This is a genomic window from Exiguobacterium sp. UBA1053 (assembly GCF_002316465.1).
Classification (GTDB): domain Bacteria; phylum Bacillota; class Bacilli; order Exiguobacteriales; family Exiguobacteriaceae; genus Exiguobacterium_A; species Exiguobacterium_A abrahamii.
Window position 1 is genome coordinate 516962 of the sequence record NZ_DCDO01000003.1, and the last position, 92838, is coordinate 609799.

General features: G+C 45.9%; 84 protein-coding genes, 15 tRNA genes and 1 pseudogene (1 of these 100 running past the window's edge). 33 read left to right on the forward strand and 67 right to left on the reverse strand.

The annotated features are described in order from the left end of the window. Window positions 1-275, reverse strand: partial view of an extracellular solute-binding protein gene (locus B3G15_RS03615; protein ID WP_174316741.1) — the beginning only. The gene continues 982 nt to the left of window position 1, outside the view; the window shows 275 of its 1257 coding nt (coding positions 1-275); the start codon lies at window positions 273-275; its stop codon lies beyond the left edge, outside the window. Window positions 276-729: 454 nt separating this feature from the next. Between B3G15_RS03615 and B3G15_RS03620 the strand changes: the two genes are divergently transcribed. Continuing rightward, window positions 730-2517, forward strand: coding sequence for a glycoside hydrolase family 13 protein (locus tag B3G15_RS03620; RefSeq protein ID WP_290715759.1), 1788 nt, complete (start codon window positions 730-732; stop codon window positions 2515-2517). A gap of 140 nt (window positions 2518-2657) precedes the next feature. Next, a complete protein-coding gene (locus B3G15_RS03625) occupies window positions 2658-3809 on the forward strand; it encodes a cation:proton antiporter (protein ID WP_290715762.1) in 1152 nt (383 codons plus the stop codon). 57 nt (window positions 3810-3866) lie between these two features. Here the strand turns inward: B3G15_RS03625 and B3G15_RS03630 are convergent, their stop codons facing one another. Further along, window positions 3867-4640: an enoyl-CoA hydratase/isomerase family protein gene (locus B3G15_RS03630; RefSeq protein ID WP_087679789.1), complete on the reverse strand. Its 774-nt coding sequence runs from the start codon at window positions 4638-4640 to the stop codon at window positions 3867-3869. Between the two features lie 193 nt (window positions 4641-4833). On the opposite strand from B3G15_RS03630, the gene B3G15_RS03635 reads away from it, so the two are divergent. From B3G15_RS03635 to B3G15_RS03665, 7 genes are all read left to right on the forward strand, one after another. Further along, window positions 4834-6216 carry an MATE family efflux transporter gene (locus B3G15_RS03635; protein ID WP_035398439.1) on the forward strand — a complete coding sequence of 461 codons (1383 nt, stop codon included), beginning with the start codon at window positions 4834-4836 and terminating at the stop codon, window positions 6214-6216. Continuing rightward, window positions 6176-6643 (forward strand): Cys-tRNA(Pro) deacylase, encoded by a 468-nt coding sequence (gene ybaK, locus B3G15_RS03640; RefSeq protein ID WP_290715769.1) that lies wholly within the window; start codon window positions 6176-6178, stop codon window positions 6641-6643. The genes B3G15_RS03635 and ybaK overlap by 41 nt, the downstream gene beginning before the upstream one ends. 21 nt (window positions 6644-6664) lie before the next feature. Then, a complete protein-coding gene (gene pssA / locus B3G15_RS03645) occupies window positions 6665-7411 on the forward strand; it encodes a CDP-diacylglycerol--serine O-phosphatidyltransferase (protein WP_174316042.1) in 747 nt (248 codons plus the stop codon). Window positions 7412-7547: 136 nt separating this feature from the next. Beyond that, window positions 7548-8303: a carotenoid biosynthesis protein gene (locus tag B3G15_RS03650; RefSeq protein WP_223041429.1), complete on the forward strand. Its 756-nt coding sequence runs from the start codon at window positions 7548-7550 to the stop codon at window positions 8301-8303. Beyond that, a complete protein-coding gene (locus B3G15_RS03655; RefSeq protein WP_290715778.1) occupies window positions 8272-8973 on the forward strand; it encodes a lysophospholipid acyltransferase family protein in 702 nt (233 codons plus the stop codon). Before B3G15_RS03650 ends, B3G15_RS03655 begins: the two co-directional genes overlap by 32 nt. Further along, window positions 8970-10046 carry a glycosyltransferase gene (locus tag B3G15_RS03660; RefSeq protein ID WP_290715781.1) on the forward strand — a complete coding sequence of 359 codons (1077 nt, stop codon included), beginning with the start codon at window positions 8970-8972 and terminating at the stop codon, window positions 10044-10046. The genes B3G15_RS03655 and B3G15_RS03660 overlap by 4 nt, the downstream gene beginning before the upstream one ends. 15 nt (window positions 10047-10061) lie before the next feature. After that, window positions 10062-11534: a phytoene desaturase family protein gene (locus B3G15_RS03665; protein WP_035398446.1), complete on the forward strand. Its 1473-nt coding sequence runs from the start codon at window positions 10062-10064 to the stop codon at window positions 11532-11534. Window positions 11535-11955: 421 nt separating this feature from the next. Here B3G15_RS03665 and B3G15_RS03670 read toward each other — a convergent pair whose 3' ends face one another. The 9 genes from B3G15_RS03670 to addB all read right to left on the reverse strand — a co-directional run bounded on the left by B3G15_RS03670 (window position 11956) and on the right by addB (window position 27514). Then, window positions 11956-12789, reverse strand: coding sequence for a phytoene/squalene synthase family protein (locus B3G15_RS03670; RefSeq protein WP_055966987.1), 834 nt, complete (start codon window positions 12787-12789; stop codon window positions 11956-11958). Beyond that, a complete protein-coding gene (locus B3G15_RS03675) occupies window positions 12749-14230 on the reverse strand; it encodes a phytoene desaturase family protein (RefSeq protein WP_290715789.1) in 1482 nt (493 codons plus the stop codon). The genes B3G15_RS03670 and B3G15_RS03675 overlap by 41 nt, the downstream gene beginning before the upstream one ends. Continuing rightward, a complete protein-coding gene (locus B3G15_RS03680; RefSeq protein WP_290715792.1) occupies window positions 14227-15717 on the reverse strand; it encodes a phytoene desaturase family protein in 1491 nt (496 codons plus the stop codon). Before B3G15_RS03680 ends, B3G15_RS03675 begins: the two co-directional genes overlap by 4 nt. Window positions 15718-15823: 106 nt before the next feature. Next, window positions 15824-16822: a class I SAM-dependent methyltransferase gene (locus tag B3G15_RS03685; protein ID WP_064300361.1), complete on the reverse strand. Its 999-nt coding sequence runs from the start codon at window positions 16820-16822 to the stop codon at window positions 15824-15826. A gap of 139 nt (window positions 16823-16961) precedes the next feature. Continuing rightward, window positions 16962-17342, reverse strand: coding sequence for a DUF1516 family protein (locus B3G15_RS03690; protein WP_023467392.1), 381 nt, complete (start codon window positions 17340-17342; stop codon window positions 16962-16964). An 84-nt stretch (window positions 17343-17426) separates the two neighbouring features. Continuing rightward, window positions 17427-19970 (reverse strand): ATP-binding protein, encoded by a 2544-nt coding sequence (locus tag B3G15_RS03695; RefSeq protein WP_290715812.1) that lies wholly within the window; start codon window positions 19968-19970, stop codon window positions 17427-17429. After that, on the reverse strand, window positions 19951-20328 hold the full coding sequence (locus B3G15_RS03700) for a response regulator (RefSeq protein WP_023467390.1): 378 nt from the start codon (window positions 20326-20328) through the stop codon (window positions 19951-19953). The genes B3G15_RS03695 and B3G15_RS03700 overlap by 20 nt, the downstream gene beginning before the upstream one ends. Before the next feature lie 206 nt (window positions 20329-20534). Continuing rightward, the gene (gene addA, locus B3G15_RS03705) at window positions 20535-24086 is read right to left on the reverse strand and encodes a helicase-exonuclease AddAB subunit AddA (protein ID WP_290715817.1); all 3552 of its coding nucleotides are present in this window, start codon (window positions 24084-24086) and stop codon (window positions 20535-20537) included. Continuing rightward, complete coding sequence (gene addB, locus B3G15_RS03710) at window positions 24083-27514, reverse strand: helicase-exonuclease AddAB subunit AddB (RefSeq protein ID WP_290715820.1); 3432 nt, start codon at window positions 27512-27514, stop codon at window positions 24083-24085. The genes addA and addB overlap by 4 nt, the downstream gene beginning before the upstream one ends. A 137-nt stretch (window positions 27515-27651) precedes the next feature. On the opposite strand from addB, the gene B3G15_RS03715 reads away from it, so the two are divergent. After that, complete coding sequence (locus B3G15_RS03715) at window positions 27652-28029, forward strand: truncated hemoglobin (RefSeq protein ID WP_064300364.1); 378 nt, start codon at window positions 27652-27654, stop codon at window positions 28027-28029. Window positions 28030-28089: 60 nt separating this feature from the next. Next, window positions 28090-28431 (forward strand): hypothetical protein, encoded by a 342-nt coding sequence (locus B3G15_RS03720; protein WP_023467386.1) that lies wholly within the window; start codon window positions 28090-28092, stop codon window positions 28429-28431. Between the two features lie 43 nt (window positions 28432-28474). Here B3G15_RS03720 and B3G15_RS03725 read toward each other — a convergent pair whose 3' ends face one another. From B3G15_RS03725 to B3G15_RS03790, 14 genes are all read right to left on the reverse strand, one after another. Continuing rightward, on the reverse strand, window positions 28475-28882 hold the full coding sequence (locus B3G15_RS03725; protein WP_290715826.1) for a hypothetical protein: 408 nt from the start codon (window positions 28880-28882) through the stop codon (window positions 28475-28477). Between the two features lie 97 nt (window positions 28883-28979). Beyond that, window positions 28980-29453, reverse strand: a complete 474-nt coding sequence (locus B3G15_RS03730) for a competence protein ComK (RefSeq protein ID WP_029340962.1) — start codon at window positions 29451-29453, stop codon at window positions 28980-28982. 110 nt (window positions 29454-29563) lie between these two features. Further along, window positions 29564-30946, reverse strand: coding sequence for a HAMP domain-containing sensor histidine kinase (locus B3G15_RS03735; protein WP_214728720.1), 1383 nt, complete (start codon window positions 30944-30946; stop codon window positions 29564-29566). Continuing rightward, entirely contained in the window at window positions 30943-31605 is a 663-nt protein-coding gene (locus tag B3G15_RS03740; RefSeq protein ID WP_023467381.1) for a response regulator transcription factor, read from the reverse strand. The genes B3G15_RS03735 and B3G15_RS03740 overlap by 4 nt, the downstream gene beginning before the upstream one ends. A 134-nt stretch (window positions 31606-31739) precedes the next feature. After that, the gene (locus B3G15_RS03745) at window positions 31740-31895 is read right to left on the reverse strand and encodes a hypothetical protein (protein WP_174316041.1); all 156 of its coding nucleotides are present in this window, start codon (window positions 31893-31895) and stop codon (window positions 31740-31742) included. Between the two features lie 96 nt (window positions 31896-31991). Further along, on the reverse strand, window positions 31992-32426 hold the full coding sequence (gene mgsA, locus B3G15_RS03750) for a methylglyoxal synthase (RefSeq protein ID WP_290715836.1): 435 nt from the start codon (window positions 32424-32426) through the stop codon (window positions 31992-31994). Between the two features lie 66 nt (window positions 32427-32492). Next, on the reverse strand, window positions 32493-34040 hold the full coding sequence (locus B3G15_RS03755) for a fatty acid--CoA ligase family protein (RefSeq protein ID WP_290715839.1): 1548 nt from the start codon (window positions 34038-34040) through the stop codon (window positions 32493-32495). A gap of 124 nt (window positions 34041-34164) precedes the next feature. After that, window positions 34165-35052, reverse strand: a complete 888-nt coding sequence (locus B3G15_RS03760) for an SDR family oxidoreductase (protein ID WP_255999166.1) — start codon at window positions 35050-35052, stop codon at window positions 34165-34167. A gap of 50 nt (window positions 35053-35102) precedes the next feature. After that, the gene (locus tag B3G15_RS03765; protein ID WP_023467375.1) at window positions 35103-36092 is read right to left on the reverse strand and encodes a lipoate--protein ligase; all 990 of its coding nucleotides are present in this window, start codon (window positions 36090-36092) and stop codon (window positions 35103-35105) included. Between the two features lie 39 nt (window positions 36093-36131). Then, on the reverse strand, window positions 36132-36812 hold the full coding sequence (locus tag B3G15_RS03770) for a DsbA family oxidoreductase (protein ID WP_290715850.1): 681 nt from the start codon (window positions 36810-36812) through the stop codon (window positions 36132-36134). Window positions 36813-36958: 146 nt separating this feature from the next. After that, on the reverse strand, window positions 36959-38614 hold the full coding sequence (locus B3G15_RS03775) for a glycerol-3-phosphate dehydrogenase/oxidase (RefSeq protein WP_023467373.1): 1656 nt from the start codon (window positions 38612-38614) through the stop codon (window positions 36959-36961). A 133-nt stretch (window positions 38615-38747) separates the two neighbouring features. After that, a complete protein-coding gene (gene glpK / locus B3G15_RS03780; RefSeq protein WP_195865581.1) occupies window positions 38748-40238 on the reverse strand; it encodes a glycerol kinase GlpK in 1491 nt (496 codons plus the stop codon). Window positions 40239-40268: 30 nt separating this feature from the next. Then, complete coding sequence (locus B3G15_RS03785; RefSeq protein WP_087679766.1) at window positions 40269-41093, reverse strand: MIP/aquaporin family protein; 825 nt, start codon at window positions 41091-41093, stop codon at window positions 40269-40271. A 195-nt stretch (window positions 41094-41288) separates the two neighbouring features. Beyond that, on the reverse strand, window positions 41289-41852 hold the full coding sequence (locus tag B3G15_RS03790; RefSeq protein WP_023467370.1) for a glycerol-3-phosphate responsive antiterminator: 564 nt from the start codon (window positions 41850-41852) through the stop codon (window positions 41289-41291). A gap of 239 nt (window positions 41853-42091) precedes the next feature. Here B3G15_RS03790 and B3G15_RS03795 point away from each other — a divergent pair, with 239 nt between their 5' ends. After that, window positions 42092-42664, forward strand: coding sequence for a YczE/YyaS/YitT family protein (locus B3G15_RS03795; protein WP_231884703.1), 573 nt, complete (start codon window positions 42092-42094; stop codon window positions 42662-42664). 59 nt (window positions 42665-42723) lie between these two features. Here the strand turns inward: B3G15_RS03795 and B3G15_RS03800 are convergent, their stop codons facing one another. Continuing rightward, the gene (locus B3G15_RS03800) at window positions 42724-43467 is read right to left on the reverse strand and encodes an ABC transporter permease (RefSeq protein WP_058703698.1); all 744 of its coding nucleotides are present in this window, start codon (window positions 43465-43467) and stop codon (window positions 42724-42726) included. Continuing rightward, window positions 43445-44362: an ABC transporter ATP-binding protein gene (locus B3G15_RS03805; RefSeq protein WP_029340951.1), complete on the reverse strand. Its 918-nt coding sequence runs from the start codon at window positions 44360-44362 to the stop codon at window positions 43445-43447. Before B3G15_RS03805 ends, B3G15_RS03800 begins: the two co-directional genes overlap by 23 nt. A 153-nt stretch (window positions 44363-44515) precedes the next feature. Between B3G15_RS03805 and B3G15_RS03810 the strand changes: the two genes are divergently transcribed. The 3 genes from B3G15_RS03810 (at window position 44516) to B3G15_RS03820 (ending at window position 48148) form a co-directional block, all read left to right on the forward strand. Continuing rightward, entirely contained in the window at window positions 44516-44986 is a 471-nt protein-coding gene (locus tag B3G15_RS03810; protein ID WP_290715865.1) for a GNAT family N-acetyltransferase, read from the forward strand. Window positions 44987-45011: 25 nt separating this feature from the next. Next, the gene (locus B3G15_RS03815; protein WP_290715868.1) at window positions 45012-46595 is read left to right on the forward strand and encodes a sensor domain-containing diguanylate cyclase; all 1584 of its coding nucleotides are present in this window, start codon (window positions 45012-45014) and stop codon (window positions 46593-46595) included. An 86-nt stretch (window positions 46596-46681) separates the two neighbouring features. Beyond that, window positions 46682-48148: a glycoside hydrolase family 32 protein gene (locus B3G15_RS03820; RefSeq protein ID WP_290715871.1), complete on the forward strand. Its 1467-nt coding sequence runs from the start codon at window positions 46682-46684 to the stop codon at window positions 48146-48148. A gap of 48 nt (window positions 48149-48196) precedes the next feature. Here the strand turns inward: B3G15_RS03820 and B3G15_RS03825 are convergent, their stop codons facing one another. Further along, window positions 48197-48694 (reverse strand): GNAT family N-acetyltransferase, encoded by a 498-nt coding sequence (locus B3G15_RS03825; protein WP_195865574.1) that lies wholly within the window; start codon window positions 48692-48694, stop codon window positions 48197-48199. A 246-nt stretch (window positions 48695-48940) separates the two neighbouring features. Between B3G15_RS03825 and B3G15_RS03830 the strand changes: the two genes are divergently transcribed. Further along, complete coding sequence (locus B3G15_RS03830) at window positions 48941-51103, forward strand: ATP-dependent helicase (RefSeq protein ID WP_290715874.1); 2163 nt, start codon at window positions 48941-48943, stop codon at window positions 51101-51103. Between the two features lie 255 nt (window positions 51104-51358). On the opposite strand, the gene mscL is transcribed toward B3G15_RS03830, so the two are convergent. The 7 genes from mscL to B3G15_RS03865 form a co-directional block, all read right to left on the reverse strand. Further along, window positions 51359-51751: a large-conductance mechanosensitive channel protein MscL gene (mscL, locus tag B3G15_RS03835; protein ID WP_290715877.1), complete on the reverse strand. Its 393-nt coding sequence runs from the start codon at window positions 51749-51751 to the stop codon at window positions 51359-51361. Between the two features lie 12 nt (window positions 51752-51763). Next, the gene (locus B3G15_RS03840) at window positions 51764-52645 is read right to left on the reverse strand and encodes a Cof-type HAD-IIB family hydrolase (protein WP_290715880.1); all 882 of its coding nucleotides are present in this window, start codon (window positions 52643-52645) and stop codon (window positions 51764-51766) included. A 75-nt stretch (window positions 52646-52720) separates the two neighbouring features. Further along, the gene (gene cls / locus B3G15_RS03845) at window positions 52721-54172 is read right to left on the reverse strand and encodes a cardiolipin synthase (RefSeq protein ID WP_290715883.1); all 1452 of its coding nucleotides are present in this window, start codon (window positions 54170-54172) and stop codon (window positions 52721-52723) included. A gap of 136 nt (window positions 54173-54308) precedes the next feature. After that, window positions 54309-55718 carry a protoporphyrinogen oxidase gene (hemG, locus tag B3G15_RS03850; RefSeq protein WP_290715886.1) on the reverse strand — a complete coding sequence of 470 codons (1410 nt, stop codon included), beginning with the start codon at window positions 55716-55718 and terminating at the stop codon, window positions 54309-54311. Then, the gene (gene hemH, locus B3G15_RS03855; protein ID WP_290715889.1) at window positions 55708-56640 is read right to left on the reverse strand and encodes a ferrochelatase; all 933 of its coding nucleotides are present in this window, start codon (window positions 56638-56640) and stop codon (window positions 55708-55710) included. The genes hemG and hemH overlap by 11 nt, the downstream gene beginning before the upstream one ends. Then, entirely contained in the window at window positions 56637-57683 is a 1047-nt protein-coding gene (gene hemE / locus B3G15_RS03860) for a uroporphyrinogen decarboxylase (protein ID WP_023467354.1), read from the reverse strand. Before hemE ends, hemH begins: the two co-directional genes overlap by 4 nt. 143 nt (window positions 57684-57826) lie before the next feature. Continuing rightward, window positions 57827-58129 (reverse strand): MerR family transcriptional regulator, encoded by a 303-nt coding sequence (locus B3G15_RS03865; RefSeq protein WP_023467353.1) that lies wholly within the window; start codon window positions 58127-58129, stop codon window positions 57827-57829. Window positions 58130-58246: 117 nt separating this feature from the next. Between B3G15_RS03865 and B3G15_RS03870 the strand changes: the two genes are divergently transcribed. Then, window positions 58247-59545: an ammonium transporter gene (locus B3G15_RS03870; RefSeq protein ID WP_290715894.1), complete on the forward strand. Its 1299-nt coding sequence runs from the start codon at window positions 58247-58249 to the stop codon at window positions 59543-59545. A 60-nt stretch (window positions 59546-59605) separates the two neighbouring features. On the opposite strand, the gene B3G15_RS03875 is transcribed toward B3G15_RS03870, so the two are convergent. Beyond that, the gene (locus B3G15_RS03875) at window positions 59606-60742 is read right to left on the reverse strand and encodes an ABC transporter permease (protein ID WP_290715897.1); all 1137 of its coding nucleotides are present in this window, start codon (window positions 60740-60742) and stop codon (window positions 59606-59608) included. Continuing rightward, window positions 60739-61473: an ABC transporter ATP-binding protein gene (locus B3G15_RS03880; RefSeq protein ID WP_290715900.1), complete on the reverse strand. Its 735-nt coding sequence runs from the start codon at window positions 61471-61473 to the stop codon at window positions 60739-60741. The genes B3G15_RS03875 and B3G15_RS03880 overlap by 4 nt, the downstream gene beginning before the upstream one ends. 316 nt (window positions 61474-61789) lie before the next feature. Between B3G15_RS03880 and B3G15_RS03885 the strand changes: the two genes are divergently transcribed. Both B3G15_RS03885 and B3G15_RS03890 read left to right on the forward strand, forming a co-directional pair. Then, entirely contained in the window at window positions 61790-62038 is a 249-nt protein-coding gene (locus B3G15_RS03885) for a GlsB/YeaQ/YmgE family stress response membrane protein (RefSeq protein ID WP_023467349.1), read from the forward strand. A 33-nt stretch (window positions 62039-62071) separates the two neighbouring features. Then, window positions 62072-62323 (forward strand): GlsB/YeaQ/YmgE family stress response membrane protein, encoded by a 252-nt coding sequence (locus tag B3G15_RS03890; protein ID WP_029340936.1) that lies wholly within the window; start codon window positions 62072-62074, stop codon window positions 62321-62323. A gap of 36 nt (window positions 62324-62359) precedes the next feature. Here the strand turns inward: B3G15_RS03890 and B3G15_RS03895 are convergent, their stop codons facing one another. Next, on the reverse strand, window positions 62360-63412 hold the full coding sequence (locus B3G15_RS03895) for a TcaA second domain-containing protein (protein ID WP_064300384.1): 1053 nt from the start codon (window positions 63410-63412) through the stop codon (window positions 62360-62362). A gap of 126 nt (window positions 63413-63538) precedes the next feature. On the opposite strand from B3G15_RS03895, the pseudogene B3G15_RS03900 reads away from it, so the two are divergent. The 4 genes and pseudogenes from B3G15_RS03900 to B3G15_RS03915 all read left to right on the forward strand — a co-directional run. Further along, window positions 63539-63967: pseudogene (locus B3G15_RS03900) on the forward strand (HIT family protein); the annotation flags it as partial. A 114-nt stretch (window positions 63968-64081) separates the two neighbouring features. Continuing rightward, window positions 64082-64423 (forward strand): hypothetical protein, encoded by a 342-nt coding sequence (locus B3G15_RS03905; RefSeq protein WP_023467345.1) that lies wholly within the window; start codon window positions 64082-64084, stop codon window positions 64421-64423. 83 nt (window positions 64424-64506) lie between these two features. Continuing rightward, complete coding sequence (locus B3G15_RS03910) at window positions 64507-65076, forward strand: HTH-type transcriptional regulator Hpr (RefSeq protein WP_023467344.1); 570 nt, start codon at window positions 64507-64509, stop codon at window positions 65074-65076. 259 nt (window positions 65077-65335) lie between these two features. Next, a complete protein-coding gene (locus B3G15_RS03915) occupies window positions 65336-66253 on the forward strand; it encodes a peptidylprolyl isomerase (RefSeq protein WP_214860898.1) in 918 nt (305 codons plus the stop codon). Window positions 66254-66312: 59 nt separating this feature from the next. Here the strand turns inward: B3G15_RS03915 and namA are convergent, their stop codons facing one another. After that, window positions 66313-67344, reverse strand: coding sequence for an NADPH dehydrogenase NamA (namA, locus tag B3G15_RS03920; RefSeq protein WP_290715913.1), 1032 nt, complete (start codon window positions 67342-67344; stop codon window positions 66313-66315). 12 nt (window positions 67345-67356) lie between these two features. Further along, window positions 67357-68277, reverse strand: coding sequence for an HD domain-containing protein (locus B3G15_RS03925; protein WP_029340932.1), 921 nt, complete (start codon window positions 68275-68277; stop codon window positions 67357-67359). A 104-nt stretch (window positions 68278-68381) separates the two neighbouring features. On the opposite strand from B3G15_RS03925, the gene B3G15_RS03930 reads away from it, so the two are divergent. The 3 genes from B3G15_RS03930 (at window position 68382) to B3G15_RS03940 (ending at window position 70701) form a co-directional block, all read left to right on the forward strand. Then, on the forward strand, window positions 68382-69287 hold the full coding sequence (locus B3G15_RS03930) for a magnesium transporter CorA family protein (protein ID WP_023467340.1): 906 nt from the start codon (window positions 68382-68384) through the stop codon (window positions 69285-69287). 63 nt (window positions 69288-69350) lie between these two features. Further along, window positions 69351-70430 (forward strand): DNA polymerase IV, encoded by a 1080-nt coding sequence (gene dinB, locus B3G15_RS03935; RefSeq protein ID WP_029340930.1) that lies wholly within the window; start codon window positions 69351-69353, stop codon window positions 70428-70430. A gap of 58 nt (window positions 70431-70488) precedes the next feature. Continuing rightward, window positions 70489-70701, forward strand: coding sequence for a YhzD family protein (locus B3G15_RS03940; RefSeq protein WP_058703678.1), 213 nt, complete (start codon window positions 70489-70491; stop codon window positions 70699-70701). Between the two features lie 52 nt (window positions 70702-70753). Here the strand turns inward: B3G15_RS03940 and B3G15_RS03945 are convergent, their stop codons facing one another. Both B3G15_RS03945 and B3G15_RS03950 read right to left on the reverse strand, forming a co-directional pair. Next, complete coding sequence (locus tag B3G15_RS03945) at window positions 70754-71128, reverse strand: YlbF family regulator (RefSeq protein ID WP_023467337.1); 375 nt, start codon at window positions 71126-71128, stop codon at window positions 70754-70756. 20 nt (window positions 71129-71148) lie between these two features. Then, a complete protein-coding gene (locus B3G15_RS03950) occupies window positions 71149-72285 on the reverse strand; it encodes a DUF445 family protein (RefSeq protein ID WP_290715924.1) in 1137 nt (378 codons plus the stop codon). A 74-nt stretch (window positions 72286-72359) separates the two neighbouring features. Here B3G15_RS03950 and B3G15_RS03955 point away from each other — a divergent pair, with 74 nt between their 5' ends. From B3G15_RS03955 to B3G15_RS03975, 5 genes are all read left to right on the forward strand, one after another. Further along, entirely contained in the window at window positions 72360-73193 is an 834-nt protein-coding gene (locus tag B3G15_RS03955) for a PucR family transcriptional regulator (protein ID WP_214860894.1), read from the forward strand. Window positions 73194-73311: 118 nt separating this feature from the next. Further along, a complete protein-coding gene (locus tag B3G15_RS03960; RefSeq protein WP_035409428.1) occupies window positions 73312-74418 on the forward strand; it encodes an ABC transporter ATP-binding protein in 1107 nt (368 codons plus the stop codon). Window positions 74419-74581: 163 nt separating this feature from the next. After that, window positions 74582-75349, forward strand: a complete 768-nt coding sequence (locus B3G15_RS03965) for a transporter substrate-binding domain-containing protein (RefSeq protein ID WP_047396216.1) — start codon at window positions 74582-74584, stop codon at window positions 75347-75349. Continuing rightward, window positions 75346-75996, forward strand: coding sequence for an amino acid ABC transporter permease (locus B3G15_RS03970; RefSeq protein WP_023467332.1), 651 nt, complete (start codon window positions 75346-75348; stop codon window positions 75994-75996). The genes B3G15_RS03965 and B3G15_RS03970 overlap by 4 nt, the downstream gene beginning before the upstream one ends. Window positions 75997-76137: 141 nt before the next feature. Further along, a complete protein-coding gene (locus B3G15_RS03975; RefSeq protein WP_023467331.1) occupies window positions 76138-76326 on the forward strand; it encodes a hypothetical protein in 189 nt (62 codons plus the stop codon). Between the two features lie 183 nt (window positions 76327-76509). On the opposite strand, the gene B3G15_RS03980 is transcribed toward B3G15_RS03975, so the two are convergent. Beyond that, window positions 76510-77406 carry an aldo/keto reductase gene (locus B3G15_RS03980; RefSeq protein ID WP_058265034.1) on the reverse strand — a complete coding sequence of 299 codons (897 nt, stop codon included), beginning with the start codon at window positions 77404-77406 and terminating at the stop codon, window positions 76510-76512. Between the two features lie 137 nt (window positions 77407-77543). Beyond that, window positions 77544-79280, reverse strand: a complete 1737-nt coding sequence (locus B3G15_RS03985; RefSeq protein ID WP_290715939.1) for a phospho-sugar mutase — start codon at window positions 79278-79280, stop codon at window positions 77544-77546. Between the two features lie 93 nt (window positions 79281-79373). On the opposite strand from B3G15_RS03985, the gene B3G15_RS03990 reads away from it, so the two are divergent. Beyond that, complete coding sequence (locus tag B3G15_RS03990; protein WP_214860891.1) at window positions 79374-80192, forward strand: sulfurtransferase; 819 nt, start codon at window positions 79374-79376, stop codon at window positions 80190-80192. A gap of 41 nt (window positions 80193-80233) precedes the next feature. Here B3G15_RS03990 and B3G15_RS03995 read toward each other — a convergent pair whose 3' ends face one another. The 4 genes from B3G15_RS03995 to B3G15_RS04010 are packed head-to-tail and all read right to left on the reverse strand — an operon-like array spanning window position 80234 to window position 86426. After that, window positions 80234-82657 (reverse strand): glycogen/starch/alpha-glucan phosphorylase, encoded by a 2424-nt coding sequence (locus B3G15_RS03995; protein ID WP_290715943.1) that lies wholly within the window; start codon window positions 82655-82657, stop codon window positions 80234-80236. A 28-nt stretch (window positions 82658-82685) separates the two neighbouring features. Beyond that, window positions 82686-84137, reverse strand: a complete 1452-nt coding sequence (gene glgA / locus B3G15_RS04000) for a glycogen synthase GlgA (RefSeq protein WP_223041402.1) — start codon at window positions 84135-84137, stop codon at window positions 82686-82688. 14 nt (window positions 84138-84151) lie between these two features. Continuing rightward, window positions 84152-85252, reverse strand: coding sequence for a glucose-1-phosphate adenylyltransferase subunit GlgD (gene glgD, locus B3G15_RS04005; protein WP_290715950.1), 1101 nt, complete (start codon window positions 85250-85252; stop codon window positions 84152-84154). A 13-nt stretch (window positions 85253-85265) separates the two neighbouring features. Next, window positions 85266-86426, reverse strand: a complete 1161-nt coding sequence (locus tag B3G15_RS04010; RefSeq protein ID WP_058265030.1) for a glucose-1-phosphate adenylyltransferase — start codon at window positions 86424-86426, stop codon at window positions 85266-85268. 206 nt (window positions 86427-86632) lie between these two features. Here B3G15_RS04010 and B3G15_RS04015 point away from each other — a divergent pair, with 206 nt between their 5' ends. After that, complete coding sequence (locus B3G15_RS04015) at window positions 86633-88408, forward strand: transglycosylase domain-containing protein (protein ID WP_290715955.1); 1776 nt, start codon at window positions 86633-86635, stop codon at window positions 88406-88408. A gap of 1 nt (window position 88409) precedes the next feature. Here the strand turns inward: B3G15_RS04015 and B3G15_RS04020 are convergent, their stop codons facing one another. From B3G15_RS04020 to B3G15_RS04110, 19 genes are all read right to left on the reverse strand, one after another. Then, a complete protein-coding gene (locus B3G15_RS04020; protein ID WP_029340917.1) occupies window positions 88410-88976 on the reverse strand; it encodes a DUF5366 family protein in 567 nt (188 codons plus the stop codon). A 238-nt stretch (window positions 88977-89214) separates the two neighbouring features. Continuing rightward, a complete protein-coding gene (trmL, locus tag B3G15_RS04025) occupies window positions 89215-89688 on the reverse strand; it encodes a tRNA (uridine(34)/cytosine(34)/5-carboxymethylaminomethyluridine(34)-2'-O)-methyltransferase TrmL (RefSeq protein ID WP_023467320.1) in 474 nt (157 codons plus the stop codon). Window positions 89689-89691: 3 nt separating this feature from the next. After that, on the reverse strand, window positions 89692-90171 hold the full coding sequence (locus B3G15_RS04030) for a methylated-DNA--[protein]-cysteine S-methyltransferase (protein ID WP_050677726.1): 480 nt from the start codon (window positions 90169-90171) through the stop codon (window positions 89692-89694). Beyond that, window positions 90146-91306, reverse strand: a complete 1161-nt coding sequence (gene queG / locus B3G15_RS04035; RefSeq protein WP_290715963.1) for a tRNA epoxyqueuosine(34) reductase QueG — start codon at window positions 91304-91306, stop codon at window positions 90146-90148. The genes B3G15_RS04030 and queG overlap by 26 nt, the downstream gene beginning before the upstream one ends. An 89-nt stretch (window positions 91307-91395) precedes the next feature. Beyond that, window positions 91396-91466 (reverse strand) — tRNA-Gly (locus tag B3G15_RS04040). Between the two features lie 38 nt (window positions 91467-91504). Then, window positions 91505-91575, reverse strand: a tRNA-Gly gene (locus tag B3G15_RS04045). Between the two features lie 4 nt (window positions 91576-91579). After that, window positions 91580-91660, reverse strand: a tRNA-Leu gene (locus tag B3G15_RS04050). A 36-nt stretch (window positions 91661-91696) separates the two neighbouring features. Next, window positions 91697-91770, reverse strand: a tRNA-Cys gene (locus tag B3G15_RS04055). A gap of 6 nt (window positions 91771-91776) precedes the next feature. Continuing rightward, window positions 91777-91851, reverse strand: a tRNA-Gly gene (locus tag B3G15_RS04060). Between the two features lie 8 nt (window positions 91852-91859). Continuing rightward, window positions 91860-91931, reverse strand: a tRNA-Gln gene (locus B3G15_RS04065). 10 nt (window positions 91932-91941) lie between these two features. Further along, window positions 91942-92014, reverse strand: a tRNA-His gene (locus B3G15_RS04070). Window positions 92015-92023: 9 nt separating this feature from the next. Then, window positions 92024-92094 (reverse strand) — tRNA-Trp (locus B3G15_RS04075). 4 nt (window positions 92095-92098) lie between these two features. Then, window positions 92099-92182, reverse strand: a tRNA-Tyr gene (locus tag B3G15_RS04080). Between the two features lie 31 nt (window positions 92183-92213). After that, window positions 92214-92289, reverse strand: a tRNA-Phe gene (locus tag B3G15_RS04085). A 7-nt stretch (window positions 92290-92296) separates the two neighbouring features. Further along, window positions 92297-92372: transfer RNA gene (locus B3G15_RS04090), tRNA-Asp, on the reverse strand. Between the two features lie 8 nt (window positions 92373-92380). Next, window positions 92381-92454, reverse strand: a tRNA-Met gene (locus B3G15_RS04095). A 10-nt stretch (window positions 92455-92464) separates the two neighbouring features. Further along, window positions 92465-92539 (reverse strand) — tRNA-Glu (locus B3G15_RS04100). Between the two features lie 21 nt (window positions 92540-92560). Continuing rightward, a tRNA-Ser gene (locus B3G15_RS04105) sits at window positions 92561-92651 on the reverse strand. A gap of 26 nt (window positions 92652-92677) precedes the next feature. Then, a tRNA-Asn gene (locus B3G15_RS04110) sits at window positions 92678-92752 on the reverse strand. Window positions 92753-92838 lie beyond the last annotated feature (86 nt).

A 92838-nucleotide genomic window follows, 5' to 3' on the forward strand; every position in this document is an offset into this window, starting at 1 on the left:
CCTTTACCTGCTGGTCCGTCAAGTGCTACTTTCTTCTGCTGATCTGTCATCTTAACTTCTTTAACTTCAACTTTGACGCCTTCTTTTTCTTCGAACGCTTTAGCTGCCGCTTTAGTCGTTTCAGCTTTTTCAGTGTCTTCCCAGATGACGATCTTGCTTGGTTTTTTACTGCCTGAATCTGAAGATGATGATTCAGAATCCGATCCACCGCCACATGCTGCAAGTGCACCGATTGCCATGACAGATACAGAGAGACCTGCTACGAATTTTTTCATTTCCATGATTGAAATTTCCTCCCCAAGTTAACTTATGAATGATAAGTTTTAATGCACAACGTTTGCATAAAGGCACAACCATTTTCTCATGATAACAACCGAGTGGTTGTAAGCGTTTTATGAAAACGTTTGCATCACCTTTACATTTTTATTATACAATCTAAAATCCTTTTGACAAGTCCTTTTATTCAATTATTTTCTTACATTTAAAAACTTTTTATTTTTGATTTCATTATTTGAATCAAATGCTATAGAGAATAAGTGCATAAAAAGAAAACGTTTTCATTTTTATTGTTTGCACAACATGATGCAAACGATTGCATCATACTCTCGACTTTTATCAGGAATCCTTGATTTCACGGGATTGGAATTGACTTTAAGAAAGCGCTTTACTATTCTTAGGTCGAAGACATAATCAATATGATGCAAGCGATTGCGTTAAGGAGTGACTGCCATGTTCAAAGAAGCTGTGTTTCACCGTGCGATGTCTCCGTTCGTCTATAAATACGATGAGCGAACAATCCACATCCGTTTACAAACGAAAAAAAATGACGTTGATCGCGTCGATTTGATTTGGGGCGATCCATATGATTGGCATACTGAAAACCCAGATGCTGCCGATTGGAACTTCGATCCCTCAAAATCCAACTACTGGAATACATTCGAAACGCCGATGAAGCGAAGTGGATCAGATGAACTATATGATTATTGGTTCATCGATGTTGTTCCTCCCTTCCGTCGTCTACGATATGGTTTCCGTCTCCATGACGGTGCAACAAGCCAAGTCTTTACAGAGCGTGGATGGTTCGATGAAAAACCGCTCGATGATACAGGTTACTATTTCTGTGTTCCTTTCCTTAATGCAGTCGACGTATTCACTGCACCGGATTGGGTCCAGGATACAGTTTGGTATCAAATCTTCCCAGATCGCTTTGCAAATGGCGATGCGACGAATGATCCAGCTGGTACACTTCCGTGGAATAGTACAGCACCGACGACGACGAATCTTTTCGGTGGAGATTTCCAAGGGGTCATCGATCACATCGATTATCTCGTTGAACTTGGTATCACTGGTATTTACTTCTGCCCGATCTTCTTGGCGAAATCGAATCATAAATATGACACAATCGATTACTTAGAAATTGATCCACAATTCGGTACGAAAGAGAAATTCAAAGAAATGGTCGATCTGTTACACGCACACGGGATTCGCATCATGTTAGATGCCGTTTTCAATCATGCCGGCTTCCACCATAAAGCATTCGCTGACATCCGTGAACATGGTAGTCATTCAACCTATAAAGAATGGTTCCATCTGCGTGATTTCCCGCTCGTGACAGAACCATTGCCGAACTACGATACGTTTGCTTTCGTACCTGAAATGCCGAAATTCAACACCGAGAACGATGAAGTAAAGTCATACTTACTCCATGTCGCCCGCTACTGGGTCGAAGAATTCGGAATCGATGGCTGGCGACTCGACGTCGCCAACGAGGTCGATCACGCATTTTGGCGTGATTTCCGTCAAGTCGTCAAGGAAGTCAACCCTGACACGTATATCCTTGGTGAAATTTGGCATGACTCACAGGAATGGTTGCTCGGTGACCAGTTTGATGCCGTCATGAACTATCCATTTACGAATGCCGCTTTGAACTTCTTTGCCTTAGATAAGACTAAAGCAAGCTCGTATGCGAACGATATGTCGCATGTGTTGTTCTCAAACACGATGAATGTCAATGAAGTGACCTTTAATTTGATCGGATCACACGATACACCGCGTGCGTTGACGCGTGCTGGGAATAACAAACAGAAGCTTCGTCTTCTCTTGTTATCGATGTTGACGTTCTCAGGTAGTCCCGTCATCTATTATGGTGATGAGATCGGTCTCGATGGCGATCAAGATCCAGGCTGCCGAAAATGTATGCCGTGGGATCCTGAAGAGCAGGATCAGGAGTTATTCGCCTATACACGACACTTGTTACAGCTTCGAAAGCAGCATAAGACACTCGCGAACAAAGGGCATATCTCTTTCGTTCATGCGAATGATGAGACGAATACGATCATCATGCGTCGCATGAGCCCGGAAGGATTGTATTATATCTACTTCAACAATTCAGATGTTCCTGTTTCATTGACCGCTCCACAAGCTGGTCGAGGGCTTGATTTATTGACGAACACGCACCAGCAGACACTTGACGTTTCTCTCCCTGCGTATTCTGGAACGATCGTTCAAGTCTTATAACTATCTAAAGCCTGTACACTCACCTTCTAAAAAAGAAGTTTTGTGTACAGGCTTTTTTCTGTATCCGTTCTCCAGGATAGAAACAAGTTAATGAATGCCATCGAATTAGGGTATAGAGTACAGAAAGGAGGACATCCTCCATGGAAATTTTCTTTTACGCCGGTCTCATCCTCATCGGCTTGTTTACGATCAGTTACTTGAGTGAACGATTCCACGTCCCGAGTATTCTGGCATTCATCTTGATTGGAATCGTCCTTGGATTTTATTACGATCCTCCCGAAGAGCTGAAACTCGGAGGAGAAGCGGGCATCATCGTCCTGTTCTTTTTACTCGGTCTAAAATTTTCAGTGGCGGACTTGCTGATTCAGCTCCGTTCCATTTGGAAAGCAGGAGTCATCGATATTCTACTTTCGTTTGGTGGAACAATCCTGTTGACTTTATCGTTCGGTTTTTCCATCGCCGAATCGTTTTTGATCGGCTGTGTCTTGTACGCGACGAGTTCTTCGATTTCAGCTCGACTGCTCGATCGGGAACCGGATAAACATCAGGATGTGAATCGCTTCGTGCTGTCCCTGCTCGTCTTCGAAGATTTGATGGCACCGATCCTACTGACGACGGCACCGTTCGTTTTAGGGACTGAGACGTTCTCGGTAGCAAAAATTAGTATCATCTTTCTCGGGTTCGCCTTCTTCTTCATTGCTTTAATCATCATGACGTTGTTCATCAGAAGACGGAAACGTCTCGTCGATTCACTCTACCGTCATCCTGATGCCGGCATCGGAATCATCGGGTTAATCTTGTTATTTTCCGGTGTCGGTATTTTATTCGGCTTGTCAGAAGTACTTGGCGCCTTTATCATCGGTATTCTGTTAACCGAACTGGATGAGACGCGTTATCTTAGACGACTAGTCACGCCGTTCCAAGACTTATTATTACCATTGTTCTTTATCACGTTCGGCATGTCATTCGAGTTGACTGACGGATTACCGATTGATCTATTTTTCTTCGCTCTTGTCATTTGGGGAGTCGTCTCTAAATTCTTAGTCGGTTACCTCGGCGGAAGGTCCTTTGGTTTATCGAATTATCATGCGATCGAATCTGGCTTTTGTCTTGGTCCACGTGGTGAATTTTCGATTCTCTTCATCACGCTCGCTAGTGGTGCATTCGTGACGTTGACCGGGATATACATTTTTGTTTCTGCTTTTCTTGGAATTTTACTATTCCGTATCTCTACAGGATTGACGAACCGTACACATGCGACCGCACGAAAAATCAAAAAGAAATTGAATTAAAAAGACGTCGGCGCCTCGTGCGTTTCCGACGTCTTTCTTCTATATATGTTCTTCGATTCATCGCCCGACAAAAACAGGGCGTTTTTTTTCGATGAAGGATTCAACAGCATGACGATGGTCTTCCGTTTTGCCAGCACGTGACTGATAGATGATTTCTTGAGCAAGCATTTCCTCCAAGTTATTTTCATAACTCGCTGCTTGCAGTTGCTTGATGTATCCGATTACTTTTGTTGGGCGATCTGCCAGCTGACGAGCAAACGCTGTGACCTCTTCTACATAATTCTCTGATTCGATACTTCGTGTCGCAAGATTGAGCGAAACGGCTTCGTCTGCTGATATCGTATCACCGAGTAACGCAAGTTCCGTTGCTTTTGCTGCACCGATTAGCCGAGGTAAGAAATACGGAGCTCCTGCATCCGGGACAAGACCGATATTGATGAATCCAAGCGACAATTTCGCTTCAGCATGGACGAGCCGGAAATCGCAGGCGAGCGTCAATGATAAACCGGCCCCTGCCGCTACACCATTGATGGCAGCAATCGTCGGTTTTTTTGATTTAGCGAGTGCCCGAACGACAGGATGATAATACTGTTGTAGATATTCACCATGATCGAGCTCAGGCGAGACGGTTTTCAAATCTTGTCCTGCACAAAAACCACGTCCTTCACCAGTCAAGACGATGACACGTACTTCCTCATCCTGATTCGCTTCTTCTAGAGCGTCTGCCAACTCTTCTAATAAATTCGACGTTAATGCATTCAGTTGTTTGGGTCGAGCCAGCGTTAGCGTTGCGATTTGATCCTTGACGACATAATGCATTTCTCGTTTCATCGGATTCCCCTACCTTTTAAAAATGAATGATTGTTCATTATGATGTATTCGTGATATTTTATGAAAATCCTTTTAAATCTCTTTTTTTTCGATGAAAGACAAAAAACCCTCTTTCATTATGAAAATCGAAGGCGTATAGTTTCAAAAAGATAAAGAAACACTATTCGTTTTATGAAACAAAGGGGATTTATTTATGAAAACAGTCAAGCAACCAAGCTTATTCCACATTACGTGGCCATTATTCATCGAGATCGCATTGCATATGAGCCTCGGGATCATTGCAACGTTGATTTTAAGTTATTACTCGGATAGCGCTGCTGCGGCAGTCGGTGTATCCAATCAAATTTTGAATATCTTCATTATTCTCTTTAACATCACCTCGGTCGGTGCAACGATCATCATTGGTCAGTACCTCGGTGCAAGAAAGACGCAAAACGCTCGTCAAACGGCTCGTTCTGCTTTTGCGATTAACTTGTATACCGGTCTCATCGTTTCTCTGACCGTCGTGTTGTTCGGAAGACAACTCCTTGGATTTTTCTCGTTAGAAGGAGAGACGCTCGTCTATGGCGAAACGTTCATTAAGATCGTTGGTCTATTCCTTTTCTTAGAAGCTATCTCATTGACACTGGGTGCGATTCTCCGGAGTCATGGATTCACTAAAAATGCTATGTATGTCACGCTACTCATGAATTTCGTTAGTGCTTTCGGTAACGTCATCGCTGTTCTTGGACTCTTCGGCATTCCCGTTCTCGGTGTTGCTGGTGTCGCTTGGTCGATCGTCATCGCCCGGACAATCGCTGTCCTTGTCTTGTTCTTTGTCGTTTACCGCAAACTTTCTTTACGTTTTACAGTAAAAGACTTGATTCATTTCAATCGTGAGGATGTGAAACGAATCATGAACATCGGAATCCCATCTGCTGGTGAAGGGATCTCGTATCAATTCTCACAACTCATCATCACAGGATTTATCGCAACAATTGGTGAAGCAGCGTTGTCTGCTCGTGTTTATGTATCAAACATCACGATGCTTTGTTTCCTATTTACACTTGCAATCGCGCAAGGAACGCAATTACTCGTCGCACGCCAAGTTGGTGCTCAACAATTTGAACAAGCATATGGACGGGCTGTGAAAACATTGAAGATCGCTGTTTTCGCAAGCTTCATCTCAGCTGTAGCACTTGCTTCATTCGGTTCATCGATTCTATCAGCGTTCACATCGAGCCCTGAAATCATTGCAATCGGTATCCCACTACTCTGGGCAAGCGTCATTCTTGAACCAGGTCGCGCGATGAACATCGTGCTTATGGGAACTCTTAAATCGGCAGGAGATGTTCGTTTCCCTGTCGCCATCGGTATTCTATCAATGTGGGGAATCGCGGTCGTCCTCAGTTATACACTTGGTCTTGGGTTCGGTCTCGGTTTACTTGGAATCTGGATTGCCTTCTCTGCTGACGAATGGTTCCGTGGCATTTTTGCCATGAAACGTTGGCATGGACGGAAATGGGTCCAATACTCACTCGTCAAAGGAGAAACACATGAGCAAAACGAACGTCGAGAGGCTTCTGAAGCAGTCTAAGATTGACTTCGAATCCCTCACTTATCCTGTTGATCTTGAGGATTTATCTGCTGAAGCCGTCGCTAGAAAGATTAATTACCCCCTTTCGACCATTTTTAAAACCCTTGTTTTGAAAATGGTCGAAAATAAATATGTCTTCGTCGTCATTTCGGGGGAAGAAGAACTCTCTCTAAAGGCAGCGGCTAAAGCATTGCATTCGAAAAAAGTCGCGCTTGTTCCGATGAAGGAGTTAGAAGGCCTGACTGGCTATATTCGAGGTGGTGTCTCTGCCATCGGTGCTAAGAAGAATTTTCCGGTTCTTTTATCGGATCGTGCTATTCATGAACCATTCATCATCATATCCGCTGGAAAACGTGGACATCAAGTTCGATTGAATCCTCATGATTTTTTATCTTTCACTCAGGGGATTCTCTTTACGAACGGCTGAATTCCATCTCCTAATTATGGTATGATGAGTAGTATCGATGAAGTGGCAGGAGGAATCATTTTGTGGAAAGATCGTGTTCGTAATTCAATACCCAACCTATTTACGTTCGGAAATCTGTATTGTGGTTTTTTAGCCATCGTCATGGCAGCAAAAGGTGATTTTCAAAATGCCACCTTACTAATCGTCATCGCGATGATGCTTGATAGTCTGGACGGACGTCTTGCTCGGATGCTTGGTGTAGCAGGCGACTTCGGAAAAGAACTGGACTCATTAGCAGATATCGTGACATTCGGTGTCGCACCTGCAATGATGGCCTACTATACGTATTTCTATGAATTCGGAGAAGTTGGTTTACTAATCTCTGCTCTGTTCCCGTTGTTCGGCGCATTCCGTCTTGCCCGGTTTAATTTATCGGCAACGAATGTGGCATCTGCTTATTTTTCAGGTGTACCGATTACAGCGGCAGGTGGTATTTTGGCCGTCGTCACGTTATTTAGCGGACGAATGAACGACTTGATGGTCCCACTCGTCTTTACAGGTCTTGCCTTCTTGATGGTCAGTCGTGTCAAGATTCCAAGTTTTAAAGATATTCCCGTTCCGCGCCATACGTTCGTCATCACCTTTACGTTACTGTACGTGACGTATGTCATGATTGCCCGTAGCAATGAGTGGTCGACGTTTTGGTTCGTTGCTGTTCCGTTGTATATCGCGTTTCTCCTTTTCTCGTTCATCAAAAAGAAGAAGCAAAAACAACATTCAAACGGATGATGATAGGAAGTGGTTCGGTTTCTCTTACGAGAAGCCGGACCACTTTTTTTACAAGACCGCTTCTCCCTCGCTCGTTTTCAAGATATATGGGTATACTTATGACAGAAGCTATTTTGGAAATGGAGGAATGTCACGCATGGAGCAGTTTCATAAACGTCTTTGGATTTTCTTTTCGATTTGGTTCACCATCGGCTTGATCTTAGTTGGTTTTTCGTTACTTCCCACTTGGCTCGAGTGGGCCAATGCCGTCTTTTTATTCGCTTCCGGCTTATACGCAGCACTCTATTTTTGGCATGTCTTACCGAAGGGACGTCTTGTCATCCCCTTCATCTTCTTTGGTTCGATCATCATTGAGTCGATTGGTGTCCATACCGGTTGGCCGTTTGGAACATATCGTTACGAGTCGGATTTCGGTGTCCAATTATTAGGTGTGCCGATTACGATCGGAGCTGCATGGCTGTCAGTCATGGGGGCGAGTCTCGCTTTCTCCCGTTTGTTTTCGTTTCGCTATAGTACATTGATTCTCGTTCCATTGTTCGCCGTCTGGCTCGATTTAGCGATCGATCCTGTTGCTGCTAACGTGAAGTCGTATTGGCTTTGGCAAGATGGTGGCTGGTATTACGATATTCCGACACAGAATTTCTTCGGGTGGTATGGAACAGCGCTCGTCTTTTCCTTTTTCATCAATCGCTATCAAGTCAAGGCGACGGATGCTGCACTCGAACAAAACAATCAGTATCTCTTTTTGATGTTGCATACTTTATTCGGTGTAACAGCAGGAGTTGCTGGTCTCTATGGTGTCACTTTGGTCAGCTTAAGTGCATTCATCGCCTATTTCATTGTGAAACGAGGGGTTATCGTTGAAAGAAGCAAACAAAAGCAAATTAGCTGAATCCGTATTTCATACGTATGTCGATCATGCTTTGATCCGACGTCATTTCCACCGTGTCTTATATCGAGCAGACGATCTACCTGTCCCTGGTCTCATGCTTGCTACACACAGTTCTTGGTGGGACGGTATGATTCTTTTTCATTTGGATCAGACCTGTTTCCATCACGACCCCTACGTCATGATTGATCAAGCAGGACTTGCTCGTTTCCCGTTCTTCTCCCGTCTCGGAGCTTTCTCTGTTGACCGGACATCATTCGCTGATATCAAGACAAGCCTTCATTATGCAAAAGAACGACTTCAAAATGGCAGCAGCGTCTGGATGTTTCCTCAAGGCGAGGAACGTCATCAAGAGGACCGTCCGCTTCGCTTAGCAAGTGGTGCCACACATTTGACGCGTCATACGGATTACGTGTCTCTCGTCGCCTTTTATTATTCATATGGCCATGAACAGCAACCGGACGTCTACATCCGGACGCGTCGCTTTCATCCATTACCTGACGAACGATCAAGTGCTCAGGCAAAACGACTGACAACAGAACTAACTGCTTTATACGACGACATTCGAGCAGATGCCATTGCGGAACGTGTTGATTTGTATCGCTGTATCTCTACCCGAAGGGAACCACTTCCTGCACGAACGGAGCGCTGGTTACGGGCACTTCGGTCATGAGTTGGTTCTTTCTCTTCTTCGCTCTAGCTGTCTGTCTCTACACATGGATCAATTTAGCTTTCTTACCACGATTAACGGATCCCGTTCAACCAGATAGTCTAGCAATCTGCATCCCGTTACGGAATGAGGAGCGTAATGTACGAAAATTATTAGACGCATTAGAACCCGCTCTGACACCAGGGATGCACGTTTACTTATATGAAGACCGCTCGACCGATCGGACACGCGAGTTATTGCTTAATCGGATCGGTCAAGACGACCGTTTTACAGTGATTGATGGTCTTCCCTTACCAACAGGCTGGGCAGGAAAGGTTCATGCGTGTCATCAACTCGCGAAACGAACTACAGAGGACTATCTGTTATTCCTCGATGCTGATGTGACACTGACACCTGATGCGATTTGTCGCTTATACGGAACGTTACGAACAGAACGAGCTGTTTTCCTTTCCGGTTTCCCGTCCTTTCCTGTACCGACGTTTCTAGGGAAGTGTTTGATTCCGATGCAACATGTTCTTATCGCGCAGCATCTTCCGATTCCGTTTCGCAAGGTGAAACATCCAGCGTTTGCTGCAGCCAACGGCATGGTCGTTCTCGTCGAACGATACGCGTATGACCAAGTCGGTAGACATGAAAGCATCCAATCGGCTCTCGTTGACGATTTAGAACTTTGTCGTACATTTAAACGACACGGGTTGACGACGACGCTCGTCGAAGTCGCCCCAGCAGTCTCTTGTGATATGTACGCCACGAACGAAGAAGTCTGGCAAGGTTTTCTAAAGAATGTCTTTCGTGGGATGAACGATTCTTATATCGTCGGATCATACTTTCTACTCTTTTACTTGGTTCAAGCAAGTGTCCTACCTTATCTCATCCTCCACCCATCCTGGCAGATGGGTGGCGCACTGATTCTTCTTTATTTAGCAAGATTCCGGATCGATCGTGCGGCACGAATCCGACATGTTTGGTGGCTCCATCCACTGGCGGTATTCCTTTATGTCATCTTGCTAGCAAGTGCGATGATTCGAAGCTTTAGGAAACGGGAAATCACATGGAAGGGTAGGACCTATTCATAAGGAGGAATCAGTATCATGAAACATATAGCTGTCATCGGAGCCGGTCTTGGTGGACTCAGCGCTGCTATCTCATTAGCAGCAAAAGGATTTCGCGTCACGGTCATCGAGCGCAATACACATATCGGTGGCAAAATGATGCCGATCGTCACAGAAGGACATCGCTTCGATTTTGGTCCGAATACGATCACGATGCCGGAAGTTTTTCAGTCTGTCATTCTTGAATCCGGTGCGGATCCCGATGAGTACTTTACATTCACGAAACTTGAACGTCATACGGTCAATCATTTTTCCGATGGAAGAACATTAACATTTTCGTCTGGACGCGAAGCGATGCGGACAGAAGTAGATCGTTTCACGAACGGTCAGTTGGCGAAGAACGATATTACAGGTTACCAAGAAGAAGTGGCGAAGTTGCATACGATCGCAAAACAACAATTCTTTACGAATATTGATTCGTATATCCGCCCCTCCCTCTGGCGAGACATGTTGAAAGTGCATCCCTTTCAAAACCTTCATGGGTTGCATAAGCACTACTTTAAGGATAAAGGGTTGATTCAGGCACTCGATCGTTATGCGACGTATATCGGGAGTAGTCCGTATCAAACACCCGCTACCTTCAGTTTAATCGCTCATTTAGAACTAAATGACGGTGTCTACTTCACAAATGGTGGTAATACAGCAATCGCAGAAGGGTTCGCCCGACGTGCAAAAGAACTAGGTGTCGTCTTCCGTCTTGGCGATGAAGTGACACAGATCGAAGTCGTCGATGGACAAGCAACGGAAATTGAATTGAATCACTTGGAATATCTCCCGGTTGACTTTGTCGTCATGAACGGTGATTTGTTGACACAATATCCACGTCTGATTTCGGAAACGGCACGACCTGATTTTAAAAATCCGACACCTGCTCAAGTCGAACCGTCGATTTCTGCCTATGTCCGATGTATCGGTCTCTCACGTCGGATCGAAGGGCTGGCTCATCATAACGTCTTCTTCTCTTCAGATTACGAAGCTGAGTTCAAGGCACTCTTTGATGAAAAACGTTACGCTGAGGAGCCGACGATCTATATCTCGAATTCTTCCGTCACAGCACCAGAAATGGGACAAGCAGGTGATAACTTATTCGTGCTCGTCAATGCACCTGCAACGGATACTGGACATGCGATTGATTTTGATACGTATGATCAACTGATCAATCAACGATTGCAGTCCTTTGGGATTGATATTTCGTCCGATGTCGTCTTCGAGCAACGGGTCACGCCACAGGATATCGAACAAACCTTCTTTGCCTATCACGGCTCGTTATATGGCTTGTCATCCAATGGCATCCGGTCGTCTTTCCTCCGTCCGAGCAACCGTTCAAAGAATGTTCACAATTTGTTTTTTGCCGGTGGATCAACGCATCCTGGTGGTGGTAGTCCAATGGTGACGCTTTCAGGAAAACTAGCAAGTGAACGAATCGTCTCTGCTGTCGCCGCTACCCTGTGAACGTTATGTGAATTGCATATCAATCACTTGTACGGACAACTAAGATTTGATACGATTACTTCGAGTTCAAGAGGTAGTGATTGACCCCACATCCTCAATCAAGCGCAAGGTGACTTCCCCGAGTCAAGAGCGTTGAAGAACTTACTTTTTCTAACCAGCGAAATCAAATGGGACCCACCCATTTCATTACGTGACTCATCGTGTGTCCATTCGCATGACTTACGACGTTCCCCCTTAGATCGTCTCATCCGAATGGTCCACAGATAGCTCGATAAAGAAAAGACCATCCCCGTGGTCGAAACAGACCTATCTCGTAGTCCAGATGTTCGCTCTGGTGTAGAAGTAATCTGAGACTCCCCGGTCTCAGACCATAGAAAAAAGACCTTGGTCCCCGCCAAGGTCTTTTTTCTATGGTCATGTATTAAATCGTAGCAAGTAACTTCATTTTTTGCCAACGGCTGACGTACGCCCGTTTTGTAAAGACGTCATAGTGATTATCCCGCGCTGCATCGAGTATACCACGGTACAGGAAAGCAGCAGCCTTCAGAGCACGCCGACTCTCTCGTGGATACCGTTCAAACGATGGAATCGCTGCGTCATACAGATGCTCTGCTCGAAGTGCAACCTCTTCCCAGAGACCGATAAAGTCTCCTGAAGGACGACCAGCGAGTAACGATTCCGCTGTGACACCGTATGTCTCCATCCATGAATGAGGCAAGTAGATACGGCCGCGTTTTGCATCTTCACCAACATCACGTAAAATATTCGTCAGTTGCATCGCAATTCCAAGATCAATAGCAGACTTACGGAGATCAGGCTGTTGCGGTGCAAGGATGGGCAACAACATCAAACCGACGGTACTTGCTACGTAGTAGCTGTATTGCTCTGTCTCTTCAAGCGTCTGATAACGATTTTTCTCGATATCCCAACGCATTCCTTCCGCGAGCTCAAGAAATGGTGTCTCATCCATTTCATAACGTTCAAATACGTCTGCTAACGCGATCCATAGCGGTTTATCCAGTACTTCGCCATCACGGAATCGTTTGAATTCATTCAAGAAAGCCAGTAAACTCTCTTTCGGCGTATCCGACTCATCGACGGTATCATCGAGGAACCGGCAAAATGTATAAATGGCATAAACAGCTTGTCGATCTGCTTTTGGTAAGAGTGAAAAGGCTTTATAGAACGTTTTAGATCCGGACTGAATGACTTCCTCACATTTGATATACGCGTTCTGGATCGTCACTGAATTCATGTTTCCACCCCATCTCTTGTTCCATTCGGTTTACGAGTATCGTTGCGCCCATCATGACGACTGGTACTCCTCCACACGGATGCACCGATGCACCGACGGCATATAGTCGATCGATATCCGGATACGGTTTTGCCTGTGTCTTTAAGGCAGCCGATTGGCGAATCGTCGGCGCAATCCCAAAACTACCTCCCTGATATAACCCAAAGGCCTGTGCATCATTCGGTGTACGAATCTTCATTTCTTGTATCTTTTCCCGGAATCCCGGATGATGATGCTCAATTTTTTCAAGTACAGTCTCGATGAAGTCTACTTTTTCATAATCTTCTACACCATAGCCACGCGGAGAAGGAATTAATGAATAGACGACGCTATCGTCCGTTCCTGTCAAACTACGGTCAATCTGACTCGGATGGAACAGATAGACTGCCGGATGTTTTGGTAAGCGTCCTTTTTTAAAGATATTCGTCATGAGCGGTTCCAAGTCGTTTGGCATCAAAAAACGATGCACCGGTAAATCGACTTTCCCTTTCATCTTGAAATATAGCAATAGCGTACCGCCTGAAGGTGTATAGGTCTTAGGTTGTTTACCTTCTACAAGGCGTTCCATCAATGGAAACTCTCCATTTAGTACGATTTGATCGAATGCTCCCTGTGTGCCATCTTGTAAGACGATTTCCTTTGCCTGTCCTTGGTCGACGACGATTCGTTCAACGGGTGCCTCGAAGACGAATCGGACACCACGTTCGACTAATGTGTCATACATGCGTTCAGCAAGCGAGAAATAGCCACCTTTTACATACCAGACACCTTCTGCTTGTTCCCGGTACGGAATCAAACCGTAAATCGATGGTGTCGTATAAGGGTTTCCGCCGATATAAAATGTCGGGAAACTGTATGCCATGCGCAAATATTTACTCTTGAAGTATCGCTTCAAATGGTCATGTGCAGTCTCTAGAGCATGCATCTGTAATAATGGACGCATCATGTCTGGGTGCAACAACTCCGTCTTCCGACGATAACCACGTTCTAAAAATTTCGATACACTCGTCTTATAATCCTTTTCTTTTTGATGCATGAATTCATAAAATCCACGACCTTCACCGAATTGATGTTCGATCGCGATCGCTTGATCCACGACATCGGCTACTTTCGTGACGACGGTACCATCGTCGAAGTGAAGGTCATACAATGGATCGACCCGTTCAAGTTCTACTCCCGTCACGCCGGCTTCTGCCAACTGCTCTTTTAACTTGCCTGGCATCAGAACGATCGTCGGACCTTCATCGATGCGGCCACCCGATTCAAAATCGACGGATCGTAATCGACCACCGACATGTGCTTCTTTTTCAAAAATCGTAATCTCGACGCCAGGATGTCTTGCTGTCAGCAAAAGCGCTGCATGCAGTGTACCGACACCGGCTCCTACGAATCCTATCTTCATGTCCGCACCCCTTCTTTTTTGAGCACGAGTTCTGCCGTAATACGCGCGGATTCGAAAATCGTCGGTAATCCGCTACCCGGATGTGTGCCACCTCCGACGAGATACAGATGATCGAGCTCTTCAAATTGATTATGCGGGCGGAAGTACATCATCTGTGTCAACTGATGACCGAGATTGAACGTCGCGCCTTGATGGATCCCCATCGCTTCCCAGTCGTCTGGTGTAAACATCTCTTCGACTTCGATTGCCGCCTCAATCCCTTGATACGGTGAACGCGTTTCAAGAGCGTCCAGAACACGGCGACGTAGTTTCGGTCCTTCGATCGACCAATCAAGTTCAGAGTAATTGTTCGGCACTGGCACTAAGACATACAAAGCAGACTTGCCTTCAGGTGCTAGCGTTGGATCAATCACGGATGGATTTTGGACATAGAACGAAAAGTCATCCGATAATTCTAAAGTCTGCGTCATCTCGCGAACGTTTTTCTCATAATCCTCTGCAAAGTAAATCGTATGGTGTGGTGCATCGAACGTCCGGTTGACACCAAGGTATAACATGAACGTCGAACACGAGAATTTTTTGCGGTCAATTTTTGGTCGGGACCATTTTTTCAAAACCCCTTCCGGCACCAGATGATTCATCGCATGTGCGAAATCGGCACCGATGATGACTTCATCGAATAACTCATGTTGACCTGACTCGAGGATGACTCCTTCGACAGCTTTTCCGTTTAAAATCAATTGTTCGACGCCCGCACCTAACTGTACGGTTCCACCTAGCTCCTCGATTGCACGTTGCATTGCAAGCGGTACTTGATGCATCCCACCAATCGGATGATGGACACCGTAAGCATGTTCCATGTAAGACAAGATCGAAAAACCACCCGGACATTCCCATGCTGACATGCCTAAGTATTTCGCTTGGAATGTAAAAGAATACTTCAATTCTTCGCTCGTGAAGTAATCGGATAAAACATCATAAAGCGATCGTCCGAGCGATAGGCGTGGCAGTGCCGTTAAGACACGCGGTGATAAGTAATCCGTCAGCCGATCGTGACGTGTCTGTAAGATTGGCATGAGTTTTCCAAGCTTAAGTGCTTGCTCTGCCATGAATCGATCGTACCCTTCCCCGTTTCCAGGAAATTGTAGTTCGATTGCCTCTTTCATCCGGTCCCGATCCGTCGTCATCGTAAACTCCTCTGTTCCGCCTTTGAAATAGAGTGTATACATCGGATCAAGTGCCTTTAAATCTAAATAATCTTCTAATCGTAAACCGGCTTCGTGAAAAACGTTTTCTAAAATATGCGGCATATTAAGGAATGTTGGTCCTCGATCGAACGTATAGTCACCTAGCTTGACGGCAGAAGTTCGTCCACCGACTTGCGTTTGTTTTTCGTAAACGGTGACGTCTACTCCTTTTCCTGCTAATAACAAGGCACATGCAAGTCCCCCAGGTCCTGCTCCAATCACTGCTACGCGTCGCTTCACCCAAATCTCTCCTTTTTATCTCTCATCGTTTCAACTATTATACTAAGCACATAGTAAAAGCAACAAATTTGAACTGTCTTCCAACTGTAAAAACGCCAGACTTCGCTTAGGAAGTGGCGTTTGCAGTGACGATATACCAGGCACCTTCTTTTAAGAATGGTGTGATCGAAATGTTTTCAAACCCAGCTTTCGTTAGATCTTCTTTCAATTCTTCCTTACTTGGTAATGGATACAGATTCTCATGCAACGTCATGAAGGCATTGAATGCTGCTGAGAATGGTGCACCGTGTGAACTGTCGCGTAATGGTGTGACGAGAATGACTGTTCCATCATCCTTGACGAAACGACGAACTCCTTCTAATAGCGCAAGGCGCTCCGGTTGCGGGAAGTAATACAAAATATTATTCATCATGACACCGTCATAGGTCTCTTTCACATCAAACGTTTTGATGTCCCCGACGACAAAATCAATCTCTCCGCTCGTATCTCGTCGTTTTGCTTCGGCGATGACGGATTCTTCAATATCGATTCCGGCGAGTCGTAAGTCCGGCAATGCCTCGTGAATTTTACGGAGATATCCACCATAAGCACAACCAATATCAAGGAGTGAGGTCAGATTACGACTGCGAATGATATGGCGTACTGCCGGGAAAGCAACCGTCTCAACGAGAGCTGAAGTTTCAGCCACGATGTCTCCATGTTCCTCTCCATTAAAGGTCTTTTGTTGACCCTCTTCTAAAAATTGAGGATAAGAGAATAGTGCTGGCAAGTGCAGCTCCATCATTTCCGATAACATGAATCCGATACTGCGATCGTCTGATTGAGAGAGTTCCGGAAGAACATGGCGAGTCGCTGTATAGCGTAAATCTTTTTTCTTCAAGTGACCGACTGCGACACCGACTTCGAACCAGCGGGATAACGCTTCCTGTGTCAGCGGACGCTGCATTCGTAGCTGTGCCTCTGCTTGTGTTGCTCCTGTTTGAAGAGCATCGAATAACCCATATTTATAACCGATATACCCATGCCAAAGTGGTAACACCGGTTCTGCGCGTTTCATCCATTTTCGTGCCCGAAAAACTTTCGTCCATTCCTTCAACTGTGCCACAAGCGTTCCCCTCTCTACTGTGTAATACATCCCTTTTCCCAAATAACAACCACTTGTAAACAAAAATTACTAACGAACATGACAAAAAGAGTCCTTTCAACCTGTAAGGTCGAAAAGGACTCTTTGATTTCGCATGAACTTAGAAGAATTTCATACCATATGGGAGTGAATAGCCTAGGAATACTGTCACAAGGACGAGTACGATGAATCCGATGACGAAACCGGAATAAGCTTTTCCTTTTTTAAGTCGAACAAGTGTCAACTCTCCAAAGATGAGCGATAGTAAGCCGAGTGTAATCTTCGCATGGTAGAGTGGGTCTGGATTTTCAGACATCCCCATGATTTTGATGTACAGATAAAGACCTGTCGCGAACGTCAATAAGAGTAAAAGACGGAACGCCATATGAATCCCTTTTGCAGCTTTTTTGTTGTTCTTGTACATCGAAAAGGCGACGAAGAACGTAACCAATAAAAGTACCCAAAGTAAGACGTGTGTGTGAACGAATGCTGTGATTGGCATTTCATTTCCTCCTTTCTTTTCCTATTTCATCGTATCTGATTTCAGGACGAACACCTAGTGTTATTTTGTTGATATATGGTTTTTTCAGGAGATTGTCACATGTGTAGACTGGACAAGTGGAAATTTGACGGTAAAAAGACTACCTTCCTTCACGACTGACTCGACATGAATTTCTCCACCATGACCCGTGACGATTTCCTTACATATAGCTAGTCCTAGACCAGTCCCACCAATTTTTCGACTATCCGAGTTATCGACGCGATAGAACTTTTCGAATAGACGACTCAGCGATTGTTCTGGAATCCCGATTCCCTCATCTCGAACTTGAAGAATGACTTGATCAAGTGATGTCGTGAGTACGACATCGATCGCACCACCAGATGGTGAATATTTCACCGCATTATTCAATAAATTATTGAGCAACTGTCTGATTTTTTCTTCGTCTGCTTCAATGACAGGCAACTGATTTCCCTCGTGACGGAACGTAATCCGATGAGCCTGTGTCGAAGCCGCATAAAATTGTGTCGTTTCTTCAGCAATCGTATAGATGTTCACGGATGCTTTTTTATACGATTGTGTGCCCGACTCCATGCGCTGGACATCTAAGAAATCATTGACGAGATTCGCAAGACGTTCCGTTTCGGAATGGATCGTCCGCAAATATCGATCTTGGCGCGACTCTTCGATGTCTCGGTTGAGCATGAGTTCTGTAAATCCGTAAATCGAAGAGAGTGGCGTCCGAAGTTCATGAGAGACGGTTGAAACGAGTTCTGATTTCAAACGATCCATTTCAGTCTCTTTCGTTACATCACGCATGACGAGCATCGTTCCTTTATGTACGTGATGGATATGGATCACCTCGACATAAAATTGAATGAATACCGTTTCGTTTCGAATCGAGAACTGTAAACTATCGGTCGGTAATTCTCCACGCAGAACTGAATCAACATAACGGCTAAAAACTTCTGGTTCGTCGACGACGGATTGAATGACTTCTAAGCACGTTTGCAATGTCTCCTGTTCAGTCTGAACACCATAACGTAATTCCGGGAATAAATCGTATAATGGTCGATTGACGAAGACCTCTTCTTTACCCGGTTCAAGATAGATGACCGCCTCTCGAATCGAATCGAGAATCCGCTCTGTCTTCGTTTTCTCTTTCGTCATCTCGTCAAACAACCGCATCCGTAAAAGCGATAGCGATAATTGACGGGAGAAGGACATGACATCACGCATCTGTTCGTTCGTAAACTGATCGCGATAACGGACAAGGTAGATATACGCGATGATGTCACCAGACGTCGGTTCAAGAATCGGTACAGCTGTTTCGTACATATAGTACGGGTACGGCAGTGGATGATTACTTGCGACTTGTTTAGAAGAATGAACAGGTGACTTTAGTGACTCAGCTCGTTTTAAGAGAGACGCATCGTTTTGAAGCAGCTGTTCTGCCAATTCATCCGTCATTCCATACGTAACGACAGAATAACTATCTTCTTCATCAACAAATACTAATGCACCAATCTCAGAATCTGTGATCGTGACGAGCTTCTCAATGATTTCTGGATAAGCAGTCAACGACTCACGTGCCGCGAGCGTTTCTGTCAAATCATTACGATACTGCAAATGTTGCTCATTCCGCATCGTCAGCTCTAATGCTTCTTCGAGTTCTTCTTGCTGTGCTTGCAATTCTTCCTGCTGTGCTTGTAATTCTTCCTGTTGCGCCTGTAATTCTTCATTTTTCGCTAATAAATGCTGCTTGTTCTCGGAAATCGAACTTGCCATCTGATTGAAGGATAACGCCAGGATTCCGATTTCATCTTTACGATTCGGTACTTTGACGCTCGAAACATCTTCACCGTTCGCAAGCCGTTGACTGTTCTTGACGAGAGATAATAATTCCATCGTGATGCGGCGAATAAACGGATAAATAAAGAAAATCAAGACGGCAAGTAAGACGACGATATTCGCTAACCAAATCAGCTGTGTCGTCCGGATTTCCCGTTCCAGTTGGTCGCTCGTCCGTTGTGCCCAATCCTCCAAAAATTCACGATAACCGCCGAGTGCTAGCTCGCTCTTATTGATTTCCGAGAGTACATCAATGTTTCCTTGAGCATCTAATTGAATCTTACCTTCAGCTAATAATTGCTGACCAAGTGGCAGTTCAGCAAGTGTTGTTCCTTTTAAGAAGGATTCCGTGACATCTCCAGATTCTTTCGCTTGGACATAGGATTGAATAAGCGGCAAAATCGCATCGAAATAATAACCATACAATTCTCTCGAGGACTGGGCGAATGCCTTTCCTTGATCATAAATCGCATTTTTTTCGAACCATTCTGTCTGCTGATCAATCTTATCTTGTTGAGCCATGACTTGATTGTATAGATCACCATTCCCCATCAAGGCATAACCGCGCATGTTGAACTGGACATCCTGCCACTCTTCCCATAAAGCACCCGCACGTGCACTCCGGTCACGGATATCTTCTAATTTCGCCCGAGTCGCCTGCAGTTTCGTATCGGTGTAGTTGTAGACGATCAATGATGAAATCATCAATGTAGCTAATACGACATAAAAGGAGGCCATGAGTTGGCGCCCGATTTTTCGATTAATCCACTTGGTGATCACTCAGTATTCCTCCCACGACATCAATCAGTTCTAACGGACTAAATGGCTTCGAGAAAAAGTAATTCGCTCCGATTTCTTCTGCTCGTTCGCGGTCTGATTGTTGACTTTTAGCCGTCAACATCATGATTTTTAAGTGTTGCTTATCTGGATGTTGTCGGACTTTTTCGATGACTTCAATCCCTGTCATTCCAGGCATCATGTAATCGAGTAAAACGAGATCATACTCAGCGTTCATGATTTTTTGATACGCTTCGTCACCGTCCGTCGCTTCGTCGATCGTATATCCTTCATCTTCTAGTGTATCGAGTACTAACATTCGTAAGACATCTTCGTCTTCTGCTAATAAAATACGTGCCATCTATTAAAACCTCCCAAAATTATCCATCACCAAAGTAACATATCTTCTTTATTTTACACAGTTCTTTCACAATAAGAAACGGAAATCACTTTAGAAACTGATTTTGTCTCCTTATTCCTCATCCCTCTTTCGACCCATACTAAAACCTCCCTCATCTCTACCTTAAGTAGTAGGACGAGGAAGGTCTCGATCGTATCAAAATTAAATTACACTAAATCAATCGTTTCTTCTAAAGCAAACGCATAGATGACCTTGCGTGAAATTTGAATATGAAGAATCGCTTCTAACGCTTCTTGATACAGATTCAACTGAGTCGCGTACCGATCCCTTAACACATCAGCAGGTGTCTGTCCGACTTCCGTCGTAACGATTTGATCCGATTTATAATCGAGCAAGATATATGACTCTCCATCCTGAATCAAACAGTCGACGATTCCTTGCATGACTGCGTCATCCACTGGACCTGTCCAGTCTTTTCGGAAACGCGATGCCCCGATCTTATATGTGAATGGCAACTCTCGATAGACGTGGTTCGTCCGTAATCGTTCGCTGAACAATTGTCCGATTTCAGAGTCGAGGAATCCTTGTAACTGTGTTGTCGCTTCCCGCATCGTCGTCGCTTCAATCGGCGTAATGCGTTCCGTTGCTTCCCACTGATCAATTTGTTGCGAAATCGATTCGTCCGGTTCATATAATTGCATCGCTAAGTGTAAGACCGTTCCTCGTTCCGCTCCACTTAAAACAGGTCCGAGGAATTGTGGCGTTCGGTAATACGTCGTCTGGCGATATGTCGTTTCGAATGCTGCACGTTCGAGCTGTTCCGCCCGCTTCAGTTCCGTGACGGTCTGTTTTGCTGCCGTCTCTGTCGCGAGTAGATGCGGATACTGATACGAAAATGCCGCTTCGACAATTTCTTTGACTTGTGAATTAACCGGCACATCGATTTTTTCAAGCTTCTGGACGTGTTCGAGTTGCTCCACGAGTGTTGAGATTTCTTGATACGGTGCTAACTCCTCTAACGACATCGCGCGAATCGACCAATCCGTCTCATCGGGACGTAGTAAACTACTGCGTAAGACTGCCGGAACGACCCATTCCGCATAACTCTTCGCTTGGCGTCGATCATTTTCAGGTAGTAAGACTTCATCTGGTGGCGTCATCCGCCAGGTCGCCATTTGATCCTCTAAATCCTTGACTGTCCCGACAAGAATCAACTTTTCCTTCGCTCGAGTCATCGCAACATACAAGACGCGCATCTCTTCTGCCTTCATCTCTCGATCCATTTCCCGGCGGATGACTTCTTTTAAGAGTGTCCCAGATCGCAAACGACGAATCGGATCAATCGCATCTAGGGCAATGCCATACGTCTTATGCAACTGAATCGCCTGCATTTGATCCTGTTTGTTGAATTGCTTCGTCAATTGGCTGACGATCGTCACGGGGAACTCGAGTCCCTTTGATTGGTGGATCGTCATGATGCGAACGACGTCCTCGTCTTCTCCAAGCGAACGGGCTTCTGCGAAGTCTTCTCCTCGTTCAATTAATCGATTGATTAGACGAAGGAAACGATAGAGGCCACGATAACCGGACGTCTCATATTGCTTCGCTCGCTCATATAAAGCGTTCAAGTTGGCTTGACGACTTTTGCCTCCAGCGAGACAGCCGACGTATTCAAAATAGCCGGTCTGATCAAAGAGCGATCGAATGAAGGCAGGTAGGGCACTCCCACGTGCTTCAGTTCGCCATGATTGAATCTGACGGATGATTTCATCCATTCGAATTCCGAGTGATGATTCCTCTGCCGCCATTGCTAGCGCTGCCTCATAAAAGCTTCCTTCTTTTTGTTTTGCTCGAATCCGTCCTAAATCTCGATCCGCCACCCCAAAAATCGGCGATCGTAACAGACTCGCGAATGGAATGTCTTGAAGCGGATTATCGATCGTCTTGAGCAATGCCATCATGATTTGAATTTCCGTCGCTTGGAAGTATCCGCCTGTCGTATCCGCATAGACCGGAATCTCATACTGTTCGAGCACTTCGACAAGCGCTTGGACACGCTTACCACGCGACCGTGCTAAGACGACGATGTCGCGGTATTCACACGTTCGGAATCGGTTCGCTTTCGCATCGTAAATCAGATGTGGATGCTTCGAATCAACGAGTTCTAAAATTCGCGTCGCAATCGCTCGTGCTTCAACCTCTTCCTTTTCACTATCAAGAGGATCTATCAAGAGTAATTCAGGCGCCACTTGCTCCGATTCGAGATAACTCAGATTCCCGAGTCGAAGGTGCGCGGCTTCATCGTAATCAATCTCCCCGACCGTCTCATCCATCACTTGGCGGAAGATTTGATTCGTTCCATCCAGCACCTCAAGACGACTGCGGAAGTTTTTTGTTAAATCGATTCGTGTTCCAACGTCGGTCTGTTGGAATCGTTTGAATTTCTCAAGGAACAATCCTGGCTCTGCATGACGAAATTTATAGATGGATTGTTTGACGTCACCGACCATGAAGAGATTTCCTGTCGCCTCATCCGTTTTCGAGACCAATTGGATGATGCGTTCCTGAACCTCGTTCGTATCTTGATATTCGTCGACGAGTACTTCAACGAAGCGTTCCTTCAGAAGTTTTGCCACGTCTGACGGTTGTCCTTCGTCCGTCAAAATCTCTAATGCAAAATGTTCAAGATCCGAAAAATCGACGATGCCACGTTGTTGTTTCGCTTCGAGATAATCGCTTGCAAATTGACGTACGAGTGTCACGATCGTCTCGACGTGTCGCAACTGCGACCGCAAGTCCTCCAAGTAATCAACACCGGTCTTTTGGACGAACAGCTCTTTCATTTTCTTGAACTCCGCTACGAGTCGCGTCCGCTCTGCTTGAAACGGTTTGATTCCTTCATCCCCGCGTGGACTCTTCCAGCGACCGAATTCTACTGCTTGAAAAGCAAGCGCAACCATCGTCCAGTGGCGTGCCGATGTCTCAAGCGAGGTAAAAGGAGCAATGTCCTGACGCATCATCTGTCCCATTTCCGTATAACCAGACTGCTCCAGCTCAAAAGCAAGTTCTCGGTAACGTCCTAATAAATTCGAGAGACTTTCCCACTCTAATTCGACTAGTCGTTGCATGAGTGGAGAATCATCCGGGTCAATTGGCTGATCGTACTGACTGATTAAATGTGCATAAAAAGCTTCCGGATCCGGTAAGGAACGGGAAAACCGATAGAGATTCGAAATCAGTGTCAGCATCGCTTGATCATCCCGATCTGACGTATAACTATCAATCAAATCATAGAATCCCGGGTCCTCAGAAGCATAAAAGGACTCAAAGACCGCTTCTAAGACATCGTCTTGCAATAACAGTAATTCAGATTCATCGGCAATTCGAAACGCAGGATCTAGACCAATCCGGTAATAATTCTCGCGCAGAATCGACAAACAGAACGAATGAATCGTTGTAATTTGTGCCCGGTTCATTAATTGACGCTGTTTTTTCAAATACAAATCATCCGGTGCCTCTTTGATGCGCTGGTCCATCACCTCAATGACCCGCGTCTTCATCTCACGTGCTGCCGCATTCGTAAAGGTAGCAACGAGAATCCGATCAGCCGACAACTCATCTTCGGGATCAATCAATCGTTGCGTCAGCCGTTCAACGAGGACCGCTGTCTTCCCTGATCCCGCTGCCGCTGAGACGAGGATATGTCCACCTCTAGCTGAAATGGCTTGTTGTTGTTCTTCCGTCCAACGCACGCTCATTCTTCTTCCTCCTTCAACCGTTCCAGTACCTCTTTTTCAGACATCGGTTTTAATGGGCGATACTGATTCCCAAGCGATTCATCGAACTGACAGACTGAACGATACTCACAAAAACTACACGGTGTCCGTTCCTGATAATCGAATGGATTGATGGCGATATCCCCATCATAGATATCTTGACTGCTGTCTTTTAATGCCTCCCATGCATGATCCATCAGCGCTGATAAATCTTCCTCTTGTACGACACCTTTCGTCTGCGTCTTATGCAGTCCGTTTTTTGTGAATGTCACTTTGACGAGCGGTGATTTTTTTCGTTCATCGTACGCAATATGATCCATCGCTCGTAGTACCTCGTCATTCTCGAGAATGACGCCTTGCATTTGATAGGACTCGAGTAACAGTTGGTTGCGCTCTTCTTCGTCAGCCGATAAATCGCCCCGTAACATCGGGTTTTTGACGTGGAAATATAACGCACCAGCTGGTTTTGCCTGCTGTTGATAAAGCAGCTCCGACTGCTCCACGACCGTCTTCAAATACAACAACATCTGAATCGCAAGCCCATAATAGATTTCCGCAAAATCAAGTCCTCGAGCACTTGATTTATAATCAATGATTCGAACGTATAGCTGATCACCAATCGTCGCCTGATCAATCCGGTCGATGCGACCCGTGAATTCAATTTCTGTTCCATCCGGTAACGTAAAGCGTAATGGCGGGAACGTCGCATTCCCAAAACTGATTTCAAATAAGTCAGGTTCAAAATCTGTTCGTTTTGCTTGTTCCACAAGCATTTTAGCTGTTTGTTCGACGACATCCGTCAATTTTTTCTTGATATACCCGAAGCGACTCGAACTCATCAAGATCGCATTCTGAATTTCCGGTGTCACCTTTTCGACAGCTTCCTTCGCAAGTGTTCCGCACGTCTCGCCGTCGATCTCTCGCCAGTGTCGTCCAGAAGCTTTTATACTGAGCGACAGATCATTTAATGCGCCGTGGAACAGATTCCCGATGTCCGGTGCTTCAAATTTATACAGCTTCCGCTCGCGTAAACGAAGTCCGTATCGAGCAAAATGCTTATACGAGCAGGCGTTATAGGTCTCAAAACGCGAAACGCTAGCTTGCAGTGAATCACCATATAGACGATGCGCCAAACCCTCCGGCAAGGCTTCCGCTTGATTTTGATAGAACAAGGCACTCGAGAATAACCCCATCCGTTCACGTCCCTGTCCGTTTTCGAGAAGCGTATTGTACACTTCGAACCAAATCGGCTGAATCGGATAACGTCGTTGCAAACGGCGCAGCTCGATCGCCGTCGCTGCTGCCGCGCGATCTGGACTCGTTACGAAATCAAGTTGTTCTTGCGATGCGTGTTCCCCAGCTTCCGCAAAGTGTGTTTTGATCGGACGATCGAGCAACAATTGTCGCTTTAATTGTTTTGTGATCGCTGCCGGCTGAAGCGCCTTACCTTCTTCATCGACCAGTGCGTAACTGACATACAAGGCTTCACTTGGAGCCATCATCCCTTGATACAGGTAAAACAGCTCATCATCAAACACATCAAGAGACGCTTTTCCAACCGGAATACCATGCTCATGTAAAAAGTCATGATCATTTTCGGACAGTAACTTTGATTGATCTTGAACGAACGGAATCAGACCATCATTCGCTCCGAGTAAAAATACGACTTTTACTCGTTGTAATCGTCCACGGACATAGTCCGTCGCGATGACTTGATCGAGCGATGGCGGAACAAGTGCAAAACGAAGGCTCTCAAGTCCTGTCTCGACCATCTGGACGAACAAATCCGTTGATAAGGTATGCTCAGGCGCAGCAGCTTCTAGCTGCTCGAATAGATGAAGTATCGCTTCATATACTTGATCATGCTCGCGCGCAACAAGTAATTGATCCTGCTCTAGTGCTTGCTTACGCCATTCCATTAAACGTTCTGCAATTTTTTGTTCTTCAAGGAATTGATACAGACCTTTCGTATACGCGCTCATCGTCTTCGCCTGTTTCAGCCGACGGTGCAACGGTTCAATCAAGTCGACGACGAATGTTCGTAAATGGTTCAGTTCTTCTTCTTGCGCAAGCTCCTCTTCCGTTAAGCGAACTTCCTCTGCTAGGCGCCGCTTTAATTGCCACGGTTGTTGCCACATCGACCCTTTGATGCCGCGTTCGAGCACGAAGGTCTCAAAACGATCGAGCGCTAGACGCGCATCTTCTGCGGGAATCGGCAAGAGCTCCGTCTTCAGTAAACGAAAGACCGTTTCTTCCCGATAACCCGACGTTACGATGTCTAAAGCAGATTGAATCAAGTCAACGAGTGGATGATGAACCATCGACTCACGTTGATCCAAGAAATATGGAACATCATACATGTGGAAGGCTCGTTCCAAGTGATCCGCATACGGCTCAAGATGTCGCACGACGAATGCCATCTCATGAAACCGATACCCTTTTTGTCGAACGAGTTGAATCGCTTTCCGCACGGCTGATTCTGCTTCAACTTGACGGTTAACTGCAGCTGTCATCTGAAAGCCCTCAATGTCATGATCGACAGGAGGATATCCCGGCTTCAACAAGGCCTGCTCCAAATGTCGTAGTCCTTCTGATTGAAACTTGATTGGTTGATCATACAAAATTTCTTCATATGGAATCGACAGTTCCTGCATCTGACCGATCAATTGCATGTAGCACCGCTGAGACACACCAAAAGAAGTTTGTTTCGCATAAGGATCCGTTGCATCCATCGTAAAACTAATATGCATTTCAGCCACTTGTTGCATCAAGGCGAGTAAAACTCGTTGTTCCTGGAGCGAAAATTCATAAAATCCGTCGACGATGATCGTCGCTTGATCCAGTCGCGCTTTTGGAAGTAATTCGAGCAACGTCGTATAGTAATCGTCTGCATGGAGTGCTTTATCGACGATTCGTTCCGTAAAGCGCTCATAAATCAACGCAAGGTCGTTTAATTTCGGTGACCGTTCGAGAGAGCGATCACTCACTTGACGCAACATGTCTGGCTCAATCAACGAACGTTTAAACGACGCAATGAGCTCATCAAGTCCTTGGAAAAATCCAGGCATGTTTTTAGTTCGTTTAAAAATCTTCAGTTCGTCTTCTGATTCCTCAACGACCTGTCGCAGTAATAGCTGTGTCCCCGTCTCATCAAGAAATGGAATCGCTTGATTCCCGTAATCGCGTAAAATATGAAACGCAAAGCGCCGTAGACTCATTACCTCAAGACGAACAAGACCTGCTATCCGTTCATCTGTCGCAATCCGCCGCTCCATTTCAAATGACATCTGATCTGGAACGATGAAATACATCTTCTCTCCTAGTGGTCGTTGCTCGAGTTCTTGTACGACGCGCTCGATCAATTGTGTCGTTTTCCCACTACCGGCACGACCAATATGCATATGGTTCATCAAGAAAACCTCCTTCTCGTTTTTCTTTACTCTTAGTATCTCACAAACAAGAACAAATGTACTGTTTTTGGCGCATGTCTTCTATGTATAAATTTGCTATAATCAGGACACATCCTATGTAAGGCAGGTGATGCTTCTTGTCACTTTACGAAACCGTCGGAGGCGAGCATATACTCACATCCTTGGTTCGCTCATTCTATCATCAAGTCTACCACGATTCACTGTTGCGACCGTTATTCCCTGAAGATCGGCAACGTGTCGAACAGGCACAACTCGTCTTCTTGACCCAATTGACAGGGGGACCGCGCGACCCGGATCAACCGCCGGCGAGTTTAGCGATGATTCACCGGTTATTACCGATTCAAAAAGAACATGCCATCCGTTGGTTGGAACTGATGGAAGTAGCTGCTCTTGATACGATTCCAAATGAAGAAGCACGACTTCAACTACTCGAGCGATTACGAATTGGCGCGATGAATGTACTACGCGTTTGTGAAGCACACCAGATGGACTGAGGGATTTTTCTTTCTCATCTGTCCATTTCCATGTAAAATAATAAATGGAGGCGATAAAACATGACGGAAGAACAAGAACAACGACCTGAACTCGTAAAGAATGCGATCGAGCAAGCCGAAGCATCGACGAACGAGGATGACACGCTCGAGGAAGAGCAAACCGAAGAACAAAAAAAATTGGATCACATCAAAGGTCTCGTAACCCTTGAACGCGGATCTGATTACTATCGTGTCGTTTTTTATGACGACCATAAACACTTGATTTTCAAGGAACTCGATTACGACCGTGTCGACTTCGTAGGTCGTTTCTACAATGATAGCTTTGATCCGACAAACTTGACGGAACTAGAAGAAATCGCAGAAAAAGCACTCTCGACTTCTTTACGAAAACGATTCTTGTAATGCATGAAATAAGCCGTCCTCCGATTGGAGAACGGCTTATTTTTTATTGATCAGATTGTTTTTTCTTCCGACGAAGGACGTAAGCAAGAACGCCACCTGCGACAGCGATCCCTGTTGCCGCCAAGATCGGTAATAAGACCTTTTTGTTGGATGCTAGTTTTTGTTTGACTTGCTCAAGGCGGGACTCATTCGTCTCTTTCAAGGCGATGGATGTCCGACGGTTCATCGTGACGTGTTTCGCAGCATCCGTCACGACGATGCGTTTCGTGACCCAACGGCGATTTCCAGAATCATCGACGACCAATTGTCGCGCCCTTTTAATTCCTTTGATTCGTTTACCCGGTGTATTTTCCGGACGCACGATGCGGGAACTGATAAAGCGTCTGCCTCCAGTCGCACCAAATCCAGGCTGTAATTTTCGGCGATTTAACCATTCGTATGATTCATTCATCGTGTCGCGGTAAAAGTTACCGCTTCACCTCCCTATGAGTTCTCTCTCTACTGTTTCTCCTTACGTAAGTAAGATTCCTGTTATGTGTTTCCACTTTTCACCGATTCTTAAACTCCGGCAACTGAAAACGACGCTGCATTTCATACGCCAGTTCCAGTGTTTTAATCCGTTGTCGTTCGATGCTGTATGCGGATGCATCCGTATCGATACATTGACCTGTCTGAAATTCGACTTGTACTTTACCGGATTTTTTCTGAACAGTCTTCATCTGTTTAAAATTAATCCAAATACATTCCGCCTTTTCTTTTGCGGTCGTTGGAAAGAAAATCGTCTGTGCTTGCCAATCCACTAAAACAGGGGTCTTTCGGTTCGGACCAAGAATATGCCGCGCTGCTTCGATTCTTCCACGCATGGACGAACCAAAATACAAACAGGATTCTTCAATCAACTTAATGGGATGACCATCTAAAATACTTTCAGAATGTTCCTTGATGACGAGTGTCTGCGGTTCACCGTATTGACCGTATCGCGGGATCAAGGCTAACGTTTCTTCCGTGATTGGGTATGACATCTCCTTCGCTCCCTTCCTGGATTATATTGGTTATATCAAACTTCCTTTTGCCTTGCATGAACGGAACGATTATTTCCTAACGAAAAAAACGAGATCCAAAGATCCCGTTTTTAAAATTCTTTTGGTTTTTTTTCCTCTTGCTCAATAAAATGACGTGGGAAATTAAAAATCACACAAACTTTTCCAACTCCATTTCCCGCAGAACGGTTTTCGATTGCGACCGTTCCATCATGACGCTCAACGATCCGTTTGACGATATAGAGACCAAGCCCAAACTTTCCTTCCTTGCCACGTGAGAATTGATGGAACAGTGGCGAGGAGGCGTCAAGCGGTGGTCCGTCATTTTCGATTTCGATATGCACCTGATCCGCTGTTCCGGACAATCGGATATCGATTCGTGTTTCGGCATAACGAATCGCATTGTCCATGACATTTTCGAGCGCAACACGTAACTGCTCTCCTTCACCAAGAACGATTCCCGCTTCTCCACTAACATGCCATTCAAGTGATTTCGTCCCAGAAAAGCGATTTTTCAACAGATGCACCATCCGGTCGATGTCAACATTGTCCCACGTTGAACGATCGAGCTCGAAATAGTCGAGCTTCGTGACATAAAGTAGAGCTGCGACTTTTTTCTCCAACCGCTCCGCTTCTTCATCAATGACGGATACGGATCCGGTCAAATCACCATCCGGATAAATCCCGTCTGAGATGGATTGAGCATAACTTCGGATGACCATGATCGGTGTCTTCAAATCATGGGAGATGTTTTGAAGTAATGATTTTTGTGCCTTATCTTGTTTTTCAAGATCCATCCGCATCGCATCGACCGATCGTGCGAGTCGTCCGATTTCATCCCCACGATCAAGTGGAAGTGGTGTATCCCATTTCTGAGCCGCGATCTTCCCGACCGCTCCCTCGATTTCGACGAGTGGTTGTGTCAACCGTCGCGCTAACCAAAAGGCAATGAATAGCGTAAAGATACTTCCAATGATGACGACGAATCCGATTTTCGAGAATAACTGCGTAATCAGTTCTTGTCGATACGCATCCCAAACATAGGAGACACGATAGTACGTTTCACCACTATCCTCGATTTTTCGAATACTGTAGTATACATCTTCTTTATCAAGACGCGTTGTATACTTTGCCGTAACTGTTTTTTGATCAATCGCATCACGGTACATCTGATTGATCAGCTGTTGTGGTGCTCCACCGTAATAGAGCTTTCCGTTTTTAGAAAGGAGTAAGATATTAACAGAACGGGACTCCTGTTTTCGGCGGTCAAATTCAATCGGATTATCCTGAAGCATCTCGATGACGGAGGCGTCCTTCGAGAAGAAGACTTCGCTATTCTCAAGTGTCGCATAGACCTGTTCATCGATGAAATTTCCGATCGATGACCGAATGACCAGGAGAATGACCGCAGAAAGCGTGACGATGACGAGCAGAAACATCGCCCAAATCTGGAATCCGAGACTGCGGTTTTTCATGCAGACACCAAGCGATAACCGATGCCGTAAATCGTTTCGAGCTCGAGCTTCGATAATTTTTTACGGACACGACGAACGAGATCATCGACGACTCGGTCTGAACCGAAATAATCGTCACCCCAGACGCTGACGAGAATCTGCTCGCGTGACATCGGCGTCCCGATTTGAGTGGCGAATAAAATCAACAAATCGTATTCTTTCGACGTCAAATCGATTTCTTGACCATTCTCTTCGATGATTCGTTTCTCTGGATAAATCATATAATCACCGTATTGGATGACACCACTCTTTGGTGTCGCATACGTTCGTGCCAAAATCTTTTTGACGCGGATGACGAGTTCTCGCGGAAGGAACGGTTTTGCGATGTAATCGTCTGATCCCATCTCAAGACCAATGATTTTATCGATGTCCTCATCACGAGCCGAGATGAAGATGACAGGTGTCGTCTCATCATGTGCCTTGATCCGCTTAATCAATTGAAAACCATCCATATCCGGTAGCATGATGTCTAAAATCCATAAGTCAGGCTTTTCAACGATGGCAGAGGCCGCTGCCTCACCAGACGTAAACGACTTCACCTGCCATCCTTCTTGCTCCAAATATTTCACGAGTACACGATTCAAGTTCACTTCATCATCAACTAAATAGATTGTATGCATGGCTCTCACTCCTCGACTAATGTGCTTTGTTTCAGTGTATCAAAGGAATTCCGCAAAATTATGGGAGAGTGGATAATAATTCAAAAAAACCTTTCTTTTCAAAAGAAAAGAAAGGCGAAGTCATAAATTTTCTATTATTTGACGAGACGGAGCGCTGGATACGCTACTTGCTCGTTCTTTGAAGTCACAGGTGTTACCTGTTGACGACGTTCCATTTTTACGACGTGCGTCAAAAATCCAACGCCGCCTCCTAACAATACCGTTACACCCGTCATTAATAGAATCTCCATTTTCTTCGCCACCTTTTCCATCGCAATTGATAATCAGTATCATCCTCAAACTGACTATATCACGCTCAAACGAAAATGAGAAGCGTTCTCATGAAATTAATCGTCTAAAAACTTTTGTTGTTCCAGTTCATGGCGTTTTCGAATGATTTCCTTCCAATCAAATTGTCCTTGTTCGAGTCCATTGATTAAAATTTCAGCAGTTCCGACATTCGTCGCAAGCGGTAAATCGTACACATCACATAATCGAATAAGTGCGGAGACGTCCGGCTCATGCGGTTGGGCCGTTAGTGGATCCCTTAAAAAAATCACGATATCGATTTTTCCTTGTGCTACAAGCGCTCCGATTTCCTGATCCCCACCGAGTGGACCTGACTTACAGCGATGGACGCGCAGATCGGTTGCTTCCATGATCCGTTGTCCGGTCGTTCCTGTCGCGTATAATGTATTTTTCTTAAAGAATGCGGCGTAAGCCCGTGTAAAGCCCATCATCTCATCCTTTTTCTCATCATGTGCAATCAAAGCGATATTCATTCTTATCCCCTCCTCCTTGTCTATGCACAGAAAAAGAACTTCAGAAACCTGAAGTTCTTGAGACACTCATGAATTCGTCGGTTGTTTCTTCAACACGGTCCGTAAAATCTTCCCGGTCGTATTACGAGGTAATTGATCGATGAACTCAATCTGCGTCGGACATTTATATTTCGCGAGTGATGTAGCACAGAATGCCTGCGTTTCCTCTTCCGTCATCGTCTCACGAGCAACAACGAATGCTTTGACGGCTTCGCCCATCTCCTCATCCGGTATGCCGATGACGGCGGCTTCAATGACGTTCGGATGTTGGTAGAGGACTTCTTCGACTTCACGCGGGTAGACGTTGTAACCACCGACGATGATCATATCTTTTTTACGATCGACGATATAGAAATAACCGTCTTCATCTCGACGAGCCAAATCACCCGTGTATAACCAGCCATCGCGTAACGTCGCTTGCGACTCTTCCGGCATCTTGTAGTAACCCGTCATGACGTTTGGTCCTCGAACGATCAATTCTCCGACTTGACCATTTGGTAATTCTTGTCCGAGTTCATCGACGACTTTGTTTTCGACATCGACGATCGATGTCCCAATCGAACCTGGTTTTTGAACACCATTGACCGGATTGAAACAAGTGACGGGTGATGCTTCCGATAAACCATATCCTTCGAGGATATGACATTGGAATGTTCGATCAAATGCTTCAAGAAGCGGCACTGGAAGACTCGCTCCTCCTGAGACGAACAAACGTGTTGATTCAAAATAGGTCGCATATTCCGGATGTGCCTTCACGGTTTGAAGTAAGAAATTATACATCGTCGGTACACCCGCAAAAATCGTCACCTGTTCTTTTTTTGCTAATTCAAACGTCTCTTGTGGTGAAAAACGTGAAGCAATGATGATTGACGCTCCATGTGCAAGTGAAGCATTGACGACGACCGTCAAACAAAAGACATGGAACATCGGTAATACGGCAAGTGTCCGGTCGCTACTGGATACATGTAGATAATCCCCAATCGAGCGCGCATTCGACGTCAGATTACGGTGGGATAACATCGCACCTTTTGGTTTTCCTGTTGTTCCACTCGTATAGAGAATGACAGCGATGTCGTCCAGTTCATTCGTCACTTCTGTCAAGGGATGTTCGATTGCGAGCCAGCGATCGAGCGTGATGAACGTCACTTGTTGATTTTTTTCGTTCGGTCCTTCTTGATCCGCGTAAGGAACAGAGACGACGATCTTGAGATTCGGTAAATGCACGAGACGATCTTTTGCAGCTTCGACGAGCGGTGCAATCCCTAAAATCCCCTTCACATCACCGTTCATCAGGATATACCCGATTTCATCCGGTGTGTATGTAGGGTTGATCGGAATCGCGATTGCCCCTTGTTTCATGATGGCGTAATATGCCACTAGGAATGCTGGGCTATTCCCTAAAATCAGCGCGACATGATCGCCTTTTCGGATCCCGTTCGCTTCGAGCGCACCGGCTGCCCGGTGAAACTTCTCGACAAACTCACGATAGCTGACTTGCGTGTCCTCAAACACATACGCCGTTGAATCCGGATGTGTTCGAGCAGTTTCTTCGACGGATTGAATCAATCCAAGCATGAGCAAAATTCCCCTTTCGAATGAATGACTATTCATTTTTTACGTAAAAAAAATCCATACGTAGTCAAAAGCGACCGTATGGATAGTGTAACACTTTTTGGAAACGTTTTCACAGAGTTTCTTTTTAACCGTTGACGATGACGCCACCATTCAAGTGAAGGACTTGTCCTGTCATATAACTTGAATCGTTACACGCGAGGAAAACATATGCCGATGCCATCTCAGCCGGCTGCCCTGGGCGATCCATCGGTGTATTTTTCCCGAATGTCTTGACTGATTCATGCGGGAACGTTTCCGTGATGAGCGGTGTCCAGATCGGACCCGGTGCGACGGCATTGACACGAACGCCTTCCTTCGCTAAGTTCATCGAAAGACTCCGAGTGAAGCTGACGATTGCGCCCTTCGTCGCAGAATAGTCAATCAAAAGCGCGTTCCCTTCGTATGCCGTCGACGATGTCGTATTGATGATGGCAGAACCGAGTGAAAGGTGCGGTAAGGCAGCACGGGCAAGACGCATCATTCCGAAAATATTCGTCTTGAACGTCTTTTCCATTGACTCGTCTGTAATGTCCTTCAGACTATCTTCTGGTTTTTGCATACTCGCATTATTGACAATGATATCTAAGCGACCGAAACGATCGATCGTTTTTTGGACGAGTGTTTCACAGTAATCTGCATCTCCGATATCCCCTTTAGAAAGTAGGACTTCGCCGCCTAATTCCTCAAGGCGAGCCTTCGTTTCTTCTGCTCCTTCTTGATCACCGTAGAAGGCGATGACGACTTTCGCTCCTTCTCGGACATAAGCAATTGAAACAGCACGCCCGATCCCAGAGTTGCCGCCTGTGACAATCGCGACTTTCCCCTCTAATTTTCCTGCTGCCTTATAATCATCACGCTCATAATATGGTAACGGCTGTTCATCCTCCGTTTTTGGTAACCCTTCTGAAATCCGTTCAAAATCAATAAAGTCCGTCAACGAACCTTCTAAAAAATTATCTTTATTATAGCCCATGAAAAAAACTCCCCCTATGCAGTTGATAGAAGGAGTTTTCCCAAAAAGACTTACGCTAAAACGTCTAGCACCTCATCTAGTTCGACAGCGCCGAAATATTTTTTCAATTCGTACCGACCGAGCACTTCGCGAAGTGACGCGCGATCATAGCGCGAACCTTCGAGCGCCCGCGCGATTTCCTCTGCATCCTCGACACCAAAGAAGTCACCGTAAATCTTCGCTTCTTCAATGATGCCTTTTTTGACGTTCAATCGGAAGTCAATCGTACCGATTGGGAAACGTTTTTTATGGATGACGTCGAATTTCGGCGATTTTCCGAAATTCCACTCCCAGTTGCCATAACGTTCTGCTGAGATGGCACGTACTTTATCCCAGTCCTCTTCGGTTAAGATATACCGTTCAATCTCTTTTCCTTCATAGATCGAGGCAAGGAGATGATCGACGAATTGTTCCATCGTCAACGGTTCTGACAGGAATTCCGAGATATTCGCGACACGACTCCGTACTGATTTAATGCCTTTAGAGCGCATCTTCTCTTCACTGACGACAAGCGCATTGACGACTTCTTCGATGTTCGAATCGAGCATCAGTGTACCGTGACTAAACATCCGCCCTTTAGTCGTGAACTGGGCATTCCCACTGATTTTCCGACTTCCGACATGAATATCGTTTCGTCCAGATAACTCCGCTTCGACACCGAGTTTATGCAGCGCTTGTACGACTGGCTCCGTGAACTTTTTATAGTTGTTGAACGAATCACCGTCATCTTTTGTCAAGAAACTGAAGTTCAAGTTTCCTTCGTCATGATACACCGCGCCACCACCTGAAAGACGACGGACGACGTGGATGCCGTTTTCCTCAACATACTTCAAATTGACTTCTTCGTTCGTGTTCTGGTTTTTTCCGACGATGATCGATGGACCGTTGATATAAAACAAGAAATAGTCTTCTTCATTGACGTTTAGGTTGTTCAAGATGAATTCTTCGACAGCGAGATTGATTCGCGCATCGCGAATCTCAGGGTGGAAGATGAATTTCATAAGGGTTTCGTGCTCCTTTGTGATGGAATCATAATGTGATCAGTTACAGCCGTCAACACCACACGCGTCACCTTCAGCGATGACTTCAAGTGTTTGTTCTTGGCGGATCTTCGCGAAGACTTGTTCGAATGCTTCCACTGGTTGTGCGCCTGAAATCGCATATTTCCGGTCGAAGACGAAGAACGGTACACCACGAACACCAAGTTGTTGCGCCATCGCTTCTTCTTCTCGAACATCTGTCGCCAGTTCTTCTGACGCAAGAAACGCTGTGACGTCTGCTTCAGCAAGTCCAGCATCTACTGCGATCCGTGTCAGAATGGCTGGGTCATTCAAATCTTCTCCATTCATGAAATACGCTGTGAACAAGGCTTCTGATACTGCATTCATCTTACCATGTTTTTTTGCGAATTGAGTCAAGCGATGAGCCTCGAATGTATTGGCTGGGATGACACGATCCATCTCGTAGTGCAAGCCTTCCTGACGTGCCGTATCAACGACACCTTGCGACATATTCCGTGCTTGCTCGAGAGTCGTTCCATATTTTGACGCAAGAATTTCGTATAATCCTTGTGTCGGTACTTCTGGTGCATCTGGATCGAGTTCAAAGCTCTTGAATTCGACCTCGACATCTAATTTTTCGTTCGCAATCGCTTGCTCTAAGCGACGCTTCCCAATATAACAAAACGGACATGCGTAATCCGACCATACTTCTACTTTCATCTGTGTTCTCTCCTTTTGTGCAATTTCATACATTAAGCATAGTCGCCTCTAGACAGAGTTGCAATCTTTCCGCCCGCGTCAATACGAATGTGTAAAAAAAGGAATCAAGATCATATTGATCTTGATTCCTTGATGATTTAGAGAGCTTATTCTGTCACGAGTGCATGTGCTGCATCTTCGATCTCGATATCGAGTTCTTTCGTATAAGCATCTGTTTGTTCTGCTGTCCAGTTCAAGACAGATTTCATTTCTTCGATGACCGCGTCTTTGTGAGCACGAGCCCAAGCGATGTCGAAGAAGACAGCACCTGTACGGCGGATGAAGAAGTCGATCGGACGAGCGACCATTTCATGTTCGATGCTGTAGTGGAGTTGTGCATAGACAGAACGTGGAAGAGCTGTCGTTGCTGCATCGAATGCTGCTGCATATTCCAGTACTTTCGGTAAGTTCGAACCGTAGCGTTTTGCTAGGAATTGAACTTCTTCTGTCGTTAGACCGTTCGTTGCTGTTTGAGCTTTTAGGAATTCAGCAAATCCTTTTGCTCCGCCGACGTGTCCACCAGACATTGGCATGTTTTTCGTCGAGCAACGTGCGTACGCGACGTTTTCTTCTTTTTTCAAGAGTTTAGCGACGAGATCAACGACGTGCTCACCCATTTTACGGTATCCAGTCAATTTCCCACCCGCAATCGTAATGAGACCTGACTCAGACTGCCATACTTCATCTTTACGAGAGATTTCAGAAGGATCTTTTCCTTCTTCATAAATCAATGGACGTACACCAGCCCAGCTTGATTCAACGTCTTCTGCTGTCACTTTAACCTCTGGGAACATGTAGTGAATCGCGTCTAGGACGTAGTCTTGGTCTTCGACTGTGAACTTCGGATGTGCAGTATCTTTATCGAAGAACGTATCTGTCGTACCAACGTACGCTTTTCCATCACGTGGAATCGCGAAGATCATCCGACCGTCTGGTGTATCGAAGTAGACCGCTTGTTTGAGTGGGAATTTCGATTGATCGATGACGACGTGGACACCTTTTGTCAAACGAAGTTGTTTCCCGACTTTAGAGCCATCTTTTTCACGTAATTCATCAACCCATGGACCTGTCGCGTTGACGACTTTTTTCGCACGGATTTCATGTACGTCACCTGTCAAGAGGTCCGTCACACGCATGCCGACGACTTTTCCAGCATCGTAGATGATTTCTTCCGCTTTTGTATAATTGACGACGCGTGCACCGTGTTCAACCGCTTCTTTCATGACTTCGATTGTTAGACGGGCGTCATCTGTACGGTACTCAACGTAGTAACCGCCACCTTTAAGACCTTGTTGTTTGACGAGTGGTTCTTTTGCCAATGTTTCTTTCGCAGATAACATCGTCCGCCATTCCGAACGTTTAACACCTGCTAAGAAGTCATAAACACGAAGACCGATTGACGTACTGAACGGTCCGAACGTACCGCCTTTATGCATCGGAAGCAACATCCACTCTGGTGTCGTGACGTGTGGTCCGTTTTCGTAAACGATCGCACGTTCTTTACCGACTTCCGCGACCATCTGAACTTCGAATTGTTTTAAATAACGTAGACCACCATGGACTAATTTCGTTGAACGACTAGACGTACCGGACGCGAAATCCTGCATTTCGACGAGGCCAATCTTCATACCGCGTGACGCTGCATCGAGGGCGATCCCCGCACCTGTGATACCGCCACCTACGACGAGTAGATCGAGTTCTTCACGTGTTAATCGATTATAGACATCTGCACGGTTTTTGCTTGAAAATGGTTGGTTAGCCATGAATAGTTCCTCCTGTTTAGGTTCGAAAAAAAAGAGACCACAACAAACACGCTGACTATGTCAACTGCTGCTGTGGTCTCTCCATATTCTCCGACCGATTTATTAACTTGACCTTACTATAACATACATCACATCATTTGAACAACATCGTAGCTTGAACAGCTTTTTGCCATCCACCGTAGAGCGCATCCGTCTCTTCTTTTGCCATGCTTGGCTCGAAGCGACGTTCTTTTTTCCATTGCGTCGCAATCTGTTCACGGTTCTCAAAGAATCCGACAGCAAGACCTGCGAGGTACGCTGCACCTAACGCCGTCGTTTCATTGATTTCCGGACGCTCAACTGGCGCTTGGATGATGTCACCTTGGAACTGCATCAAGAAGTCGTTTTTAACCGCTCCACCATCAACGCGAAGCGTCTTCATCTCGATGCCTGAATCTTGCTCCATCGCAGATAGGACGTCACGCGTTTGATAAGCGAGTGATTCAAGTGTCGCGCGGATGAAGTGTTCTTTTTCCGTACCACGTGTCAAACCGAAGACTGCACCACGAACGTCTGAATCCCAGTAAGGTGTACCAAGACCAACGAATGCTGGTACGACGTAGACACCGTCTGAAGACGTGACGCGTGTTGCATATCCTTCTGATTCTTTGGCATCATCAATGAGACGTAAGCCGTCACGTAACCACTGAATCGCAGAACCTGCGACGAAGATACTTCCTTCTAAAGCATACTCCACTTTTCCATCGACGCCCCACGCGATCGTCGTCAGCAATCCGTGCTCTGATTTTACAGCTTCTTCCCCTGTATTCATCAGCATGAAGCAACCCGTACCGTATGTGTTTTTCGCCATTCCAGTATCAAAACAGGCTTGACCAAACAATGCAGCTTGCTGATCGCCCGCTGCTCCAGCAATCGGAACCGCTTCTCCGAAGAAGTGATATCCTGCTGTCTCTGCGTACACTTCAGAAGATGGTCGTACTTCCGGAAGCATGGCTTTTGGGACATCTAAGATGTCGAGTAACTCGTCATCCCATTTTAATTCATGAATGTTATACATCAACGTACGACTTGCATTCGAATAGTCGGTCACATGTGCTTTTCCGCCGGATAATTTCCAGATGAGCCACGTATCGATCGTACCGAACAATAGTTCACCACGTTCAGCACGTTCCCGTGCTCCTTCGACATGATCTAAAATCCATTTGACTTTCGTACCAGAGAAATAAGCGTCAATCAATAGACCTGTCTTCTCACGGAAGAGCTCGGCATGACCGGCTGCTCGAAGCGCTTCACAGATTTCAGCCGTTTGTCTCGATTGCCATACGACTGCATTGTGAATCGGTTTCCCTGTTTCTTTTTCCCAGACGACAGCTGTTTCACGTTGGTTCGTGATCCCAATACCAGCAATCTGCGATGGCTTTACGTTCGCCTCCGTCAGACAAGTCGCCACGACAGCAAGGACACTTCCCCAAATCTCGTTTGCGTTGTGTTCGACCCAACCTGGTTTTGGAAAATACTGCGTGAATTCCTGTTGCGCTGAATGGACGATCTCGCCGGCACGATTAAACAGGATCGCACGTGTACTCGTCGTTCCCTGATCCAATGACAAAATGTAGTTCTCCATCTCTTCCCCATCCTTTTGTATCTAAATAAGTTAAGCTGACTTTGACTCCACTGACGTTGTTTTGTTCGGACGAACACCGAATCTATAGCATAAGCCTAATATGACGATTGTCACAAGTCCTACAATCCAAAAAGCCGGTGTATCTTTTCCTGTGAAGACCGAACGATAAAACAATCCGCCAAGACTTCCACCGAGAACTGGTCCGAGAACCGGAATCCATGAGTATCCCCAGTTCGATGATCCTTTTCCATGAATCGGTAAGATGAAGTGAGCGATACGTGGACCAAGGTCCCGCGCCGGGTTCATCGCATATCCTGTCGTGCCTCCGAATGACATACCGAGGCTGACGATCAAGAACCCGACGATCAATGGATTCAGACCATCGGAGAACTTATTCGCTCCGATCGACAACAACCCAATGACAAGTAAGAATGTCGCAATCATTTCACTCATTAGATTGGCAAATGTATGTGGAATCGCTGGTGACGTCGCAAAGACGCCGAGTTTCGTTGCTGGGTCTTTCGTCTCCGCCCAATGTGGTAAGTAATGGACAAAAACAAGACTTGCACCAAGTATCCCGCCGGCAATTTGAGCGACAATATAGCCTGGTACGTCCGCCCATGCAAATGAACCGTCAAAGGCTAAACCAAGCGTTACTGCTGGGTTAAGGTGTGCTCCACTGAATTGACCAACGGCATACGCTGCAATCGCCACGGCAAAACCCCATGCAAACGTGATGACGATCCAACCTGCATCCTTCGCAAACGATTTCGTCAAACTAACGCCTGCACCAACACCGTTCCCAAGCGCGACAAGCAAAGCTGTACCTAAAAATTCCGCTAGTAAGGGTGACATATGTGTTCCTCCTTTTGGTTATGTGAAAAAAGCAACATAAAAAGGAGATCCACGTCAGTTCATACTTGAATGTTCTTCAAGCAGGACTCACACGTGAATCTCCCTTTTCTCCGTCACTTTGTATCAACTTGATATCACTATAACAATCAGTGAAAACGCTGTCAAATAATCCGAATGATTTTCCTCACAATCAAGTTAAGAGCGTGGTTCAAAATGACGCCACAAGTCCTTATTCGATGTTGTGATACTTGAGGCGCCTGCTTCAATCGCTTGTTCCACTTCTTCGACCGTATCGATGAGTCCACCGGCGAATACGAGACGCCCTGTCTTTTCTTTCACTTCTTGAATGTACTTTGGCATTAACCCTGGTAACACTTCGATGTAATCAGGTTGCGTCCGTTCCATGAGTTGATAACTTTTTTCGAGTGAACTGGAATCGAGTAAGAACATGCGTTGCATCGTCTTGACCTTTTTTTGACGTGCTTTCAAGATAACGCTCGCCTTTGTCGAAATGACACCATACGGCTTCAATTCTTGGCAGACGTATTCCGTTGCGTATTCATCATTTTTTAACCCTTGAACGAGATCCATGTGCAAAAACATTTTTTTGTCGTAACGATGCGCCATCTCATAGACTGCTTTTAAGCGCGATACGTGCATTTCGAGTAAGACCCCATATTCATATGGACTCTTCAGCATCTTTTCAAAGTCTTCTAATTTTCTAACGGAAGGCAGGATCTTCTGTCCAAAATATGTCATATGTTCTCCCCCTGATTCGTAATGTGTCCTAAGTATGTCGCGAAACATAAGGAATAGGCAATGCTCTTTTCATGAAAATAAGTGAAAAGAGCGCTACGATTAGGGTATAGCTTAACGAAACGATTTCTTTTCAGGAGGTGAACGCGCAGTCCTACCGTCTGTGCACGTCAATGAGTCAGCAAAAACGGATTGTTATCTATTTATTCTCTATTTTAATGAACGCCTTAGGAAACAGCTTCATGGTGACCGCCTCGATCGGGAGTGCACCTTGGACATCAGCGAGTGAAGCCGTCGCGGCCATCTCTCCTTTAACTGTCGGACTAGCGATCATCGTCTTACATGTGCTTGCTTTGATTGCAGCACTTTCTCTCGGGAGTCGATTTAGTTGGTGGACGATTGTTCTCAGTTTTGCACTCGTCGTCCTTTTCGGCGCCGCGATTGATTTCTTCTTATCCATCCATCAATTGATTTACACACCACAGGGACTTTGGATGCGCGCCGTGTACATGTTGATCGGTATGCCATTGATTTCACTTGGACTCGCCCTCTATCTCCAAATCGGATTCGTATTGATGCCACCGGATTACTTGATGAAGTCACTGATCAGCCGCTTTAAAAGTACATCGCTCGGAGCAACGATCAGCCTCGGTATTCCTTTTTTGATCGCTTGCCTCTTTTCACTGATTGAACGCGAACTGATTGGCATCGGAGTCGGAACTTTCATTTTCCTCTTATTGAACGGTCCACTGATCGAATGGTTTCAGCGATTGTTCCCGATTACGGCACGTCCACCTAAACGGACAAGTTCTTGAATACTGTAAAAGAGCTGCTATTGATAGACAAATTCATCTATCAGTAGCAGCTCTTTCATTTACGTATATGATTTTCTTTGGAAGACAAGAATCGATGCACCTAACAAGACGATGATATGAGCCAATACGAACAAGGCGGAGAACGTCAAAGTTGTTCCCATCGCTTCACTCGTACCATAGGTCATAGAATCCTTGAAATACATTGACCAGTCTAAATGCATGAATACGATCCACTTAGCGATTGCTGGTTTGAAACCAACCAGTAAGTTACCCGCAATGCTCGTAAAGAACTGTGCTAGTACGGTGAAGCCGATAATCATTCCAACAGAACGGAACAACAATGAGAAGAATAACGTCATGAATATTGTAAAAATCGGACTGACAACTTCGACGATCGTATCGCGGAACAGAATTGGATCTCCTGCCTCTGAAAACGCAAATGAGCCTGCGTAGACGATCGCAGCGATGAACACGAATTGAAATAACATGATCAAAATCGAAAAGATAAGTTTCGAGAAATAAATCGTCATTCGTGAATACGGACTCATTAATAAGTGTTTCATCGTGTCATAACGTACTTCATTCCCGATGGCTTCTGCCGTAAAGACAATCGTGATGATTCCTAATAGAGATGTCAGTAAAAGGAACGTTAATGAATAATAATCATAACGTGTGAACTCAAAATCATTCGTCTTTGCAATGATGATAATACCAACTGCAATAACGACATACAGTGCTAAGACGATCTTCGCTTTTTTAGTCGTCCACCATTTCATCCATTCATTTTGTATGAGCGAAAGCATGTGAATCCCCCTCTTTTTTCGTTACTTGCAGGAATTGTTCCTCAAGCGTCAAGCGTTTAACGGTCAGTTCATGTAAATCGGCAATCGGCACGACGAGTCGAGCGATAGCTGGACATTCACTTTCCGGTGCGGTGATAATGATTTTATTCTCGAGTACTTCTGATGGGTAGTTTGCGACGCGAAGGGCATCGAGTACATCTGTCATCGCTTCCGCATTGACACGAAGAGCGATTTTCGCTCCGGTTTCATTACGAACGGACTCGACCGACTTGATGACACCCTGATCGATGATCGCGTAACGATCACTGATTTGTTCCATCTCACTCAACATATGGCTTGAAATTAAAATCGCGATATCTTGCTCACGCGCCATTTGGCGTAAATATTCACGAAGCTCCGCAATCCCGGATGGATCCAGACCATTCGTTGGTTCATCTAAAATCAAGACGCGCGGGTTATGTAGCAAGGCACGAGCAATTCCGAGTCGTTGCTTCATTCCGAGTGAGTACTCTCCGACTTTTTTTGAAAGCTTTCCTTCGAGACCAACGAGTCGTGCTAGTGCATCATAATCAACTTGACCGAGTCCCGGAATGAGGTTTTTTGCATGAACCAAGTTTTGTTTTCCTGTCAGATAAGGATAAAACGCCGGATTCTCAACGATTGCTCCGATTTGCGTCAAGGCTTTCGAACGCTCTTCTACGACATCAAATCCATTGACCGTGACTTTCCCTGCATCCTGCTCGAGTAGTCCCGTGATGATGCGAATCGTCGTCGTCTTCCCTGCTCCGTTCGGTCCGAGGAAGCCGAACACTTCTCCTGGGGATACCTCAAAACTGACGTCTTTTAAAATTTGCTCTTTTCCGAGACGCTTTGAGATATTTTCAATCTTTAACATCTGCTCTTCCTCCTCATTCATATTTTGTCTATGCTATTAGTGTACGTGATTTTAAAGGATAAGTTTCATTTCTTACAAATATGTAATCTGATTCCAATTAAAATGGCGTAACAGCAGAAATTTTATATTAAAAATAAAGAATGGAGTCGCTAGATGATTCTCTTTGAACAAGTAACACATGATCACTTTCCGATCATCCAATCGTTGTACGCGAGTGTTCCTGAATATGCGCTCTTAGAAGAACGAGTGCTTCCGCTCTCTGATTCGACCTTACAGGAAGAGTTTTTAAATCCCGATACCGTATCGCTGATTGGGTATGTAGACGAAGAACCCGTCTTGCTGATTGACTACCTACCGAAGCATCCAAAAGACGGTACACCTTGGATCGGTCTATTTTTACTGGATGCTTCTCAGCACGGTACGGGAACTAGCAGTCGGTTACTATCCGCTTTTTGTGATCAGTTCCTAAGTCAGGAACCTCACATTCATCTCGCGGTCTTACCCGATAATTTAAGAGCCCGTCGTTTTTGGGAAAAACACGAATTTCGATACGCGCGAACGAGTATCTCGAATCGCGAACAACACGTAGACGTCTACGTGTATGATGTAAGTAAAAACAAATGAAAACGCATGAATGGAGTATCACACAATGTCCAAACCCTCACTTCGCTTTGATGTTTTGTTAGCGGGATTGATTTCCCTGCTATTTTTTAGCATGACGCTCGGATTAACTTTTTTCATTAGTCACCATGCAACAAACCGACTCCAATCGGAAGTCGGGATGAATCTGTCAACGACCGCTCACCAACTGTCTGATAAGCTTGATCATTACATGTGGTCACGTTATGCCGAAGTAAAATTGCTGGGTTCCTTATCAACGATTCAACAAACAGAACAAAAAGCAGAAACACGGCAGACACTCGAAGATTTACAACGACAGATTCCTGACTTTTCTTGGATTGGTCGCTTAGATGCGAAAGGTAAAGTCGTTGCGTCAACGAATCAGATTCTTGAAGGAACATCGATCAAGGAACGCCCCGTCTTCCAACAAGCCTTGTCACAACCATTCATCGGCGATGTCCATGAAGCTGTCCTACTCGCAAAATTATTGCCAAACCCAAGTGGTGAACCGTTACAATTCGTCGATATTAGTACACCTTTGTACGATAAGGGGCGATTTTCTGGTGTCCTTGCGACACATCTCAGCTTCGAATGGGCAAAAGCGATCGAACAAAGTTTTCAGAGCGCCACGTCCTCTCTCCAACAAGTCGATGTCTTCATCATTAGTCAAGATCGAAAGACGATTTTGCTTGGACCAAGCGGATGGAGCGGTAAAACATTACCTGATAGCGTAACGTTGACTTCGAATGCTTCTGCGACCGCTTCTTGGCAAGGGAAAGAATTCGTCTCTGGTCAAAGTACAAGCCGAGGTTATAAGGATTACGATGGATTAGGTTGGACGGTTCTCGTGCGTCAACCGACTTCGATTGCCTTCGCTGATGCCGACGCTTTACGTCAAACGATTTTTATCGCCGGATTGATTGCCTCTTTCATCACAGCCGTACTCGGATGGATGTTAGCGAAGTTATTGACACGACCATTATTAAAAATCACACATGCCGCCCAACAGATGCAGGATGATCCCTCAAAATCACTCCCGAATCATCGTGGAATCCGAGAAATCGAGACACTGACGGATGCCTTACAACGACTGATTCATCGCTTGCTACATACCGAACAAGAGAAATTGACGTTTGAACGCTTGTCACAACGCGATAGCCTGACGGGTCTTGCGAACCGTAACGGTCTCGCTCAATACATCGAACAATTGCCTGCAGAAACGCATTCTATCTATCTTTGCCTTGATTTAGACGGCTTTAAAGCAGTCAATGATACGTATGGTCACGCGCTAGGTGATCTCCTGCTGATCGAGGTCAGTCAACGTCTCGAACAGTTGCTTCCACCTGGTGGATTCGTGGCTCGTCTGGGCGGCGATGAGTTCATCATCGTTTTGACCACTCAATCCTTAACAGAAGCACGATACTTAGGTGAACAATGGATCGCTCACGTCTCGATGCCGTATCACTTAGAAGAACAAACCGCCCACATCGGGATGAGTATCGGAGTCGCCGAACAGGTGACAGGAGAATCACTTGAACAAGTCATGCATCGCGCTGATTTAGCGCTCTATCGTTCGAAGCAAAACGGTAGAGGATGTATGTCCGTTCATTGACCATTCAGGACGGAGGATTGACAAGCGCAGCTCTCCTCCGTAAGGTGAACGAGAAGCGTATAATTTTTCAACGAGGAGCTGTCAACATGAATCAATGGACACGTGAAGCACGATACCGTCCCCTCTCGGATGTCGATCCGAGCGTCTACCAAGCGATGAAGGAAGAAGTTCGAACATCTCCTTGGCGATTTTCTTACCATATTCAACCTCCGACCGGACTTTTGAATGATCCGAACGGCTTTGTCTATCATGATGGTCTCTATCATTTGTTTTATCAATGGTTTCCACTCGGACCCGTACACGGGCTGAAGTACTGGTATCACATGACATCAAAAGATCTTGTACATTGGTTCGATGAAGGAGCCGCCTTGATCCCAAATGACGATCCTGATTCGCACGGTGCTTATTCCGGTAGTGGCTTCATTAAAGATGATCAAGTGCACATCATGTACACCGGTAATAAACGGGATGCGGATTGGAATCGCCATACGAGCCAAATCGTCGGTCATCTCCGCTCAGATGGACGAATCGAAAAACATTTACCACCTGCTATTCCAAATGTTCCTGAAGGATATACGGAACATTTCCGTGATCCGAAAGTCTTCCAAGATGCATCGGGCATCTGGTACTGCATCATTGGTGCACAGCGCAGTGACTTGACGGGCTGTACTGTCATCTATCAGTCTCAAGATGCAGAGCAATGGACATTCCTCGGTGAGTTACAGACGAACTACCCAACATTCGGTTATATGTGGGAATGTCCTGATTATTTCGAGCTGGATGGAAAAGGAATCCTCCTCTTTAGCCCTCAAGGGATTGAACCAGATGGTCCGAACTATCAAAATATTTTCCAGTCCGGTTATTTCATCGGCGAACCGTTAGCTTTACCCGACTTAACATTCACACACGAATCGTTCCAAGAACTCGATTTCGGATTTGACTTCTACGCGCCACAAACAACTGAGGCGGCAGATGGTCGACGGATTCTTGTTGGTTGGATGGGGCTACCGGATATCAGTTATCCTTCTGACATCTATAACTGGGCACATGCTTTGACATTGCCACGTGAATTAACGATTGAACAGGGGCAACTTCGTCAACGACCTGTCAATGAACTGACACAGCTACGAAAAGAGACGCTGTTTGACGAAACGATTCTTTTCGAACAAGACGTGACAATTGCGGAAGCCGAGATTTTCGAGCTCGTGATAACAGACTTGAAACTATCGTCGGACTCGTTCCGCTTCTCGATTCGTCAAGACGCCACAGAAGAAACCGTATTCCATTACGATGCTGTATCACGTCAATTTACGATTGATCGAAGCCGATCAGGTGCAGAAGTACCTGCCGAATCATTCGGCACTTCGCGATCGACGATTCTTGCGAAAGACTTGCATACATTACGTTTGTTCGTGGATCGTTCTTCATTTGAACTTTTCCTGAACGACGGAGAAGCCGTTGCATCTGGACGGATTTTCCCGAAAACATCCAGTCGAGGGATTGCCTTCTCTGGTGAAGCAGGTGCGCATCTCTCACTCTACGATTTATCTTAAGTAAAAAAAGCATTTTCCTGAATAAAATCAGGAAAATGCTTTTTTGCTTCAATGCTTCAATCGTGATTCTTTTTCTAGATCAAAGGCAAGGATGTGCTGCTCCCCAATCGGACCCATGACGGACTGTAACGTATCAACGTATCCCGTCTTGAAGTACAGTGATTTTGCAGCAATATTCTTTTTATTGACCGCTAATGTGATCGCTGTGACTTCTGGAAAATGATGATGCACGAACTCTGGCAACTGCATCATTGCCTCTTTCGCATATCCCTGGTGCTGATGGCGTGCATCAATGGAAAAGGCACGTAACAGGACACTTTGTTCATGTGTTCGATGTGTTTTAGGGGGGTTAAGATGAAGAATAAAAAATCCGACGACGAGCTCGTCTTTTTTGATGACGACCGGGAATTTATCTGGATGGGCAACCGCATCTGTGACGACATCCGTCGGAAAAGAAGTAAACTGGACTTGTTCTTCCGGAAGAATGAACGCATCACATTGTTCATAATGTTCATTCGTATACATGTGTAATTTCACTACAGACATTCTCATTCCGCCTTCCCTCTTTGTACAGGACAAGAGAGTACTCTCTTACATCTATTCCCATTTTAATGTTTTTGTATCCATTTGCCTAGTCTTTTAGGGTACTCGTCTTACATAACATCCAATAGGCTCTTGTCTCTTTATTCCACGGTTCTTCTTTCCGTAATCCAATCCTGACACTAAAAATGATACACTAGGGAAAGTTCGATTATTGGACGAGAAATAAATACGCTCGAGGTGAACTGTATCATGCATGAAGATTTTTTCGAACAGATGGAGCGATTGACCGGCATTCAACTGAATCCTGTCCAACAACAGGCAATCGAACATGACCATGGTCCGTTGCTGTTACTCGCCTCACCCGGCTCTGGAAAAACAACGACGCTTAATTTTAAGATTGCCTATTTGATTTTACAAAAAAAGATCGAACCGCATCGTATTTTAGGGCTGACCTTCAGTAAGGCAGCAGCTCGCGAGATGGCGGATCGTTTTTATCATCTATTTCACGAATTAATTGGAACGACAGCGGCATTCTCGACGATTCATAGCTTTGCTTTTCAAGTCGTTCGGGATCATACATCCCAGCAACGTCTCTCCTATACGATCATTGAGGGACCAATGGATCAACAACATCCGAATGCGCCACATAAACGCATGTTACTCCGGCGTATTTTCCAGGAAATTAATCGGAGTGTCATTACCGACGACCAAATGGATGAGTTATTACGAATGATTTCCTTCGTCAAGAACCGTCTTCTTTCTTTAAAGGAAATCAAGGCAGTACCGACGACGATCAAACATTTCCCTGATATCTATGTCGCGTATGAACAATTCAAGTCGCGTGATCCCTTACATCCGTTACTCGACTTTGATGATATGTTGACGTATGCGAATACGATTTTGGAGCAAGACCGTCGTCTGTTGCAACATTATCAGCGTCGCTTTGACTATATCCTAACGGATGAGAGCCAGGATACGTCACTCGTTCAACATCAATTGGTCGAAAAGTTAGCCTTACCGCATAACCGACTTTGTGTCGTTGCAGACGATGATCAGACGCTATACAGCTGGCGTGGCGCAGACGCTTCTAAAATTTTGCACTTCAAAGATACGTATCCGAATGCGACGATTCTTTACATGGAACAAAATTATCGTTCGTCTCAAGACATCGTATCCGTCGCGAATCAATTCATTCAGCGCAATAAAGCACGCTATCCGAAACAGATGTTCACGGAGAACGCTGCTGTTCGTCCGATCATCTTAGAGACGTTACCAACTTACGAGGATCAGACCCGCTATCTGTTGAATCAACTACGGACAGAGACGAATTACCGCGAAGTGGCCATCTTATATCGCAACAATGCTTCTTCGATCAACGTCATGAATGCGTTGGATCAAGCAAATATTCCGTTTTATATTAAGGATGTCGATCATAAATTCTTCAGTCATTGGATTTTGAAGGATATCTTAAACTTCATGACATTCGCACAAGATCCGACAGATATCGATGTGTTAGCAACTATTCATACGAAATTCGCCGGGTACATTTCAAAAGCGCAACTTTCTCAATTGCAACAGTTCGGTACGGGTGAATCTGTATTTGATCTACTCATAAACAAAATCGAGATGAAGTTTTATCAAAAGAAACAACTTCAACAAATGAAGCGCACGTTCGCTTCCATCCAAACCGTTCGACCCTCTGCTGCCCTCTCTCTGATTCGTCATGAACTGGGTTACGAAAAGAATTTGCGGAAAATGAGTGAGAGTCTCGGTTTTAGTCTCGATCACCTGCTTGAAACATTGAATACGATTGATAACATCGCAAGTGATGTACCAACGCTACTCGCTTTTCGTGAACGGATCACGCATCTCGAACAATTGATGCGTGATGCGAAACAAAATAAAAATCAAAATGCGGTCACCCTTTCGACCTTTCACAGTGCAAAAGGACTTGAATTCGATCGCGTTTTCATGATTGATCTCGTTTCTGGTATTCTTCCATCGGCTGATACGATCAAGGCGTACAAGAATGGACAACTCGATGATATGGAAGAAGCTGCACGTTTGTTTTACGTCGGCATGACACGGGCGCGACACGAACTACATCTTCTGTCCTATCGTTTTAAATCGAAATCATTTGATATCTCACCATTCGTCGAAGACGTCCATCGCCTTGTCACACCTGATGCTGCAAAACGAAAAGTAGAGCGCAAGCGAACTGCTGTTACAGCGCGAGCTAGCGTTCCTCCACTTCCGATCACTGAGAACATGCGTGTCTCGCATACAGCATTTGGTCCCGGAACTGTCTTGCACCTGGTTGACGATGTGCTGGAAATTTCATTTGATCAAGGAATGAAAAAACAGCTTTCGTTACAAGTCTGCTCTGAAAATGCATTACTCGAAATTTTATGATTAAAAATGGACTGATTCATAAGTCAGTCTCCATAAAGATAGGGGTGGCAGAATGATGATCTGCCACCCTTATCTCGTAAAAAAAGAAGGCCTCGTTTCACGACACTCCTACAGGAAAAAGCGCATCGCGCTGTCAGAGACAAGCAAGACCCGCTTTCCTGCTTGAATGAAGCAGGAAAACTGGCTTGTGTCTCGCCTGAGGAAAGGGCGTGAAAAGACGAGTCCTTCTTTTTAAGTTAATCCCAATTATATACGTCAGTTTTTCGTCGATGACTCATTTTGACGAATCAAGGCATCTCTGATTTCTGTCAATAATTTTTCTTCTGTCGTTGGTACCGCTTCTTCTTCGACGACTTCTTCCTTCTTTCGGAATGAAGTGATGCCTTTGACGAAGATAAACAGCGCAAAGGCGATCAACAAGAATTCGATGCTCGCTTGAAGAAATTGACCGTACTGCAACTCTGCATTTCCGACCATGACTGACAATCCTTTGACATCAATGCCCCCGATGATGATACCGATCAGTGGCATGAAGACGCTGTCGACGAGGGATTTGATGATCCCACTAAACGCAGCACCAAGAATAACTCCGACCGCTAAGTCGATCACATTCCCTCGAAAAGCAAACTCCTTAAATGCCTTAAACATGAAACGTCCCCCTTACCAAGCGCGGGACGCCAACTGCTGAATCGCATATCCGACGCCGTGCTCGTCATTTGATTTCGTCACGTAATTGGCAATCGCTTTGGCCTCATCATGACCATTCCCCATCGCGATCGCCTTGCCGGCAACTTTGAACATTGGAAGATCATTCAGGTTATCACCGATGACAGCAACCTGTTCGATTGGCACACCGAGGTGGTCTGCGAGGATTTTAACTGCCGTTCCTTTATCGGCACCTACTGCCATGACTTCAATGTTATCGTGTCCTGACGACGTGACATAGACACCGTCGACCTTCTGCTCGATTTCCTGCCAGATTTTTTTCATTAATTCTTGATCAAACGAGAATGAGATGAATTTAAATACTTTTCCTGCTTGGTTACGAATGTACGACCGGAATCCATCAATCATCTTGACGTCTTCGTGGACATAATAACGATCGTGGAAGAAATCAAGCACTTGTTTTGCCCGATCACTTTCTTCACTCAACTCTTTCAGGGAATCATAGGCTGCGTCGATCGTCGCTCCTTGTGCTGTCACGAGTCCTCGATCACAGAACATCTCGAAGAAAACTTCATATTGACTGATGATACCGTAAATTTGCTGTGCTTGTTCCGTCGTCAACGTCGTCGCACTCAACTCTTCTCCATCGACGGTCATCACACGTGCCCCGTTTGAAGCAATGATCGGACAGTGGATTCCTGCTGCATCTGTTAATTCTTTTGCATTTAAGTAGTTACGTCCTGTTGCGATTGCAAATTCGACACCTTGTTCGCGTGCCGCTTCAATTGCCTGAATCGTCTCCGGTTCAATTCGTTGCTTGCCCGAAAGAACGGTTCCGTCCATGTCTGATACGAGTAGTTTGATTGGATTTGCCATCGTCTTCACTCTCCTCTTTTTCTATTTCCATACCACTATACCATTTTTCACATTTTGACTGGTCGTAAACGCGGTTTACAAAATCGGTGACAACAAACGCGAAATACTTTCTTTGAATTTGATCGTTCTTGAACGCGCGGCATACGACTCGACCGTCATGAGCTTTGATACCTCACAATCAGCGAGGAAAAGACGTTCTAGTTCAATCGCTACTGTCTGATCATAAACGATTGTATTCATTTCAAAGTTCAACCGAAAACTTCGCGCATCGATATTCGTCGTTCCGACCGAAGCAATCTCACCATCAACAACGATCGTCTTCGCATGTAAAAATCCAGGTTCATACGTGTAGACTTTAGCTCCGTACGATAACAACTCTCCTACAGCAGCAGTCGTTGCCCAGTAAACAAATGGATGGTCCGGTTTGTTCGGAATCATAATGCGTACTTCCACTCCGGACAGAAGGGCTGCCTTACATGCATCTAAATAACTCGTGTCTGGAATGAAATAAGGCGATTGGATATAAATCGTCCGTTTTGCTTCGTTGATCATCTTGATTAAGGCAAGCTTCAAATACTCTGAACGGGAATCCGGACCCGATGTGACGATTTGCATCGGTAATATATCCTGAATCCTATGCGTTCCATAGTAAAACAAAGATTTTTCCGTATAGACGTCACTTGCTTGGTTCCAGTCGAGAATAAAGCGGTCGAGTTGATCATGAACGACGTCACCTTCCAAGCGAAAATGTGTATCCCGCCAGTAGCCGAACTTTTCATCGATACCGAGATATTCCGTACCAACGTTGAAGCCACCAATATAGCCGATTCGACCGTCAATGATACAGGATTTACGGTGATTGCGGTTGTTCAATCGAAAATTAACGAATCCAATCGTCGACGGGAAAAAGGCAAACACTTCTCCTCCGTGTGCGAGTAAATCCTTAAAATCCGTCCGTTTGAGACTTCGTGATCCGACAGCATCATACAATAGACGTACTTTGATTCCACGACGGGCACAATCGGTCAATGTATCGATCAATGCTAACCCGAGACGATCTTTCTGAATGATGTAATATTGGATATTCACTTCATGCTCTGCCTGGCGGATATCTTGAATCATCCGATTGAACTTCTGCTCGCCATCCGAAAGAATCTGCAGTTGATTCGAGAGACTGAGCAGGGAACCGTTCGACATCAGGTTCATCCGAATCATATCACGATGCTTTTGAATCATCGGGTGCCGTCCCATCGTTACAAGTTCTTTTTTCTGTAAGGCGATCCGTCTATCCTGTTCCAGTTGTTCTTCATCCGTGACACGATAAAAATTCGTTTTTTTCAACAATCTTCCGAAAAACAGATAGACGAGAAATCCAACGAGCGGAACGAAATACAAGATGAATACCCATGCCCACGTCGCACCAATATCGCGCCGCTCGAGAAAAATAACCGTCAGGACAGCCAAGATATTCATGATAAGCAATCCGTAGACGATGATGATCGTGAACGTACTCCATACTTCCACCATACGATTCCCTCCCGCTTCAACGGTATTCTTCAATTTTGATTCCTCAGTCTCTTATTCCCGTTTCCTTCCGTGTCATTCTTCTGAAGACAAAAAAACCTTTTTGAAGCACTGCTAGCTTCAAAAAGGTTTAAGTGTGTCATGATTCTTTGCATGGTTCCAGTTGTTGTAACGCCATTTGTTCAAGCGTCGCTTTGACACCTGCTACACAGTCTGGCAATCCAACACCATCATAGGCGAGTCCGGCTAAATGAATGTGCGGATAATGAGAAGCGACGATTTCTCGCACTTCTTGAATCCGCTGTGCATGTCCTACCGTATAGGCCGGTAAGCCGTCTAAGAGACGACTGATGACGACACGTTCCGGTTGCAAGGGACGATCACAGATGTTTTCAAGATCTTCTAAGACGACGCGTTCAATCACTTCGTCTGATTCACGAACGAGTGCATCTTTTCCGGGGCGTCCGATGAAGGCACGAAGCACGGTATGATTCGGTGCTGCATGATTCCACTTTTGATCAATCGCCGTGCATGCTGTAATTGAATACGGCGCCCGACGGTTGACGATGAATCCCGTTCCATCAATCGGTAACGCAGTTTCCTTATCGAAAATCAACGTGACCGTCGCCGTCGAGTGTGTTGAAAGGTTCGCAAGCCCTGGAAGCGTCGCATCTGGTAACAGGGACACGACTTGGCGATGCGGAATCGTCAACAAAATATCATCGGCATATTCTGGACCATGATCCGTTTCGAGACGATATCGCCCGTCTTCTTCCCGTTCAATGGAGCGAAGCGGTGTCTCAAGACGAATCTCTGTCCGTTCGAGCACCTCTTCTAAACGCTCGACGAGAGACTCGAGTCCAGTAGCAAGTGATAGGAATTGACCTGTCGCTTTGAGCGTCGGACCTTGTTGTTGATCAAGCGGACGCATGAGGCGCATCCCTTCGAACAAGCTTCCAGCCTTTTGCTCATTCGCAACGAATTGCGGGTAGGTCGCGAACGTACTCATCCGGTCGATATCACCCGCATAGATGCCTGAAAGAAGCGGTTCGATCAACTTCTCGACGAGCGCATCTCCAAGACGCGGACGCAGGTATTCCCCTAATGGAATGTCTGTTTCCGGAATCGTCAAATCAGGAGCAGGGTGAAGCAAGCGTTCTGTCACCTCTGCCTTTTCTTCTTCCGTCAGTAGAGACGTCTCTGCGAATAACTCTAAATCGGTCGGGATGCCCATGACGGCACCTTTTGGAATCGGGTGGAGACCGCGCGCATCCAAGATATACGCTTGCGACGTGTTATTGCGAACGAGTTGCTCCCCTAATCCAATCTCTTCGATGAGATCCGTCAACACGTGTTTCCGTGCGACGTATGAATCCGGTCCCCGCTCGATCGTCAATCCTTCGTCCCGATATGTCGCCACCTTACCACCGAGACGACCCTCTGCCTCGAGTAACGTGATGTTCATCTCTGGAAACTGCTTCTCTGCATAATAGGCGGCTGCAAGTCCTGATATACCACCGCCCACGATGACGAGACGTTTACTGGACATAACTACCCACCTGTTTCGCGACGGCTTCCGTGACAGCTTTCATGAAAGCTGGATCCGCGTTTGGCATGACAGGTCGCGCATAATGAATTCCGAGTTCGTCGCAGACGACTTTACACTCGTAATCATTATCGAACAATACTTCTAGGTGATCGGCAACGAAACCAACGGGTACGTAGACGAATGCTTCGTATCCTTTTTCTTCGTAGACGTCACGTGTCAAATCCTGAACATCTGGTCCAAGCCATGGTTCTGGCGTTTGTCCAGCCGATTGCCAGCCTGTGATCATATGCGGTACACCAGCACGTTGCGCGATCAATTCAGCTGTTTCCTTCAATTGTTCTGGGTATGGATCACCGTTTGCAATGATTTTTTCAGGTAGACTGTGTGCTGAAACGACGAGAACGGCTTTCTCTTCAGATACTGGTAAAGCGTCGAACGTCTTGCGAATTTCTTTACCCCACCAATCGAGAAACGCTTCTTCTTTGTACCACGATTCGACGGATGCGAGACGGATACCGTGTTGGTCCGCGACTTCCTTCGCACGACCGTTATATGAACGGATACTGAACGTCGAATAGTGTGGTGCTAAAACGACTGTGACTGCTTCCGTAATGCCGTCTTTTGCCATTTGCTCGACAGCATCCTCAACGAATGGCTCGATGTGTTTCAGACCAAGATAGAGTTTGAACTCGATTTCACCAGCATATTTCTCAGACAGTTGACGGTTTAGCTCTTCAGCCTGATCAATCGTGACTTGTGCGAGTGGTGAGACACCACCGATGGCTTCGTAACGTTCCGTTAACTCTGCCAATGCTTCTGGAGACGGTTTGCGTCCGCGACGAATGTGCGTATAATAACGCTCGATATCTTCTGGTTTATATGGCGTACCGTACGCCATAACAAGTAGTCCTAACGTCTTCATTTTCCTACCTCCATTTTCTCTTTCGAATAATCATGGATAAATGCAGTCAATCGTTTCAATACTTCTGGATCGACTTCCGGGAAGATGCCGTGACCGAGGTTAAAGATAAATCCTGGTTGCTTCATTCCCATATCGAGAATTTCCTTCGTTTTTGCTTCAAGGATATCCCATGGTGCTAACAGATAAGACGGGTCGAGGTTTCCTTGGACAGGTTTCGTCAGTCCACGCTCACGTGCTTCGTCAATCGACAAACGCCAATCAAGTCCGACGACGTCTAACGGTAAACTGTGCCATTCCTCTGCCAAGTGACTCGCTCCTACGCCGAACATGATCATCGGCACGCCTGTATCTTTTAATTCTGTGAAAATGCGTTCCATCGTTGGCTTGATGTAACGGACATAATCTTTCCGGCTCGTCGTTCCGACCCATGAATCAAAGATTTGGAACGCTTGGATTCCTGCATCCACTTGTGATTTGATGTAATCGATGACCATGTCACCTAGTTTCTCCATTAAGGCATGCCATACCTCAGGTTGTCCATACATCAATGCTTTCGTTTTATGGTATCCCTTCGAAGGACCACCTTCAATCATATAGCTCGCAAGCGTGAATGGTGCCCCGGAAAAACCAATCAACGGTACTTCGAGTCGTTCCCGTAACAAACGAATCGTTTCATAGATATATGGAATATCTTCACGGTTAAATGGTTGTAATGCTTCAACATCTGCCATCGTGCGGATCGGGTTCGCGATGACTGGACCGATACCACTCTTGATTTCGACGTCAACGCCCATCGATGGAAGTGGCGTCATGATGTCTTTATACAGAATCGCTGCATCGACCCCTAATTGTTTTACAGGTAGTTCTGTCACATATGCGCCTAGTTCCGAGTCATGTGTGATCTCGAAAAGCGTCCGTGTCTTCTTGATTTCACGATATTCCGCTTGATAACGACCTGCTTGTCGCATGTACCAGACGGGAACGTGATCAATCTGCTCGCCACGGATCGCCCGCAAAAACGTATCATTGAATTTCTTCATCATAACTACCCCTTTATACTCGTTCTAACGCCCCAAAAAAACGTACGATAAGTTTGTGAACACAGAAACATTATATCTGAAATTAAGAAGTCTGTGCCAATAAATCGTTTACAAAATGACAGTTCTGTTACCAGTTCATGAAATGTTCACTGTTTCTTGTAAAGACCGAATGCAGCGTTTAATTGACCACGGATCAAGTCAGAACGTTGCTGTTCCGTTACCTTCCGTTCTTTTTCACGTATTTCATGTGTCCGCCAGCCATCTTCAATTTTTTCCGCGACTTCGACAAGTCGCTCGACATCCGTAAATGAATATTTTCGTGTCTTTCCGTTCGTCCGTTCTGGAAAGATTAATTTTCGTTCTTCATAGTAACGAATCTGACGTTCCGATAATCCGGTCAACTCACAGACGATTCCAATCGACATCACCTTTTTCTCACGGTAGTTCATCTTCGTCACTCCTTTCCACAAAAATACCATGTCAGATTTTCTGACACAACACGTTTCTTTGAAAGTATTTCCGTCTAAAGTAAACACATACTTTAAATGGATAAAGGAGGAACGACAATGAAACTGGAACAACTCGCTATCTCAGTCGATACGTTTTATGTCTTATTCGCAGCACTGCTCGTCTTTACGATGCAAATCGGATTCTTACTTTTAGAAACAGGAATGTTACGGGCGAAGAACGCAGGGCACGTCGCTGTCAAACAGATCATCAGCTTCTCAGTTGCCGCCCTCGCCTTTTGGGCCATCGGATTCGGATTGACGTTCGGTGATGGTAATTCCATCATCGGAACGGAAGGATTCTTCTTACAAGGAGGATTCAGCAGTCTTGATTGGTCGAACATCACGATTGATGTGAAGTTCCTCTTCCAACTCTCATTCGTCGCTGTCTCCCTCGCGATCGCTTGGGGCGGATTCGCAGAACGTGCTAAATTATCCGTCTACCTGTTGTTCGGAACGTTTTTCGTTGCTATCATCTATCCGATCATCGCACGTTCCGTTTGGGCAGGTGGATTCCTTGGTTCGCTCGGGATGCAAGACTTCGCTGGATCAACGGTCGTTCACTTGCAAGGTGGAATTGCCGCACTCGTTGCCGCTTTACTGCTCAAGAAACGAATCGGTGCTGAAAAAACACCGTTACTCGGACACAACGTCATCTACTCTGTCGTTGGTGCCTTCATCCTCTGGTTATGTTGGTTCGGCTTCAACGCTGGTTCGACACTAACGATTGCCGATGGATTCTTTAGTTACATTGCCTTGACGACGTTACTTGCGACTGCAGCAGGTGCCCTCGGTGCTCTTGCCATCTCATTCTGGCACCGTCGTGTCGCAGATATCCCTTCGATCATCAACGGCGTGTTAGCTGCACTCGTTGCCATCACAGCAGCCTGTGCCTTCGTCGAACCGTGGGCAGCTGTCGTCATCGGTTTCCTCGCTGGTGTGATCACATATGGAACGAGCATTCTTCTCGCAAGCCGTGTGGATGATCCATTATGTGCCTTCTCCGTTCATGGCGTCGCTGGTATCTGGGGTACACTCGCAACTGGATTCTTCGCTTCACCACGACTCGTTGAAATCACAGGGATCGGACAAGCTGGTCTCTTCTATGGTGGCGGTTTTACGCAACTCGGCGTTCAAGCACTTGGTGTCGTCTTTGCCGTCGTCATCGTCAGCGTCTTAAGTTACGCATTCTTAAAAGTTCTCGACCTTACGATTGGTCTTCGGATCACACGCGAAGATGAACTCCGCGGACTGGATGTTGCAGAACATGGTCAATCTTCTTACGATCTTCCTGCCCCGGTCAGCAAAGAATTACGTATGGTTGAAGAAGAAGACCTCTCAAACGAACGTGTCAATTAATAATTAGTAAAGAACAAGAGCCTACACGATGGATTCATCGCGTAGGCTCTTTCTTGTTTATTACTTTCGAGCGTAGTATTCACCAATCACAAGCGCCAAGGCTGCCCCACCAACGACATAGATGGATCCGCTTAAAAAGAATCCAATAAGTGTCAGTACGATACATTGACTGATTGCTGCGAAGCGGATGATTTTCTGTTTCGCATGTACAGCATTTCCAAACGGTAATAGACGAGTCAATAGGTGTTGGTCCACTGCCTTCGTGAACGGTGCTAGCTGAAAGCTTGTCAGTCCTGCAAACGCAGGAATTGCAAGCGCAACGAACAACTCGTTGCCATTTGCCAACCACATGAACACGGTCCCAATCAATGTCAAACGAACTATCAATCCGATCCCGTCCCCACTCCGGATGAACTGTTTGACATACAAGTAATCGAATGTCGTTTGCGCTCGATGTGGAATCCGCTCGACCATGTTACTTAAGAGACGACGGCGTTTATACGTTGCTGTCAAATGAGGAACATCGACGAACCAATTTGCTAGTCGGTAAAAACGATCGCGCGATTCCTGCTCAAGAGCAATCCATTCGCGTAGAGGAAGATGGTCCTGACGCTTCAAATGGAGTACGACCATTAAGAGAAGTGCGACGACGATTGTCATCCACGCCATATCGATGATGACGAGTAGTGCCGCTCCGAACGCATATAACATCACCGTCCGATGGGCGATGCCTTCAAGCTTTGATAAATTCGCAGCCGCTCCGAACAAAGCAAGCGCTACCCCAAGTAAAACAAGTTCAAGTGGTGTCGTCTGTTCCGTTCGAACATAGAGAACAACGACAGCTAAAAACGGAATCACGGCACGGATGATACCAAAGACCGCATTGTACGCTCGTACTTGTTGCATAAACCCTGATAACTTCGCTAATACCGGTAACAGAAACACTTGATCCGCTTCGACGAGAAACGTCCGACTTGTTCGGTAGAGCGGTAAAATCAGAAATAAGGCTGCCATGACGAATCGACCAGGAAGCGATGGATCGAGTTGGTCGAGGAAACGACCGTAGACGACTAAACCGTACAAAATAACGAAGTAAACGGTGAATAACAGTCCACCATTCGCCATATATCGTGTATATTTCACTGTTTCCGTCATCGCCGCCTGGTATCGTTCCTTCCATAAGGACTGGCTGTTCATCGTTCCGCCTCCTCGATTGCGGCAACGTACAGATCATCCAGCGTTCCATCTTGCAGTCCATATCGCGCTCGTAAAGCAGCTGTCGTTCCTTCTGCTGCAATGTGACCCTCATGTAAGAGCACGAATCGATTACAGTGACGCTCGGCTGTCTCAAGGATATGTGTTGACATTAAGATCCCTTTTCCATCCTGTTTCAGTTCACTAAAAATCTGAAGTAACTCACGAATCGCTAAAGGGTCTAGTCCAACGAACGGTTCATCGACGATCAACAGCTCACTCCCTGTGACGAGTGCGCACAAGATCATCGCTTTTTGTTTCATTCCTTTTGAGAAGACACTTGGAAACCATTCGAGTTGCTTCGTCATCCGAAGTCGTCCAGCGTAATGTTGCGCGCGTTCTGTCGCGATCGCTTCTTCGACGTCATATCCTTGCGCCATCAGACGAAGGTGCTCCCGTAATGTCAGTTGTTCATATAACATCGGCTGTTCTGGAATATATGCAACTTGGCGACGATATTCGGTTTCGTTCGTTGCTAAATCCATTCCATTGATTCGAACTGATCCCGTCTTAACTGGTAAAAGACCGAGTATGTGCTTGATCGTCGTTGATTTTCCGGCACCGTTCAACCCAATCAGACCGACGAGTTCACCCCGATCCACTTCGATATTGATGTCATGCAGAACGGTTTTTGACCCGTATCCCCCAGACAAACCTTTAATGTCTAATAACATATTTGCCACTCCCTTTAGGCTCATCGTAAAGTAGACTCGCTTCGTTTTTCTAGCGTAATGCCTAGTTTTTTAAAATATAATGTTTTAATACTTGTTTTTTCGGTAATTACTCTAAGTGTAATCGTTACATCAATATATGAAAACGATTTACATGTAAATTGAAAGTGAAATCAATGAATCGTCCATTCATTCTCTATCAAGTGGTCTAATCGTCTAGTCATTTAAAGAATGAACGATTTCAGATTTTTTCATTTTCGCACGTGTTTATAACTGCCTGAAAACAGGTAAAACTAATATGTAGAGGAGATGTTTTAAAATGGGTTTCTTATGGGCACTCATCATTGGTGGTCTCATCGGTTGGATCGCAAGTTTAATTATCGGGAAAGATGTGCCGGGTGGCATCATCGGTAACATTATCGCTGGTTTCATCGGTTCGATGATCGGTCAAGCCATCTTTGGTTCAATGGGACCAAAAATCGCTGGTTTCGCAGTCATTCCGGCTATTCTCGGAGCAGTCATCTTGATCTTCATCGTCTCACTTATTCTCCGGGCAGTACGTAAGTAATCATATATCTTAAATTGAAAAGGAGTGTTTTAAATGGGATTCTTATGGGCATTAATCGTCGGTGGTATTATTGGTTGGTTAGCAAGCTTGATTTTAGGTAAAGATGTTCCAGGTGGTATTATCGGTAACATCATCGCTGGTTTCGTTGGTGCATTGATTGGTCAAGCATTATTCGGAGATTGGGGTCCAATGGTTGCTGGATTCGCAATCGTACCTGCTTTACTCGGAGCTATCATTCTTATCCTCATCGTATCGTTCATTCTCCGTGCGGTGAATAAACGATAACCAAAAATCCTCGGACGTTCTGTCCGAGGATTTTTTTTAGTCTTTTAATTGTAACCACATGCCGTCTTCTCGCTCGACGACACGTTTTTCTGCTCGCAGATTCAACCATTCGAACACACCTTCGAGAAAACTAGACGGATATTCCCAAACCGTACCGACTTGCTCTCGCTTCTTTCGTTCTGGTTTTCCAGCGATGGCTTCAAGTTCATCCGGAGTCTTATTCAATCGGATTAACAATTCTTCCACCTGCCCCGACTGATAGGTTACTTCATATCCATCGTACCGCGCTCGATTGGCAACGGTCGAATCAGGCGTGCCGAACGTATTCTCAAACGAGTCACGCGAACGTCCAAGATAGCCAGTCATCGTATCGATACTTTTTCCAGTCCGGGCTTTCACTTCCGTCTCAAGTAACGTTTTGATATCGACTGCATATTCGTTCGAAACGGTCGTATTGAACCGATCAGCTAATTTAAAGTCGACTGTCGCGTTCGGTTCATCTCCGAGTTGTACAGTCTTTGATTCCTGGACGGTCTGTCCTGATTGTTCCGCACTTACTTGAACATCATACTCTCCAGGAGAACGCTTGACTTCAAGAGATTTCTGATCGATCGTCCCGACTTCTTCTCCATCTAGTGAAACCTTTGTTCCCGGTAGATCACTCGAAACGGTTAACCGTTGAGGATTCACATCGAGAGAGTACCGGTCATACCAAAGCCATCCATCCTCTTCTTGTAACGAAAACAGATGTGTCTTCACTTGCTTACCTGCGTCTTGATCCTGTTTGACTTGTGCGATGACCCGGTCCGTCCGCTCTGCATCAGCCGTCAACCAGTTAACGAGTCGCGTCGCCTCACTCATCGGTAGTGACTTATCGTTCATCGTGACTAGCTTTTGGAATCCACGCTGATCCTTTTCCTTTAACAAGGTAGCAAGACGCTCGTCTGTTTTCTCCATTTTCGCCGCTTCTTGCATGTTACGCCCAAACCAAAAGGCAACGAATAAGAAAAGACCGACGACGATAACGCTACCGACGAGCAGACGCCGTTTTCGTTTTTTTTGTGCCGTCGAGGCTACTCGTGATGCCATGCAGTTCGCTCCTTCCCTTCAGTAGCTGTATGTTTCTAAGTGTATCGGGTTCAATTTGACTGTCAATCGTGCGGAAGTCGGAAACTTTCCGTATACTAATGTTATCTTACCCAAAGGAGTGAACGTTCCATGCAAAAAGAGTCATGTATCTTCTGTAAAATTGCTCGCAAAGAAGTCCCTGGTCATATCGTATTCGAGAACGAACAAGTTCTCGCCTTCCTCGATTTGTCACAAGTGACGAAAGGACATACGCTCATCATCCCAAAACAACATGCCGATAATTTGTATGATCTTTCTCCTGAACAAGCACAAGACGTATTTGCGACGATCCCGCAAATCAGTCGTGCGCTTCAACAAGAGACAGAGGCAGCTGGCATGAATCTCTTATCGAATACAGGAAAAGTAGCGGGTCAATCGGTCTCCCACTTCCACCTGCACCTCATTCCGCGTCACGATAAACAAGACGGTTTCGGTGCGAAATGGGAAGTTCATAATGACGATTATACGGCAGAGGAATTGGCTGAACTCGCTAACTCGATCGCTTCTCGCATCTAAGTCTGCTCTTTTTCTTCTATTCTTAGAAAAATATTGCCGAAATAGGTTTCTTTCATTCGATTTTCGGTAAAATAATATGAAACAAATATTTTAATATTAAAAAGGAGGTTCAATATGTCGAAGCGTCCCGCCCGTAACTGGGTCGCTTTTGGTGCTACGCTAACACTTGTGACTTTTTACGGTCTGAAGGCGCTTCGCCAAGGTACGAAAAGCGACTCTTCGAACGGTCATCAACGTCGAAATTCTTATTCTACAATCGTAACGAATGTGCAGGATTTGACCCAGGAGGGCAAGAACTTAGTAGAGACAGCAAAAGCGTCTGGTATGCACTTCAAAGAAGAAGTCATGCAGAGCGTCTCGGAATACCAAACGGAAGTCCAAGCATCGCTCACGAAGATCCAGTCTCTCGCTGATGAAGCGAAACAGGAAGCAGACCAGCTTTCTCCACAAAAGTAAGATCCGTTGCTTCGATTTGTTTTTGTATAGTTTGCATTTTGCGCGTTTGAGCCATTGTCACCTTTCGAAAGGATGAGTCAGATATGGAACACGAAAAGTTATATCCTGGACAAGAGGCTTTGTTGTATAGCCACAAGATTGTCCAGTTAAGCAAAGCACTATGGAAAACGGTAGAAAAAGATTGGCAAAATTGGATCAAGCCTTTTGATCTGAACATCAATGAACATCATATCTTGTGGATTTCGCACGCGCTAGGCGGTGCCTCGATTTCAGAGATTGCGAAGTATGGTGTCATGCACGTCTCGACGGCGTTCAACTTCTCGAAGAAGTTAGAAGACCGCGGACTGTTGACGTTCTCAAAAAAGGAAACAGATAAACGAAATACCTACGTCCAGTTGACACCAGAGGGCGAATCACTCTTGCTTGAGACGATTCAAGCGTTCCGCCCTGAAGAAAACGGTGTCTTCCGTGCATCACTTCCTCTTCAGGAACTGTACGGGAAGTTCCCGGAATTAACGGACATTTCTGCGATCGTACGTCGCTTGTATGGCGACAGCTTCATGGACATATTCGCTGAGACATCAAAGATGATCACAGAAGAAGCAGATCGTCGCCCTCAAGATCCAGTCATGGACTCAATCAAAAAAGCATAACCTTACTAAAAGCGTTTTAGCCTCTAGCTAGAATGCTTTTTTTAGGTCTTTTTTCCTCATGACAAGGACATTACTACTATGTCTCAAGAGCGTTATTTCCCTCACAATTTCCCATAAAAATTATCCTCAACCGGCTACTTGGATGTGATAGCATGGAAAAGAGCAAGTATCTCTCGGCATGACAAGATACAGCTGTCAACCAGACGAGAATATGATATGATAAAACGGTTGAAATAAATGGTAAATTAGGGGTGTATGTATGAAAAAGAAATTGTTAGGCGCAGCAGCAGTCGCAAGTGTATTTACGTTAGCAGCATGTGGATCAAATGACGAAGCCGTCATCAATTACAAAGGTGGCGAAGTCAACAAGGCTGACGTCCAAGAAGAAGCATACGAAAAAGCTGGTGCTCAAATCGCCTTCCAGCAAACGATGAACAAATTGCTTGAGAAGAAATACGGCAAAGAAGTCACGGATAAAGAAGTCGAAGCAGAAGTCAAGAAGACAAAGGACCAGTTCCCGGATAAAGAGCAGTTCAGTACAACATTGAAATCTGCTGGAATCAAGAATGAAAAAGAATTCGAGAAAGTTCTTCGCACACAAATGCTCTTAACGGAAGCAAAATCTGCGAAATCAAAAGTAACAGATAAAGAAATCCAAGAGCGTTTTGACCAAGAAAAAGTCGAAGTTAAAGCAAGCCATATCCTCGTTGCAAAAGAGTCAGAAGCAAAAGACATCAAAAAACAATTGGATGACGGCGCGGACTTCGCGAAACTCGCAAAAGAGAAATCAACAGATACAGGTAGCGGTGCAAAAGGTGGAGATCTTGGATACTTCACAAAAGGTAAGATGGTCAAGGAATTCGAAGATTATGCGTTCAAGGATGGCGTTGAAGGTAAAATCTCCGATCCAATTAAAACACAATTCGGTTACCACATCATCAAAGTAGTTGATCGTAAAGAAAAGAAAGACTTTACACTCGATAAAGAAAAAGCTCGCATCAAAAAAGCACTTGCTGAAGAAAAAGCAGCACAAGTCAACCCGAACGATATCTACCGTTCACTCATGAAAGAATACGATGTTAAAATCGAAAACAAAGACTTCAAGGATGCTTTTGATTTAGACAAACAAGAACAACAACAAATGCAACAACAGATGATGCAACAACAACAGCAGTAATCAAAAAAGGAAGCCTTTGGGGCTTCCTTTTTTGTGTCGTTTTTTCATATGATTAATAGTTAGCGTACCGTCCGAATCGGTGCTCGTTCGTATTGTTTCGGCAAGGCGACCGTGTCTCCTAGTTCGGCTGCCGCATGATAGACCCAGTAAGGCTGACGCAGTAACTCACGTGCGAGCAGTACGATATCCGCTCGACCGTTACGGACGATTTCTTCTGCATGGGCAGCTGTCGTGATCAATCCAACCGCTCCCGTGGCGATACCTGTCTCTCGTTTCAATTCTTCCGCATAGCTCACTTGATAGCCTGGATACACTTCCGGTACGGCATTGGCGACGACAGCCCCTGAACTGCAATCGAGTAGATCGATGTTACGTGCGGCTAGTTCTTTTGCAAGTGGAATATAGTCCGTTGCCGTCATTCCTCCTGTTGCGTGATCCGCTGCTGAAATCCGAACCCAAATCGAAAGCTTTGAGACGTCCTGAATCCCATCAATGATCTCTAGCAACAAGCGCATCCGATTTTCAATCGATCCACCGTATTGATCCTCGCGGACATTCGATAACGGAGAGAGGAACGTGTTCAATAAATAACCATGAGCCCCATGAATTTCAATGAAATCGTACCCTGCTCGTTCCGCACGTAGTGCTGCATCGATGAACTGTTGTTTGATCGTTGCGATTTCCTCAAGCGTTAATGCTCGCGGATGACCGTATGTGTCATCAAACGGTAAAGTACTCGGTGCGACGGGTGGTTCTGCCGTCGTACTTTTGCGCCCAGCATGGGCCAGTTGAATGCCTGCTTTTGCACCCGCTGCTTTGACTTGCTCTGCGATCCGTTGTAGTCCTTCGATATGCGCATCTGACCAAATCCCAAGGTCACCGGCTGAAATACGACCGTCTGGCGTGACGGCACTCGCTTCTAAGATGACACCACCGACACCACCCATTGCACGGGTTGCATAGTGCGTGACATGCCAATCCGTAACGAGTCCATCTTCTTTTGCACTGTACATACACATCGGCGCCATGATGACCCGATTGCGGAATGTCAACGTTCCGAGTTGAACCGTATCAAACAACTTCGTCTTCATCTTTTTTCCCCCTTATAGCTTCGGACGATAAAAAGCACGATTATCTAGTGCAAATGATCGTTCCGAGAACTGTCCTGGCTCGACATATTCAAGGAGACGATCCATCATCGTCATCCGTGCATCAAGGTTATCGATCAAGAACAAGACTTCTGCCTCGCGCATCTGTGGTGCGACGGCAGAACCCCATTCCGGTCGTCCGTGATGACTTAAGACGAGATGTTGCAAGACCGTCAGTACTTCTGCGTCAATTTGTAATTCTGCTCCGACTTTCTCAAGTTCCGCTACCATCATCGTAATATGACCGACGAGTTTACCAGGCAACGTATATTCCGGTGCAACCGGATCGGATAACTCCTTGATTTTCGCATAATCGTGCAGAATGATGCCACTGATTAGCACGTCACGGTTTAAGGTCGGATAGAGTTGAGCGATTTGATCCGCTAGACGCAACATCGAAAGGACGTGGTATGACAGCCCCGAGTAAAAAGCATGATGGTTCTTGACCGCTGCCGGATGCGTGAAGTAGGCGTCGAATCGTGAAGTAATCAAATGTTTAACGAGCTTTTTCATATCACTGTTCTGAATCGATTCTACGAACGCGAGTACTTCCGTCTCGATCTGCTCTCGCGGAATCGGCGCGGATTGGACATAGTCCTCGACATTCGTCTCCTCTAGGACCGTGATTTGTTTGAGCTTGAGTTGTGTCCGTCCCCGATAGTCCATGACTTCTCCAGCAGCATGGACGATCGACTTCGGCGCATATTTTTCAAGATCACTCGTATCCCACATCTTCGTCTCGATTTCACCTGTCTTATCCGTCAAGATGAGCGTCAAGTATGGTTTCCCATTTGCTGCAATTCCTTTGACCGCTTGCTTGATCATCGCTCGTTGATCGAGCGTTTCTCCAACTGCTAATTTACCAATTCCTTTCATACTTGAAACACGTCCTTTATCTGTAAAATAGGTGTCTTTTTTATATTCCATTGACTACACTTAATGCATATACTATTTCATTCTACTATATGGGAGTCATGAACATGGAACTGGAACCTCAATTTAATTGGTCTCGCTATCTCGATTTAGCTGACTATGAACAAACATTTCCGACGGCTGCCGTCGACCAATCCGAAATGGACTGGGTGACGCAGCTGCGATCGAAAGACATGAACTTCACCCGCTCGGAAAAAGGGGTTCTCTATGGCGCTGTCGTCACCTGGCAAAATCCTGTCGACAAAAGTGACCGCCGCTCGATTTGCTTTTATGTAACGAAAGAAAAACTGATCACGATCGGATTGTCGGATTCAATCGTGTCCCTGGTCGCTCCCTATTCTCCCGCGCATCCATTCGCAGCCTTTTATACGATTCTTGCTTTACAGCTGAACACGTATTTTGCCGGTATCGATCAGTTTGAGACGGAACTATTCTCAAGACAAGATGAACTGCGCGGCAGTATAAATGAAGATTCGCTCGATAGTATCTTCGCGTTACGCGACACAATCGAGAACTGGTCCGATTTGATCGTTCCGTTTCAAGAGCTCGTCATGGCTGGCGAAGAATCATTTCTTGACGAGGACGCGTATCTCGAGGATCTCTCGTTGAAACTAGCTACGAAACGTGTCCGTCGTCTGTTGATGCTCATTGAACATTATCAAAAAGACATTGAGGTCCTGCTCGACTTATCGACGACCGTCTCGAACTTCCGTGGAAACGAAATCATGAAGGCATTAACGATCTTTACTGCCGTCGCGACACCAACGATGGCCCTCGGTGCGATTTGGGGGATGAACTTTAAAATCATGCCGGAATTAGAATGGAAATACGGTTACGCCCTATCCCTAGGACTGATCTTTCTCTCGACCGGTGGCATCTTCTACTGGATGCGCTGGCGCGGATGGTTAGGCGCTCTTGTTCGGATGCCAAAGAACAGTCGACCAAAAAAATAGATATCAGAACATAAGTTCGTTATACTAATTGTATCATATCTACTGAAAGGAGACGCTTGTCCGATGGAACGAAAAATCATTCATATTGACATGGACGCCTTTTACGCTTCCGTCGAGCAACGCGATCGTCCTCGATTAAAAGGTGTTCCTGTCGTCGTCGGTGGACCACCTCATGCACGCGGTGTCGTAGCGACCTGTTCCTATGAAGCACGGAAATACGGGATTCATAGCGCGATGCCGTCACGACGCGCCTTTCAGCTCTGCCCTCGTGCGGTCTTCATTCGTCCCCGCTTTGACGTCTACCGGGCTGTCAGTGCGCAAATTATGGCGCTTTTCCGAGAAGTGACACCGCTCGTCGAGCCTCTCTCGCTTGATGAAGCGTACCTCGACGTCACGGAAAATTATTTTGATCAAAAAAGTGCGACCTATATCGCGCAATATGTTCTTCAGCAAATTAAAGAACGGACAGGTCTGACAGCCTCTGCTGGTGTTTCGAACTCTAAGCTCGTCGCGAAGGTCGCTTCCGGATACGAGAAACCGAACGGGTTGACGGTCGTTCCTCCAGAGGACGTCCTCAGTTTCTTGTCTCCATTAAAAATTGGAGATTTACATGGCGTCGGAAAAGTCACGGAACAAGCGTTACGAAAACAAGGAATTGAAACCGTCGCAGATGTCCAAGCAATGCCGGTCGAACAATTACGAGCATTGCTCGGACGCGATCGCGGAACGGAACTGCATGCAATGGCGCATGGCATCGATGAACGTCCCGTTCGTCCGGAACGCGAGCGAAAATCAATCGGTTCTGAGACGACCTTCGAAGAAGATACGGAGGATATCGATACGATATTCGAGACGTTGATTCGAGAATCAAAATCCGTCATTGCGAGTCTTCAAAAAAAAGAACTCGTCTGCCGAACAATCACAATCAAGTGGAAGACCGATACATTCCAGTCACGTTCGAAACGGCATACATTTTCAGAAGAGACGGCGGACGAAGAACGATTACTTGAGGAAACAACGAAACTCTTCAATGGCATCACCTTCGACGGACCGATCCGCTTGATTGGTATGACGGTCAGTCACCTGACTACTCCTCCCGCTGCGCGACAGTTGACGTGGCAAGACTTGGACTTACGCTTGTAAAATGAATGGTGATTCACTATACTAAATACAAGACCGATCAGACAAGGGAGGAACAAGTATGCAGTATACGATTACAGTCTTTTCAGATCGTGGTGAAACGTTACTCGATGACGTTTTTGAAGCAGACACAGATGGACAGGCACGAGAAGAAGGGATTCGGCGTCTCAATGAGAGTGGCTACGCTCATCATGCCGCTCGCGTCACACGTTCAGGTCGTTTGATTCATTTCGAGCGCGCTTACTTGCCACGAATCGTTCCTGCTTCATCTTGAGCCATACAAAAAAGGAAGACGGCCATAATGGCGCGTCTTCCTTTTTGATGACTTATTGAACGTCGTCTTGTTGCTCCATCATTGGCGCGTAGAGTTCTTCTAACGGCTTCATGATGATTTGTGTGACTTCTGTCAACATCGTGTGCATCCGTTGCTCTTCTTGCATCAGCTGACTGATTAATGGGTTGTTTTGTACTTCGAGCATCTTTGTTTGAGCAGACGCCATATCGTCTGGTGTGATTTCTTCACCTTGCATCTGTTTTTGTTGTAATTCAAGTTGGATGTTACGGAACGATGCGAACAATTCGTTTGATTCCGGATCCGCGTTAACTTGCGTGTACAAGTCTTTTAATGTCGTGTACTCCGAAGTTTCACGTAATGCACGCTCCAGTGTGTACGCGTGATCGTATAAGTTTGTTTCTGCCATGAGTAAAACCTCCAATTTGTTTAGACGAGATAAAGCCCCGCCTGTATCAATCCAATTAAACCACCTAACAACCCTCCAAGCCAAGTGATAGCCCGGAATTCTCGCTTAGAAATCGATAAGACGATTTCCTCGAGATATGCAGTATCCAGCAAACCGACCTCTTCTCGAACAATCGTTTCGAGATCGAGTGTCTGCAAGATTTGCCCGATTTGATTCGTCGTCCGTTCGAATAGATGATCGATGACGACAGGGACATGTTGCTCGAGTAATTGTGCTTCGAGTGGATTCAACCAGACGCGTAATGGTGTAGCAAGCATCGATTCAATCGGTAAACGCGCCAAGACTTGTTCTTTGACAGTCTGTCGAATCCGTGACTCTGTCTCTTCTGTCATATAAGACGACAGTGGACGATCCAGTCCCTTTTGCCATTCCTGACGTAATAAGGCAAGGATGAACTGAGACGTCGACTCTGATTGAAGTACCCGTTTCAGCTCCGGCTGAATCATATCAACGACGTTGACGTTCGCGAGCAACATCCCGAACATCCCACCTCCGAGACGCTGTTGGATGAAACGAGCAACCGTTTCCTCGAGTTGTAGACGTCCTTCTGGTCCATCAAAATATTCCTCTGCTTGGTGCAATACGGATGTGACGAGTCGTGGCATGACCTCCTCGATTTTTTGTTCTCCGGCTTCCCCGATCAACTCGCGTACGGATTTTTCACGCCATTTACCCATGAGGAGTGAAAACTCCTGCTCCAAGTGATAACTGATTTTCCCTTGGATCCGTTGTTTGGGTTCGTCGATGAAGCGACTAATCCACGCTTCCGTCGTCTCTTCCGAGCGTGTCCATTTCATGACTTCTTGTTCGACAAGCCGCGTGACGGCTCCACGAACAGCTGGTGATGCGAGACGTTTCCCGATCCCTTCTGGCGTCAAAAGATGCTTGACGACCGTCCGTCCGAGATTCGCTGCCAGTTCATCCCGCCGTTTAGGAATCAGACCCGGCGTAAAGGGTACGCGAAATTTTCCGATGTATTTCGGTTCAAGTGGTCGAAATAACATCCGAATCGCTAGATGATTCGTGACTGCGCCAATCAGGGCCCCAATGACGATGATTCCAACAAGTTTTAATACGAGTAAAAACGTATCTGACATAAGTTATCATTCCTTCCGATTTTCGACTTATGATAAAGTCGAGATAGTTATGTACGATTTAGGAGTGATGCCGTGTGTTACGACAACTGATGACTGTATTCAATGACCAGCTTACGACCGATCCGAATGTTTATTGCCAGGAACAGTATAGCGTATATCGCCTTGAAGATGGACTCTGTTTTGGAATCAAGGCGACCGCCATCTCTGACCGCGAACAACAACTGCTTGATGTATTCGCTGAACGCATCATTACGACGTCGCGGTCTGATATCGATTTATGGCGAGAGCGTATCCAATCTGCTCATGCCCTCGAAGATCAGTCGTTCCGACTTGTCCATTTTTTGTTCAATCCAACCGATGAACGGACAAGTGAAGAAATTCAACAATTGCTCTCCTCTTTCTTTTCGCAGACGAGCATCCTTATTCCTTTTAGCACACACCGCTTCACGGTCGTTGAACGCGAAGAGTTTGTCATCGAGTCCGAACTATCCGATTTATTTTTAGCATTACAATCTGATTTTGTACTCGACGGTAAGGTATTGCTTGGTCAACAACGTGCTGCAGGTGATATCGCCGTCCAGTTCCAACTTGAACAAGCAGCGCTTGCTTTCGTTCCTTCGATGCAAATCGAACGTTTCTTGCCTGCCATGATCCGTCTTGCAAGTCTAGATGACCGGCATCGCGCGACACTCGTCGATCAGTTCATCCGTTCCCTCGAGCCAGAGTCTCGTGAGACGATTCTTGCTTTTTGTCGAGCTAATTTGAACGTCTCTCTGACAGCAAAACATCTATTCTTACATCGAAATAGCCTCCAGTATCGACTCGACCGGTTGACGGAGCAGACTGGAATCGATGTTCGCTCATTTGAAGGTGCTACTTTCCTCTATACCTTACTTCTTGTAGCATGATGCCTAATTGAAAACGTTTGCATTTAGTCAGGTTGTCCATAGGCAGACTCCCTGACTTCTTTTATACTAAATCTTGTAAGCGTTATTATTTCATCATTTACATTAGGGGGAACTACACATGGCTGAAATTCGTCTTGAACATATCGATAAAATCTACTCAGGTGATGCAAAAGCGGTTGATGACTTCAACCTTCACATTAAAGATAAAGAATTCATCGTCTTCGTCGGACCATCAGGTTGCGGTAAATCAACGACGCTCCGGATGATTGCTGGGCTTGAAGAAATCTCAGGTGGGGATTTCATCATCGACGGTAAACGCATGAACGATGTAGCGCCAAAAGATCGCGATATCGCGATGGTCTTCCAAAACTACGCGCTGTATCCACACATGAACGTCTTCGATAACATGGCGTTCGGATTAAAGCTTCGGAAGTTCCCAAAAGATGAAATCAAGCAACGCGTCGATAACGCAGCTCGTATCCTTGGTCTTGAAGAATATCTCGAGCGGAAGCCAAAAGCACTTTCTGGTGGTCAGCGTCAACGGGTAGCGATTGGTCGCGCCATCGTTCGTGATGCTAAAGTCTTCTTGATGGATGAGCCGCTCTCGAACTTAGATGCTAAATTGCGGGTACAAATGCGTAAGGAAATCATTCAGCTACACAAACGTCTTGAGACGACGACGATTTACGTTACGCACGATCAGACGGAAGCGATGACGCTTGCGACACGAATCGTCATCATGAAAGCGGGTATCATTCAACAAGTCGGTACGCCGAAAGAAGTCTATGATCACCCAGATAACATGTTCGTCGCTGGATTCATCGGTTCACCATCGATGAACTTCTTGACAGGTAAATTAGCGGAAGACGGTCTCTTCCACGTTTCAGGAACAGAAGAGAAGTTCGAAGTACCAGAAGGAAAAATGAAAGTTCTCCGCGATCGCGGTTACACGAACAAGGATCTCGTCCTCGGAATTCGTCCAGAGGACATCCATGCGGAATTGATCTACCAAGACACGAAAACAGCACACCGCTTCCCAGCACATATCGAAGTCTCCGAATTGATGGGTGCAGAGTCTTACCTCTACTCAAAAGTCGGACAACAAGCGTTCACGGCACGTGTTGATTCTCGTTCACACGTCGAGATGGGATCGCAGCTTGATCTTTTCTTCGATATGACAAAAGCACACTTCTTCGATGCTTCAACAGAAGCAACGATCCGTTAATCGCATCATCGATCAGTTACGATGTTTCAGACTGTCCTTTTAAGGGCAGTCTTTTTTATTGACAGACGTTCCTGTAACTTTGTATGATACTGCTTGTAGCTTAAAATTAATCCTATTCGAAAACTAGGAATTGAAATCATTCATTTATAAAGGAGAGAGCGCTATGAAACACGGTTTGAAATTAGCTGTAGCAGCATTATCGACAGCGGGGGTGCTTGCAGCATGCGGCGCTTCGAACGACAACGCAGGTTCTGATAAAGAGTCAAAAGTCATTACAGTCGGTACAGAAGCAACGTATCCACCTTTCACGTATAAGGAAAAAGGAAAATTGACAGGTTATGACGTAGACGTCATGAACGAAGTCGCAAAACGTGCCGGCTATAAAGTCGATTACAAAGCGATGGACTTCAAAGGACTCATCCCAGCACTCGATTCAAAACGAATCGATGTCATCGCGAACCAAATGGGAATCACGCCTGAGCGCCAAGAAAAATACGCTTTCTCTGATGCGTATACGGTCTCTGGTTCAACGATCATCGTCAACAATAAAACGAACGACATCAAAACACTCGACGACTTAAAAGGAAAGACAGTCGGTTCGACACAAGGTTCACTTTATGCCAAAACGGCTGAAGAAGCTGGCGCGAAAGTGAAGTACTACAAAGGTGCGAACCAAGTCTTAAAAGATCTTGAAGCAGGTCGTGTTGATGCTGCTATGAACGATCGTCTCTTCGTTTTAACGGAGCTGAAAAAAGCAGGCTACAAAGTCAAAGCGGTCGGTGAGACGTTCGATAAGAACGAATCAGGCTTCATGATGGCGAAAAACAGCAAGTATACAGAAGACTTTAATAAAGCACTCGCTGAGATGCAAGAAGACGGCACTCTTGCAAAAATCGGTGAGAAGTATTTCAACGAGGATATCAGTAAGTGAGTGAATTACTGACGATCGTCCGGGATAACTCGGACGTCTACGCAAAGGCGATTGGTACGACCCTTCTAGCAAGTGGTCTCGCCATCGTCTTTGCGCTTATTCTCGGGTTGATTCTTGCCGTCATGCGTGATAGCCGTCTTGCCGTCTTTAGCGGTTTTGCACGTTTATACGTCTCCTTCTTCCGAGGAACACCATTGCTGTTACAAATCCTGATCTTATACAATGGTCTCGTTGTCCTTCAATTGACTGGATTCCAAGCTCTCGCTTTCGGCTTATCGCTTCACTTTTCTGCGTATATCTCAGAATCGTTCCGCGCTGCTATCTCCTCTGTCGATCGTGGACAATGGGAAGCCGCTGATTCGCTCGGTATTCCGCGCCGTAAGACATTCAAGGATGTCATTTTGCCGCAAGCACTATCTCGGGCGATTCCACCGCTTTCGAACTCTGTCATCGATATCATCAAATCGACATCACTCGGTACGATTGTTGCTGTCGAAGAATTGACGTATGTCTCTGACCAGATTTCAGCAACGACGTATCTCGTCATGCCGTTGCTGCTATTCTCAGCTGCGATTTACTGGATCATGTCAACGCTCATTCAAAGTGTTCAACATCGCTTGGAGGCACGATTCAGCATTCCAGAATGAATTTTCCACACTTGGAACCGTCAGGATTTCAAGTGTGTTTTTTTAGATTTTTTTAGGTTTAGCACTAGGCAATCCGGGAATAATCAAGTATACTAATAAAAATCAGAATTATCTGACAACTTACAAAGGAGCGTGGCCGAGATGAAACAAGTAATTGAAGCTTTCCGTAGACAAGATGCAGAGCAGCGAATTCCAGTGCTACGTCTCGAAATCGATTATGAGCTCAGTACGCTCTTCGATGCGATTCAAGCCAATGACCAAGCTGCCATGTCAGCAAGTAAAGATCGTTTAGATAAATATCGTCAGGAGATGCTTCGCTTAGAAGCTTAACCTCATAGATCCCCCATCTCTCCTCCCCCTTGAGATGGGGCTTTTTTTGTTTACTTTTTGACATATGTTCTATACGTAAGCGAAAGAAAGGATCGCTTCCGGATGATATATCGGAAACGATCCTCTCACTTTATTTCGCTAACGGACATTTTACGCATTGATCCGCTTCTATCTCAAAATCAATTAATCGACGTCACGACCACGTGATGCCTTCAAAATCTCAAACCACTGTTCGCGTGTCAACGACAATTTCGTCGAACGAACCGCAGATTCAATGCGTTCAATCTTACCAGAACCAACGATTGGCATGATACGTGCTGGATGTTTGAGCAACCATGCATATGCGACTTCGTCGATTTCTTCTGCCCCGATCGTCTCTGCGATTTCCGCTAATTTTTCGCGTAACGGTGCATATTGCTCGTCCTTGAAGAGACGACCGCCCGCAAGCGGACTCCATGCCATCAACGGCATCTCATTTTCATGACAGAGATCAACGGATCCGTCCTCGAAATGTTTCAGTTCCGAAACCGACAACTCGAGTTGGTTCGTCACGAGCATGAATGGTAAGCGCGACTGAATGAGACTTTGTTGCGCAGGTGTATGGTTCGAGAGACCGAATGTCCGTACCTTTCCTGCGTCCTTCAACTCTACGAACGCTTCAGCAATCTCGTTCGGGTCCATCAACGGATCTGGACGGTGAATCAACAACGTATCCACGTACTCGACACCGAGTTCTTGAAGAGAACGGTTGACTTGTTTGATGATATGCTCTTTCGTCGTATCGTAGAATGACAACGACTGATCCGAGAAATGATTCCCTTTCATCTTGATGCCCGTCTTCGTAACGATCTCCATTCGGTCACGTAACTCCGGTTTTAAAGCAAGCGCTTCTCCGAATAAGCGTTCATTCGTGTAATCGCCATAGATATCTGCGTGATCAAACGTCGTAATTCCTAAAGCAAGACATGCTTCGATCAATTCAAGCCGCTCTTCTTTCGTCATCTCCCATTCATTCAATCGCCATAAGCCGTGAATGATGCGTGAGAATGATAAATCTTCTGTTAGTTGAATCCGTTCCATCTATCTTCCACTCCCCTATCGTATAAACTCTATCTTGTTTACTGTACCCCAAAATGGTACCGGTTGCACGAATTTCACTTTTTGATGCTTTGAGATAAAAAACAGGACCCCGTCGATGACGTGATCCTGCATGGGACTTATTGAATTTGTTCGACTTCTTGCATGACTTCATCTTCGATCTGCTGACGTTTCCGTGTCGTCTCAGCAGCATCTGGTGACGTGACGCTGAAGTAGAATTTGATTTTTGGTTCCGTACCCGATGGACGAAGGCAGAACCACGATCCATCGCTGAGCGTAAACTTCAGTACGTTGGATTTTGGCAAGTTAATTGGTGAAGGTTGATGCGTCTTCAAATCGTGGGCGATGCTCGCATCATAGTCCTCGAATAAGACGACCTGTTCTCCAGCCACTTGTTTTGGCGGATTTTCACGGAACGTATCCATGATACGCCCGATCTGTGCCACGCCATCCTTCCCTTTGAGCGTTAGAGAGCGGAGTGACTCTTCGAAGTACCCGAACTGCTCGTAAATCGCCTGTAATGCCTCATAGAGCGTCCGTCCTTCTTTCTTATGGTACGCAGCCATCTCAGCAGCTAACAAGCACGCTTGGACGGCATCCTTGTCTCGGCAGAAGTCACCGATGAGGTATCCATAGCTCTCCTCGTATCCGAAGAGATACTCATATTGACCCGATGCATTGTATTGTTTGATTTTTTCCCCGATGAACTTAAAGCCTGTCAATGTGTTCTCGACATGGAGATCATAATGACGCGCAATCAATGCACCCAGTTCTGACGTAACGATCGTCTTCGCGACGAATCCGTTCGCTGGCAGTGTTCCTTGCGCCGCTTTTTGTGAAAGGATGTAGTCGAGCAATAACGCTCCCGTCTGATTCCCTGTCAGGACTGTCCATTCTCCGTCGGCATCACGTGTTGCGACTCCGACACGGTCAGCATCTGGATCCGTCGCAATCAAGATGTCGGCATCTGTCCGGTCACCATATTCGATCGCCAGTTTAAAGGCAGCATGTTCTTCCGGGTTCGGCGACGTCACGGTCGGGAACGCACCGTCTGGTTCCGCTTGCTCCTTAACGACTGTCACATGTTCGAATCCATACCGTTTCAAGCCTTCTGTTACCGGCACAAGACCTGTTCCGTGAAGTGGTGTGAAGACGATTTTAAGTGGATCCGCTAATTCCGATTGAATCGAAGGTAAGACACGAATCGTTTGTAATTTGTTTTGATACGCCTCGTCGAGCTCTTCTCCGACACGGACGATCAAACCGTTCGCGCGAAGGACTTCTTCTTGCTCCAGTTCAATCGATAGCTCATCTTCGATTTGGCTGACGTACGAAACGAGTTCATCCGCCTCTTTTGGTGGAAGTTGTCCACCGTCATCCCCGTATACTTTATAACCATTGTACTCTGGTGGGTTGTGACTCGCCGTGATGACGATCCCGCCCGCCGCTTGTAAAGACCGAACCGCAAACGAAAGTTCCGGTGTCGGACGTAGACCGTCGAACAGATACGCTTTGATGCCGTTGCTTGCGAGCGTACGTGCCGCCTCTAGCGCAAATTCTGGTGAGAAATGGCGTGAATCGTGTGCGATGACGATTCCTTTTGCTGCCGCTTCTTCCCCCGACGCCTTAATGAATGCCGCGAACCCTTGTGATGCTTTTCGGACCGTATATACGTTCATCCGGTTCGTCCCGACACCGATTTCTCCACGCATACCACCTGTTCCAAACTCGAGTTCTTTATAGAATGCTTCTTCGGCTGCTTTTTCATCCGTTGCTAGCGTAACTAATTCTTCTTTTAATGTACTGTCTAAATCAGCGAACTGATCCCATTTTTGATAGGTTTCTTTCCATGACATGGTAAATCGACTCCTTTTTTAAATGAGGGTAAGACTTGCGATGATGCGATACCTTTCATATGATTAACACTAGAAAGGGTAAGGTGATGAGGCATGTTTCCTACGATTCAAATGGCAGATCTTCAACAGCTCGTCCGAACGGATCAGATTCGCTGGTTTGACTGCCGATATGACTTGCAACAACCTGAATATGGACGAAATGCTTTCTTGGAACAACACGTCGAAGGTGCACAGCACCTGGATTTAACGACTGACCTTTCCGGTCCCGTCGATGAGGTCGGCGGTCGGCATCCGCTTCCTTCAAAAGAAGCGTGGCAACACACACTGGAACAGCATGGTGTGACACCAGAAGACTTCGTCGTCTTGTATGACGATGGTTTTCCTTATGCAGCTCGTGCGTGGTGGTTATTTAAATGGATCGGACATGAGCGTGTCGTCGTCCTTGAGGGCGGATTCTCCTCTTACCTAGCGTTCGATCTTCCGGTCACGGACGACGTTCCTACTTATGAACCTTCTCATTACGCGCCTCGTTTTCAAGATGAGATGCTCGTCTCGTTCGAAGAGCTGAAAGATCAGCTGACAGAAACGATGGTCATCGATTCCCGTGCGCCCGATCGATACCGTGGAGAAATCGAACCACTCGATCACGTCGCCGGCCACATTCCAGGTGCCGTGAATTGTTTCTTCGAACAAGCACTCTCACCAGATGGTCGCTTACGGGACGCGGAAGATTTGAAAGAATTGTACGCCGACATCCTACCGGTCACAGCACCTATCCTCTATTGTGGAAGTGGTGTGACCGCGTGTGTCAATGTCATCGCTCTCCATTCACTCGGGAAAACTGATGTCCGGCTTTATGCCGGCTCTTATAGTGATTGGGTCAGCCGTGGTGAAGATGTCTCCCGTTCGTAAGCATCAGACACTGACAGAAACATCTGTCAGTGTCTTTTTGTTCAGAGTTGAATCGGTTTGATGTTCCAGATCGCATTCGCATACTCTTTAATCGTTCGATCACTTGAGAACACACCTGACCGCGCAATATTAAGAATGACGCGTTTATACCATTCTTCTGGTTGCTGATACATCCGATCAATTCGTTCCTGCGCTTGTTGATACGACATGAAGTCTTTCAGGATCAGATACTCATCATTATACGTCAATAATGAATCGTAAATCGCTTGGAATTCACCTGGAGCAAATAAGGTTCCATCAACGAGACTATCAATAATCCGTCGTAACTCGGGTTGGGCATTGTATTGATCGTATGCACTGTAACCGCCGTATTGTTTATAATTCATGACTTCTTGTGGTGTTAAGCCGAAGATGAAGATGTTCGCATCCCCGACCTCGTCTCGAATTTCGATGTTCGCTCCGTCGAGCGTTCCGATTGTCAGTGCACCATTCATCATGAACTTCATGTTGCCGGTTCCAGAGGCTTCATAACTTGCAGTCGAAATCTGTTCACTGACGTCACTTGCCGGGAAAATCTTCTCAGCAAGCGATACACGATAGTTTTCTAGGAAGACGACTTTCAAGTATGGACTGACGTCTGGATCCTGATTGATCAAGCGAGCTAACGCATTGATATAACGAATGACTTCTTTTGCATAATGATAGCCTGGCGCCGCCTTTGCACCAAAGATGAATGTCCGTGGTGTCATCGTGAAGGAACGGTCCTCCTTCAGACGATAGTAGAGCGAATGAATGTGTAACGCATTCAAGAGTTGACGTTTGTACGCATGCAATCGCTTGACTTGAACATCAAAAATCGAGGTTGGGTCCACGACGATACCGGTTTCTTTTTCAATGAGCAACGCTAATTCTTCTTTGCGCTGAAGTTTGATCTCGGCGATGTCCTTCTGTAATGCTGAATCCTCTGCCCATTTCGTCAACTTTTGCAAATCAGACGGATGCTGAATCCAACTATCCCCGATTGCTTCCGTCACACGATTTGCCAGTGCTGGGTTTGATGAGAGGAACCAGCGACGATGTGTAATTCCGTTCGTCTTATTATTAAAGCGAAGCGGAAACATCTCATAAAATAGGCGCATCTCACGCTGCTTCAGAATCTCAGTATGAATCTGAGCGACACCATTCGTCGAATGCGTTCCGACAACAGCCAGATTCGCCATGTTGATCCGGTCATCCGCGATGATGGCGATATCTCGCATATGCGCTTCCATGTGTGGATAGTTCGCAAGCACATCCTTACAGAAGCGTCGGTTGATTTCCTCGATGATGAGGTAGATGCGCGGTAACAAGCGACGGAACAAATCGATCGGCCAGCGCTCGAGTGCTTCTGACAGTAACGTGTGGTTCGTAAACGACATGACACTCTTTGTGATCCGCCATGCTTCTTCCCATCCAAATCCTTCTTCATCGATAAGGATCCGCATTAACTCCGGAATCGCGACGACCGGATGCGTATCGTTGATATGGATGGCGATATGATTTCCGAGTTGCTTCAGTGAATGATTTCGTTTTTTAAAGGACGTCAAGATACTCCGTAATCCAGCAGAAACGAAGAAGTATTGTTGCTTCAGACGCAACTCTTTTCCTTCATAGGTCGTATCATCCGGATACAAGAACTCGGAAATCGTCTGAATCGATTGTTTATGTGCCAGTAAATCTTTATAGTTCCCACGGTATTGGCTAAGTAATTCATCATCATCAAGTGGAGACTCAGCACTCCAGAGTCGCAGGTTATTGACGACCTTGTTTTGATAACCGACGATCGGCATGTCGTACGGAACAGCACGAACGATTTCAGCCGGTTCATGATGGACGCGATACCCATCACCGACTTCTTCAAGCCAGACATGTCCACCGAATGGAACATCGATCGCTTTATCGGAACGTCTGATTTCCCACATGTTCCCGTTCTTCAGCCAGTTATCCGGTAATTCGACTTGATAACCATCGATGATTTTTTGCTTGAAGAGACCATACTGATACCGGATTCCGTTCCCGTGTCCAGGAAGACCGAGCGCAGCAAGGGAATCAAGGAAACACGCCGCGAGACGTCCGAGACCCCCGTTCCCAAGTCCAGGTTCCGGCTCTTCTTCCGTCAAATCACTGAGCTGATATCCGAGTTCTTCAAGTCCCCGCTCGACATCCTTTAAGACATCAAGACTCAATAGATTGTTATGCAGGAAACGTCCGAGTAAAAACTCGAGTGAGAAGTAATAGACTTGCTTACTTTTTTTATGGATATATGTTTCCTTCGTCCGTAACCAATCGGTCGTGACCGTCTCGCGTACCAGATGGGCAAGTGTCTGATAAATATCGTTTTCTGTTGCTTCCGTTATTGCCTTGCCATGCATCGAAACGAATCGTTCCGTAAACCTCTCCTTGAACTTCTCTTTATCTTTGAACATGACGTAACCCCTTTTCCCAGTGATACGATCAAGTGGCGGACGGTGCAATCAAACGATATAACGCCAAGTATTCGTCGGCTGAACGCAACCAACTGAAGTCCTCATTCATCGCTGTCTCAATCAAATGATCAAAGACTGGTCGATCATGATACACCTCAATCGTACGTTTAATCGCTTCTAAAAACTCATGTGCATTATAATTCGCGAACGAGAATCCATTTCCTTCTAATGTGAACTGATTGAACGGTTTGACCGTATCACGGAGCCCACCTGTTTCCCGAACGACCGGTAAACAGCCATACTTCATCGAAATCAACTGACTGAGACCACACGGTTCAAAACGCGATGGCATCAAGAAGGCATCACTTCCTGCATAGATCCGTTGTGCGAGACCAACGTCAAATCCGATATAAGAAGCGATTTTGTCTGGACGAATCGATGTCGCATGATGGAACAACCCTTCATATTCCGCTTCACCCGATCCGAGAATGATGAACTGCGCATCGAGTTCGAACAAGTCTGGTAAGATATGCGCGAGTAAATCGATTCCCTTTTGGTCGACAAGACGAGATACGAAACCGAACAATGGTACGTCCGGATTGATTGGGAGACCTAGTTCCTCTTGTAAAGCCGCCTTGTTTTTTGCTTTTCCTTCCGTGACGGTATCAACGGAATACGTCTCAACGAGATGCGTATCATGCGCAGGATCAAATTGACGATAGTCGATCCCGTTCAAGATGCCACGCACGTCAACAGCACGATGTTGTAAGACTGGCTCAAGCGTCTCACCGTAATAAGGATCCATGATCTCATCACGGTACGATGGGCTGACTGTCGTGATTTGATTGGAGTGGACGAGTCCTGCCTTCATGTAATTGACGAGTCCGTTATGAGCGATCCCATCCGCTGTGAAATGTTCATGACTCAAGCCAAGTAAGTCACCAAGCACTTCCTCTGGGAAGACACCTTGGTATTGTAGATTGTGAATCGTAAAGACCGTTTTAATGTCTTGATAGCGCTCGAGGTGTTGATAATGGATGCGTAAGAACGCTGGAATCACACCTGTTTGCCAATCGTGACAATGGATGACGTCCGGTACTTCCTTTCGATCCAAATGTTGAATCATCTCAAGGACAGCACGTGAGAAATACGCAAACCGTTCCGCATCATCGTAATGTCCATAAATGACGCCATCCCGTTTGAAGTAATACTCATTATCGATGAAATAGAACGTCACACCATCTTGTTTCAAACGAAGGACGGCGCCAAATTGCTGGCGCCAACCGACTGGCACGATGAAGTCGAACAAGAACTCCATCTCTGATTTGTATTGTTCCTTGATTTGACCATAATTGGGTAAGACGACTGAAACGTCTGCCCCTTCCTCAGCAAGCGCTAAGGGGAGCGAGCCGACGACGTCAGCTAGCCCCCCTGTCTTGATGAAGGGTGTCGCTTCCGTGGCAGCAAACCATACCTTCATGAATGACATCTCCTTTAAACGATTGTTTGTTTTTTGATGACGATTGGTTCTTCTACCGTTCCGCGGATGACTTGACCGCGTTTGACAGTGACTTCTTTATCGAGAATCGCGTACTCGACGACCGCGCCTTCTTCAATGACTGATTTTTGCATGATGATCGAGTTCTTGATGCGAGCGTGTTTTCCGACTTTGACACCACGGAACAAGATGCTGTCCGTCGTCGTTCCTTCTAATTTACAGCCGTTCGCGACAAGTGAGTTCTTGATGTCAGAACCCGGTAGATAACGTGTCGGTGGCTCATGCTTGATTTTCGTATAGACGTGCTGGAAGTCATTGATTGCTCCCCATTGTTCAAGCAACAGCATGCTCTCACGATAGTATGAACGAAGCGAGTGAATGACTTGTGATGTACCACTGTACTCATAACCGTGCACGTGTAGACGGTTCAGTTGTGAACGAATGATACTCTGAAGTAAATCGTACTCACCACGAGCAATCGCTTCATCAATTAAACGAACAAAGAGATTTTTCGATAGAACGACCGTCTCCATGTAGAACGTCTCATCCGTCGGCTGGAATCCGCGTGATCCAATCGCTGTCACGCGATTCTGTTCACCAAAACGGATCGGGCGGCAGTATTTACAAGGTAGTTCACGCTTCGTATAGACGACCGTAATATCCGCATTCGATTCTTTATGTTCACGTAATACATCGCGATAATCCACCGCGGATAAGATGTTTGAACCAGAGACGACGACATAGTTTTCCTTACTGCGAAGGAAAAAATCACGGTGAAGGTGGAAGTTCGATAGATCCCCACGGAACTCGTTCGCATCTTGTGACAATGCAGGTGGGAAGATATAGAGTCCACCGTTTGAACGGTCAAGATCCCACTCTTTACCCGATCCAAGATGGTCCATCATTCCACGATATTTCTCGAGCGTAAAAATCCCGATGTTTGCGATATCGTTTTGTACCATGTTCGTTAATGTAAAATCGATCAACCGATAACGTCCTGCAAATGGAACTGCCGCTAAGTTACGATGTTCCGTCAATTCCTTGAAAAAGCCTTCTTCTCCGCTTAAATTGATGACACCTAATAAATCGACCTTCATCCGAATATCCCCCTTATTGAATCGCTTCTTTGATGACTTCGTTCTTCTTGACGATGCTGTCTGCTTCGATGACGAAAACTTCTCCGTCTGGAGAGCCGATCGTTGCACCATCTTCTACGATCACACCGTCTGCTAAGATTGCCCGATGAATCGTGACGTCTCGTCCGATTTTGACGTTCGGGAAGATGACCGAGTCTTTGACGAGTGATCCTTCTGCTACGTCGACACCATGGAAGAGAACCGAATGATTGATTTCGCCTTCGATATGGCATCCTTCATTGATGATCGATGTCTCGACTGTCGCAGCATTCCCGATATATTGTGGTTGCTGATTCGGGTTGACCGAATAGACTTTCCAAGAAGGATCATATAAATCAAACTCTGGTTCTGCCGTCAACAAGTCCATATTCGCTTCCCAGAGCGATTGAATCGTTCCGACATCTTTCCAGTATCCTTTAAATTTATAAGCTCGAATATTGAGGTTTTCAAAGAGCATGTTCGGAATGATGTTCTTACCGAAGTCAAAGCTTGATTCCGCATCACCAGCATCTTGAATTAAATGGCGTTTTAATACATCCCAGTTAAAGACGTAGATTCCCATCGATGCAAGATTCGATTTTGGATTCTGTGGCTTTTCTTCGAATTCATTAATCCGTAGATCATCATCCGTGTTGAGAATTCCGAACCGTGGTGCTTCTTCCCATGGCACTTCACGAACGGAAATCGTCACGTCCGCTCCGCCAAGACGATGCTCTTCAATCATCTGTTCATAATCCATTTTATAAATATGATCGCCTGATAAGACAAGAACATAGTCAGGGTCAAATTGGTTGATGTAACTCATGTTTCGATAAATGGCATTTGCTGTTCCTTCGTACCAGTTCTTTCCGTTTTGCGCCTGGTAAGGAGGTAGAATCGTCAAACCACCGTTTCGTCGATCTAAGTCCCATGCACTCCCGATTCCGAGATAGCGGTTTAATTCAAGTGGTTCATATTGCGTCAATACACCAACTGTATCGATTCCTGAGTTCGTACAGTTTGATAGTGGGAAATCAATGATCCGGTACTTTCCTCCAAATGCAACAGCTGGTTTTGCAGTATGTTTCGTTAAAGCTCCCAGACGTTTCCCTTCCCCGCCTGCAAGTAACATCGCAACGACATTCTTTTTAGCCATTTCGTCCCCTCCATTTATGCTCTTTTTTTCAGACAATTCGCGTTGTAAAATCCACAGATACTTCTATATACCCAATCTTTTCTCTTTTTAATATAACATTCCTGCAAAATAGGTTTATTAAAATACAAAAATCGAAAAAAAAATCTATTGATTTCTCCATAAAAGACCGATAATAGGAATGAAATGGATTTTTGAAAGGAGTTCTCATGCGAATTACTACAGGATATCTTGTCTTACTTGGTCTTGCGACGATGCTTCTATTTTCCTTATTTTCAATAAAAGATGAGTTGAAAACAGCACGTACACTTTTTTTCTGGGCCGATGAACAGACGACGCGACATCCACTGACCTCCTATCAACCAATCACCGTAACCTATGAAAACAAACGGGTCGAGCTCTATGACGGATTGCGACGGGATGATCTAACTCCTCGAACATTGCCGAAAAAAGTCGAGCAAGCGTTTGTTGCCATCGAAGATCAGCGTTTCTATCAACATGACGGATATGACATCACAGGAATCTTACGCGCGTTTACAAAAAATCAGTCTGATTCTAAATCTCAAGGTGGCAGTACGATCACACAACAACTAGCAAGAATGACGTATCTATCAAACGAAAAAACATATACTAGAAAAATAAAAGAGTTGTTAATTGCTGTGTCTTTGGAGCAAAAATATTCAAAAAAAGAACTGATGACGGCGTATGTCAATCAAGCCTATTTCGCGAATAATATTTATGGTATCGAACTTGCCGCAAAATCATATTTCAATAAGCCGGCACGCGAGTTGAGTTGGTCTGAAATCAGTTTTCTGACAGCAATTCCGAATAATCCTTCTCTTTATGACCCGCTACGCTTTCCTGAAAACACAAAAAAACGTCAGCAACGAATCGTTCAAGCGTTAATACGCGATCGTGTACTGACGAAAGATTTTGCTATTTCTCGTGTGTCGCCTCGATCCTATAAACCGAGTGTCCCTTATCCAGATTATATCGATGCCACCGTTCAAGCTGCGGTTCGGATGACCGCTCAAAAAAAAGGTTGGAGTGAGAAGCGTGCTGCAGAATATCTGCATCAACAAGGGGCGGTCATCTCGACATATCTCGACTCAGCAGAACAACGACGGGCTAAGGAAGCTCTTCGCAATCTACCCAACCCGATTGAGGGTGCTTATGTTGGCATCGACGGACAAACACACGGGGTCACCGCTCTTGTCGGCTACAAATCGAATTTGACAGGTCAGTTCAACCGAGCAGTGCAGTCGTACCGACAACCTGGTTCAGCCATCAAACCGTTACTTGTCTATGGTCCTTACCTTGAGAAGACGAAAGCCCGCTTATCGAGCACATTAGACGGTAGTCCCGTCTGTATCGATGGATACTGTCCGTCAAATAGCGGAAATCGAATTCTCGGACAAGTAACGATTGCCGATGCGATTGCTTACTCCTATAACACACCAGCTATTCGCGCATTTGCTGTCTCTTTCCGGGAAGGATTGAAGTCGATCCGTCCGTTCCAGTTCAGCCAATGGACGCGCGAGGATGATGCTTTTACAAGTGCTCTAGGTGGGTTGCAATACGGGATCAGTCCGTATGAACTGACAAACGCCTATACCGTATTCGTTAATGATGGGCTCTATCGACCGGCGTCGATGATTAAAAGTATTACGCTTAAGAATGGAACGGTCGAACGACCACAAGAAAAGGAACAACGGATTTGGTCCAGTCAGACGAACCGGGAATTACGGGCTGGTTTGAAAAATGTCATGACGTATGGAACGGGACGCAAAGGATATGATTCCTCTGCGCGCTATATTGGAGGAAAAACAGGAACAACGAACGACAATAAGGACATGTGGTTCGTTGGCATCAAAAATCAACATATCGGAGGGATTTGGCTAGGGGCAGATCGCCCACGTCCCTTCCCTGTTGAGGCAAATGCAACGCTACAGGTCCAGACGTGGGCAAAGATTTTACGTCCTTAAATCAACTCGGAAATAAAATCGCTTCCCCGAACGAATTGAATAAAGTCAGACCGACCCAGGATAGACCAGCAAGCAGAACACCCCAGGCTAAGAAAGAAAAGATAATCAAACCAACGGCTCCTGCTGCACTCGTCATTTTACTGATTTGTACCGTGTAAAAGATGAAGTAGATGAAAAAAGACACAAGCAAGACGATTCCGACATGCAAGAAGGACGTCATGAAGGCGAAGCTAACACAACCTCCGATAAGTAGCAGAATACTTCCCGGACGTAACATGCCGAGTGTCGTTCCCTCTTGTTCCTTGATGAAAAAGGCGAAACCGAGCTGATTGATCGTATCTGACAATAGTTTAAGTGAACTGAAGATCATGAAGTAAACGATCAGGAAGCCGAGCCAAACAACGAGCTTCGTATCGCGTGCCGTCAAGAGTTGTAACAATTCATCGTACACTCCGACTTGATCGAGCCAATGTAGTGCAAGTTCCGTCGTTGCAATCGCAAGGGACGTACTAAATAACAAGATGCTGATCAGCGGAGCATAACTTAATAGGTAAACGTTCGTACGCATGTGGAGTCTCCATTCATAGAAAATTCATATGTAGCACACAATTTCACTTACAGGTATACTATAATAGATTATATCGGTTCAAGAGACTGAAGGGGGAAACAAAAATGGCATTTATCTTAATGGTCGGCGTAAGTCTTGCGTTTTTGACAGCAATCTTCACTGCAGGCTACAACAAAAAACCTGAAGGTAACGAATAATTCATAAAAGCTCCATCCTGATTCAGGATGGAGCTTTTGCTTTATAGAAGACCTGCGTATCCTTGCTGACGCAATGCTTCATAGACGATGATCGCTGCCGTGTTCGAGACGTTCAGTGAACGAACGAGATTCGATTGGGGTAGACGGATACAACGCTCTGCGTTCGCATCGATGACTTCAAGCGGCAATCCTTTTGTTTCCCGACCAAAGACGAAGAAATAATCCTGTTCGACATCCGATAAGTCGATCTGGCTCGGGTACTGTTCTCCATATTTCGTAATATAGTAGAAAATACCTTCCGGATGCTTCTCCCACAGTTCTTCTAACGAATCATGGTAACGGACATCGACGAATTCCCAGTAATCAAGACCTGCACGTTTAAGCTGCTTATCGTCCGTCGAGAAGCCGAGCGGTCGGATCAAGTGAAGGACGGAATGCGTCGCTGCACATGTGCGTGAAATATTTCCTGTGTTTTGAGGAATCTCCGGTTGATACATAACGACATGAATAGCCATGGTTCAATTCTCTCCTATCTCATGCGCTAAAAGCGCTTCTTTATGGGCAATCCCACTTGCAAAACCCGTCAGTTTACCAGTCGCCCCTATGACACGGTGACACGGATAAATTAACGCGATCGGATTCCGGTTCAAGGCACCACCAACGGCTCGTGCTGCCTTTGGTTTCCCAATCATTCGAGCTAGTTCACCGTAACTGATGGTCTGACCAAACGGAACGGTTCGTAAAGCGTGCAACACTTGCTCCGCAAACGGTGTGACACGCAACTGACAAGGAAGTGTATCAAGCGCTTGTCGATCGCCTCCTGCGTAACGATCAAACGCCATGCGCCAAGCTTTCGGTAATTCACCGTCGTCGGTTTCTTCTTGCAAATAGGTTCGAGCACGCTCTTCATTCAATCCAAAATCGAGATACACGATTTGCTCTTTTTCCCATGCGACGAGCAATGTACCAAACTCATAAGTGAGCTGTTGAAATGGCATCTGCTTCCCCCCACTCCTCAAGTAACCGTTGTCCTTCTGTCTGCACATCCACTGCAGTATCGGCTAAAAGACGTGATTCGATATATGACTTTTCTTCAATTCCACCAATTCGACCGACTGCCCAGAGTGCAAGCGCCCGCATGTCTTCCCGGGCATCCGTTTCTGTCATTAACCGTAGCGCCTCAATCGCGCTCTTGTCTCGATAATGGACGAGCGCACAAATCGCATTACGCTGAATCGGCTTCTTTCCACGCCATGCGCCAGACAACGTACCGAACCGGCTCTTGAACTCACGGTTACTCATTGATAAGAGTGGAACTAAGAGCGGTTTGACTTGTTCTGGATCCGGCTGCAGTTCAGCGTGATGTGTCGCATTCTTCTTCCGGTTATACGGACATACTTGCTGACACGTATCACAACCGTATAGACGGTTCCCAAGCGCCATTCGGAATGGTTCTGGTAGTAATGTTTTCGTCTGCGTCAAAAACGAAATACACCGTTTAGCGTCGATGACGCCAGGTTCAACAAGCGCATCCGTCGGACAAGCGTCGATACACTTATTGCATGTCCCGCATAATTCTTCGACTGGCTGATCAGGCGGTAGGACGATATCTGTAATCAGTTCACCAAGATAGAGATAGGATCCGTGCTCCTCACTGATGATTGAGCAGTTTTTCCCACTGAATCCGATACCTGCTCGTTCTGCTACTGCTCGATCGACGAGTTCTCCTGTATCGACCATGGAGCGCGTCCTTGCACCTGGACTCAATTCTTGAATTTTTTCTTCAAGTAACGTCAGGCGTTGTCGCAACGCCTGGTGATAATCCAGTCCCCAGGACGATCGACAAAAAATCCCCCGTCGCTCCCCTTCCTTGCCACGAGGTGCATTTTTGAGAGTACTTGGATACGCGACCGCAATGGCAATGATCGAAGCGGCATCTTCAACAAGTAGAGACGGTGTCGTTCGAAGATCGAGATCGGGCTCTTCAAAACCAGAAGCGAATCCTTTTTCTTGTTGCGCTTTCAAGCGACGTTTTAAGACAAGAAATGGATCAGCCGTCGTCACCTTCAATTCATCGATCCCAATCTCTGCTGCGTACTCTTGTAAAGCTAATTTCAATTGTACACCATCCATCACGATCTACTCCTTTCCTCGTTAAAATCCCATTCCTAAACAAAAAGAGCAAGGTGTCAGCGAAAACGACACATTGCTCTTTTTTGGTAAGCGGGTGAAGGGAATCGAACCCTCGTCATCAGCTTGGAAGGCTGAGGTTTTACCATTAAACTACACCCGCATGATCAGGTGAAACATCAGATTGTGTAAAAAGTATAAAGCGGGTGAAGGGAATCGAACCCTCGTCATCAGCTTGGAAGGCTGAGGTTTTACCATTAAACTACACCCGCAAGATACCGGTGGTCGGAATCGAACCGACACTCCAAAGGAACACGATTTTGAGTCGTGCGCGTCTACCAGTTCCGCCACACCGGCACAATCTCTTGCAAAACTATTTAATTGAGAAATAGTTGGAGGCGCCAGTCAGAATCGAACTGACGATAAAGGAGTTGCAGTCCTCTGCCTTACCACTTGGCTATGGCGCCACTCATTGGAGCGGAAGACGGGATTCGAACCCGCGACCCCGACCTTGGCAAGGTCGTATTCTACCACTGAACTACTTCCGCTTGAAAAGCTGGGCTGGAAGGGATCGAACCTTCGCGTGCTGGAATCAAAATCCAGTGCCTTACCACTTGGCTACAGCCCAATAATAAGAGGGCGACTGATGGGAATTGAACCCACGAATGCCGGAATCACAATCCGGTGCGTTAACCACTTCGCCACAATCGCCATGGTAAACAGGGGCAGCAGGAATCGAACCCGCGCTGACGGTTTTGGAGACCGTAGTTCTACCGCTAAACTATGCCCCTATGGTGGTGGGGGGGGGCGGATTCGAACCGCCGAACCCGAGGGAGCGGATTTACAGTCCGCCGCGTTTAGCCACTTCGCTACCCCCCCACAAATGGGAAAATCATGTTGTTAATAAAGATGGTGGCTTTGGACGGAATCGAACCGCCGACACAAGGATTTTCAGTCCTTTGCTCTACCAACTGAGCTACAAAGCCTTAACAATGGCGGTCCTGACGGGATTCGAACCCGCGATCTCCTGCGTGACAGGCAGGCATGTTAACCGCTACACCACAGGACCGTATGTAATTGCGGGGGCCGGATTTGAACCGACGACCTTTGGGTTATGAGCCCAACGAGCTACCAGACTGCTCCACCCCGCGACGCTATAAATGGTGACCCGTACGGGATTCGAACCCGTGTTACCGCCGTGAAAGGGCGGTGTCTTAACCGCTTGACCAACGGGCCATTATGAATTGAAAGTGATGATGGCGGAGAGCAAGGGATTCGAACCCTTGAGACGCTTTTGACGCCTACACGATTTCCAATCGTGCTCCTTCGGCCACTCGGACAGCTCTCCATTGTACGTGGTGAAGAAGTAATAAATGGCTCCGCAAGTAGGATTTGAACCTACGACCTACCGGTTAACAGCCGGTTGCTCTACCGCTGAGCTATTGCGGAACGATCGCCTGGAAGCGTCCTATCCTCACAGGGGAAAGCCCCCAACTACTTTCGGCGTTCAAGTGCTTAACTTCCGTGTTCGGCAT

What these genes read in the sequence shown, in the direction of transcription:
- B3G15_RS03620 (WP_290715759.1), top strand. Translation starts at nt 730, where the DNA reads ATGTTCAAAGAAGCTGTGTTTCACCGTGCGATGTCTCCGTTCGTCTAT.
- B3G15_RS03625 (WP_290715762.1), top strand. Translation starts at nt 2,658, where the DNA reads ATGGAAATTTTCTTTTACGCCGGTCTCATCCTCATCGGCTTGTTTACG.
- B3G15_RS03630 (WP_087679789.1), bottom strand. Translation starts at nt 4,640, where the DNA reads ATGAAACGAGAAATGCATTATGTCGTCAAGGATCAAATCGCAACGCTA.
- B3G15_RS03635 (WP_035398439.1), top strand. Translation starts at nt 4,834, where the DNA reads ATGAAAACAGTCAAGCAACCAAGCTTATTCCACATTACGTGGCCATTA.
- ybaK (WP_290715769.1), top strand. Translation starts at nt 6,176, where the DNA reads ATGAGCAAAACGAACGTCGAGAGGCTTCTGAAGCAGTCTAAGATTGAC.
- pssA (WP_174316042.1), top strand. Translation starts at nt 6,665, where the DNA reads ATGATGAGTAGTATCGATGAAGTGGCAGGAGGAATCATTTTGTGGAAA.
- B3G15_RS03650 (WP_223041429.1), top strand. Translation starts at nt 7,548, where the DNA reads ATGGAGCAGTTTCATAAACGTCTTTGGATTTTCTTTTCGATTTGGTTC.
- B3G15_RS03660 (WP_290715781.1), top strand. Translation starts at nt 8,970, where the DNA reads ATGAGTTGGTTCTTTCTCTTCTTCGCTCTAGCTGTCTGTCTCTACACA.
- B3G15_RS03665 (WP_035398446.1), top strand. Translation starts at nt 10,062, where the DNA reads ATGAAACATATAGCTGTCATCGGAGCCGGTCTTGGTGGACTCAGCGCT.
- B3G15_RS03670 (WP_055966987.1), bottom strand. Translation starts at nt 12,789, where the DNA reads ATGAATTCAGTGACGATCCAGAACGCGTATATCAAATGTGAGGAAGTC.
- B3G15_RS03675 (WP_290715789.1), bottom strand. Translation starts at nt 14,230, where the DNA reads ATGAAGATAGGATTCGTAGGAGCCGGTGTCGGTACACTGCATGCAGCG.
- B3G15_RS03690 (WP_023467392.1), bottom strand. Translation starts at nt 17,342, where the DNA reads ATGCCAATCACAGCATTCGTTCACACACACGTCTTACTTTGGGTACTT.
- B3G15_RS03700 (WP_023467390.1), bottom strand. Translation starts at nt 20,328, where the DNA reads ATGGCACGTATTTTATTAGCAGAAGACGAAGATGTCTTACGAATGTTA.
- addA (WP_290715817.1), bottom strand. Translation starts at nt 24,086, where the DNA reads ATGAGCGTGCGTTGGACGGAAGAACAACAACAAGCCATTTCAGCTAGA.
- addB (WP_290715820.1), bottom strand. Translation starts at nt 27,514, where the DNA reads ATGAACCATATGCATATTGGTCGTGCCGGTAGTGGGAAAACGACACAA.
- B3G15_RS03720 (WP_023467386.1), top strand. Translation starts at nt 28,090, where the DNA reads ATGACGGAAGAACAAGAACAACGACCTGAACTCGTAAAGAATGCGATC.
- B3G15_RS03725 (WP_290715826.1), bottom strand. Translation starts at nt 28,882, where the DNA reads ATGAATGAATCATACGAATGGTTAAATCGCCGAAAATTACAGCCTGGA.
- B3G15_RS03730 (WP_029340962.1), bottom strand. Translation starts at nt 29,453, where the DNA reads ATGTCATACCCAATCACGGAAGAAACGTTAGCCTTGATCCCGCGATAC.
- B3G15_RS03735 (WP_214728720.1), bottom strand. Translation starts at nt 30,946, where the DNA reads ATGAAAAACCGCAGTCTCGGATTCCAGATTTGGGCGATGTTTCTGCTC.
- B3G15_RS03740 (WP_023467381.1), bottom strand. Translation starts at nt 31,605, where the DNA reads ATGCATACAATCTATTTAGTTGATGATGAAGTGAACTTGAATCGTGTA.
- B3G15_RS03745 (WP_174316041.1), bottom strand. Translation starts at nt 31,895, where the DNA reads ATGGAGATTCTATTAATGACGGGTGTAACGGTATTGTTAGGAGGCGGC.
- mgsA (WP_290715836.1), bottom strand. Translation starts at nt 32,426, where the DNA reads ATGAATATCGCTTTGATTGCACATGATGAGAAAAAGGATGAGATGATG.
- B3G15_RS03755 (WP_290715839.1), bottom strand. Translation starts at nt 34,040, where the DNA reads ATGCTTGGATTGATTCAATCCGTCGAAGAAACTGCTCGAACACATCCG.
- B3G15_RS03760 (WP_255999166.1), bottom strand. Translation starts at nt 35,052, where the DNA reads ATGGGCTATAATAAAGATAATTTTTTAGAAGGTTCGTTGACGGACTTT.
- B3G15_RS03765 (WP_023467375.1), bottom strand. Translation starts at nt 36,092, where the DNA reads ATGAAATTCATCTTCCACCCTGAGATTCGCGATGCGCGAATCAATCTC.
- B3G15_RS03770 (WP_290715850.1), bottom strand. Translation starts at nt 36,812, where the DNA reads ATGAAAGTAGAAGTATGGTCGGATTACGCATGTCCGTTTTGTTATATT.
- B3G15_RS03775 (WP_023467373.1), bottom strand. Translation starts at nt 38,614, where the DNA reads ATGGCTAACCAACCATTTTCAAGCAAAAACCGTGCAGATGTCTATAAT.
- glpK (WP_195865581.1), bottom strand. Translation starts at nt 40,238, where the DNA reads ATGGAGAACTACATTTTGTCATTGGATCAGGGAACGACGAGTACACGT.
- B3G15_RS03785 (WP_087679766.1), bottom strand. Translation starts at nt 41,093, where the DNA reads ATGTCACCCTTACTAGCGGAATTTTTAGGTACAGCTTTGCTTGTCGCG.
- B3G15_RS03790 (WP_023467370.1), bottom strand. Translation starts at nt 41,852, where the DNA reads ATGACATATTTTGGACAGAAGATCCTGCCTTCCGTTAGAAAATTAGAA.
- B3G15_RS03795 (WP_231884703.1), top strand. Translation starts at nt 42,092, where the DNA reads ATGGTGACCGCCTCGATCGGGAGTGCACCTTGGACATCAGCGAGTGAA.
- B3G15_RS03800 (WP_058703698.1), bottom strand. Translation starts at nt 43,467, where the DNA reads ATGCTTTCGCTCATACAAAATGAATGGATGAAATGGTGGACGACTAAA.
- B3G15_RS03805 (WP_029340951.1), bottom strand. Translation starts at nt 44,362, where the DNA reads ATGTTAAAGATTGAAAATATCTCAAAGCGTCTCGGAAAAGAGCAAATT.
- B3G15_RS03810 (WP_290715865.1), top strand. Translation starts at nt 44,516, where the DNA reads ATGATTCTCTTTGAACAAGTAACACATGATCACTTTCCGATCATCCAA.
- B3G15_RS03815 (WP_290715868.1), top strand. Translation starts at nt 45,012, where the DNA reads ATGTCCAAACCCTCACTTCGCTTTGATGTTTTGTTAGCGGGATTGATT.
- B3G15_RS03820 (WP_290715871.1), top strand. Translation starts at nt 46,682, where the DNA reads ATGAATCAATGGACACGTGAAGCACGATACCGTCCCCTCTCGGATGTC.
- B3G15_RS03825 (WP_195865574.1), bottom strand. Translation starts at nt 48,694, where the DNA reads ATGTCTGTAGTGAAATTACACATGTATACGAATGAACATTATGAACAA.
- B3G15_RS03830 (WP_290715874.1), top strand. Translation starts at nt 48,941, where the DNA reads ATGCATGAAGATTTTTTCGAACAGATGGAGCGATTGACCGGCATTCAA.
- mscL (WP_290715877.1), bottom strand. Translation starts at nt 51,751, where the DNA reads ATGTTTAAGGCATTTAAGGAGTTTGCTTTTCGAGGGAATGTGATCGAC.
- B3G15_RS03840 (WP_290715880.1), bottom strand. Translation starts at nt 52,645, where the DNA reads ATGGCAAATCCAATCAAACTACTCGTATCAGACATGGACGGAACCGTT.
- cls (WP_290715883.1), bottom strand. Translation starts at nt 54,172, where the DNA reads ATGGTGGAAGTATGGAGTACGTTCACGATCATCATCGTCTACGGATTG.
- hemG (WP_290715886.1), bottom strand. Translation starts at nt 55,718, where the DNA reads ATGTCCAGTAAACGTCTCGTCATCGTGGGCGGTGGTATATCAGGACTT.
- hemH (WP_290715889.1), bottom strand. Translation starts at nt 56,640, where the DNA reads ATGAAGACGTTAGGACTACTTGTTATGGCGTACGGTACGCCATATAAA.
- hemE (WP_023467354.1), bottom strand. Translation starts at nt 57,683, where the DNA reads ATGATGAAGAAATTCAATGATACGTTTTTGCGGGCGATCCGTGGCGAG.
- B3G15_RS03865 (WP_023467353.1), bottom strand. Translation starts at nt 58,129, where the DNA reads ATGAACTACCGTGAGAAAAAGGTGATGTCGATTGGAATCGTCTGTGAG.
- B3G15_RS03870 (WP_290715894.1), top strand. Translation starts at nt 58,247, where the DNA reads ATGAAACTGGAACAACTCGCTATCTCAGTCGATACGTTTTATGTCTTA.
- B3G15_RS03875 (WP_290715897.1), bottom strand. Translation starts at nt 60,742, where the DNA reads ATGAACAGCCAGTCCTTATGGAAGGAACGATACCAGGCGGCGATGACG.
- B3G15_RS03880 (WP_290715900.1), bottom strand. Translation starts at nt 61,473, where the DNA reads ATGTTATTAGACATTAAAGGTTTGTCTGGGGGATACGGGTCAAAAACC.
- B3G15_RS03885 (WP_023467349.1), top strand. Translation starts at nt 61,790, where the DNA reads ATGGGTTTCTTATGGGCACTCATCATTGGTGGTCTCATCGGTTGGATC.
- B3G15_RS03890 (WP_029340936.1), top strand. Translation starts at nt 62,072, where the DNA reads ATGGGATTCTTATGGGCATTAATCGTCGGTGGTATTATTGGTTGGTTA.
- B3G15_RS03895 (WP_064300384.1), bottom strand. Translation starts at nt 63,412, where the DNA reads ATGGCATCACGAGTAGCCTCGACGGCACAAAAAAAACGAAAACGGCGT.
- B3G15_RS03905 (WP_023467345.1), top strand. Translation starts at nt 64,082, where the DNA reads ATGTCGAAGCGTCCCGCCCGTAACTGGGTCGCTTTTGGTGCTACGCTA.
- B3G15_RS03910 (WP_023467344.1), top strand. Translation starts at nt 64,507, where the DNA reads ATGGAACACGAAAAGTTATATCCTGGACAAGAGGCTTTGTTGTATAGC.
- B3G15_RS03915 (WP_214860898.1), top strand. Translation starts at nt 65,336, where the DNA reads ATGAAAAAGAAATTGTTAGGCGCAGCAGCAGTCGCAAGTGTATTTACG.
- namA (WP_290715913.1), bottom strand. Translation starts at nt 67,344, where the DNA reads ATGAAGACGAAGTTGTTTGATACGGTTCAACTCGGAACGTTGACATTC.
- B3G15_RS03925 (WP_029340932.1), bottom strand. Translation starts at nt 68,277, where the DNA reads ATGAAAGGAATTGGTAAATTAGCAGTTGGAGAAACGCTCGATCAACGA.
- B3G15_RS03930 (WP_023467340.1), top strand. Translation starts at nt 68,382, where the DNA reads ATGGAACTGGAACCTCAATTTAATTGGTCTCGCTATCTCGATTTAGCT.
- dinB (WP_029340930.1), top strand. Translation starts at nt 69,351, where the DNA reads ATGGAACGAAAAATCATTCATATTGACATGGACGCCTTTTACGCTTCC.
- B3G15_RS03940 (WP_058703678.1), top strand. Translation starts at nt 70,489, where the DNA reads ATGCAGTATACGATTACAGTCTTTTCAGATCGTGGTGAAACGTTACTC.
- B3G15_RS03945 (WP_023467337.1), bottom strand. Translation starts at nt 71,128, where the DNA reads ATGGCAGAAACAAACTTATACGATCACGCGTACACACTGGAGCGTGCA.
- B3G15_RS03950 (WP_290715924.1), bottom strand. Translation starts at nt 72,285, where the DNA reads ATGTCAGATACGTTTTTACTCGTATTAAAACTTGTTGGAATCATCGTC.
- B3G15_RS03960 (WP_035409428.1), top strand. Translation starts at nt 73,312, where the DNA reads ATGGCTGAAATTCGTCTTGAACATATCGATAAAATCTACTCAGGTGAT.
- B3G15_RS03965 (WP_047396216.1), top strand. Translation starts at nt 74,582, where the DNA reads ATGAAACACGGTTTGAAATTAGCTGTAGCAGCATTATCGACAGCGGGG.
- B3G15_RS03975 (WP_023467331.1), top strand. Translation starts at nt 76,138, where the DNA reads ATGAAACAAGTAATTGAAGCTTTCCGTAGACAAGATGCAGAGCAGCGA.
- B3G15_RS03980 (WP_058265034.1), bottom strand. Translation starts at nt 77,406, where the DNA reads ATGGAACGGATTCAACTAACAGAAGATTTATCATTCTCACGCATCATT.
- B3G15_RS03985 (WP_290715939.1), bottom strand. Translation starts at nt 79,280, where the DNA reads ATGTCATGGAAAGAAACCTATCAAAAATGGGATCAGTTCGCTGATTTA.
- B3G15_RS03990 (WP_214860891.1), top strand. Translation starts at nt 79,374, where the DNA reads ATGTTTCCTACGATTCAAATGGCAGATCTTCAACAGCTCGTCCGAACG.
- B3G15_RS03995 (WP_290715943.1), bottom strand. Translation starts at nt 82,657, where the DNA reads ATGTTCAAAGATAAAGAGAAGTTCAAGGAGAGGTTTACGGAACGATTC.
- glgA (WP_223041402.1), bottom strand. Translation starts at nt 84,137, where the DNA reads ATGAAGGTATGGTTTGCTGCCACGGAAGCGACACCCTTCATCAAGACA.
- glgD (WP_290715950.1), bottom strand. Translation starts at nt 85,252, where the DNA reads ATGAAGGTCGATTTATTAGGTGTCATCAATTTAAGCGGAGAAGAAGGC.
- B3G15_RS04010 (WP_058265030.1), bottom strand. Translation starts at nt 86,426, where the DNA reads ATGGCTAAAAAGAATGTCGTTGCGATGTTACTTGCAGGCGGGGAAGGG.
- B3G15_RS04015 (WP_290715955.1), top strand. Translation starts at nt 86,633, where the DNA reads ATGCGAATTACTACAGGATATCTTGTCTTACTTGGTCTTGCGACGATG.
- B3G15_RS04020 (WP_029340917.1), bottom strand. Translation starts at nt 88,976, where the DNA reads ATGCGTACGAACGTTTACCTATTAAGTTATGCTCCGCTGATCAGCATC.
- trmL (WP_023467320.1), bottom strand. Translation starts at nt 89,688, where the DNA reads ATGGCTATTCATGTCGTTATGTATCAACCGGAGATTCCTCAAAACACA.
- B3G15_RS04030 (WP_050677726.1), bottom strand. Translation starts at nt 90,171, where the DNA reads ATGCCATTTCAACAGCTCACTTATGAGTTTGGTACATTGCTCGTCGCA.
- queG (WP_290715963.1), bottom strand. Translation starts at nt 91,306, where the DNA reads ATGGATGGTGTACAATTGAAATTAGCTTTACAAGAGTACGCAGCAGAG.